The sequence below is a fragment of the Acinetobacter sp. B-6 genome (assembly GCF_056930735.1).
On sequence record NZ_JBXPBY010000007.1, the window covers coordinates 1 to 115343 of the forward strand.

A 115343-nucleotide genomic window follows, 5' to 3' on the forward strand; every position below is an offset into this window, starting at 1 on the left:
GCCATTATAAACAGTTGATACGCTATTCGCCGTTACAGTCGCTTTGGCTTTGGCGATATTCAATGATCCATCAATAAAAGTCAGATCATAGTTTTTATCGATGCCATTGACTTTATTCGAATAACTGCCTGCATCTTTAGCCGTTACAGAGGCTGTGACACCTGTCAATACTGAGCTATCTTCACCACTCACCAGACCTGTTGCAGTAAAGCCTGATGCAGTTTGGTTTTGTCCATTATAGGTCGTATTTAAACTATTTGCCTTTACAATGGCTTGCGCTTTATGAATTGTGGCACTTAAACCTATAGGCTGACTAAAAATATAATTTCCAGCATCCACACCTGTTAAGTTATAGCCTGTTACGCTCACAGACCTAATTCCTGCATTCTTATCTGTAAATGTTCCTATACCACTACCACTCAATCCAACAAAATCTCCTGCAATTGGATTGATTGAAGCAGTGCCATTTATGGTTGCATTAGACAAACCATCATAGGTTTTATCTGCAATACTTATTCCATTAATGGTTAAAACTGCAGGCGTTATATTAGCTTTAAGATTTGTCGGCTGTAGCAAGGTGTAATTTAAAGCATCTGTTCCCGACAACGTAAAACCTGAAACAGTGACATTTTTATCATTACCGACATTTTTGTCAGAAAATAATCCAATTCCAGTTCCAGACAACGAAATAGAATCACCCGATATTCCACCTACAATACTTGCATTTCCTGTTAATGACGCAGATTTTGATGCGTTATAAACTTTGTTTACTGCACTTAAACCACCGATATTTAAACTCTTTGTTGTTATTGTCAGTGTTCCTGATCCACCATTGTCTTTATATATAACATCATTACCAAATTGTGTTGTATTTGCCCCTGTAGGAACGCCACTGATCAAGATTGAACCATCATTTAAACTATAAACACCTGCATTTTTACCGGTTGTTTTATAATTTAGTCCTGAAGCTAGCGTTCCTGAAGCAATCACCCCATCATAAGTTTTGTTAGCAAAATTAGCGACAACTTCTGTGACCAAAGGTTTTAGAAAATGACGTAGTAAGGGAGCAGATCTACCTTCATAAATACGCCAAATTTTACCAGTGCCTCCGGCATCATCAATATCCCAATTTGCAAAAGTTGAAATTTGTTGAAGTTCTGCTGTGGTTTTTCCTACACCACCAGCACTGCTTGTTCTTCCAGAAGTACTGGTGTTCCAGAAACTATTTGTGGTTATACCATTACCGCCACCAACAAGACCACCAACATACTGATTCCCAATGACATTACCTGAAGAATAAGTCTTATCAACATTTCCTCCATTAAAACCAACTAATCCACCAACATATTGATTTCCAATCACTGTGCCTGTGGCATAAGAATTATTGACTGGTCCCGAAGTTCCTCCAACTAATCCACCAACATAATTATTTCCTGTCACTGGACCTGTTGCAAAAGAAGAACTGATTAGCCCATCGCTATAACCAACCAGACCACCAATATAGTTATTATTTGAATATTTCCCTTTTACAGTCACATTGGCATATGAGTTTAAAATATTGCCATAATTAAAATTCCAGCCAACCAATCCACCATACTGTTCAGTATTTCCTGTGACCAGCCCTGTATTGACATAGGCATTATTAATTGTGCCCAGATTAAGCCCAACCAAACCACCAGTTTTTCCATAACCCGAAATACCAATATTAGTCAGCCCAACATTTTGTATCAATGCATCCTGATGCGTAATCGCAAACAAGCCGATCCCCTGATACATAGATTCAATACTGAGCCCATTAATCGCATGACCTAATCCATCAAAACGTCCACGAAAAGCCTGTTGTGATAGATCCATTGGGCTTAAATTTGCATTATAAAAGCCAATTGGGTCGAATCCTGTATAACCATTCCATAGCTCCGTACTGCTGGCATCTATGTCTGCACCCAACACATAATTACCACTTAGGTTGCCGTTAATACCTTGTAAATCTTGACTTGTAGTTGAACCTTGTGCGCCCAAAGCCGTAATGACTTGATAGTTAATGGTGGCTGCCGTTCCTTTTTGGGTACTAAAGTTCTGCCCTGCCTTTAAGTTTATTTTTGCGCCATTGTTAATATAATAATTTGCGCTGGTATTGGCTGTATTTTGCCCATAAATCAAATTAAGTTTGCCACTATTATTGGTCGCTGTAATGTTGGCATTAATATTAATGTTATTTTGTGCATTTAAAGTCAGACTAGTCGCACTCCCCCAAGTCACATCAGCATTAACATTGATATCACCCTTTTGATTACCCGTAGTGCTGGTTAGTAATATGACATTACTGGTTGCAAGACTGCTTGCTAAAGTGGTTGCACCAATGCCACTACTACTTGCTGATGCATTACCCGAATTAATACTGAAATCTGTAGGGTCGATTAACCAAGTTCCTGTTTTTCCACTGTCTGATCGAGTCGACACAGCCGTAGTTTGATCGATCTTAACATCAGCTGCCGAGGTTTCAATAAATCCACCATCCTGACCATTTTTTCCTTCAGCTTTCAGTACGCCACTCAAAGTGGTTGTGCCAGTTTGCATATCACCCAGTAGAATAATTTCGCCTTTGGCATTTTGACTTAAACGGTTGGCTTCGATAATGCCTGAATGATTGACAACGGCTTTACTTAAACTGTCTTTGGCTTTTGCAGTTAAATAGACTGCGCCATTATCAGCAAGAATTGCTCCTCCATTATCCACCAAACCTTTAAGCACCCCTTGATCCACTTGGTACTGGGTCAGCGAACCATCCTGTAAAGCAAGCGTGACTTGACTAGCGGATGTTAAGTGCGTAGTTCCATTTGGTGTGATAATAGAACCTGTATTTTTAACATTCGGCGCAATCAGCGCCACTGTTCCACCTTTTAAAGTTTGAATAGTGCCATAATTTTCTATACTTGCATGACTATTGGCATCGCCTTTTAAAGTGAATTGACCATTTTGAATATCATGGTCCGTAAGTGCTAACGTTGAAGCAACCAATCCCCCAACATTCACTTGAGCGGTTTTAGAGAAAACCACACCATTCGGATTGAGCAGAAACACCTGACCATTGGCATTTAAACGCCCCATGATTTGCGAAGCGTTACTGTCTAATACATGGTTAATTGCGACTGAAGATGCATTATTTTGGTTAAAATTGACTGTCGCATCTTGACCAATGTTAAAGCTGTTCCAATTGGTGCTCAGTGTTTGACTGCTTTGATTAATATTCAGGGTATGCCCATTTTGAGAAATCGTTGCCGAACCAGAATTAATTTGAGCGCCTGTCGGTAACTCGATATTTGAAATCGCAGCCTGTACAGATAAAGGCAACAGTGCTAATCCAAATAAAATCAAAGCGGATACTTTTTCAACAATCCCCATTGTCTTATTTTGATCAGTGACTGTACTTTGTGAAGGACGATGATTCTTGGCAAGTTCTGAAACGGCTTGCCAACATCCAAGTTGTGCATTCCAGATGACTTTGTAAATTTTATTCATGATATGCCCAAATGTAATAGATTAAATATTAACCATCTAAACATAACTTTACATAACTAGATATACCTGAAATCAGTGATTTTTAAAGATTTTTTAATAAAAACTACATAGTTTATTTAAATAAATTTACACAAAATAAGACTTAATTTACTGTAAAATCACAATACATAAATTAAGTCTCATTTTTATAAAAATCACAATAAAAATGTTTATTCTATGAAGTTTGCTGAGTTAAATTGACACATTCATTTAATTGATTGTGTAATTTTTCTAGATTTGCTTTTGGATCAAGCCACCATTCCACTGTCCACAATTGAATCACGGTCCAACCTAGCCCGGTTAACACAGAAGGACGCAACTGATCTCGATCTCGTGCAGTTGCGGCTTTGGCATAATCATCCCCGTCTACCAAAATACCTGTTAAATACTGACCAGCAACATAAGGGTTTTGGATAGCAATATCTATACGGCTATCTCCACTGCCTACAGCCAAGTCAACTTTCCAACCTAAATGCTCTAATTGAGCTTGTAAATACAGCATGAGTTCATCTTTAGCCTTTTCTTTTTCAAGTGTTTGCGAGTAATACGCCATTTGCCCGGTTTGTGCAAAACTCAAGAAATCTTTTAAATCTCGCACCCCTTCACTATTGGTTCGAGACAAATCAATCTGGTCTGGACGCAGTGTAGAGAAAACATGTAGTCCTTGACGTGCACGTGTAATCGCAACATTTAAACGGCGTTGTCCGCCCTGACGATTCAATGCACCAAAATTCATCAGTAATTTACCCTGTTGATCGGGCGCATAAGTGATGGAGAAGATAATAATATCTCGTTCATCACCTTGAACATTTTCCAAATTTTTCACAAATAATGGCTCAAAGCCATCTCGGCTAAGTTGCTCTAATTCAGGACGTTGCGCCAATTCGTTATCAAGCAAATCTTCAATTAGTTTTTGTTGAGTAATATTGAATGTCACCACACCAAGCGTTAGTTTAACCTCTGCGGTCAGTTGGTTCGTTAAATGTTGTAGAATAAACTGTACGATTGCCTGAGCCTCAGCTTTGTTGGTTCGTGTATCACCCTTGTCATATACACCTTCAACAGCGTGCAATTGAATTGCCTTATCTTTTGCAACAGGTGCAGGAAATGTCAGCAACTCACCTTTATAATATTTTTGATTACTAAACTGAATTAGGCTTTCATATCGACTACGATAATGCCAATTCAATACCAGTTCTGGTAATTGTGCAGCTAAACACTCATCTAAAATACTTTCTAAATCTTCGGTAACGTCTTCATCGACTTCTTCGGTATCTCCTTTTCCAAAGAAACTGGTGGGCGGCATTTGTTTATTGTCACCAACAACAATCGATTGTTCTCCTCGTGCAAGTGCGCCAATGGCATCCCAAACAGGAATTTGCGAAGCTTCATCAAAAATCACCACATCAAATTTAGATTCAGGATCAAGATATTGGGCAACCGACAATGGACTCATTAACATACATGGCTTGAGTCCAGTCATCACATCCGGAATCTGTTTGATGAGTTCTCGTACCGGAATATGTCGACGCTTTTTGCCCAACTCTTTGTTGAGTAATGCCCATTGCTTTTTAAACTCATCAGGGTTCTCAAAAATTTTATGCCAACGTCGGGTAATTTCCTCACTGGCAAATTGTTGATGTTCACGATCCTGTTGGGAAAATTTAAGAATTTTTTGTTGATGTAACTCACCATTAAATTGGTTGAGTTCAGGATGCTTACTAAACTGTTGAACAATCCATTGACGTGCAAGATTGATATCCACCAATAACGCCACATGATCTTGGACTAATTTTGCATCAAAAGACGAAGAGGTTTGAGCTAAGCAATGTTGTTGTAAGTATGCGCTAAAACGAGCCAAACCTTGTTGTTGAAGTTGTGTTTTTAAACCTTGCCAATTTAACCAGTGACGCCATTCATTGATCATATGTTGCAAGTTTTGTTGACGTAACAGTAATTCTGTAAATGCAATTTGAGGATATGCGGTTAAATTTTCTGTCTGAATTTGCTGATCTGGCAATAACAGTGCATAGCATTGCTGTAATTCTTCAATATGTTGTTCAGCTTCAAAGTGCTTCTGTTGACTTGCGAAATCCAATGCTTGTAATAATACCACTGGGCTTGAAATACGATCTGCAAGTTGGTTTTTGAATTGTGTCCAAGCCTGTGCCATATTTTCAAACTGTGCCCAATCTGTTTTTTCACCTTGCCAATATGTCTGCAGTTTTGCGCCTAAACTATTTTCAAGCGCTTTAAACTGTTGCTGATGATTTTGAATATTGATCAACAGTGGCAAATCATTTTCTACCACCATAGCAGAAGGGCGCTGTTTATCAGTGTGATAACTACGCATCAAGTTTCTTAACTGATACTTACCAAACCAAGACCATGGCCAAAACTTAGCAGAAGCTTCTCGCCATTTAAAATCTATCTGTTTTAATTCAGCTTGGTAAATCGATAAATCATATTTAAAAATTAAACGTGTCTGGCTTTGTACGATTTCTGTTGTTACCGCTTTGGCTTCAGAAATTTGACGTATGTCTAAACCATCAATAATTTTCAGCAGTTTCAAATCATATTGTTGACTGAATGCAAATATTTTTTGGTAGATCTCTAGATCAGCTTGAAGCTGCTGTAAATTTTCTGCTTGTTTGAATTGGCAAGCATCTTGCCAAACATGTAACGAACGATGTATTTGAGGAATTAATTCTGCTATACGTTGTTGGTTGTGCTGATACTGATCTTGCCACAACAGATTCCAGAAATTCGGAGAACTCCCTTCAGCAAATCCATTCAGAGTATCTCGTGCGTTGCTCGAAATTTGCTGATACTGCAACCATGCTTTGACAGCCAAATCTTTTAAGTGTGAACGTGCTTGATGGGTCAATTGTTGAATATTGAGATCAAAACGCAATGTTTCGATCTCTCTATGTAACAACTCTTCACTCATGGCATCAAATAAACTCCATCCTATTGAATGTTGTTGATGCAAAATCTGCACATGCTGATTGAGCACATCACGGCTTTCGACCAAATGCTGTGAAAGTACTTGCCACTCTTGTTGGGTTTCTTTTTGGGTGATTGCGTAAGGATTATTGTTATTTTCTGCACGTTCACGAAGCTGATCAAGCACTTCTATTTTTTGTGCTTTGGCAGAATGAAGCTGTAAACACAGATGTCCTAATCCAATTTGATTCAGTCGTCGATACACCACATCCAATGCTGCCATCTTTTCAGAGACAAATAGTACGGATTTACCATCTGCCAAGCATTGCGCTACCATATTGGTAATGGTTTGTGACTTTCCTGTTCCTGGCGGCCCAGAAAGTACAAATGTTCGCCCTAAAGCTGCAGACATTACAGCTGCAAGCTGTGAAGAATCCGATGACAATGGTGTAAATAGCTGCTTGGGTTGATATTTTTGATCAAGTTCAGCTGGATGTGGAAAAGCATCTTGTTTTTTAAATGGCTCGCGTGGCGTTTCAATCAAATGATGAACCACAGCTTGTTCTTTTAACTGCTGTATACGTAAAGAAAGATCTCGCCACATTAAGTATTTTGAAAATGAAAACTGACCAATCGCGGCTTCAGCGGTCACCTCCCACCCTCGCATATTGACCACAGCTCGGCGTATAATTTGCAAGACGGCATTAACATCTACCCCTGATCCATCTGTCGGTAGCGGGTCCAATCCACTGATTTCAATTTCAAAGTCCTGTCTTAATAATTGCAACAGGGTTGAATTAAAACGCGGCTCATCATCATACATCCATAAACGATAACCAGACTTTGCCGACTCTCGTGTCATCCTTACGGGAATTAACAAAAGTGGTGCTTTAAACGTTTTCTGAGCTTTCTCTGACTCTTTCCACTCTAGAAAACCAACTGCCAAGAATAAAGTATTTGCTCCACCTTCTTCCAAAGCTGTGCGTGAGGCGCGATATACTTCCACCAAACGCTTATTTAAGGTGTCGCTGTCTAAGCCACTAAATAACAATTGGCGATGTAGGTTTTCATCAATATAGTTTTGGACGTGTTGGGCTTCATTTTCACGAGTGACTTCTTTAAGAGAAATATAATCCACACTTTGAAAGAAAAACCCTTTATTCTCAGCCAAAGCATCTTCTAAAGAAGCTAAAGTTTTCTCAGAACACTGTAAGGGAATACTTAAACGGTTATCTTTAAAATTTAATAACTTATTTCTTAAACTTAAATCCAGTAAACGTCTTAACCATCGCTGAACACGCGTTGCAACATTTTCATTTGCATCCATAACCGCATATTCAGGTAAAGAAGCTGCTGTCCATGTCATCTCATCCTGATCTAAATTTTGCACGACATCCAGCTGTGTTGAAATAGGACGTACACCACGTAAACGACTTTGGCGAATATCCACAGCAACATAAAACTGTTCGATTTTTTCAGCATCATGTAAATATTGTTGTGCTGAAGTTATGGCTTGTTTCAAACTTGCTTGTGATGTTAATAAGGTGGTTTCAATAAAAGTAATTGCACCAAGCTCCATATACTTACGCAAGTTTTGAAGATCATCAATTAAAACATCAACAACAGGGGTTTCATGTAACCATACCCCGATAAAACTGTGACCTTGGACAATCATCACGATGGGATCAAGCCCAATTTGCTCAATCAAAGAGCTCATCAACATGGTGCTATCCAAACAACATGCCATTTTTTCATCTAAAATTTGTTTGGCAAAACGAATACGCTGTCCATGTTGGATATAACTCGCAGGATTCACAATATAATGTAAATTCTGTTCATTTAATGCCTGCCAAATTGCATTCAGCTGATTTAAAACTTGTTCAGGGCTTTTATCCGAGTAACCATTTAGACTGCCTAAATTCTTTTGCACTAAGTATTCGCTAGCACGTTTAAGAATAGGTGCTAAAGAAGCTGCATTTGGTTGTGAGAAACAGGCTAAAAGTTCAAGTGGCTGTTTTTCTCCACCCCATGTATCAACTGTAAGCACTTCAATATCTTGCTGTTTCACTGCTAATAGCTGATCATCTGAATCCAACCATTTTAAATTTAGATAACCTTTTATATTTTCATTCAGATGAAGTAAAAAATTGAGATCAAAATTAAGTTTAGGATTACTGAGGTAGATGTTTTGATCTTTATCACTTTTACCGATTCGAATCTCAGTGGGTTGAAAAAATGCAGGATGAGATTCAATAATAAGCTTACTTTCAGAAAGCTGCTTACTTCCAGTTAAAGAAATATGACGAATTAAAGGAATTGCGTTTTGCTGAAAAGTAAAATTTAAGCTTGAAGTCGCATCGAGAGAAATTTGAAATTGATCGTATTCCACAACATCTGACATGAAAATTGTAATCCTAGAATTTTTTTGATTATGAACTTAGTGCCTTACTCTATACTAAATCTATCTCAATAAAAAAGCACCCGCAGGTGCTTGTTGTGTATATTTCAATTAAAACAAAACTTGCTGTGAATTTAATAACTCAGCAATCGCATCTGTAGGGAATATGGTCGTACTTGGTAAATTATTCATGTATTGATCAACAGTTTCCGAGGTTGAATTCATTACATTTTCACTTGTCGTAGCACTGTGCTTCATTGCACTTTCAATCACATCCTCAATCTGTTGCTCTTTAGGCTCTAAAACAGAAGCATCCAAAAATAAATCATTTACAGAGGTCTTATGATCAGTGTCTGAATGAGTTTGAATAGAACCATCAGTTTCAGCAGCTGTTTGCAAAAGCTTTGCAATATTTTCACTGGTTAAATCAACACGATTCGTTTCTGTATGTGGCGGCATGCTTTGGAGCAAAAAGTCACTATTTGCGTAAGAATCAGGATTCAGCTCAGCATTGACAATATTACTGGCTAAAGAATTACTGGCTAAAGAAGCATGAGAATCTGCCGAGTTTTGATCCATTACTGAATATTCGTCAGCAAGTGCTGCCTTCACGCCCACTTCAACCACCGTAAATGAGCGCGCATCACTCATCAAACTGGTATTTCCAGCCTTATCCGTTTGTACGCTGGTAATGCTATGTGCTCCCAGACTTAAATCATAATCGAAACTGAATGACCATTTACTGTCTGCGCCAACAGTAACTTTTCCAACAGCTTTGTTATTGTCATAAATAATCAATGTTGCACCTGCTTCACCCGTCCCTGAAATCACTGGGCGTTTATCATCGGTGTTGCCATTGTCAGCAATTGAACCTTTGCTTTCACCAACATCGTCTTCTACTTTTGTGATTAAAGGTTTTGCTGGTGGCGTGACATCTTTAGTTCCTGTTACCGATGTAACTGCTGATTGATTTCCAGCTGCATCTGTTGCATAAACACTCCCTACTTTTGCCTCAGTCAAAGCGCTTGAAAGCGTGACAGTATAATTTCCATTGGCATCTGTCGTTGCCGTACCCAGCAGTTTATTCGCACTGTCATAGACGGTAATTTTAGAATTCGCTTCTGCTGTTCCTGTAATGATAGTGCCTTCAGCATTTAAACTGGCTACAGGTTTTTCAGGGGCTAAGAGGTCTTGCCCAGGTTTAATTTCAATGGCTTTAGATTGATTTCCGGCTGCATCCTCAATGATAATTTTACCTGTTTGGTTGGTTCCCAAAGCAGGCGAAATTGTGACATTGAATTTTCCCTGTGCATTGACTGTATCTGTTGCAATTACAACACCTGTTGAATCTTGAATGATGACTTTGGCATTGGCTTCTGCAGTACCGAGTATGCTCGTTCCCTCTTTATTGAGTTCATATTTCGGTTGGTCTGGCGCAATCGTATCTTTGCCCAATTCTATTTTGTGCTGTTCGGATTTATTCCCTGCTGCATCAACCGCTTCAACAGATCCTATTTGACCTGCGGTCAAAGCAGGTGAAATTGCAACTGAAAACACGCCTTCGGTATTGGCTTTTGCTGTTCCAATGAGTTTACCTGATGCATCATAAACATTGATGATTGCATTGGCCTCAGACTTACCTGTGACAATGTTTCCTTGATCATTTAATTGCGCCTGAGGTTCTACAGGTGCAATGGTGTCCTTTGTTCCAGTGACTTGCGTATAGCCCGATGAATTTCCAGCATCATCTTTGGCTTTAACGTAATAACTATTATTATTGACCAATGCTTCAGGCAATGTTACTGAATACTGACCATCTTTATCCACTTTGACCGTGACAATGACTTTTTCATTTTTGTCTACCACATAAATTGTGGCGCCCGCTTCAGCTGTACCACTGATTTTCGTACCCTCTGCATTGATTGTTGCAGTTGGTGTTTTCGGCGCAGTGATATCTGGTGGTGAACTCGATTTATTATCTCCATTGTCAATCAGTGCCAAGCCTAATCCGATTGCAGAAAGGACCCCTAAACCTGCTTTAGCAGCACTTGAGGAAAAAAGTTCAGAGATTGAAAAATCTGAAGATGATACAGAAGTTGACTCATAAGCACTCAGTTGTTGCGCAGGAACAGTATTTGCACCTTCGTATAATAGTGAATCTAATTTTTGCAGACCCGTGTAATGAGTGAATTTGCCCGTCTCATCAAATTGTGCAAGGCTAAAAGTTCCATCCGCCTTTGGAAATGCCAAAGAGTGCACTGTTGTTGTATGGGTCTGGAAAAAACCCTCTAAAACAATCTGTTCACCATTTTTCAATGTCACAATGAGCTTATCACCAGATTGTTCTAGCGTTTTAACATCTTGTTGTGTTACCCCAATTTGAATAATTGAGGGTCGATCTAAAATTACCGATTTGGATTGAGTGTCTTGCAATAAAGTTTGATCTTGTTTCGCGGCAACGACTATTCTTGTCATTTATATCCTCAATTCATTTAAAGTTTATTTTTTTGAAATTATACAGAAACCCTATATAGACACCAATGCATTTTAATCACTACTCAACCATTTATAGTGCTCTGATAAATAAATGATAAGTAGATAGAATTCATTTACTTAAAAAATAAATTTTAACGTTCAATAAAAAACTTGATATTAAATCCAGTGGATCATTATTTGTTAATAAAATGTCAAACTGAACTTAACATACAGCTTGTGCAAATTGGGGTGCATCATCCAAAATTTCAAACCATGCTGCTTTATTCTCAATAAATGCATGTGACATAATTTTTGCCTTAACAGCTTCATTAATGATTCCAACACGTAATCGAACCACATCGGGTAAATCTAAACGCGCACTGAATAAGGGCGAGGCACAGTGTTTACAGAAAACTCTTTTTTTATTAGTCGTTGCATAATACTCCCCCAATAATTCTTTGCCTTGAACAATGTCCAAGTCCTTACTGTAAATTGGAGTAATTGCAACAAATGCAGAGCCTTGTGCTTTCTGACATTGTTGACAATGACAAACAAATATTTCGGCAATTTCACTACGGATTTTAAATTGAATGCCGCCACATAAACATGAAGCTGTATACATATTTGTTTCCTTGATGAATGTTTGTATTATTTATTGGTAATTAAATGGATAGTTTGAAAAAAGTGCACTATCTATTTGCTTAACTGCTTGTTCAAATTGAGCAAATTCATTATCAGTGATTGATCTATCGATATATTCTTCACATTCTTGCAACAACAAAGCGAATTGTAAAAATTGAAAAAAATTAATCTGCATTAACTGAAGTGAATGGAAATTTAAAGTATCCGTAAAGCCCAAATCATGATCATAAAAGAGTATCTCAAAACTTTGCCGATCCATAAACCATTCATCACCTTGTCCAGTTCTTCCAATCATCCATACTTGTCTTGAAAGTATTGGAAAATTTTGTGCTAAGTATTGATTTTCCTTGAGTGCTTTTTCATATCCAAACAGATGAATATCCGCTGTGATTTCAGTATCAGCACATGTTTTTAGAAATTCGACATAGTTTAGATCTTGAGGAAAAGAACTGACCTCTGGAATTATGTGCCGACAAGGGTTCAAGTGTTTAAAAATATCATCTAAATTATTTTGAAGTTCAAACATAGGGCAAACTCAACCTGAATATTTAGAGTTTGTATCTTTCAAGCTGGCATCTTGTGCCCGATACGACTTTAATGCTTCGATTTCTGTATAAATAAGCTGTTGTAATTGATCTCTAAATAGAATCATATCATCCATGGTTTCAATCTGATCAATCGCTAAACGTGGCATAAATTTAAAATAAAAAGGAATGCGTTTAGGGATAATATGTTTTGGAATTGAAGGAATTACTTCACCATGTCGAAGAAAACGGTCAATTTTGGGATTGGATAATATTTTGTTAAACCATTTCTGTTGAAGTAAGACATTGACATCAAATGCTAAATCAAAAACCTCATCTCCGCCTAAAGCCACAAAAGGTGCAATTTCATAGTCAAACTCTTGTGCCAACTTTAAAAAACCGAAACGCTGTTTCCAAATCAATTGATAAGCTTCACCTTTGCGTTTAATGACCTCTCGCCCACCGCCTGGAAAAACCAGAATTGAATAGCCCTGACGCATTGCTGCTTTAGCATATTCTTGAACACCATCAATGCCCCCAACACGCTTTACCACCTCTTTCCAAACTGGGATATGAAAGTGCATATGATCAGCTAGACTCACCACAGCAATCTTATGTTCAGTAAATAAATAGTCGATCAAAATCGGAGAATCAAGTACGCCATAAATAGTGTGATTCCCAACATACATGGCTGGTTTATGGGGTACAAGGTTTTCTGTGCCTAAAAATGTTGGACGAAAATAAAAGCGTTGTAAACTACTGATCAATCGGATCAGTTTAGCATTGTGTCGTATTTTTAAAGTTTTATCGGTCATGTTGTATCTCTACAAACTGATTTTCAACATTTTTAATCTGCCCATTATTCAATTTAGAAGCTTTTTATGGAAACTTGATTAACAATAAATTGCTTTAGACTTCAGGCAATCACTCCCCCTTTATTAAAGACGGAGTGAACAGCTATTTTACTAGGTTGATTTAAGCAACATGCTTTTGTACAAGGATTGAACCAACAGAATAGCCAGCCCCAAATGAACAAAGTACGCCATACTCACCATCATTGACCTGATCAGCAGTACGATGCAATGCGATAATCACACCCGCAGAAGAGGTATTGGCAAACTCGTCCAAGATAATTGGTACTAATTCTGGATCAGCTTCTGCAACCTCACGCCCAACAATCAGTTTTAGAATTAATTCATTCATATTGGCATTGGCTTGATGCAACCAGAAACGTTTAACGTTTTCAGGTTGAATACTGTTTTTTTCCAATTGCGTAGAAATGATTTTTGCAACCAATGGGCAAACTTCTTTGAAAACTTTACGACCATCCTGACGAAATTGTTTATCGTCGCGAGACGTTAATTCAGAGCCATTTAAAAACCCAAAGTTATTACGAATATTATTCGAGAACTGGGTAAATAAATGGGTATCTACGATTTCAAAACCTGTTTTGGTTTCAGTTTCTTCGATAATCGAAGCTGTAGCCACATCACCAAAAATAAAATGACAGTCACGTGAACGGTAATCCGTATGCCCAGAGGTAATTTCAACATTGACCAATAACACACGGCGAGCACCCGTTTTCACAGCATCATAAGCTTGTTTTAAACCGAAAGTCGCAGCTGAACATGCTACATTCATATCATAAGCATAGCCTTGGATACCAAGTGCAGTTTGAATTTCAATCGCAACAGCAGGGTAAGCACGCTGTAAATTTGAACAAGCAAGAATCACAACATCAATATCTTCTGCTGTAACACCAGCATTTTCCATCGCTTGTTTTGCTGCGATTACGCCCCACTCTGCCTGAATAGAAAGCTCTTCATCAGAACGCTCTTCAAGACGTGGTCTTAAACGGTTAATGTCCAATACACCTGATTTCTCAATCACATAGCGGCGCTTCACACCTGATGCTTTTTCAATAAAATCTGCACTTGAACCACGACGCGCAACAACTTCACCAGCTTCAATTTTTTCAGCATTTTCAGTGTTAAATTGTTCCACATAAGCATTTAAACAATCCACCAACTCTTCATTGGTAATCACTTCTTCAGGATGGTACAAACCTGTACCAGTAATACGGATGCCCATGTAAAACTCCTTTTCTCAATTCACAAATATTTCAAATTATTTCTATTCTAACCGATTCCTAGCTTTTCCCATACCTTTTGTATTCGAGTCGAAGATATCGGCATTTTGGTTTTCATCGGTTGTGAGAATAATGAGATCCGTAGTTCCTCAACCATGAAATACACTTCTTTTACACGAACATCGGATTTAAACTTAAACAGTTTATCCATCCAAGGATCAACTTCTTTTATTGCAGCATCATCTCGATTTAGATTATTCGGCAAACGATCTAAACGCAATAACAATGCTTTTAAATAACGTGGATATTCCTGCCAAATATCGGAAGATTTTGAATAAACAAAATTGGAAAGATTCATTAAATCCAGTTGGTCTTCAATATCATCTATATTTTTTCCAAATACATCTTGATCCAACATCAGTAAATTTTGACGAATTTCTTGCCATTGAATATAGATTTCACTGATCAGTTTTAATGCTTCCTGACCATGCATTAAGAAGCTTTTCTTGACCTCGGCAGTTAATTGAGCAAACTCCTCAGCATTGATCGGTAAGTCTTGAATCGCGATTTGCAAAGTTGCATAAACCAACATTTGTTCCAGCTGAGCTTTATCTCCCAATGGTGAATTAGCCAAAGCCAATGGTTTTGAAATTTGCTTTTTCAGTTGGCGGATTGAGTCACCTAACTGCATATGAATCAACCGAATTACACCTTCACGATGCTGCTTAATGGCTTCATTTTGGTCATTAAAGGTCTGGATCACAATTCCAGATTCATCTTTGGTGTCTAATTGGGCAAAGTCTTTCGTCGGCACCAAGGCTTGATATTGTTTAACAACAACACCTGTGACTTTTTGCGATGCCTCAAAAACAAAATTTTCAGGGAAAACCGTAAATTCACCTTTTAACTGCTTCACAGGACTATGTGTTTCGGTACGACAACGTGCTTTGAGTTCAGCAAGATCTCGCCCTTGCTCCAACACACGACCTTTTTCATCCATAACCTTAATAAATGGAATCAGATAAGGTTCAATACGTTCAAAAGAAAAATCTTTCGCGCTAATTTGTTCGCCTCTTAACTGAAATGCCAAGAAATCAAAGATATGTCCATGCAAATGTTGGGCATCCACAGCTTTCATCAACTTTTGCGCTGTGTCAGGAATCGGTACCAAATTACGACGTTTATCTTTGGGTAGTGCTTTAAGTAATGCTTCAATCAACTCTAAGCGCCAGCCAGGGATTCCCCACGACCAAATATTTTCATCGACTTGCGCTAAAGCCTGCACTGGAATTTTAACGGTAGCACCATCTTGATCATGGCTTGGATCAAAGCGATAACTCGCCGCTAATCGCAATTGCCCATTATGTAAATAATCAGGAAATTGCTGAGTGGTTGGACGATCTGTCATCCATAAATCATCGTCATCTACAAATAGATAACGTGGGTTTTTAGGCTCTACAGTTGCTCGCCAATCTTCGAAACTACGGCGACTTGCAATTTCAGCAGGGACTTTGGCTGCATAAAACTGATAAATTGTTTCTTCGTCCACCACCAAATCACGACGACGCAACTTATCTTCAACTCGTTCAACTTCCTCAAGTTTTAATAGGTTGTGTTTTAAAAATGGTGGCGTAATCCCCAAGTTTCCTGTTGTCAGTGCATCTCTCAAAAAGATTTCATGCGCAGCAGGCTGATCCACCTTTTCGTAATTGGTTGCACGCTTCGGTTCGATAATCAAACCAAATAATGAAATCTGATCATAGGCATTGACCACACCTGGTTTTTTCGCCCAATGTGGCTCGAAATAATGATGTTTCAATAAATTTGGTGCAGCCAAAAGAATCCATTCAGGCTCAATTTTTGCCAAAGTTCGCAGATAAACTTGAGAGGTTTCCACCATTTCAAATGCCATCACCCAAGGTGTATTGGTTTTATGCAATGTCGATGCAGGAAAAATTCGAGCTTTTTGCTGACGTACTGCCATGAATGTATTGCGCTCATCTGTTTTATTGGCAATAAAGGACAATAAACCTGTTAATAGCGCACGGTGCAAATTCTCATAACTGGCTTTTTTCTCATTAAAAGAGAGCTTTAAGCCTTGCGCCAAATCGAGCAATTGTTCATGGGTTTTTTTCCACTCACGCAAACGCAACCAACTGAGAAAATGCTGCTTGGCAAAATTACGACGTTTGTTCTCGCTTAAAGTCTCACGATTTTCACTCAAGGTATTCCATAATTTCAGATAAAATAAAAAGTCTGAATCAGCTTCTTTAAACAATGCATGCTTTTGATCGGCTTGCATCTGTTTATCCGCGGGACGCTCTCGAGGATCTTGTACAGCAAGAGCTGCAACGATGATTAACACTTCACGAAGTACACCAAAGTGAGCCCCACCCAAAATCATTCTCGCCAAACGTGGATCAATCGGCATTTTCGCCATTTGCAGACCAATTTTGGTCAGCTCACTGCGAGCAGAATTACCAGCTTGCTTCGCGCTCATTGATGAATTTTGCTGTTCTTGAATAGCACCTAATTCAATCAATAGCTTTCGACCATCATTGACCAAACGATGATCGGGTGGCTCAATAAAATCAAAATCTTCAACAGCCCCCAAACCTAGACTTTGCATCTGCAAAATAACCGAGGCTAAATTGGTTCGCTTAATCTCAGGTTCTGTAAATTCAGGGCGACTTTGAAAGTCATCTTCGCTATAAAGGCGGATACATACGCCAGGTGCAATACGACCACAACGTCCTTTACGCTGATTTGCAGCTGCTTGTGAAATTGCTTCAATTGGCAAACGTTGCACACGAGAACGATAGTTATATCGTGAAATACGCGCAAAGCCACTGTCTATCACATAACGGATATTTGGAACCGTCAATGCCGTTTCCGCCACATTGGTCGCAATAATAATTCTTCGTCCACCACCCGATGGATTAAAGATTTTCTGCTGTTCGGCTAAAGCGAGCCGTGCATATAACGGTAAAATTTGTGTATGTTTTGGACCAAACTTTTGTAAGGTTTCCTGTAGTTCACGAATCTCTTGTTCAGTACTGGAAAAAATCAGAATATCAGCATGTTCTGGATGCCCTTTAGCCTCAGCATCTTTTAAACACTCTTCAACAGCTTGTACCACCGCACGTGGTAAGTTTTCTTCGAAATCATCAAAATCATCGTCATCACTACCGCCAATCGTCATTTCTGAAATCGGACGATAACGTAATTCTACAGGGAAGCTACGCCCTTCTACTTCAAAAATAGGTGCGCCATTGAAGTAGTCACTAAATCGATTGACGTCTAAAGTTGCCGAAGTAATGATGATTTTTAAATCAGGGCGCTTTTTCACCAACTGTTTTAAATAACCCATGATGAAATCAATATTCAATGAACGCTCGTGCGCTTCATCGATAATGATCGTGTCATATTTATTTAAGTAACGATCATTTGACAGTTCAGCCAACAAAATACCATCCGTCATCAAACGAACAATGGAATCATTGGAACCCTGTTCATTGAAACGGACTTTAAAGCTGATGGACTCACCCAGTTTTTCGCCGACTTCTTCTGCAATACGTTGAGATACACTTCGTGCTGCAAGACGTCGAGGCTGGGTATGACCAATCATCCCTGTTAAACCACGACCTGCAAGCATTGCTATTTGTGGTAACTGAGTAGTCTTACCAGAACCCGTTTCCCCCGCAACAATAATCACCTGATGTTTTTGAATCGCATCTATCAATTGATCAGCATATTGAGTGACAGGTAAGTCTTGATTAAGTTTAATCGTGGGTAGACTGGCAAATCTTTTTTTTACTTGCTGATTCGATTTTTCAAAAAGTTCTTTAAATTTTTCTGGATCGGCATCTTTTCCTTTTTTCAGTCGGCTTAAACGATGGCGATCGCGTACCATAACCCATTGATCGACATTTAACTGATTTGGCACAGATGCTTTATCCTAATATTTAAAATTGAACAAAATATTTTACGCTGTAAAGCGCAGCAGAGATAGTGTCTTGAAAATGAAATCATAATTGTCTGATCTAAATCAGACTGAAAATAAAAAATATTTAATTAAAATGTGACGTATTTAAGCTTCAAAGGATATTAGCAGAACAATTTCTATACATTGAAATATTTTTTATATCTTTTTTAAAAATTCACCCTTGAAATATAAGCTCAGAAGCATCATGTTTGTTACAGATTTAAAAAGGATGGTTTTGTCATTCAAACATCATCTTTATTTGCTTTAGTTGATGCAACAATGACGGACACTTGTCTTTGGTGAAAAGTATCTGGAGCTTGCTAATTTGATTTTCCGATCTTAGCTATAAAAAAATACTATTTCACCAATAACTTAAAATTCATTATTCTAGTTATATATTAGATAAACACCTCAATCATGGAGATAATGATGAGCTTAATTAATACTGAAGTTAAACCTTTTAAAGCACAAGCTTTCCAAAACGGTCAATTCATCGAAGTTACAGAAGCTGATCTTAAAGGTAAATGGTCTGTAGTTTTCTTCTATCCAGCTGACTTCACTTTCGTTTGCCCAACTGAACTTGGTGATCTTGCTGATAACTATGCTGAATTCAAAAAATTAGGTGTTGAAATCTATTCTGTTTCTACAGACACTCACTTCACACACAAAGCTTGGCACGATTCTTCTGAAGAAATCAAAAAAATTGAATACGTAATGGTTGGCGACCCAACTTGGGTACTTGCTAAAAACTTCGAAGTTTTAATCGAATCTGCTGGTCTTGCTGACCGTGGTACTTTCGTTATCGATCCTGAAGGTAAAATCCAAATCATCGAAATCAATGCGGGTGGTATTGGTCGTGATGCTTCTGAACTTCTTCGTAAAGTTAAAGCAGCTCAATATGTTCACGGTCATCCTGGCGAAGTTTGCCCTGCTAAATGGAAAGAAGGTGATGCAACACTTGCTCCTTCTATCGACTTAGTGGGTAAAATCTAATATCAAATTAGATTAGATTTTAAAAACCACGCTTCATTAGCGTGGTTTTTTATTTTCTAATGTGACCATATGGCAAGTTCATAGCCATCTAAATCTCTAAAGTGAAAACGGCGCCCGCCTGGAAAACTAAAAATCTCTTGTACGATGGTTGCACCTGCATCTGTTACACGCTGCAAACTCTGTTCAAGATTATCACTGTACAAAATAATCAACGCACCACCTGCACTTTGAACGTGGTCAGCTTGGGCAAAACCACCTTTAATCACACCAGAATCAAATTCACAATAAGCTGGACCAAAGTCAGTAAAAGTCCAACCCAAATGTTGATAAAATGCTTTGGATTGCTGAATATCCTTGACATTAAATTCAATATAATTAATTGCAATTTTTTGCTCACCTGATGGCTGGTTCATTTTTATTTCTCCTGTTTTTTCATCATACTACATCTAACTTTATGTCAAAATTCTACAAATAAAGCTGTAATGATTTATAAAATAATTCAATTATTGCTACGGCATTTTGCTTAAACGATCAACATCTTTTAACAACTTAGGGATTCGATATTTCCCATACATACTTTTCACATATTGCTTGGCAAGCTCAAGCTCAATACCGACCGCAGAAATATAAAGCGGTTGGAGGCTTTGTCCTCGCAAAATTTCGCAATCTTTTGGTGTGCCTGTAAAATGATTTTTAGCCACCCCAATCACAGGAACTTTAAGCATTAACGCTTCATACAAATACTGTCCCAAACCCGCTTTCTGCTCATTCCCAAGATGCACATATCCATCGATAATAATCATCTCGATATGTTCCGTAATTTGTGCCATTAAAGCCTGAATACAAGGCAATTCACGCTTATAAAATTGCCCAGATTCATAGTCCATGATGTGATCTAGAGAAATCCTGTATTGCTTGAATAAATCAGTTGCTTCCCACGCATCAAATATGCCTCCAGCAACTTGCGCACTCGTCCCACTATAGGCAACATCTATCGCAAGTATCATTGCATCCCCTTTGTTTCCAAGATAAAACAAACATTCTTTTTGAGTCTTTTATTCATGATATTTGCTCTGTTTTAAAATTTTAGATTTTCATATGTGGTATAAGCTTATCAGAAAAATCCTCAGCATTTTTACAAAACCACAATACTTTTCTAAAGATGAATGGACTAATTTCAAATCATACAGAACACTTTTTTCTGTAGAACAATCAGAAGTTTAAGGGGTTGCTTATGGGATCAATGATTACCGTGACTTCTTGGAAGTACAATGCTTCTTCACGGTATTTAAAAATTTTTTATAACAATGGTTCTGGAGAACTTTATCATCCTGTACCAGAATTTATATATGACAATTTATTGCGATGTAGTGATAAAACGGCTTTTGTGCACAAGTATTTAGAATATGACGTACATTTTAAACGACTTTCAATTTTATAATTTACAAAACTTCCTTCTCAGCACAAAGTCAGGGAGAAATCTCCCTGATACAACACTGAAAATTAATTTTTGAATGTCACAATAAAAAGCCCAGCGCCCACAGATAGTGTCGTTGTCATAAATCGAGTATCTCGCTTGACTTCATCAGTAAAACTTTTAACCTCAGCAGCATGCGAAATTACATTATCTACTACCAACACCCCCCCTTGATTTTCAATCATATTTTGTAAGAAAACCCAATAATTCAAATAGGCATCACGCTCTGCATCAAGTAATATAAAATCGTATTTTCCATGACATTTTTCTAAATAATGTTGTGCATCGCCTACCCAAAAATCAATAACATGATCTAGCTCCAACTCTTTGGCATAATGCTTTGCTTGTAGTGTTCGCTGTTCATCAATCTCAAGTGTTGTAACCCGTGCACCGGTGACTTGGGCGGCATCAGCCAGCCATAAAGTGGAATAGCCCGTAGAGGTTCCAATTTCCAAAATCGTTTTTGCCTGCTGAATTCTTACTTGCATAGCCAGAAATAATGCGGATTCAGGTTCGATGTTACGATATCGTTTGATTCGATCACATTGTGTCGCATCAAACTTGATAAAAGACTGATATAGTTCATTCAATCGTTGCAAAAATGGGTGACTTAAACTCATATTCAGCACTTCCTCTTTACTATCATTGTTATTATTTCAATTATTTACGTCATTCCAATGACAATCTATCAGCTTTGTAGCACAAATTCTTATCATACAAATCATGTTTAGCCATACGCTGTAAATCAATGAGTAGGCTAAATTAGATGGTGTGTAAAAACTCAAATCTTGCTCGTGATTGACCATCTTCCAAAGTGACATGTTCTATAAACATTTCATATGGGCGAACCCAAATTGAATAATCACCATATAAACATTGATAGACCACCAATTTTTCTCGTGTTTCACTATGCATTGCAATATGTAAAACTTGATACAAATTACCTTTATAATGTCTATAAATTCCGACTTTCAACATAAGTTTAAAACCACCAATACGATTATTATGTTATACATGATCTTAATGTAAAAAACTCGTCCGAAGACGAGTTTTTATGTACTTTTCAATGATAAATCAAGAAAAGTCTAAACCTTTTTCAAATGCTTTTAACTCGTGACGAGCCATAGCCAAGTTTGATTTAGAGCGATCTAAAACAAGATAAAGGAATAAATTTTCATTTGAATCTAATGGACGAATCAAATGATATTGCTTACCTAAAGTAATCAAAATATCTTCAATTACATCATCAAGTTTTAATGCTTTGGCAACTTTACGCTTAGCACGAACAACTTCAGTATTACCTGCTGCTGCCAATTCCAAGTCCAAACCTGCGCCTGCTGTCGCTAATGAAAGACCGCTTTCGCTGTCTACTAAAGCAGCGCAGACGAAACCATCGATATCTGTTAATTGATCTAGTGTGATACGAGCCATGAGCATCCCCGTTTCTATTTGACATTGTTGTTTGCTTTAGTAATTCAATTTTTATTTTGCTTTACTAAAACACTTTACTATTTAACTAAAGATTAATACCCCTAGCTAACATGGATAAAATTAGTATTCTTCTTGAATACCTATTTTAATTTTATTCGATAATCAATTTTAATTAATTATTTCCTACGCTTATTTTAATAGCATAAAAAATATTAATTATTCAAGCGTAATTTAAAAATAAATTAGGCTTTTAATCATTTAAAACTTGCTACAACTTTCAACAATTATCAATAGATTATTTCAGTTATTGATAAACATCTCGTTTTATATAAAAAATATAAACCGCTTAACAATTTTCATAAGCAGACCTTAGATATTTTTCATCAGCAATTCTGTAGTCGACTTTAGCTCATATAGCATTTGCCCTAACAAAATATCTTTATTGGTCATGGCAACCAAAACTAAAGGATGCGTCGGATGCGGAATTGCTGTAAGCAATGCCTTTCCATTCTCTGCATCTAAAGTAATTGTTTGGCATCCAACAAGATTAATCTCTGATACAAAAGCAGTCACCATCGCTAAAATTGAGCTACTTACAGCAGCAATTTTTCCTGAATTATTAATGTTTTTCTTATTGACCAGCGCAATTTCAAAACCATCTGAAGTACATAACATCACAAACTCAACACCACTCACAGCGTTCAGTAAATGCCTTATTTGTTTTTCAGCATATTCCACAAAATCATCTGGCACTTTTCGAGATTTGTTTAAATCCAACATATTTAAGAAAACCCCATAAATTTCCATTTTACCCGCGTTTAAAGCACCATTTTGGGGCTTTTTGGGGCAAGTGAATTATTTGATATATTTCACACTTTGTTCTTAATTCTATCTTTTTTTATTGGCTTGTAAATATGTTTTTTTACTTTAACTCAGTTTTATTTTAAGAACTGTTTAAATAGTATTCTAAACATATAAATGTCAGATTTCCCTCAATAATGTCATTCTTGCTCATATATGGTGCATCGGCACAAAATACCCATTTTGCATATTAAATTTTACTTTACATCTCCACTATGTTATTGCACGACTATATATTCTTGTTGGTTATAATTTTTGAATAAAAAAAGACTACACATATACTATTTTATGAATAATATATTAAGATTTGATGAAAATAATATTGTTTGAAGGATTCGGGTTGTTAATTCAAAGCATAAGGCTTATAAAAACGTTACATTTTATTTTTTGATTTGGTTTTTTTTTGTGTTTATATTTATTTCATCCAGCTGCTGGATGCCAAATATTAATTTAAAAAAGGTATACAAGATGAATAAAATTTTACTCGCTTTGGGTCTGATTGCTACGATTGCACTCGTAGGCTGTAATAAGGATAAAGCACCTGAGACAGGAGCGACTACGGGTGAACATGTTGAAAATGCTGTTGATCAAGCTAAACATGATGTAGAAAATGCCACTAAAGATGCTGCGAGTGCAACAGCACAAGCAGCTGATCATGCTGCCAATGCAACGGCTACAGCTGTAGACCATGCTGCTGATGCAACCGCTCATGCCGCTGACGCAACTGTAGATGCGGCTAAAAATGCAACCGCAACTGCAGCGGGCGCCGTTGAAAAAGGTGCAGCCGATGTGAAAGAAAAAGCTCAACAATAATTTGAATTGAAATAAAAGCTCCTGACATAGGAGCTTTTTTATATTTGTCATATACTTAAATTATAAGTGATTTAACTTCCCTGAATATGGAGTCACCTTTATGTCTCATTCACATCACCCAGAACAGCATTTTATACAACGCACAGGCTGGTTAAGAGCAGCTGTTCTGGGTGCCAATGACGGTATTATTTCAGTGACCAGTTTAGTGATGGGGATGGCAGCAAGTGGAGCATCGAGTCACACACTACTTATTACCTGTATTGCTGGCTTAATTTCAGGTGCAACTTCAATGGCAGCAGGTGAATATATTTCTGTCAAATCACAATCGGATATAGAAGAGGCGGATTTAAAAGTTGAAGCACGCGAATTAGAAAAAAATCCGCATTTAGAACTTAAAGAACTGACACATATTTATATACAGCGTGGACTAGACCCTGAGCTAGCCCATCAGGTTGCTATTCAACTGACTGAAAAAGATGCATTGGAAGCCCATGCCCGTGATGAAATTGGAATCAATGACATAACTGCTGCCAAACCGATCCAAGCTGCTGGTTCTTCTGCGTTATCTTTCTCGATTGGGGCGTTATTACCCACATTATCAATTTTATTCAGCCCTGAAATTTATTTAGAAAAAGTGGTTTTGGTGGTTGGTATTTTATCTTTGGTCATTTTGGGTGCGTTATCAAGCTATTTTGCCGGAACCTCTATGCTTAAAGGCAGCCTTCGAGTTGCCATTTGGGGCATTATCGCGATGGCTTTCTCCAGTTGGATTGGCTCTCTTTTCCATGTCGCTCCGATTTAATATCAACATGTTTCACCTCAGCTCCACATAAACATGTATTTAAATTATATTTTTAAAATAAATACTGAACATAATTTGCTTATTGCCCTCAGCTTGGGCAAAGTAAATGAAAATTGAGGAGCTAGGAAATGTCTTTATTAGAACAGTTAGGAATAAAACTTCCAATATTGCTTGCACCTATGGCAGGAGTTTCAACACCCCTATTAGCAGCTGAAGTATCTAATCAAGGTGCTCTTGGGTCATTGGGGCTTGGGGCAAATACTGTTGAAACTGCACGTCAACAAATCAAAGAAACGCAAAACTTAACACCATATCCTTTTCAACTTAACTTTTTTTGTCATGAATCATCAAGCACAAATATAGATTCCAATACGCTTTGGATAGCACATTTAGCCACTGAATTTGAAAAATTTGGTGCAGTTCCACCCACTGAATTAAAATGTATTTATCCAAGCTTTAAAGACAACGATGATTTTTTAGATCTATGCTTAGAAACACAGCCCAAAGCGGTGAGTTTTCACTTTGGTATTCCACATGAATATCAAATCCAAAAACTAAAAGATGCTGGTATTTTAACGCTTGTTTCAGCAACCAATCTGACTGAAGCCCTTGCGATCGAAGCAGCAGGGATTGATATTATCATTGCTCAAGGAATTGAAGCAGGTGGACATCGTGGTATTTTTAATGCACAGATCGATGGTGCAATTAAAACCTCCGACCTTGTTCAACTGATCAAAAAATACTGTTCACTCCCTGTGGTTGCAGCTGGAGGAATTATGAATGGTCAACAGGCAAAAGCCATGCTCAATCTCGGTGCAGATGCAGTGCAAATGGGAACCGCCTTTGTACAATGTAAATCGTCAAATGCCAATACTGCTTACCGCAAAGCTTTATTTGATCATCCTTTGACCCAAATTACCTCAAGTATTTCAGGTCGCCCAGCACGTGGCATCATCAATCATTGGCAAACTCGAATTGATCAAGCTGATCGTCCAGATGTTGCAGCCTATCCATACGCATATGATTTGGCAAAACAGCTCAATGCAGTGGCAACACAAAATGGCGATGTTGGCTTTGGTGCATTTTGGGCAGGTAGTAATGTTGCTCAAATTCGTGAACTCGAGGCTCAAGATCTACTGAATCAATTGGTTGTAGAAATGAATCACGCTTGATTTAAAAGCAATTACAGAAGTGACGATGTGTCATTTCTGTAATTTATTCTGGTCAATCTTGTAAATTTTCTTCAACCAACATATATACCCAATCAAGCTCAGGGCATTGATAACCCAATATCGTCATAGCAGCAGTTACTTGCCCTCGATGATGTGTACCATGATTAAAAACGTGAATCAGCGTATCTGCATAAGGCAAGCTTTGCGCTTCCCCATTCGATCTAAAATAGTTCAAATTTCCCGTTAAAAGTGTTTCATCTAAATCATCAATAAAGCTCAACCAATTTAGGCTTTTATCGCTTAATTCATTCAAAAGCTGAGTTTTATCCTGATGAATGACGGTATTTAATGCCATAGTTGGAGAGTGATTTTCTTTAAAACGTGAATACCAGAGATAATGTTCGCCCAGCAGTAAATGGTTAAGCGTTCCTGCAATACTCTTAAAATACAGTCCAATATCTTGATTAAAATCTGCATCAGATACGGCTTTTAAACATTCACAAAGACGTTGTGTCGCCCAAATATTATATTGAGCAAATCGTCTTAAATTATCCTTATTCATTTACTCAACGACCTATGCATAGCGTGTATAGTGATCAACTTAATCAGCTTGATAAAAATTCTATTTTGAATAAAATGACAACAAAATCAATATAAATTGCTTTTATCATGATCAATCACTTTGTTTCCAATCGGTCGATCATTTTCCACTTGTTTAGATAAGTTTTCTTTTCTTTTACTTATTCAAAAATACAAGTGAGATTTATCATGCATGCATATCACCAAATCCATGCTGTATATGACCGTGACAGCATTACGGTTTATCAAGCTTATAACCCACATATTGCACAGCTCGTTATACAACATCAAAAGTTTGTCTCCCCTTCTCTTTTCAAAGAATGACCTGTATCAAACCGTCTTTTTTATGGTTGATAGGGCGTGTCATTGGGCAAGCAAACCCAATCAAAATCATATTTTAGCGATCTGTATACAGCGTGATTTTTGGGAATATTGATTGCAATAAAGCATTCATACTGACCCAACACTTGCTACTCATCAAAATGCCACAATTTTGATGCTCAGGAGAGTATAAATATGCTGAAAAATTATTCTCGAAAAGAGCGGATCTACCCTTGAAATGATCTGCTAAAACAACATTTGCGGATTGCCTAATTGAATGGGTGTTTTAATTTTTTAAGGTTCGATTACGCTTAGAACTTAATGAGTGATGTCTCAAATAACCCAAACCTAGAAATAATCTAACTATCTACAAATAACACAGCCTCCATTTGGAGGCTGTGTTATTTTAATCAGAAAAGAAACGGAACGTATTTCCTTGAGAATCAACTAGATTTATAAGGTAATTAAGCCGCATCTTTCTGCTTTGGGTGAACCATATTTTGCACAGCAAGCACAGAAGCTAAAACTTCATCAGAAAGCAATTGTTCTGCTCGAATCAACTCTAAAATACTTGCCCCAGTTTCATTGGCTTGCTTAGCGATACGCGTTGTCGTTTCATAACCTAAGTAAGGATTCAACACTGTAATAATACCAATCGAATTGTCTACCAAAGCTTGGCAATGTTCTGCATTTGCACGAATATTTTGAATACATTTTTGCTCAAACATACGCATTGCTCTGCCTAACAAATCAATTGATTCAAACAATTTGAAAGCAATCAAAGGTTCCATCGCATTGAGCTGCAATTGACCTGCTTCAGCAGCGAGTGTAATTGCCAAATCATTTGCCATAATTTGATAACAAGCAAGATTCATTGCTTCTGGTATTACAGGGTTCACTTTACCTGGCATAATTGAACTGCCCGGTTGACGTGGCTCTAAATGAATTTCATTTAAACCGGCACGCGGACCACTCGACAACAAACGTAAATCATTTGAGATTTTTGAAAGTTTCGTAGCGGTACGTTTTAATAAGCTTGATAACAGAACAAAATCGCCCATATCCGAAGTCGCTTCAATTAAATCAGGCGCACTTGAAATGGTTTTATTGGTAATTTTAGATAAAGCTTGAATAGCAAGAATACGGTATTCAACTTCAGTATTAATACCAGTACCAATCGCAGTTCCGCCAAGATTCACCACACTTAAAGCGTCTGGCATAATTTGATTGATTTTTTTCAAATCGTTTTGCAATGTATGCGCAAATGCTGCAAATTCTTGACCTAAAGTCATCGGTACTGCATCTTGTAACTGAGTACGTCCCATTTTTAAGATATGAGAAAACTCATTTGATTTGTTTTCAAAGCTTTGAATTAAACTTTGGAACGGCAGATTCAGTTGGTCTAAAGCAAATAATAAGCCGATTTTTATTGCACTAGGATAAACATCATTGGTTGATTGAGACATATTTACATCATTATTTGGATGCAAATATTGGTATTCCCCTTTTGCATGCCCTAAATACTCTAATCCAATGTTCGCGACCACTTCATTGATATTCATATTGGTCGATGTACCCGCACCGCCTTGAATCATATCAATCGGAAACTGTTCATGATACAGGTCATTGTTCAGTTGCTGGCAAGCATGTTGAATTGCTTTATATTTATTTTCTTCGAGCTTATTGAGTTTGAAATTGGCATCTGCACACGCAGCCTTAACCATTGCAAGTGCTTTAATAAAAACAGGAAAGTGACTTAATTTAGTTGAACTTAAGTTAAAGTTTTCTAATGCTCTTAGGGTTTGTACACCATAATAACAATGAAATGGCACTTCTTTAAGTCCTAATAAATCCTTCTCAACTCGCGTTTTAATTTCAATGTTCATGTGCATTACAGCTCAATAAAAGAATAAATTTATCTTAGGAAATGCATTGAAAATTGGCTAATGTAAAAAAATATTTATGTATGCATTTTTTGCATATCACTTGTTATAATGCTGAGAGTGCAATGTAGAACGGCTAATCAATATGACCCTAGAAATTCGATGGATAGAAGATCTTTTGGCTTTAGATCAAGAAAAATCGATCTCTAAAGCTGCTGCGCTACGTCATGTTACCCAATCTGCTTTCACACGCAGAATACAGAATATTGAAGAAGCGCTTGGCTTTCAGATTTTAAAACGCTATAGCAAAAGCATTGATTTCACCGATGCAGGGCAAGTTTTACTCTCAACATCTAAAAACATCAAAAATCAAATGAATACCACCATCAACTATTTAGAGAAAAATATTAAAGACAATGAGTTATCGATTAAGTTTGCAGTATCCCACTCACTCATAACTCAATTTTTCCCTAAGTTTATTCAAAAACTATATAGCAATTATGATGATTTAAAATTAGAAATTATCGCCTCCAATTTGCAGCAAGGGCTTTATTTATTAAAAGAAGGCTCTTGTGACTTTTTAATTTGTTATTGTGATCAAATCACTTTACAACAACTAGACCCCAGTATTTTTAAATATCATAAAATCGTCAAAATGGAAGTCTTACCTGTCACAGCAACAATCAATCACCAACCCAAGTATTCATTTAGCCAAAACTTCCCTCTTTTGGCTTACAGCAAAAAAGCCTATTTGGGTAAATGTGTCGATAAAGTAATCGAAGGTAAATTAAATTATCGTACCTTGTATGAAACAGACAATGCCAGTGATTTAAAAGCCTTGGCTTTACAAGGCTTAGGTGTAGCATGGCTGCCAAGGTTATTGATTGAAGAAGAGTTGAATGACAATAAATTAAAAGTTTTGGAGGGTTATAGCTTCTTTCAGGATGTGTATATCGTCCGTAGCCATTTAATTTACTCTGAAAAAGTAAATTTTGTTTGGAATGCATTGGTGTTAAATTAAGGCTTTTATTGTAAAGCCGTTAACTTATACATCCAATAAATTAACGGACTCTACTTGTACATCACTCATCAGGTTGCCTTGATCCAATAAGTGGTCAAAATACTGTTCTACAACTTTGGCTTGCTCAAGTGTACTTTCCACCTTATACATATTTTGACGAAACTCATTGCTTGAATGTAAGCCTTTGGTGTACCAAGCAATATGTTTTCGTGCGATACGGCAACCTGAATATTCCCCATAAAACTGATAAAGCTCAGACAAATGTCCAAGTAAAACATCTTTCACTTCTTGGATATTGGGCGCAATTAAATGTTCACCCGTTTTTAAGTAATGGGCAATTTCGCGAAAAATCCAAGGGCGTCCCTGTGCTGCACGACCAATCATCACGGCATCAGCACCTGTATAATCCAACACATATTTGGCTTTTTCAGGGCTATCAATATCACCATTGGCAATCACGGGTATTGAAATCAACTCTTTAACTTCTTTGATCAAGCTATACCGTGCAGTGTTTAAATACATATCTTCACGGGTACGACCATGTAAAGCCAAAGCTGCTATTCCTGCTTCTTCAGCACGTTTTGCCACTCGCAGAATATTTTCCTGACCATTTAAATAACCCAAACGGGTCTTCAAGGTCACAGGAACATCCACAGCATTGACCACTGCATCTAAAATTCGGGCAACTAAATCTTCATCTTGTAGCAGTGCTGAGCCTGCTAACTTATTGCAGACTTTTTTCGCAGGACAGCCCATATTGATATCGACAATTTGAGCGCCATTTGAAACTTGGTAACGTGCAGCTTCAGCCAATTGTTCAGGTTCAGAACCTGCAATTTGGGCGGAAATGGGTGCTAATTCCCCATCAAAATTGGCACGATATAAACTTTTTTTGGTCATCCTTAAAGTCTGATCAGATGTCATCATTTCGCTGACCGCATGCCCGGCACCAAAGTACTTACATAGTGTTCTAAACGGACGATCAGTCACCCCTGCCATAGGGGCAACAATTAAATTATTTGACAGTTGATAGGGACCAATATACATATATATTCATACATTTTTAGACCTTCATAGTATACTGCATCTGCCATAGTGGCTCATCATTTTCTGAGTATGTTTTCTGCGATATGAAAAAATTAGTTCGACATCACGCTTTTATTAAATCTTTCAGCGTGTTAGCTCTTTCTTTAAGTCTAATTGCTTGTGGTAAAGGTTCATGGTTTGCCAATGAAGATGATGAGCAGTTAAAACAGGAACAAATTAAAAAGCTGATTCCAAATCGTGTTAGTCAACGTGACTCTTGGGCAAAAGATATTTTTGATATTTCAAACGAATTAAAAATTCCGACCAACAAAGAAAATGTCTGCACCATTATCGCTGTCGTCGATCAAGAGTCGAACTTCGTTGCCAACCCTGTAGTTCCAGGTCTAGGTGATAAAGCAGTCAAAGAGGTGACCACTCGACTCAATGAAAAATTTGAAGATAAATTAGGTTCAACCATCGGTGGTACTGTCGCATCTTACTTTGAAAATGTTTTAAAAAATCAACCATCACCTGATGACAACTATTTAAAACAAATGAGCCGCGTGCGTACAGAAAAAGATTTAGATGTGTTGTATCGTGAAATATTTGACTATATGGCAAAACATTATCATGTCAGTGCACTTACTGGTGCTGCCAAATTCGTGGGTCAAGATATTGCCGAAAAAATGAATCCAATCACGACACTGGGATCTATGCAAGTACATATCAATTATGCCAAAGCACACAAGCGCAGCAGCATGAATGTTAATGAGTTACGTGACGATCTTTACACGGAATTTGGTGGTTTGTATTACGGGATTCACCGCTTGATGATGTATCCTGCAAACTATGACAAGCCTATCTATCGTTTTGCAGACTACAACTCAGGGATGTATTCTAGTCGTAATGCTGCCTTTCAAAAAATGATTGATAAGTTGACTAAAGCCGACTTGGCACTGGATGGTGATCTCTTATCATATGATAAAAATGGTGATCCTCGCCCTGCCATCACAGATACAGAAAAAGCACTGACTGCATTATTTGCTCAAAATAATATTCTAGTGACACCAAGACAGCTTCGTAATGACCTCAAGCAAGAGAAAGAACAAGATTTTGAAAAAACCCAAACCTATATCGCTGTTTCTAAACTATATAAAAATCAAACAGGCAAAGAACCAATATATGCCATAATGCCTGAAGTAATTATTTCTGGACCAAAATTGAGTCGTGACTACAACACAAATTGGTATGCGAGCCGCGTAAACGGACGATATGAAACATGTATGCACCGAGCAAAACGTATAAAAATTTAGCTTTATTTGATTTTGATGGAACCCTGTGTAAAAAAGACAGTTTTACAGGGTTTATTTTCTATGCCTTATCCAAAAGGCATATTGTCAAACAAGGCATCAAAATCTTACCTTGGATCCAAGCCTATTATTTAAATATCTATCCAGCTCATGCAATGCGTATAAAGTTGTTTAACGCCATGTTTAAACATGCTGATGCCAATGAAATTTTAGATATCGCCGATGAATACGCTTATCGTCTCATGGGACAATTAGATCCTACCCTTTATCAACAATTGCTCAAACATCAAAATAATGGTGATGATGTCGTTTTAGTCTCTGCTTCTGTCGACATTTATTTAGAGGTCATTTGCCAATTATTAAAAATTGATTTGATTTGTACTGAGACTGAGATTCTTGAGGGAAAATTTACAGGTCATTATGTGACACCAGATTGTAGTTGTGAACAAAAACGTCTAAGGATTTTAGAAAAATACAATTTAGCGCATTATCAAAAAGTCTTCGCTTATGGAAATAGTGAAGAAGATCTCGACATGCTGAATTTAGCTGATTTTAAATATATGGTTGGTAAAGATCAGTTGCTCCCAAACATTGAAGATGAAAAGAAATTAGCTTGAAAGCTAATATTTTAAATGTGAGCTCATTATGTCGTATATTTATGTCATCACATCATTGACGCAATTCTATCGCTACATTCAGCCTGAATTAGAAAAATATAACATTGAAATGATGATGGAGTACTTTGATTCCAATCAGCAAATTCAAATCAAAGTGATCACAACTGAAAATCTAAAAACACAACTTTTGGAGTATGATCATCAAAATCTGGGCTTCTATTTTTTAGATAAAGAACAAAAAATCAATAAACACCAAATCTATGATGATAAATATTGTATTTACGCTATTGAAGGACAAGGTGGAAGAGAAACTGAGAATGCTCTAGAAAAAATAACCTTAAGAGTAATTTCAAAAACGCCTGATAAAAATATAAAACGCTTTTTTAGTGCGATTAAACGCAAATTAAATCAAGATGAGAATTTTGCCCAAGGCATACAAGGTGGTTCTCGCTTACACCAACAGCATTATTATTTAAAATCGTATGTAGGGGAAAAAGTATTTAAATCAAATTTTTATAATGATAAAGCTCCAGCATTAATACCCAAATAAAAACCCCGCCTTAGCGAGGTCTTATCTGTAAAACTTTAGAAATCAATAAATCGACATATGGTTACGGTGTATCATTTCTAAAGAACGTGCTTCACCTAATACTTGGTATACCTTGTCAGAAGCCAGACCTTTAACAATTTCAGCAGAACGGGAACTGAAATTTACTCGCCCAACCGCAACTCGATGACCATGTTGGTCGACACACTCAACCACATCACCACGCTCAAAATGCCCTTCAACCGCTTTTACACCAACAGGCAATAAACTACGGTGATTTTCTTTAATGGCTTTAACAGCACCATCATCCAGCACCAAACGCCCTGCTGTTTGTAAATGAGCAGCAAGCCACTGTTGATGAGCTGTTAGACGATCATCATCGGTGATAAACAGTGTACCCAGTAATTCACCGGCCATTAAACGCGCCAATACATGGTCGCTCTCACCACTTGCGATCAGCGTTGGACAGCCTGACTTCGCGGCCAAACGAGCAGCACGAACTTTGGTCAACATACCACCACGACCAAACTTACCGCCACCGCCAGCCATATCAAATAAAGTTTCATCCATTGCGCGAACGGTATGGAACAATTTTGCATTGGGATTTGAACGAGGGTCTGAATCAAACATACCTTGCTGATCAGTCAAAATAATCAGTAAATCTGCATGCACTTGACCCGCAACCATAGCAGCAAGCGTGTCATTGTCACCAAAACGAATTTCGTCGGTGGATACCGTGTCATTTTCATTAATGACAGGAATTACCTTCCAATCAATTAGATTCTGCAAGGCATCACATGAGTTTAAGTAACGGCGACGATCTGCGAGGTCATCATGTGTTAACAAGACTTGTGCTGTTTGGATCGAATGTTTCTCTAATACACTTGACCAAGTATGGATTAAGCCCATTTGCCCAATGGCAGCACAAGCTTGTAGACTGGGTAGATCGGTGGGTCGATTCTCTAGCTTCATGCGAACCATCCCTTCAGCCACAGCACCAGAAGACACCAGAATAATCTCATGTCCGGCATTGTGTAGATCTGCAATTTGTTTCGCCCAATGCGAAATTGCATCCAAATCTAAACCTTGCCCATTTGCTGTGAGTAAAGATGATCCGATTTTAACAACGATACGTTTTAAAGCCTTGAGCTGACGTTGCCCATCTACCACTTCTATCATCTTATCCTCGGTCTTTCTTTTCTAAGCGGATACCCGAATACTTGGATATCTTTAGAAATTAGCGTACGTAGTACACTTCCATTTCGCCATCGTCACCATCGTCGTCTTCATCGTCGTCACCCAAAATACCAGCAAGACGTTGTTGACGGCGCATTTCACGATAAGCTTCTTTTGCAGCAATCGTTTGTTCACGTGTTTCAGCTTCAAGCTGATCACGGAATGCTTTCATTTTCGCTGCATACTCTGGATCTTCTTCTTCCAACTCACGTTGTTGTTCGATTTGATCCATGAGGTAATACACAACAGGTTTTGTTCCCTCTTCAAGCAAGCCTGAAGTTTTAAATACAGGACCATCCCATTGTAATTCTTCAAGAATATGATTACACCATTCTTCTTGAGTATCATCATTTAATTGATCAAGTTTGTTTAAAACAAGCACAATCGGCAATTGAGCCAAAGTTGGCGAGAATTTTTTCAATTCTTCCATAATGGCTTTGGCATTGTATGCCGGGTCTGAACCATCAATCGGTTGCACATCAACAATATGCAAAAGAATACGCGTTCGTGCCAAATGTTTAAGGAAACGAATACCGAGACCAGCACCTTCAGCGGCGCCTTCAATCAGCCCAGGAATATCCGCCATAACAAATGAACGATGACGATCCGCATCAACCACACCTAAGTTGGGAACCATCGTGGTAAATGGGTAATCCGCTACTTTAGGTTTTGCTGCGGAAACAGCACGAATAAAGGTTGATTTACCTGCATTCGGCATCCCCAATAAACCGACATCAGCGAGAACTTTAAGCTCAAGGCGAATCTCACGATACTCACCTTTGATCCCATGTGTACATTTACGTGGAGAACGGTTGGTCGATGATTTAAAATGGGTATTGCCCAAACCACCATCACCACCGTGTGCAACTAAAACTTTTTGACCATCTTCAACAAGGTCACCAATAATATCGCCAGACTCTGTATCTACAATGGTGGTTCCCACAGGAACTTTCAGAACAACTGATTCACCACCACGACCAGCACAGTTTGCGCCAGCACCGTTTTTACCACGTTCAGCGCGAAATTTACGGGTATAACGATAATCGACTAAGGTACTGGTATCGTCGTCAGCTTGAATATATACGCTGCCACCACGACCACCATCCCCACCATCTGGACCACCAAATGGCACAAATTTTTCACGGCGAAAACTGGCTACGCCATTGCCACCGTCGCCAGCCTCTACGGTAATGACTGCTTCATCAACAAAGCGCATGCTGCCAATCCTCTAAAATCTTTAAAACCGCATATTCTGCCATATTTTGAAAAATTTCTCGAATAGTATTATTCAACTGAGCATGAATTTTGTTAAACATTTTTTATAATTCATCCAATAAAACTGCCTTTGCTGATATTTTGATTGTTTTTCAGTCAGATATTTTTTTATAATAGACAAGCTAAAAAATGTCTATGTCTCACTATCAAAAAAACATAGGTGTAAATTTATAAATTTACTTTTTTAAATCAATACTTTTTATTTTAATCAAATGTTTGATCTAAAGGATGCTCTATATTGTCTATTGTCCAAATCAGTGCTGCGCTTGGACCCGCGGAATGTGAACTTGCAGTTAAATATACTTTGCAAGAAATGCAAAAAGAAGCCCAAAAGCAAAAAATTCAATTCGAAGTGATAGAAAATAATACTACTCCGCACGGCTATTCATCCGTGATCTGTAATATTAATGACAGCCACCAAAATTGGCTGAACTCTTGGTTAGGAACCATTCAATGGACGTTTCAAAGTCCAATTCGTCCACATCATAAACGTAAAAATTGGTTTGTTGGCATTAACCAATTTCAAAGCCCTACGCAACTTCCTGCGGATGATACGATTATTTTCCAAGCCTGTCGGGCATCTGGTGCTGGCGGGCAACACGTCAACACCACTGACTCCGCTATTCATGCAACCCATACTGCCACAGGAATCAGCGTTAAAGTTATGTCTGAACGCAGTCAACATGCCAATAAGCGTTTAGCAAAAGAGTTAATTGCACTCAAATTACAACAACAGATGGAGAGCCAACAAGCCCATCAGAAACACGCTCAACATTTACAACACACGTTGATTGAGCGAGGTAATGCAGTAAAAAGCTTTAAAAGATAAATCTGATATCACGCATGTTGTCGTTAAATGTGAGTAGCGTGAATGCCTAACATCAGTTTGAATTTAAATTTTATAAGAAAGGAAGCCTCAGCTTCCTTTAATACTTACATTGAATACTTTTAAAAACTTAAGCATGTACTTCAGTTTTTTCCTCAAGCATCTTACGATCAACTTCTTCAGGATTGTTCAAAGCATCATTGAGTTTTTCAACATCAAGCTTACCCACCCATTTTGCAACGACGATGGTTGCCAAAGAGTTACCTACCAAGTTAGTCAATGCACGTGCTTCAGACATGAAACGGTCAATACCTAAAATCAAAGCCAAACCAGCGACTGGGATATTGCCTACAGCAGCCAAAGTTGCTGCCATTACAATAAAGCCTGAACCAGTTACACCTGCTGCGCCCTTTGATGAAATCAACAAGACGGCAAGCAAAGTAATTTCATGCCAAATATCCAGTTGAGTATTGGTTGCTTGTGCAATAAAGATTGCCGCCATAGTCAAATAAATAGAGGTACCATCAAGGTTAAATGAATAACCTGTTGGAATGACCAAGCCAACCACAGACTTTTCACAGCCAGCAATTTCAAGCTTTTTCAGCATTCGAGGCAATACGGATTCAGAAGATGATGTACCCAATACAATCAATAACTCTTCACGAATCATACGGATCATTTTTAAAATACTAAATCCGCAGAAACGACTGATCGAACCTAAAATAATGAAAATGAACAATAAACAGGTGATATAGAAACAAAGAATTAGCTGTGCAAGTTGCGCTAAGCTACCAATGCCATACTTACCGATGGTAAATGCCATCGCACCAAAGGCACCGATTGGCGCAAGTTTCATAATCATATTCACGATGTTAAAGAACACATGCGAAATTTGATCAATCAATCTTAGAACAGGTTTACCTGCATCTCCTAACTTATGTAAAGCAAAGCCAAACAGTAATGCAAATAAAAGAACTTGTAGAATTTCGCCTTCAGCAAATGCACCGACAACCGTATTAGGAATAATGTGCATAAAGAAATCAACGGTGGATTGTGATGCACCCGATTCCACATATTTGCTGATACCCGAAGTATCCAATGTAGCAGGATCAATATTCATCCCTACACCAGGTTTAGCAATATTGATCACCACCAAACCAATGATTAAGGCAATCGTGGACACAATCTCAAAATACAACAGCGCAATACCACCCGTCTTACCGACCGATTTCATGCTTTCCATACCAGCAATACCACTGACCACGGTACAGAAAATCACAGGTGCGATAATCATTTTAATGAGCTTAATAAAAGCATCACCTAAGGGTTTAAGTTGCTCACCCAAACCTGGAATATTCTTTTCTACACCATTGATCAATTGTGTACCACTTGGGAAGTAGTGACCGACGATCACACCCAAAATAATGGCAACAATCACTTGAAAATAGAGTGATTTATACAGCGGTTTCTTAGCCATGATAATTACTTCTTTCTATATTTCTGTTCGAAGAAATATCCAATATTAATGCGACCATTTGCTGACACAGGCAAAAATTCTGATGAAAACATCAAGAAAATAGATTTTTAGAAAATAAAAATCCGTTCAGAAAACAGCCGTTTTCCAAAACAAAGACAACAAATGACGATGTTTAAGATTTACTCTGTATTGCCCATATGCAAATCAGAATAAATGTAGAACAGGAGATGAAAAATAAAACACTATTCAAGCTTATTTTAATTAATTTTTGAGCATCAATCTCTATGTAAATGTGAATTTTGGCTAACATCTGTCCATTTTTTGCTTAGACCTTAGTCTAATACCACTTAGATCTATACCCTTTCAATTCATTTATGGCATAGTGTACTGCACTGTTTCTTCGGCTTATGACTGCATCCATATGAATACCAAACGCAATCTTTATAAAGACTTTGAACATCCTTTTGCGCAGTTTGTGCGAATCATTGGTAAAGGAAAAAATGGTGCACGATCATTAACTTATGATGAAGCTTATCAAGCTTTTTCGATGATTTTAAAAAATGAAGTGCTTGATGTACAACTAGGTGCATTCTTGATGCTACTTCGTGTTAAAGAAGAATCTGTAGATGAACTCACTGGCTTTGTCCAAGCGACCAAAGACCAATTGAACTTCCAAGCACTTTCTGTGGATTTAGACTGGTCATCTTATGCAGGGAAACGCAAACATTATCCATGGTTTTTGTTGGCAGCTCTGACACTGGCTAAACACGGTTATAAGATCGTCATGCACGGCGCTGCTGGGCATACTATGAATCGTGTTTATACCGAACAAGTTTTAGCGTATTTAGGATTTCCAATTTGCCAAAATGAAACTGAAGTCAAACAACAGTTAGAGACTCAAAATTTTGCTTATTTGCCTTTGGATGTAATCTCACCAATTTTAGCGGATTTGATCAATCTCAGAAATGTCATGGGATTACGCTCTCCAATACATACTCTTGCTCGCCTAATCAACCCGTTCAATGCCAAAGCCACCATGCAAGCTATTTTTCACCCTGCTTATCGTAGCTCACATCAACAGGCAGCTTTTCAACTGGGTTATCAAAACAGCGCAGTGATTAAAGGTGAAGGTGGCGAGTTTGAGCGAAACCCTGATGCAAAAACGCTGATTTGTGGTATCCAAGATGGTGAACTCTATGAATATGAATTACCAAAATTAACGGATAATCGTAGTCCAATAGAAGAACAACTGGATCTGTCTATGTTTAAAGCTGTTTGGGAAGGTCAACAAACACATGACTATGGCGAGATTGCCGTTACCGAAACGATGGGGATTGCTTTATATACCATGGGTGTTGTAAATAACTATTCTGAAGCCATGAGTAAAGCTCAATATCTTTGGAACACACGTTTCTAAATTGAAGTTTCTACTAAAGCGTGATGATCAATGATCACGCTTTTGTATAAAATAAAAATCAGACCAATAGGGATAACTTTTCCCTGAAGAATGAATATTGAGGAGTTGCAACTGATCACCGATTTGGATCACGTTTTTATTCTGTATATGTGGTCCAGATAAATATGCATCTTTTTGCTGGCCAATCAGCTTTGAACAATATAAATGGTGCGTTTTTATTTTTTTTGAAGAGTCAGCTGTATAAGCATTATCAACTTTTATACCAATTAATAGCATCGGATAACCATCATTTTTAATTGATGTATATTGTGTGACTGGCGTTTGGAAATTTTGACTTGCAATCACAGTCACATCTAATAAGCATTGAATAGGACTTGCACCACTTGTTTGTTCAGCGAATGAGCTGGTGGAAATTGCAGTGATGAAGATTAGACTGAGATGAACAAGCTTTATTGTTTTGAGCAGCTTTAGCACTTTAACCTCTATATTTTTAAGATTTTTTATCTTTCTAAATATCTTTGTCGCCTTTTTACATATTTCTGATTTTTAACGTATTGATCGTTTTATACACATCATCATTGCAGCAGCTTAAATATTATTTTTTTTATTGAGTATTTGAACCATAAAGTAAGGCTACTTTATGGTTCAAAGGTTTTTTACACAGCTAGATAAAACGAATTGGTTTAAATTCTGGTTCAGGAACATGTGCGTCACATTCCTCACCCTCTTCTTTATGACCTTTATCAATATAACCCGTACGTTCTTTTTCAGGAACATTTTGATGTTCCCAAGCGATTACCGCTTGCATACAAGTTTGACGCTGCTCAGCAGTCAGTGCCACACCATTTGGCCATTTCCCAATTTCTACTGCTGTTTTTAATCGTTCAACGATATCAGCATCTAAAATAGAAAGCATCTGTTCAATATTCATGGTCAATCCCGCTGAAAAGAATCAAAATCTTGATTCCAACCAAGTTTAGTACGACAAGCCATATAGAAGTCATAACCTGGCGGATGTAAAAGTATTAGTTTGAATGGATGTTTGCGAATATGCAAACTATCCCCAACATTTAATGAAACACTGTGTTGTCCATCGGCACTCACCATCGGCAATACACGGTTTTCACGGATCAGTATCTTAATTTCACTCTGCCCACCCACAACGATTGGACGCGAAGACAAGGTATGTGGATGCATCGGAACCAAAGCAATCGCATCCATACTTGGATGGAGAATCGGTCCCCCACCCGATAATGCATATGCTGTCGAACCTGTGGGCGTAGACACAATTAAACCATCACTGTGCTGGCGATAAACATATTGCCCATCAATATTCAGTTCGAAATCGATCATATGTACAGACTTACCTGAATGTAGCACCACATCATTCAAAGCAATTGCATCGTAAATCGTTTCATTTTTACTGCGAATTTCAATTTCAAGTAAGAAACGGCGATCAAGTTGAAATTCACCTTTTAAGACTTGGTCGAGCTTAAAAATCACTTCAGTTGGTTTAATATCCGTTAAAAAGCCGAGTCGACCACGGTTGACACCTAATACGGGAATATTATATTTCACCAATGCACGTGCTGCATGTAATAAGGAGCCATCGCCACCAACAACAATGACTAAATCTACAACCTCACCGAGTAAATTCTTACTGACAGTTTGAGTATTGGTATAGGGGACAAGTTCTGCTGTTGCGGTATCAAAAACCGGATGTAAACCTAAACTCAATAAATGATCGTGTATAAGGCAAAGCGTATCAACCACAGAAGATTTATCTGGTCTTCCAATCAAACCAATGTTACGAAAGGTCTTTGGTGAAATCTGCACAGGTGCTTTAGCTCCACTGAAATTCTGAGATATCATAGCACTTTCAGAATATGTTTATAAAATCATTCATCAACGAAAAATAACAAGAATACCCAAAAAGGCTTTAAATTTGTGTATTTCACAGATTTATTATTGCAAATTTAAGAAAAGCTTCGCATGATTAGCGAAAATAAATTGGGTTTTATTATCTGTATATGAAGAACGAACGTGGTATAGGCTTGATTGCACTGATTTTTTGTGTATTGGTCATTGCAGCATTTTTTGCATTTAGTATCTACTTAATTCGACTCGACAATGTTATTCGGGACAAGTTCGAAGGAAACCGCTGGGACATTCCTGCGAAAGTATTTGCGCGACCATTAGAAATATATGCAACTGCGCCTATTGCACAAACAGAATTTGAACAAGAGCTTAAACTGTTGGGTTATAAAAACAGTGACAGTTATACCAAGTCTGGAACATATATCAGCCAACCCAATTCTGTCTATGTTCATACACGAGGCTTCGACTTTGGCGACAGCGTTGACCCAGAACAAGTTTTACAAGTGACCTTTGCTGGAGATACAGTTTCTGATGTTAAAGCCACCAAGCCAACCAATACTGGAATTGCACGTTTAGAACCGATGTTGATTGGTGGAATCTATCCGCAACATAATGAAGACCGTGTATTGATTAAACTCAACAAGGTTCCAAAACCTTTGATCGAAGCATTAATTGCAACCGAAGATCGTAACTTTTATCGTCATCACGGGATATCTTTCCGTGGTACCGCACGTGCGCTGGTCAGTAATGTGACAGGCGGAAAGCGTCAAGGTGGTTCAACACTCACTCAACAATTGGTGAAGAACTTTTTCTTAACCCCTGAAAAAACCTTGAAACGTAAAGTCAATGAAGCACTCATGTCTCTTTTATTAGAGCTTCATTATAGTAAAGATGAAATTCTTGAAGCCTATTTAAATGAAGTAAACTTGGGGCAAAGCGGGAATTATTCGGTCAATGGTTATGGTTTAGCTTCACAGTTCTATTTTGGATTACCACTCAGTGAACTAAATATTTCACAGCAGGCTTATTTAGTTGGTTTGGTACAAGGACCTACCCTGTTTAATCCTTGGAAAAATCCTGAAGGGGCAAAAAAGCGTCGAGATATTGTCTTGAACAATATGTTGGTGATGGGCTACTTAGATCAAGCACAATATGAAAAAGAAATTTCGCGTCCATTGAATGTTGTACGTAAACCAACGCTAGGAACCGCGAAGTTCCCAGACTTTCTCGATATTGTACGTCGTCAACTTAAAACAGAATATCAAGAGTCTGACCTAACCAATCAAGGTTTGAGAATCTTCACAACACTCGATCCAATTGCGCAAACCAAAGTTCAAAATAGCTTTAGAGATACTGTGACTCGATTAGCCAATGCCAATCCATCACGTTTAAAAGACTTACAGGGTGCTGTTTTAGTCACGCGCCCTGAGAATGGTGAATTGATTGCTGCTGTAGGTTCTACACAAGACTTTACTGGTTTTAACCGTACCGTTGATGCCAAGCGTCAAGTAGGTTCTTTGCTCAAACCTGTAATCTATTTAAGTGCTCTGGAGTCAGGGCGATACAATTGGGCATCTCAAATCGAAGATGCGCCGATTAGTTTACCTGTCAATGGCAACCAATCGTGGACACCGAAAAACTATAGTGGTTCTGGTCATGGTTATGTTCCTTTAGCACAAGCACTTGCAAACTCATATAACCTGTCAGCTGTTCGTCTGGGTAATGAATTTGGTATCTCAACATTTAGCAATAATCTGACTAAATTTGGCGTGACCTCTAAAATCCCGAATTATCCATCGATTTTCCTCGGTGCAGTTGATATGTCACCGATGGAAGTAATGAGTATTTATGGCAACTTTGCAACGGGTGGATTTAAATATCCTACTAAAGCCATTCGTACTGTGGTTGATTCAAATGGTCGTCTTCTAGAGCGTTTCGGCTTAAACGTTCAGCAAACCATAGATCCTTCTGCTGCATTCTTATTGAACTATGGTTTACAGCAAGTCATGTCATCGGGTACAGGTAAAGCGGCTTACAATAGCTTACCAGCTGATCTTAAACTTGCGGGTAAATCAGGGACAACCAATGATACTCGTGATTCATGGTTCGCAGGATACTCGGGTAACAACTTAGCTGTCGTGTGGCTCGGATTAGACAATAATAAAATCACTGGGTTGACAGGTTCATCAGGCGCATTGCCTGTCTGGATTAATGTGATGAAACAGTTACGTCAAAAACCTGTGAATTTGCGACAAACAGATGATATTGCATGGCAATGGATTGATTCACGTACTGGCGAATTGTCTGCCCAAGGCTGTGAAGGTGCAATGTATATTCCACTATTACGTCATACTGTGCCAAATCGTGCGACTGAATGCGGTATGCCACATTACCAAGTGGACCCACAATACGTACCCGATACACAACAAAACGCTTCGCAAACACAGTCTGGTGATAGTATTGACAACTACATTCGTGAGAGTGAAGACAGTATGGAACAGGACTCAAGAGGTCGTATGATTTCAAGTGGGAGTTACAACAACTAAATCCTCTCACTTTGTAGGTAAAGATGGAATGGCTTTTTGAATAGGAATGAATGATGAATCGTAATGTGACCAAGACCACTTATCTAATAAGTTTAATGGGAATATTGGCTTTAGCTGGTTGTCAAACAACACCACAACACACCAAGCCACCAACAAAACCTGTCGAAAAGCCAGATACATCACAGCAAAAAAATAATGTTCCAACGCCTGATGGTGTAAAGATTACACCTTATGAGCGACCTGAAATCAAACGTGAAAAAGTCCCTACTGTCATCGTGCCTCAACAAAAAGCCCAAACTCAAAAATTTGAGGATGGGCAAAATATTCCTGCCTTTAAGCAATTGATGCAACAAGCTCAAACTGCTTATCAAAAACAGCAATGGGATGAAGCAGAACGCTTTGCCTTACATGCGCAACGTTTAGCCCCGCAATCCGCAGAAGTTTTTTCTTATTTGGCGAGAATCGCCCAACAAAAAAAGCAATATGCAAACGCTGAGTCCTTAGCACGCCGTGGATTAAGTTATGCTCAAACAACTGCACAAAAGAAAGTGTTTTGGAATACGATTTTACAGTCAGCACAACAATTGAAAAATCAAAAGACTGTTGCAGAAGCATCTAAGCAACTGCAAAGCCTCTAAGTTCAAAGTTGAAAAGTGTAGTTTATGTGAGTTCGACGCAACTACACCTTTAGCTTATTAAAAAAACAATGTTCTTAGCGGAGTCTTGCCTCAAATAGTTGGAGATGAGATTTCCGAGTATCGTATTTCACCAAAAATTTTATATAAAATTCAAGTTGAAAATAGAATAGATTTTGCTTTTTCACGAGCCAATTTCACCCAATATTGCTATTGTAGCTGGGAGCATGGTTGCCACCGTTGGTCAAGGGTGATATGGATATCCCCTTTGATCAACGAAAGATTTTTGTTACTTTTCATCTCTAAAAAGTAAGGCATCGACTACGCAAATCAATGAAAACTTTTATCAAAATATGAGGCTATGAAAATGCCTTATTTATACGATACAAACTCTCAATAATGATATGGATTGGTTTAACTTACTTTTGATGTTTGGTATGAGTTCAAGTTAAAACTGGCTAATCCCTGCAATACCATAAGCACCATAGTGTTGTGCAATGCTTAAATCAGTAGGGCTTAACCCTCCCAATGCGAATACAGGTAAATCACTGCTTTTGGCATATTGCGCAAACTGTTCCCATCCCAAAGTATGTGCATCTGGGTGTGTTGTAGTTGGTAGAACAGGGCTAAGAATCACCGCATCGAATCCCAAGCTGTGCGCACGTTGTAAAGACACTAAATCATGACATGCTGCGATACAACGCACGCCTAAGGGCAATTGCCCCATTTGCAAATCCATCACCTGTTGTTGTTTATAATGCACAGCAGCAACCCTTTTTTGAAAAGATTCTGGCAATTGTATCCAAATATCAACATTGATGATCAATCGTGACAGATCATGCAGGTTTAACTGCTGGACTTGTTCTACAGCTGATGTGAGTAATTCAGTGCGATAATAAAACAGTGGTTGTGCTGAACCTTCATTCAGATTACTTTCATTCAGGGTATTAGCATTCACTACACTTTGTTGGTTTCGACATAATTCGCTCAAATCCTCAGAAATTTTAATGTGATGATTCCAAAATAAACGCTGAATGATCGAATGATTGGCTTTAGGGAAATTCAGCCCTAAAAGTTGATCACGGCTGTACCATGTCCATGGTTTTTGAATATCTGCTAAATATTGCTCATTCACAGTGGCATGAAATAGATGCAAAAATACTTCGACATCATCATATTCATGATGAATCACATCAAAAGCATGCCATTGCTGAATGCCAATCCCCACTTCTTCAAAAATTTCTCGACGACATGCTTCAACAGGTGTTTCCCCTGCTTCAATCTTCCCTCCTGGAAACTCATATTTATTGCCTTGATGTTGGTCAGCATTGCGCCATCCTACAAGGACTTTCCCTCGAAACAGTAATAAAGCAATCGCCACATGAACACTGGGTTTAGACATAGAAATAGAGCCCTGAAGTTTTAATCAATTGTAAGCAAATATAGATTTTTTATAAATGATAAAAATTATCGTTGACAGATCTATTCGATAATGATTATCATTTAAATCACTTAGACAACACCCCACTCGGAGTCAGAATAATGAACGCACCATTTAGCCTATTTACACGTAACACCGAAGCTCACCAATCTCTTCCAATGTTACACTCAAACAACTTATTTGCATTAGGACGCGAAATTCGCATTATGCATGCTGGTGAAGAATATCGTTTACGCTTAACCCGTAATAATCGTCTAATTTTGACTAAATAACGATAAAAACAACTGATTTAAAACAAAAAACGTGGGAACAAGCAGTATGAATCAGCGCATACTGCTTTTTAAGTTTTGGCTGAACAATTTATAAAAGATCATGTAAATAGAGTTATTTGATACACAACTCGATGACCAAATAATGTCATTCATCATTTCTCTATCACTACTCAATTTATAGCGAATATTGTTGTCGTTTCTTTCTGAATCTAAGGTAGATATAAACGAATTTTTAAGCCACCGTATTTGGAAGCACTAAAATCAATTTTCCCCTGATGCAGCTCGATTACAGTTTTACAAATGGATAAGCCTAGACCTGAACCTTGTGTTTGAGTTCCTAAAGCACGAAAGAAACGCTCCCCTAAACGAGCAATAACCTCTTCTGAAACTCCCTCACCATCATTTTGAATTTCAAATAATTTCCAACCTTCAAAATGACCAAGATCAATATAAATATTGCCCTGCTGAGGTGTGTATCGAATTGCATTATCAATTAAATTGCGGATGCAAATAAACATTAATTCTTCATTTACATCGACATTTGCATCTTCACTTTGAATATGAAGTTGGACTTGTTTCTCATCTATAAATGTCTCTAAGGCAGATAAAACACCATGAGTCATCTTTTCCAAGCTGACCCAAGTTTTAGGTAAATCACTTTTATCTGTAGGATCTAATCTGGCGAGTAACAATAAATTTTCAAGTACTTGTGTGCCTCGAAATACATCATTTTGGATTAGGCTTAATTGATGACGAATTTCAGGCACTTCAGCATATTTACGTTGTAGCAACTGTAAACGCATATGTATTGCTGATAATGGTGAACGCAGCTCATGTGATGCATCTGCGGTAAACCTTTGTTCTGCGACTAATGCCTGTTCCAGTCGAATAAACATCTGATTAAGCTGATTAACCATCGGTTGTAGTTCTTTAAATTCAGGTTGAGGCTGTTGAATCAAGCTTAAGTCATTTACATTTTTCTCAGCAATTTCTGTTGAAAGCGATTGAATTGATCTAAATTGTTTTTTGACTGAAAAATGTAAAATCAACCATTGGATCGCCCATAAACTCAGTAAAATTAAAAAATAGCTGATTAAGCTTTGCGACAGATCTTTAAAGCGCTCACTCAACGGTTGGATCACATAGACACTTAACCCTGAATCGGGATTTTTTGCATGATAGCTTCGCCAAAGTTGATGATTTGACCAAATAAAATCATAAGCACTGTCTTGATCAGTTATCTTGGCGCGACTGCTTATGCCTAACTCAAACTCTGGGGATTGTGTTAAAAGTTCATCTCCATTCATCAATTGATATTGAATATCAAATTCATCACTGAGCTCATCCAATTGAAAACCTGATGTAGTACTCAAATCTGAAATCAGCAGCATATCTGAAATTTCATCCATGATTTGATCTTGAACATCCATGTTGTGGTAAATAGACAATGCGATGAGTAAGAGCAAAGCAAATAGACCCGCCACAATTGAACTCAACATGGATGTTTTAATCAATTTATGCTGTAGCGAGATGGCTTGGCTCATAGATACCCTATTGAAATCATTTAAAATGGATCAACACACTGCTTATTCTTGTGGTGTATTCATTCGATAACCTAATCCTCGTATCGTTTTTATCAAATGATTTCCGATCTTTTTTCGTAGTTGATAGATATAAACTTCAATCGCATTGCTTTCAATTTCATCACCCCATGCATATAAAGATGCTTCTAATTGTTCACGAGTCACAATATGTTCAGGCTTTTGCATCAGTTTATATAAAATTTGAAATTCTTTTGCTGTTAATGCAATGGCTTGTTGGTCTTGAAAAACTGTTTTTGCCTGAGTGTCTAAAATCAAATTGGCATATTTGATTTCATGTAAATTTGTAGTTTGTGTTTGTCTGAGCTGAGCACGTATTCGTGCTGATAGTTCTTCAAGACTAAAAGGTTTGACCAGATAATCATTTGCACCTAAATCCAAACCTTGTACACGATCTTGAATAGTATCTCGTGCTGTTAGAAAAATTACTGGTGTGTCAGGATATTGCTTTTTTAATCGCTGTAAAATCTCATCTCCTGTCGCCTTTGGTAAACCTCGATCAAGCAAAATGCAATCATATTCATGCTGTTCTATGGCTAAAATGGCGTGATCACCTCGCTCAACCCAATCGACATTATAGCCATCCATTTCCAACCAAGATTGGATACTTTCAGCTTGTGAGCGGTCATCTTCTGCAAGCAATATTCGCATTATCTACCCTCTTTCATCCATATCTAAAAATCATCGCTATTGGGTTGATGGCAATATAATGACGACAAAGATGAGATGCCAATGCATCTCATCTTTGTCGCAAGTTCAATTTTGAATCAAAAATAAGTGATTTTAAACGAAAGCATTAAAAATTCACTGCATCAACATCAATTTCGACTCGCTTGGTTGGCTTGTAGTCGATATCAACTTCACCGATTAAAGTAACTGTAGTATTTGGGGCAATCGGTTTACCTTGCCATAATTCATCATCAATATCGACCGTGATTGTTCCAGTGTTATCACGGAATTGATATTTTTCATCACCAATCGCTTTTACCACATTGCCACGTAACTGTACTTTTGTATCATCTTTTAGGGTTAATGCATTTTTCACAGTGGTTAAATTGGGTGTTAAAGCAGACTGATTCACTGCTGTATTTGCTGAAGCAAAAGAAGTTGCACCAATTAAGCTGATTGCAAGCAATGTTTTAGAAATTAGTTTCATCGTTGACCTCATCAATGTTGATCGTTTCAATAAAGCCATTAAAACAAATCAACATGAGGTGAATCTTAGGATGTCTTTATTTCCAATTTTTTGATGCAAAGCTAAGAATTAATTCAAAGGTACCACTCTTAACACTTCCTCTAAAGTCGTTACACCCTCTAAAACTTTACGCGCGCCTGCTATTCTTAAGGGTTCAATCCCTTCTTTCTTGGCTTGCATTCTAAGATCATCTAAGGTTGCATTGGCGCTGATACGCTGTTTTGCCTCTAAGCTGATCGGCATAAACTCATAAATACCAACACGACCTTTATACCCCGTTTGACGACATTCTTCACAACCAACCGCTTTAAAAATAAAATCAGGTGTTTTGGTTTGATAACCAAAGGTTAAATGTTTCCATTCTTGCTCATTGATAAAGGTTTCTTGCTTACAATGTGGACAGAGCTTTCGCACCAAACGTTGAGCAAGCACGCCCAGTATTGTTGCGGCTGTTAAGAATGGTTGTACACCTAGATCATGCAAACGGGTCAAACTTGATGGTGCATCATTGGTATGCAAAGTTGAAAGCACCAAATGACCAGTCAAAGCAGCTTGAATTGCCATATTTGCAGTGTCTTGATCACGAATTTCTCCGACCATAATAATGTCTGGGTCTTGTCGCATTAGCGCGCGAATACCATCTGCAAAACCTAATTCAATCCCTTGATTCACTTGCATCTGGTTAAAGCTCGGCTCTAACATTTCGATCGGGTCCTCAATGGTACAGACATTGACCTCTTCAGTAGCCAATTGCTTTAACGATGAATACAGTGTGGTTGTTTTACCCGAACCTGTGGGTCCAGTGACCAAAATAATCCCATGACTGTGTTGGGTTAAACCCTGCCATTGTGCCAATAGATGTTCATCAAATCCCAATTGTTGAAAACTACGCACCAAAACTTCTGGATCAAAAATACGCATCACCAACTTTTCACCAAATGCAGTGGGTAATGTAGAGAGACGTAATTCAGTTTCTTGCCCTTTCGGGGTACGGGTTTTTAGACGACCATCTTGTGGTTTTCGCTTTTCTGCGACATTCATCCGCCCTAAGATTTTAATTCGTGAAATAACTGCGGTTAAGGTGTTGGCAGGCATGTTATAAATGGTATGTAAAACACCATCGATACGAAAACGAATTTTGCCCTTTTCCTTTCGTGGTTCCAAATGAATATCGCTGGCACCTTGCTCAAAGGCAAACTGTAAAACCCAATCTACCAATTTAACAATGTGTTGATCATTGGCATCCGGATTTTGCGTATCTCCCAATTGTAACAGTGCTTCTACGCCTTTATTTTCCTTATCATAAGCACTCGATTTTTGTGAATTACTCACAGCTCTGCTGACTTGGTAATACTCAGTAAGATAACGTTGTAATTGTTCTGGATTTAACACCACTTTTTCAATTTTTTTAGGGCTGAGGCTGCGTTCTAAATTATGAACCCAATCGGTCATAAAAGGCTGTGCCGTACCAATCAAAATTCGATCTGCATGGACTTCTACAGCCAAAATTTTATTTCTCAATGCAAACTCTTGAGACATGACACTGGTCAAAGACGTAACATCTGCTTTTAACGGATCAATGGTAAATAAATTCAATTGGGCCTTTTCAGCCAACCATTCTGTCAATACAGTTAGTGTCAGTCTTTTTACTGAGTCTTGAGCATCAACTAATTTAAAATTTGCGATCCACTGTAAGGGATGCCATTTTAATTGATCACGTTGCCGATGCGTGGTCTGTACCAATAATTTTTCACGTTCAGTAATTCGACCGTCTTTTAATAATTGTTCTAAACACCAAGCTGTATCGATTTCGAAATTAAATTGCATTGTTATATCCCCAAAACACAGTTTACTATAACAAAATTAACTTTTGTATTTGCTGAATTTTTTCAATTGACCGGTATATTATAGATAAGCCAAAAATAAGCTTTTGATTTAGGAATACTTTACGCTACATTGAAATTAGACAATCTATTCATGGTTCTAGGGGGAGCGCTATGAATTTAATTCCAACAATGTCATTCGATTTCAATTCTTATCATGATTTATTTACGATTATTGCGGCTGCTTTAGGTTGCGGTTTATTGATCGGATTAGAACGTGAACGCAGCAAACAACGTGAAAATCAACGTAGTTTTGCAGGTTTAAGATCATTTGCGATTTGTTCAATCTTTGGCGCTGTATGCTTTTTATTTGGTCCCTATTTTGGCATCGTGGGTGCACTAATCACAGGCGCAGTTGTAGCATACTCAATTAAAAATCAGACCGATGATCCTGGGGTTACGACTGAAATCGCCTTTATTCTGACCTACTTTATTGGTGGAATGTGTCTGTGGAATATACCATTTGCTGCGGGTTTATCTGTCATTTTGACAATCTTATTGATGACCAAACATTCTATGCATGGTATTGCAGGAAAATGGATCACCGAATCTGAATTTAGAGATGGAATCTTTCTGCTGGCATTACTACTGATTGCACTTCCTCTTACCCCGAATAAACCATTGTGGGGTTCAGTTCTTAATCCCTATGTAATTTTAAAGTTACTTACTTTAATTCTGGCTGTGCAAGCACTGGCACATATTGCCAAACGATTATTGTCCACAAAAAATGCTTTGCTTCTGTCTTCTCTAGCATCGGGCTTTGTATCCAGTACGGCAACGGTTGCCAGTTTAGGATTAGAAGTCCGTAACGGACGTGCTGATGCAAAAGCCAATGCTGGTGCTGCACTCATATCATGTGTAGCGACACTATTGCAATTAATGATTATTGTCATTGGTGTAAGTATTTCTTGGTTTAAAGTGATTGTTTTACCCAGCCTCCTTGCAATCACCGTTTTGGTTATTTTTGCATTATGGCTCATGCGTAATACGCAACCGATCGAAGCGAACAAATCTACTGATAGCCGCATGTTTAGTCTTAAAGAGGCTGCAATTATTGCAGGGTCTTTAACCTTAATTCAAGCAGGTATTTATGGTTTAAACTTGTTATTGGGTGATGCAGGGCTTATTGCAGGTACACTTCTTGCGTCACTTTTTGAAATTCATGGTGCATTAGCAACCATTGTCATTCAAGGTGAACCAAGTAACGCTGTGTTATCACTTGCATTCCTGTTAGGTTTAGCTGCACATGCAGTAGCGAAATCAATAAATGCTTTGATCAGTGGTGGTGGGCGCTACGCACTTGTTTTTGCTCCAATTCAAATTTTACACATGCTGATCTTTATTGTGATTTTTATATGGGGTCTTCAACATTCGACTGCTTTTATAAATCCTTTTTAAAATAATGATTCAAGATCAATAACTCGCCTTTCTCTTATAAAGTAAGTTATAACTTTAAATATCAATATAAATCATACATCATGGTCATGTTGATTCATCTAAAAACCTACACACTGAAATGATCGATTAAAAAATGACACGACTAAAATTGATAAAAGACCGAGAAAATACTGGGCTTAAAATAAGTATTGAAAAAATAATAGGTTTCAATATCATGATAACGTGAACTTTTATACACATAAATTTTTAATATTTTATAATTTGGAATAATTCATGAAAATTAAATTACTTTCTTTTGCCATTATTTCTTCATTATTTTTGACTGCATGTGGAGGAGATTCAGATGCTGGGGATTATATCAGCAACAATGAGTCGGAGTGGTTTAGCTATGAAACTGGCGGTTCGCTTGATGATGCTTATTTGTTTAACAAAGTAAAATTTAGCTTTAGAAATAAGCAAATGTATATCGATGGTGAATATAAGGTAGATGGCTCAACCCAGTTCACTGCATCCGATCTTTTAAGCCAATATTTAGCATCTGATGGATTGTATGATGCAACTAAGAGTAAAACGGATTTGGGCTATCAAAATGCCACGCTTAAATCGAAATCAGCAACTGTTTGGACATTTACACCCTATTCAACACGCAACTATAAGCAATTGGAATTAACTGAAAAATTTGAAACTGTTAATCTAACGGGTAAATTAATTAGCCCATATATCAATGGCTTTGATCATTTTGCTGGTTCAAACAGTGCATTAAGCGATGCAATGGGACCATATCCTGCTTATTACGTCAAAAAGCTACAAGGCAAAACTTTTCCAACAGGTTCAACGTGTTTAAGATCAATATCTTCTTCAACCAATACTACTTTTGCTGATCTTTATTCTAATGATCCTATCATAGGCTATAACCCGTCAAAATATTTTCAAAATGGTTATATTCAAGCAAAACTGGGCAATTTTAGCTTAGATTTATCTCGTGATATTCAACCGAACAGACATATTGCTGCTGTCGCTAAAATTGGCTCAGACTATTATCAAGCCGCTTATTATACTGCTGGTGACTATGAAGTCCTTGCAGATAAAATTCAGCAGTATGAGCAAGATTATCAAGACGCTGTGAACCAGTTTGGGAAATACAGTATCAATGCTCAAATACAACAAGCTTATCTCAATGGTTTAAAATCTGAATGTACTTTGTTTAATACTACAGCAAGCCAAGCAATTGATGCTGTAAAATAAAACAAAGTTGTAAAAGAATAGTCCTGATTAAACAATGATTTCGTCAGGGCTTAATTTTTACTTAATTTAAAAAATCGAAACGTCTTATCATTAATTAACGATATTTTCCAAAAACTTTCCAGACTTGATTATCCGCCAAAGGATCGGCATAGCTGTCATTGCGTTGTTTACGTGGTTTTTCACGGGCATCAACCAACTCAAAATCTTTCTCAGTACCAAGTACCAACCCATTCACATAAAATCGAGTTCTGGTGTATTCGCTTTGCCCATGTTGAAAAATATAAGTACGCAAATCAATAAACTCACGATGCGCAACTAAGGCAGCCGTATCATCACTGTCCAGCCATTGGGTCATTTTACTGATTTGACTTGGCTCAAATTGCCCGCATTTTTCAATCAAAGCAGCAATACCACGAAAGGTTTTAGACTCTTTAGCACGAGTTTTATTGATACGAATTCGATCCACATGAAAGAAGAACAGGGGTAAGTTTAAATGACTCGGTAAATGAATCGCATCTAAAACCTCATCTTCCATAAAGGGTTGATAGAGTGCTTGTGCCCGTTCAATCAATCCAAGCCATTGTTTATAGTAATGCTCTACTTGTGTTTGTGGTGCATAATAAATTGGTAATCCTTCAACATGTGCAAGCTCCGTCGGCGGCCAAATATTTTGGCGTAATAATGCAATATCACTTTTTAAACTTTGTACAGCAATCGCATCTTGCATGACCTACTCCTGAAGTATTTATTATGCTTAGGCTATTTTGAGTATGCTATAGTTATCGCAATGAAACAAGCTTGTGAATAGGAAAGCTTATGTCTGAAAATAATGATTTTTTTGAAGAAACTGAACAAGTTGACTCAGATGAAAGTTTTTACGAACGTGCTGATGAGTTTATAGCACTTGCCAATCAATTCGCTGATGCTGATCATCAAGTCTCTCATCTCAGCGCAAATCCAGGCAGTGTCAGTGCCTCTTTTATGTACGCTAATGCTCGCTATAGTGTTTGGCATGCAGCTTGCTCTTATCAAAATGCACCAGACTTTAAAGCTGATCGACAAGTGATCCTAGACTATTACACCGAACAATTTAAATTGATGCTTGAAGACCATCTTGACGAGTATCAGGAAAATTTCGAAAGTTATTTTCCCCAATCTGATACGGATGAAGTAAAGCGTTTCGTTTGAACACTGGATTGCCTATAATAGCTCACCAATGAAATACCTAATGTGGAAAAACCATGTCTCAAAAAATCAACGCGACTGATATCACTGAAGAAGAAGCTTTAAATGCTGTTTTTTTTGAGCGTGCAGATGAGTTTATCAAACAAGCCAATGAATTCTGTCGCCCAGTCAAGGGAAAACAAGCAAAGCCTGAAGAGCTTCGTGGTCAAGTCAGTGCTGCGATGTTGTTTGCGACTGCTCGTTTTAACACCTGGGTTGCTGCCAATAATTTCAAAGATGGCAATGAAATGCGTGATGCAAAAGAACAAGTTATGTCTTATGTATTACAGCAATTTCAAATGATGCTTGAAGACAATTATGATGAATATTGTGAGCAATTTGAAAACTATCTACGTTTCCGAAAAGATGAAGATTTTCATACGCACAAACATGATCACGATGGACATGATCATCAGCATTGATGGTTTTAGTTGATCACTTGTTTCAGAAAAAATCATGACGCTAGCCTCTGTATATTAGAGGCTAAATCATTCTTCATGATAAAAGTAATACGTCAAAATCGCTAATCATCTATATTTCTAATGCAATATTTACGAACAAATAATATTCATGTTTTATAAAAATATTGTATGGTATGTGCATAATAAATAACAATTTGGACGTTATATGCATACACTTAATTTTCCACTCATTGATCCACATATTCATCAGTGGGATCCGTATAGCACGCCTCATGCAGCTGCTTTTGCTGTGAAGCTTTTAGGTCAGCGCCCTTTTCTGTTAGATAAAATGGTTCGTTTGGTTAAACCCAAAGATTTGATTGAGACTGTTGGGCTGACCGAGCATATTACACGCCCTTATTTGCCACAGGATTATAAAAATGATCTACAGCACTATGCCGTTGAACAGGTTGTTCATATCGAGGCAAGTTGGGCAAAACATAAAGGTAAAGGTGTAGTCGGTGAAACAGAATTTATTGAGTCCTTACCATTTAATGAAGATACAGTGAAACTGGGTGGTATTGTTGCTACCGCTGACCCTTGTGATAGCAATTTTAAGAAAATTTTAAAGCTACATCAAAAAGCATCTAAACGATTACGTGGTATACGGCGTATGGCTGCCTTTCATGAAGATAAAGGTGTGCATAATTGGACAGACACACCACACTTGTATACCCAAAAGAAATTTTTAAAAGGCTTTGAACAACTGGCTCAACATAACCTTAGCTTTGATGCATGGGTATATTCTCAGCAAATTGCAGATGTGATTGAACTTGCAAAAATTTTTCCTGAAACCTCCATCGTTTTAGATCATTTGGGAACACCAGCAGGATTATTTGGCAAGGTGGGTCAAAATACCGGATTGTCTAAAACCGCACGGGAAAACATCTTTTATCAATGGCAGGAAGATATTGCAGAATTATCTACTCTTCCAAATGTGTATACAAAAATGTCGGGGCTATTTATGCCTGTCCTCGGGCATCAATTTTATAAAAACAAACAATTGGCATCGAAACAGCAAATTATTGATCTTGTTGCCCCACTTATTCTGCATGCTTTAGAAAGTTTTGGGACATATCGAGTCATGTTTGCTTCCAACTTTCCAATGGATCGAGTGAATACCAGCCTCGTCAATATCATTGATGCTTTTAGTGATATTGTGATGCAATATGATGAAAATGCACTTGAAAAAGTCTTTCATCATAATGCTAAACAATTCTATCGTTTATGATTGAACAGGATTAAAGTGGTATTTCCAAATGCCACTTTAATCTCATCATTCACTCAAGCATCAAGTTTCAATCAAATTGTGCAAGAAAGGCTTGAATGGCATGTCGAGCAATTTCAGCATCTTCAAATGATTTTACTCCTGATATACCCACCGCACCCACTACATGATCTTGATATAAAATCGGTTCTCCGCCCTCGAGCATGCCTAAACCTGCATTCATGGATAAAAATCCGAATTGACCATTTTTGATCATGTTTTCATAAGCGCTAGAAGGTCTACGACTCAGTGCTGAGCATTTGGCTTTTTCTTGACAAAAATTTGCTGACATTGCCGATGCACCATCCATCCGCTTCATTGCCAATAAATTTCCTGTTTCATCGACAATAGCTATACTGACATTAAAGTGGTGTTCTACAGCGTATTGTTGTGCTTTGTCCAATAAAAATTCTGCATCAGATAGCGTTAAATAATGTTTAGTTTGCATCTTTTCGTCCATAATTATCGTATTTAAAATTAAAAAAAAGCCCATAGTACAAAGGCTATAGGCTTTTATTCTAAATGAAGCTTCACTAAAAATGACTGCTCATTCTGCTCATTTATTACCGCAATCTACATGAGGTAAAATTAAGTTATCGCTTCATTTCAGCAAAGGTTTCTTTGGCTGCTTGTAGGGTAAAAGCAATATCTTCATCACTATGTGCAGCAGAGATAAATCCAGCTTCAAATGCCGAAGGTGCAAGATTTACACCTCGGTTTAACATACCGTGGAAAAATTTACGGAATGCATCAATGTCACATTTCAAAATATGATCAAAACTGGTGATTTCAGTTTGATCTGTAAAGTAAATTCCAAATAATCCGCCTGCTTGTTGGGTAAAGAATGGAATCCCTGCTTCATCAGCAGCAGCTTGCAAGCCTTGCAGTAATTTATCTAGTTTTGCTGTTAAATCCGTATAGAAGTTGGCTTGGCGAAGTGTTTCAAACATTTTTACGCCCGCGCGCATTGCCAATGGATTACCCGACAAAGTACCTGCTTGATAAACACCACCTAAAGGTGCAATACATTCCATAATTTCACGTTTACCACCAAATGCACCTACAGGTAAACCAGCACCAATAATTTTACCCAAAGTGGTTAAGTCTGGTTTTACATTGTAATACGCCTGAGCACCACCAAGCGCAACACGGAAACCCGTCATGACTTCATCAATGATAAATACAGATTGATATTGATCACATTGTTCGCGGATAGTTTCTAAAAAGCCTTTTACGGGCTTAACCAGATTCATATTCCCTGCTACAGGTTCAACAATCACACCTGCGATTTCATGACCATACTTCGCAAAACACGCTTTAACTGCCTCAATATCGTTATATGGCAAAGTGACAGTATGCTTGGCAAAGTCAGCAGGTACTCCTTTTGAAGTTGGTTCACCCATGGTCAACATCCCCGAACCTGCTTTTACCAAAAGTGAGTCTGAATGTCCGTGATAGCAACCTTCGAATTTAACAATCATGTCACGTCCAGTATAGCCACGCGCTAATCGAATAGCGGTCATGGTCGCTTCTGTACCAGAATTGGTCATACGAACTAATTCAATGGATGGCATAATTTCACAAATTAAATCTGCAAGTGTAGTTTCATGGACAGTGGGTGCACCAAAACTTAAACCATCAACCGCTGCTTCTTGGACAGCTTGGATAATATCAGGGTGTGCATGCCCCAAAATCATCGGACCCCAAGAACCAACGTAATCTACATAACGCTTACCATCGACATCATACAAATAAGCCCCTTTGGCCTTTTCGATAAATATTGGCGTACCACCGACGCCATTAAACGCACGTACGGGAGAGTTCACGCCCCCCGGAATATGTTTACTGGCTTGTTTAAACAATTGTTCTTGCTTGGCAGATAACGTCATGAGATTACTCGACTAAAAAAACAAATTACAAAGATAAGCTTAGGCTTTGTGAGCAGTAAATAAATCTGCCCATTCTTGGGTACGTACAGTGACACCAGATAAAGTGCGTCCTAATATATCACTAATTACAGCACAAAGGTCGGCACCGGCTTCGATCACAGGTGCTGAATTTTCAACAGTCAAACCACCTATCGCACAGATTGGTACCTCAAATTTAGCTTTGGCTTGTTTTAAGGTATCAATACCGATATTTCCAGCTTCTGGTTTAGTATCTGTCGCGTAGATTGCCCCAAAAGCAACATAGTTTGCACCATCTGCAATTGCTTGTTCGGCAAGTTCGATCGAATTGTTACAACTTCGCCCTACGAGAACCCCTTTCGGTAAACGAGCTACCGCTTCAACGATTGAACCATCACCTTGACCTAAGTGTACACCCACACCATATTTTATCGCAGCGTCTAGATCGTCATTTATCACAAAAGGTACTTTGTATTGTGCGCACATGGATTTCATGTACTCAATTTCATAGTCCTGATCTTGTTTTGGCACTTTCTTACGGCGATATTGCAGAACAGCAACCTCATAGGTTGCCATTGCACCTTCTAATTTTGCTAATAAAAGTTCAATTGGATCATCATTGGTGATGAGATAAAGACCGCGCATGAGTTACTCGATTCATAATACACTTTTCAATTTGTACTTTAATGAATAATAAGATCAGAAGCTATACTGATGTTTTACAAGTGTTTATGTTTTTTGAAACAATTAACCGAATAAGCTGAATACAACAGCCTAAAATAACATTGCCATTTCTTTTTTAGTTTAGCTGGCTTGTGCTGGCTATTCTTCGATGAAATGCTCAGATCAATGTTATGTCACTGTTTCAGGTCAGTTTACACATCATAGATCTGAGTTTATTGTATGTTTAATCTACGCTAAAGTTTTTGAATCTAACAAAATCTATATTGGCACTCTTATGAAAGTAAGCTCAAGAAGTGACATGAATCAACTGTCAATTTTATCCAAACGGCGATCCTTCAAACTTAGATTGCCTCGTAAAATATCGGAGAGCATACGCCAATCTGAAATAAAGCTATATAAAGGTTGCTTAAAGCTGGCAGGCTTATTTTTTTCGAAAACGAAATGTCCCACCCAAGCACAGGCATAACCTGAAACTAATCCATATAGCACGTATTTGGCTTTACGTTGGCGAATTGCTTGAGTGAAGAAATAAATACCAATGCTACTTCCCGCTGCATGTAAACGGCGACTCATAATGTTGCGGTGTTCTGTTAGATAAAAACGATAAAACTCCGAATAGTTTTTAATTGGAAGTTCAAATTTAGGGTATTGCTCTAATTCCGATTTAGGCTCTACTTGGGCATTCATGTTCAATCATCCTGTTTTATTTTTAGTCAGCTTAGTTTATTTTATGCTGCATTAAAAGCCAAATTAAATATAGTGTGTTAATTGTGCATTCTTGTGGAAAGGATACGTTCCATCAGCATTTTACCAGCAATTTTGCGTTACAATGTCGAATTAAACATGAAGAAAAAGTTAAGTCTTCAATCAACACGATCATTTTTAGGATTTTCACATGCTTGAAGTTGAATTAAAGTTTCAAATTTCCGAAGCTCGTCGCAATGCAATACTCAAAGCAATAGACCCTAAAAAATCTGAGATCATTCACCTACAAGCAAAATACTACGATACCCCTGATCGTCAACTTTCTCAACAAGGCGCTGCACTTCGCCAACGTTTAGAAGGCACACGCTGGATACAGACTTTAAAAGCGGCAACCAAAAATCATTTAGAACGCTTTGAAGACAATATTGATTTAGGTGAACGATCAGAAACACCAAGTTTAGATCTCAAAATTTACGAAAATAAGCCTGAAGTACTCGCCATACTTAAAAATGCTTTAGGTGATAAAATCCAAGACTTACAATTACAGTTCGAAACTGATATTCAGCGCACCACCCGAGTAATCACTTTTGAAGATGCTGAAATTGAAATCAGTTTAGATATCGGTGAAGTCAGAACTGAAACAGCAAAGCAAGACATTCATGAAGTTGAATTTGAATTAAAAAGCGGTTCAATTCAATCACTTTTAGCTTTTAGCTTTGAATGGGTTAAAAAATACCAACTTTGGTTAGATGTCCGCAGTAAAGCTGAATTTGGAAACCTGTTGCTGCTTGGTCACAAAGTTAGTTCCGCAACACTTGCAAAAGAGCCTCATTTAAATAAGAAAGACACTGCTGATAAAAACTTACGTGGGCTGATTGCCAATCAACTACAACATTTACTACCTAATATTGCCGCAATTTCCGCACAAGTCGCTGAACCTGAACATATTCTTCAAGCTCAAACTGCCCTCCACCACCTCCATTTAACCTTATCATTATTTAAAGATTGGACAGACAGCAAAACAGAAAAATGGGCACACCAACTTTCCGCTTTTGAGAGTCATTTTAAAAATTTACAACATTTTGAACATATGCAACGCACGTTAGGGGCTTTACTACAAAATCCAAAAACGGCTGAGAGCCTAGATAAAGACATTTTATATGCCAATGAAAAGTTAATTAATCTCGTCAAATCTACTCAAAATGTTCAACACTACCTAGAATTATTAATGTTTAGTTTGGGGCAATCAGAAAAGTCCCAAGCACATGATTTGAAATGGTTTGCACAAAATACTCTGCAACATCAGTACAAACAGCTCCAAGAGAGTTTGAATGGTGCTGATCTTTCGGATCTTGAAAGTCTTGAAGCATTGGCACAGCATTTAAATGAACTGAAGTTTAGTTTTCCAATTTTAACCCAGATCTATGATGTTAAAAATTTGCAGAAATACGGTAAATCTTTGAACGATGCTCAACAAGCCTGTGAGCAATATCAAGTATTGGCATCCTCCTCTTCTTATTTACAACAAACTGACTTAGACGCAAGCGATTGGTTTGCTTTAGGATGGCTGACTGCCAAGCAAGAGGTATATGCTGAAAAATTACTCGAAGCCACGGAGCAGTTCTTAGTCAGTCGTAAATTCTTAAAATAATAACTGTAAAGAGATGATTTTTAAAATAAAAATCATCTCTTTACATATTTCAACCAAGAATAAAACACAGTATAAATCTTCAACTGAGCATTTGATTTGTAATCATTTTTTAAAAATTCTCAAAAATACGATTGATCAGATTAGAATCATTTTGATACTAGCGAAAATGAGAAGATTAAGATGTTTGAAATCGAATTAAAATTCCAGATTCCGCAAGAAAAGCAAGATGCTCTCATTAAAGCATTTCAAAGAAAAAATGATCGCAGCTTACATCTACAAGCAAAGTATTACGACACTCCATCTTTTATATTATCAGAACATTCTATTTCGCTTCGTCAACGGCTTGAAAATGATCAATGGGTGCAAACTCTGAAACTTCCAACGGAACAAAAGCTTAAACGTGCTGAGTTTGAACATGTTTTAGCAACAGATGAAACTGAGTTAGATCTTGAAGTTTATTTAAAAAATAAACAGATTGATAAAAGTATTCAAACATTATTAGAACAAAATAAAAGTTTGCTTGAAATTCAGTTTCAAACAGACATTGAAAGAAGATTAAGCGTTTTCCATTTTCAAAATAGTCAAATTGAAGTCAGTTATGACCAAGGACAAATTTTTACCCAAGACGATCGTTTAACTTTGCATGAACTTGAATTTGAACTTAAACAAGGCACAGTACAAGATCTGATTTCTTTTATATTGCCCCGTGTGAAACGCTATGGCTTGTGGTTGGATGTCAGAAGCAAAGCACAACAAGGTTTTCAATTGGCGCAAAGCATCCAAGACAATCCGGTAGAATTCCAAACATCTTTACAGCTAAATGCAAAAGACACAGCTGAAATAGTGTTAAAAAAGATGTTCAATAACTGCCTTAATCATTTGCTTCCCAACAGCACGGCGATTGCTTCGGGTAACTTTAACTCCAAGCATGTCCATCAGGCACGTGTCGCTATCCGCCGTTTACGTAGTGCAATTAAAATCTTTTCTGGTTGGTCTTTGCATATTGACCCAACCTGGCAAACGCAATTAACAGAATTGTTTAGACAGCTTGGTTCAACACGAGATTTAGATGTGATTCGTGAAGAACTCTTACCTCAGCTAGAAGCGGTAGGTGCTCCAAAATTTAAGTTGCCTGAATCAGAAACTACAGATAGACAGAAATTAACTAAACTATTTAGGTCATTTAATTTTAACTATTTAATTCTTTCATTGATTCAATTCATCGAACAAGATTCAACTGAAAAAACAAAAACCTCAGCACACAAATTAGCATTAAAGAAAATCAGTAAATTACATCAAAAAATTCAATTAGACGCTCAAAACTACTTAAACCTAGACATAGAAGCACGACACAAAACACGTAAAAATTTAAAGCGTTTGCGCTATAGCCTAGAATTTGTTTCATCCTTATGTGATAAAAAAGCTGTAAAAAAATACTTAAAATCAATAAAACCGGCTCAAGAGAGTTTAGGTCTATACAATGATTTTATTGTAGCAGAAGAGCTTTTAACAAAGCTGGTCAATACACAACCACAAGTTTGGTTTGCTTTGGGATGGATCGCATCAGAAAAACAACGTGTTTTACAGCAATCTCAGCAAGACTTACTCGACTTTGCTCAAATAAGTACATTGCAGTAAGGCACTCCCAGTAAAGCCAAATGCTCAATGAGTGATAGCATAAATTGAGAAATTCCTTTTTGACGAGTAATACCTTAAAAACTCTCATCATTTTTTACTCTATTGATAGTGTTTAAGTCTGCTCATAGAGCATGATTTCTTGGATAACAATTGCTTCATCACTACAGCTAAATTTAATATTCATCTGTCCAAAACGCATCCCATAAATTCTTTGCGCATCGTCTTGATAGGCTGGACGTGGATCCAATGCCAATACTGACTCAAGTTCAGCAATATATTGCTGATCAATTTTTGCTTGTTGTAATAAACCTGTTCTAGATTGACATGCATGTTCTGACCAACGTACTTGTTTAACAACAGGTCGATCTTGTGCATAACCGCTTTGCGCATCCAACACAGCGTCAGAATACTTGATATAAGGTTTGATATCTAAAATGGGTGTACCGTCTAATAAGTCACTTCCTGTCACATAAACACGCACAATATTACCCACTTTTTTGACCTGTTTAAGTTGAACAACCGACAATCCAACAGGTGCTGGACGATACATACTGCGTGTAGCAAATACTCCTATTTTCTTATTGCCACCTAATCGTGGCGGACGGACTTGGGGTCGAAATTTATCCAGTTGTTGCTGATTTTTATTGTCATGAAACTGCCAGATCAGCCATAAATGACTAAATTCTTCAATTCCTTCAAATGCCTCCATAACATTATAAGGGGCGAGCATTTCAATAAAAGATTCGACCTGAACCAAATTCGGTTGCCGAGGAATCCCAAATTTTTCCACATAAGGTGAACGCATAATACCAATAATTGGAAGACTCAACTCCGTCATAATCATTTTTTCTGATAAGCTCAATTAAATATATTCAGTTTATCGAGAATGATTTTAGATTAGAATAGCAAGCTGTTCTAATTTGATAATTTATTGAGACCTTTAATGGCTGCTTTCAACGTCGAAAAGATTACTCACGTACACCACTGGAATGACACTTTATTCAGTTTTAAGACCACACGTGATACTGCATTACGTTTTAAAAATGGTCAATTTGTGATGATTGGTCTTGAAGTCAATGGTAAGCCTTTAATGCGCGCATATTCGATTGCTAGCGCTAACTACGAAGAAGAATTAGAGTTTTTCTCAATCAAAGTACCTGATGGTCCTTTGACGTCTATTTTACAAAAAGTAAAAGTTGGCGATGAAATCTTGGTTTCGAAAAAACCGACTGGAACTTTAGTCCTTGACGATTTAAATCCAGGTAAGAATCTTTACCTTCTTTCTTCTGGGACTGGACTTGCACCATTCTTATCAACCATTCGTGACCCTGAAACTTACGAACGCTTTGAAAAAGTGATTGTTGTCCACGGAACACGTTTTATTTCTGAATTGGCATATCAAGATCTTATTCTCAATGAACTTCCAAACAATGAGTTCTTTGAAGAATTAGGCATCAAAGATAAATTGGTTTACTACCCAACAGTAACGCGTGAAGACTTTCATACACAAGGTCGTGTAACGACTGCAATTGAAACGGGCGCTTTATTTGAAAAAATCGGTTTACCACGTTTTAATCCAGAAACTGACCGTGCAATGTTATGCGGTAGCCCAGCATTTCTTGATGATGTTGTGGCACTATTGGATCAACATGGTCTTAAAGAATCACCAAAAATGGGTGTATTGGGCGACTACGTGATCGAACGTGCATTTGTTGAAAAATAAGTTTTAATCGTTAAAGATTAAAATGATAAACCGAGGTCAACGCCTCGGTTTTTTAATGATTAATGAATATAAATCAACACAGCCTGATTTCTGAGTGCCGCTTCTTGATAGAATTGTTTTAAGTCTTGAAAATACGGCAAAATATACTGTAACCCTTCCTCACTGTCTTCATCCCACATATTTGGATAAATATCAGCTTGGTCCAAGGCTTCAATATCATATTGCTTTGAAAACTGATGATCACTGACCTGCTCTACTGCGTTCGCAACTTGCTTCACTTGCTCCGCTGTTAAATATCTGGCTGGACCGATTCCTAGATCCTCACCAATCTCTTTACCACCGAAAAACACCATTGCTAAAGGACCTTGTCCTCCATAAGCGTCACCATTTAAGATAAAATGAATGGCATGCCATGTCTTATCCAAATCCAAAGTTTGTGATTGTTGATCTTTTTGATCACCATAAACATAAGCTTCAAGTAAATTTGGTGACTGAATAAAATCTTCTAATTGTTGCGTTGAAATACTCAATAAATTGCCGATCATTGACATTGTTTTCACTCTTTTTTCATTATTCTTCGAATTTATAAATCAAAAAGCCATATATGTATAGGGTCTGTGAACAGACCCTATACTTTACTCAAACTAATTTTTAATTTAGGCGATCAATTTATACCTTTCTGAGCTTGCCCATATTGATCAGCCATGACTTCAACCAATTGCTCTGGTTTAATATATTTTTTAATCGCAGCATCAACATCAGCCTTAGTCAGCTTGGCAAATTGTTGATCACGTAAACCACGACTATCCATTTTTTTATTGCGTTCAAGTTGGCTGTTAAGCATACGATGAATGATCCGCTCATCTTCCAATGAGGTTACACGCTGCTTCATAATATTGGCTTTTGCCGCTTCCAACTCTTGACTGGTCACGCCAGTAGTGAGTAAATCCTGCAATACCTTACGAACCACTTGTGATACTTCAGCAGATTTTCCTGCGGTGTAATTGGCTTCGATCGATAAAGCTCCAGCATCATTGAAAGAATCTAAGTTAAGTTGACTGCCAAAACCGTAAACCAAGGCATTCTTCTCACGCAATTCCTGTCCTAAACGAGAAGATAACTGGGAATCGCCAAGAATATAACTAAACACAATTAATGCGGCTGCATCTTTATTGTCTACACCTACAGGTAAAGTCTGTAATGCCTGATAACTACCAAATTCACGTTGTTCTGACAGTGCATGCACTTTTTGTGCTTTGTAAGTATTAAATTCAGTCGATAAGCGTTGGTATGGTTGTTTACCCGTCCAATTTCCAAACTGTTGATTAAGTAACTTTTGCATAGCTTTGGCATCATATTGTCCTGTCACAGAAATGAAGCCGTGATCCATTGCAAAATACTTTTTATACAGGTCAATCACCTGTTGATTGGTCGCTGCCTGAATCTGCTGTTTTGCCAATTCAGGTTCAAAATGATAACGCAAATCTCCTGGTTGATAGGTTTCCAATAGACGCGCTATTGTTAAAGAGGAAACCGTTTCTGGCTCAGTATAGGGACGGTCTAAACTCGAAAGACTCTGTAATTTAATCAGATCAAATTGTGATTGTTCAAATTTAGGATTTTGCATTACAGAAACGATATATTTGAAGAAATCTTCAAATTTTTCTTTTTTCGCTGAAATTTGAATGGTTATCCCATTATCGATGGCCGCTGCAGTTGCATCACCGCCTGCCTCAATGGTTTTATCTGCAATATTCTGTAAGCTATATTGCTCGGATGCGCGCAACAATAAATAAGCCATAAAATCTAAAATTTGCGATTTATTTTTTAAAGCCTCTGCTGTACCAAAATTCACCTCAATGGTCGCATAGGTTTTATCATCACGTGTCGAGGTTGGGAACAAGGCATATTGCATTCCATTCTTCAATGTTCCGCGTTGAATCTTTTTCTCTGTCGCCTCTAAGTACTGTTTTGACTGTTGAACGTACTGAGCAACTTCAGCTTGGTAAACACTGACATCTTTCAATGGTTCAACTGCTGCTGCCTGCTGATCAAGTGTTTTCGGTTTTTCAGTTGCTTGTTTTTGTTCTAAAGCTTTTTTCTGATCTTCTGGTGTAGGTTGAATATCACCATGGAAACGATGTTGTTGGGTTAAGAACGACTTTAAAGTTGAATTGGTTTCATTCACTGTCAAATTTTGAATACGTTGTTGATCTTTAAAATATTGCGCCCAATCACCATGAGAAGTCACCACATAGTCACTTAACATGCCTCCTACAGCAGTTGCACTGCTCATTAGGTTATCGTGTGCATTCTGAATTAAGTTTTTAACGCGTTTTAATTCGACATCATTAAAGCTTGGGTTCTGCTCCACACCAGAAATCAAGGATTGATCAATTTTCTTAGCGTCATGATTCGGTGCATAAATTGCCCCCATAAACACCAAATTAAAATCATCATCTAACCATGTTGTTGACTGAACGTTGGTCGCTATACCTGTTTCCACCATACTTGAGTAGAGATGACCGCTCGGTTGCAAAGTATAGAGATAAGGAGCAAGTGCGAGTGCTGGTTGAATTTTCTCATTCTTACCATTCATATAAATATTAAATTTGGCAAGATCGCTGCCTTTTTTCACAGTGAAATCACGATTTTTAATTTTTGCAGAATCTAATAATGGCACTTGAGCTTGTTGCGGGGTTTGACGTGCAGAAATCGGGCTGAAATTTTTATCAATCGCTTTTAAAACTTCTACCTTATCAAATTTACCTGAAATCACCATGACCGCATTATTCGGTGCATACCAATCTTTATAGAATTTATTTAATTCACTCATTTTAATCGATTGCAGTTCAGATAAGTCACCAATAGGTAAACGTCCTAAAGATTGATTACCATAAGCTGCTTTCCACATCTGATCCATTAATACAGCAAAAGGCTGATCCATGCGCACTTCACGTTCACGCATGACAATATTAATTTCAGATGGAACAAATTTTTCTTGGAGTACCAATTTATCCATACGCTGTGATTCTAAGTAGATCACTTCATTTAAGATATTTTGGTCTGGGCGAACAATATTGGTATATTTGGTTGAGTAATAATCTGTGCTGGCATTGGTCATCAACGTGTATTGATCTAAACGGCGTTGAAACTCTTCACCTTTCACATCTTGCGTGCCTTTAAAAGCCAAATGCTCAAGTAAATGAGCCAAACCACCTTTACCCTGTGGATCATTTAAAGAACCCGTTAAATATACGGTGTTCATAAACACTTTATTTTCTTTGTCGTTTGGCGCAAGTAAAACCCGAAAGCCATTCTCTAGCTTATATTCTTCAATATTATGATCAGATTTAACCAGAACAGTTTGAGCCAATGTCGACGCACTGAAACCAAGAATACAGAGAGAGAATGTGAGTTTTTTCAACCGCATAAGCATAAAAGAATCCAGAATTTTTTAAATTTTAAACATTTATAAGTGAGACATCTTAAAAAATTCTGAACATAATTTATAGTTAAGTTTTGAAAAAATAGCCGTTTATTTCAACGGCTTTTGTAAGCATTTCTGAATAAATATAGTCAAACCGCCTGATTATTCATACAAGTGATTTGGATGATTCATTTATTTTGTACTTTTGAATCATAAACAGTTTTGCTATCACGAGGCGACATGGATGTCGCCATGTTGAGCGGGGGTATTAGGATGTACCCCTCGCTCAACGGAAGATTTTTGTTACTTTTCATCTCTGAAAAGTAAAGTATCGCCTACGCAAAACAATTTAAACTCTAGAGCTAAAGCGTGGCAGTGCAAGCTTTATATCATCAAACAATATATTGATCGCTTTAATTTTATTGATCAAGAGAAATGATATTCAATTGGATGAATTTTTCAACAGATTGACTATACAATTCAGTCTATTTAAATCACGATCTCAGCTTGCATGTAAAGCTGGGCATAACCAGAAATTTCAATACGATTATCTGCTTGAAGAGTGCAAAATAATGTTCCACCACGCTCAGAAGCCTGATAACCAATTAACTGATTTTTTGCTAATTTTTCAGCCCATAATGGCGCTAAACCCGTATGCATAGACCCTGTCACAGGATCTTCATTGATTCCTTTGTGTGGAGCGAAATAGCGAGCAACATAATCATATTGATCAGAAGCGGCAGTGATGGTCACATCAAAACCACCCGAACTTGCGGTCAATGCTGTACTCACACTGTATTCCTCTGCAATACGTGTAATGTTGACCAAATTTGCTTGAGCATCAATCACATCTTGTGCCGAATCACAGACCAAAATATAAGCCTGAGCATTTAAATAAACTTCTTTAAAAGGCTTATCAATCACATGATTCAGTAATTCAGGATATTCCGTAACTTTTTGCGGTCTGCGTATTGGAAAGTTCATTTGAATCTTACCATCATCGGCTTGTTGAATGGTAAAAATACCTAAGTCTTTCACATGAAAACGAATTGTTTTGGCTGACGTATAGTCTTTAAATAAAACAAATGCTGATGCTAATGTTGCATGTCCACAAAAGTCCACTTCAACTTTTGGCGTAAACCAACGAATCTGATAATTTTCATCGTCGATTCTTTTTACAAATGCCGTTTCTGCCAAATTATTTTCTAAGGCAATATTCTGCATCAAGGCATGATCAAGCCATTCGTCTAAAACTAAAACTGCCGCAGGATTTCCTTTAAATAATTGTTGTGTAAAAGCATCAACTTGGTACATTTTCATCACAGAGACTCCTTATTTTCACACATTCTAAGTCAAGCAAAAAAATGATTACAGATACAATCTAAGCATAAAAATGGGTACAGAATATAGATATTTAATTCATGAAACTTTTCATTCACAAAACGAGCATTTTCATTATAGTATTTCAGGTGAATAATTTTTTTATCCCAATAAATAGGCAATAATAATGAAGAATAATCAAATGAAGAATCCCCAAACAATGTGTAAAAGCATCGTAATCACCTGTTGCTTACTCTTTTCTCCTTGGGCAAGTGCATCCAATACCACTTGGATTGCAGGAACAACACATAAAGGAAAAGTTACCGTTCCTATCGAAAACGGTCCAAATGTGGTTTGGAAATGTGATGGTTCTGTTTGTCGAATGACTGGTCCATGGGGCAATCAACTATCGCTTGACTCATGTCAAAGCTTGGTCTCCCGTATTGGAAAAATTAATTTTTACAAAAATAGTGCGGGTAAAATTTGGACAAAAAAATCTAAAGAATTGGCAGAATGTAATAAAGCATCGCGATAGCGTACTCTAAAATTAACACCATAAATTTACAAGAGACGATGACTCCATATTCTTTATCACTTCTTTCTAAGCATCAATGCATTAAATTGGAGTTATATTTTATGTGTATATCCCTCTTCAGTATAGGCAATTGATCGAATCCATTGAGTGTATTGAGAAATTTAAACTTTCATATATGGGATAAATGTATGAAGCAATCTCGTTATTTAGATGAGTTAAACATACTTTTGAATCAATCAAAATTCGAACAAGTCGAAGTGTATCTAAAAGCACACTCAAATTTACCTGGACCTCGCGCAAATTTAGAACTGAGCTATAGCTTTGCCAGATGCTTTGCAAATATTTCAATATCTCAAAGCTTATGGGAATTTTTAGAGCAGTTATTAAATACATCAACTGACGGTAATTCGCGCGAAACAATTTTACCTTTCAGTGCTTTACTCGGATTATCTCAGAGTTATTTTTCTCAAGACACAACTCATCAAAAAATCATTTTAAATCAAAATCAAACCATGATGAATGATTCACGTTGGAGACTTCGAGAAGCCGCAGCAATGGCGTGCCAAATTATTGGGGAGCAAGATTTTTCAACTATCAAAAAATGGTTCGAACAGATATATCCTGATTCTAGTCTGCTAGAAAAAAGAGGAATTTTAGTCACTCTTGCTCACCCTCCTCTCTTAACAACCGCAGCTAACACTGTATATTGTTTAAATCTATGTGAACAAATCTTTAACGATATTTTTCCGTCTGATCATCAAACAATAGATCAATCAGAAGCCTTTAAAACATTGAAGAAAAGTTTGGAATACGTACTCAGTGTATTTGTTGCTGCAGATCCTTTACTCGGCTTTGATTTGCTTGCAAAGCTTGCTGAGAGAAAGCATCAGCAGATCAATAAAATTCTTAAAGCAAATTTATCAAAAAGTCGATTAACTAAAAAATATATGCTTAAAATCAATAAAATATATGAAATGATGGATCAATAAATAAAAAAACACCTAAATAAAATTTAGGTGTTTTTAAAACTCAGACAATCGAGAAAAAATGATCAGCTATGTTGCAAATCTTCTTGCTCATCTGAAAGTAAAATAGATTGGTCTGTCTGCCCCATCAATTGACTGGTTACCACACCAGCAGTCATTGAGCCATCGACATTTAAAGCCGTACGTCCCATATCAATCAAAGGTTCAATTGAGATTAACAACGCCACTAAAGTGACGGGTAGCCCCATAATGGGTAATACAATCAGCGCTGCAAAAGTTGCACCACCACCGACACCTGCAACACCAATTGAACTGAGTGTTACCACGCAGACCAAAGTCAAAATCCAAACAGGATCAAGTGGGTTAATCCCGACAGTCGGTGCAACCATGACCGCAAGCATTGCTGGATATAAACCTGCACAGCCATTTTGACCGATGGTCGTACCAAACGATGCTGAAAAACTGGCAATTGACTCAGGTATCCCTAAACGGCGTGTTTGTGCTTCAATATTTAAAGGAATACTGGCTGCACTTGAACGACTGGTAAAAGCAAAAGTCAGTACAGGTAAAACCTTTTTAAAGAAACGAATCGGGTTAACACCAGTGAATAATAAAATCAGTGCATGTACCCCAAACATGATGGCTAAGCCCAGATAAGAAGCAACAAGGAAACCACCTAGATTGACGATATCCGCTGCATTCGAGCTTGCCACCACTTTTGTAATTAATGCAAATACACCATAAGGCGTAAGCGTCATGACCAAGCGAACCAGTTTCATGACCCAAGCTTGTAAAGTATCAATTGCACTGACAATACGTTGCCCTTTTTCAGCATCATCTCTAATGAGATTTAAACCAGCCAAGCCCAATAAGGTTGCAAAAATAACCACACTAATAATTGAAGTTGGGTGAGCTCCCGTCAATTCTGCAAATGGATTGGTCGGCAAAAATGATAAAATGAAATCTGGCACATTTAAGTCAGTGACTTTACCAATATAATCCGTTTGAATTGCTTCAAGTCGCGCTGTTTCTTGTGTACCTTGTACTAAACCTGCCGCACTTAAACCAAAAAGATTGGTGACAAAAACACCAACCAATGCTGCAATAAATGTAGTAATCAACAATGTACCAATGCTGATAAGACTAATTTTACCCAGTGATGAAGCGTTATGTAGTTTGATCACAGCACTCAATATTGAAACTAGAACCAATGGCATTACGACCATCTGCAACAGTTTCACATAACCATTACCAACAATGTTAAACCATTGAATAGATTCAGTTAAAATTGCTGAATTTGTACCATAAACCCAATGTAATCCAAGCCCAAATACAACACCCAAACACAAACCTGCAAACACTTTTTTAGCCAGACTCCAATCGGTCTTTCTGGTTTGCATTAACAGTATGATTAAGGCAATGAATATGACAATATTCAAAATGAGCGTATAGTTCATTCGAGTTCCAATAGTTTTGATCGTTTTATTATAAACTTATTGTGAAATATCCAATAGCCTTTAGCACTTTTAGCGATTTAACTGATATTTTTTTGTTGCTCATAATCAACAATAAAAACATCATCTTATTTGCTTCATATGAATTTCATATAAGCATGTGCAAATAATGAATAAGCCCTCAATATAGGTTGTAATATGAATCAACATCTCCAAGCTGTTGAGCTTTCAAAAGCATATCGTCTATTAAATCATGGTCCAACCGTACTGGTGTCTGCGCAGTATGAACATGAGCAGAATGTCATGGCTGCTGCATGGGCATGTGCATTGGAGCTCGTACCTGCAAAAGTAACTGTTGTTTTAGACAAAAGCACAAAAACACGATTATTAATTGAAAAATCAGGTTATTTCATTTTACAAGTTCCCACCTTAAAGCAACTTAAACTGGTGCAACAACTGGGTTCAATCAGTCAATTCAACGATCCAGAAAAACTGTCACATTGTGAGACCCCCTTATTCAAGTTTGAAGGTTTTGATCTGCCTGCAGTGGAAGGCTGTGCGGCTTGGCTGATCTGTGAATTGATCCCAGAACCACACAATCAGCAGGAACATGATTTATTTATTGGCAAGGTAATCGCGGCTTATGCAGACGACCGAGTTTTCCGCAATGGGCACTGGTATTACCATGAAGTAGATGCCGAGTGGAAAAGTTTGCATCATGTTGCAGGTGGGCATTATTACACCATTGGTGACCCTGTCGATGCCAACCTCATTCAACCCTAATTTTTATTGTAACCAGAGTTCGAGTATTAAAGGCATTCAGTTGGGCTCAGTATTGTCTTTTTTACCAATTGATGGATTATTCTTAAACTAAATATTGATTATTTATTGTCATTTTTTTCAATTCGCCTTATGGTGAATTGAGTGAAAAATGGATGATATGTAAGTGAACAGGACTGTTTCAAATAAACTTCAATTGAGTGTCTTTCTTTGTCTAAGTACCTGTTTAGCGATTGGTATATTGCGATTTTCCTATACCGCATTATTGCCCACTACCCGACTCGCCTACCACTGGGATAGTAGTTTTGCCAGTATATTGGGGAGTGCTAATTTACTCGGTTATCTCATCGGTGCCTTTTGGTCGATGAAACTCCCACACACAGCCAATATGCCTCGTTATCTTGTACTTGCATCCTGTGCAGGTGCAATCAGCTTACTCAGTTGTGCATTTTCAGGTTTTTCTGAACTATGGTATGTATTCTGGCGAATCATCTCAGGCATTAGTGGTGGCTTAATCATGATTCTTGCACCCAGTATTGTGGCGCATTGTTGTCGAGCTGATGAACGCTTGAGTATCAATTTTATTGGTTTTAGTGGTATTGGGATTGGTGTACTTTCAGCTACGTTGTTTTTACCCTATCTAGATCAAATCAGCACCCAATCAGCTTGGATGATTTTGTTTGGGTTTTCAGCAATGATTTTCCTAATAAATGCTTATCTTTTACACGGGTTTAAAGATTATTTACACCAAACAAGTACCCATAACAATTCTATCAGCTCGATGGATGGTATTTATCTGAGTGTGTTAATCGTATATGCATGTAGTGCTTTTGCTTATGTGCCACACTCATTATTTTGGATTGATTATCTAAAAAACACTTTACACCTCAACCTCTACCTGATTAATTTCAACTGGATTCTTTATGGTTCAGGCAGTGCTTTGGGTGCAATCAGTGCTTACTTACTCGCACGAAAATTTGGAAATTTTACTGCCTTAAAAATATTATATAGTATCTATGTCGTTGCAATTTTGGTCGCAGTCTTTTCTATCCATCCAATCTTTACTTATATTTCCTCATTTTTTACAGGGCTTCTCAATCCAGCTGTGGTGTTCTTAACCTCCTATACGATTCTCAATCTTTATCATACAGCCTATAAAAATTTATGGAGTATCGCAACGCTAGGATTTGCCATTACTCAACTGATTGGTGGTTTATGTTTTAGCGCATTGCAACACTGGGGTGTTTCATATCATCAACAGTTTGTACTCGCTTCAGTGGTGTTGTTGTTTGGTACACTGCAATTTTTTATCTGTACCCGAATGAAGTTTAAATCGCAGGCATAAAATACGATTTTGTTAGAAGGATGATGACTTAATATTGAACGAATCATCCTACGTTTAAGCCATTCGCTGTGCATGCAAAACCAAAGCTATCCATATTTTACCGTTTGGCATACAAATTGCTCATCTAAACCATTGATGAAAAATTCATGAATGGGTTTCATATGAGCGCTGAAATTAACAAAATCAAACCTGAAGATGAAGTTCTAAGTTTAGGAAAAAACCTGACTTTTGGTCTCCAACATGTTCTCACCATGTATGGCGGTTTAATCGCTGCCCCATTGGTAGTAGGGACAGCCATCGGTTTAAATGCAGCCGAAATTGCACTATTAATTACTGCCTCGATTCTTGTTGGTGGTTTAGCTACTTTGTTACAAACATTAGGAGTGAAATGGTTTGGTGCAAAACTGCCCATAGTACAGGGCACTTCATTTGCTGCCGTGGCAAGTATGATTGCGATTGGTACTACAGGCGGTAATATTCAAACAATTTTTGGTGCAGTCATTGTCAGTTCTATTTTTGGTATGTTGATTGCACCATTTTTCTCAAAAATTGTGCGTTTCTTTCCACCGATTGTCACAGGTTCCATCATTACAATTATCGGAATTTCACTGTTACCCGTTGCCATTCGTTGGATTATGGGAGGAAATCCCAAAGCACCCTCATGGGGTTCATTAGAAAATATTGGAATTGCAGCATTCACACTCACGATCCTGCTTTTGGTCAGTCGTTTTGGTACAGCAACCATGGCACGTCTGGCAGTATTGATTGCGATTATCGTCGGTGCGATATTTACCATCTTTTTAGGCGTTGCCGACTTTTCCAAAGTAACTCAAGGTGAGCTGTTTGCTTTGCCACATTTGTTCGCCTTTGGTCTTCCTACTTTTGAAATGTCTGCCATCTTCACCATGTGTATTGTCAGTATTGTGATCCTGACTGAAACCACCGCCAGTCTATTGGCGATTGGTGAAATTGTAGATACAAAAATGGACAGTCCCCGTCTCGCAAATGGTTTAAGAGCCGATATGCTTTCTTCAGCGATTGCCCCACTATTCGGTTCATTTATGCAATGTGCCTTTGTACAAAATGTTGGCTTGGTTGCTATCTCAGGTGTGAAAAGTCGTTTTGTGGTTGCAACAGGTGGAGCAATTTTAGTGGTTTTAGGTTTATTGCCTATTTTTGGTCGTATTGTCGCAGCAATTCCAATGCCTGTTCTGGGTGGAGCGGGTATCGTTTTATTTGGTAGTGTTGCTGCAAGCGGGATTCGTACACTTTCTAAAGTCGATTATCAAATCCAGTCCAATTTAATCATTGTAGCAGTTTCAATTTGTGCGGGTTTAATTCCGTTGATTAGCCCAGAGTTTTTCAATGCATTCCCCAAAGTATTACAAACCTTATTTCACTCGGGGATTACCACGACCTGTATCGCAGCAGTCATGCTAAATATCTTCTTTAATCATCTGTCCTTTGGTAAAAGGTCGGTGAAAGCTCCAGTAAAGTCTGTACAAACTGTGACACATTAATTTATAAAAACAGAGCTTCTATTGAAGCTCTGTTTTTATATCAATAACTACATTTAATCATTAAAAGATTATTTTGTGATTGGCATATGCTTTTTAATAAAGGCAACCAATTCAGCGTTCTTTGCAACAATTGCTCCTGTATGATTTTGGTCATCTACCAGCAAGAACGTCACATCTGTACCCATATTTTTTAAGTCTTGCTGTAATTTTTCAGTCACTTGATAAGGTACTGCCATATCTAATTTACCCTGAATAATCATCACAGGTGTATTAATTTTCTTGGTTGCAGGCTGATTGTCTACTAAGAATTTTTTTACTGTTGAATTTTCTTGGAAGTTATCAATAAGCCCTGGATAGTCTAAAACAGTTTTACCGCTATTCGTGTTCAAATATTCACGAATATCTGTAATAAATTTACCCTTCAAATCTTCAAGACATGAACCATTTTCACCCGTTGTGCCCTCTGCCAATTCTACAATCAACTTAGAACGATCCTTGAAAACTTCTCGATAATTAAATCGAGGTTCATAGGCAGTGACACCTACTGTGGTATAAGCGGCATAGGCTAATAATTCAGCATAGACATCAATTGCTGTCTCAACTTTACCAGCGAGAAGAAGGTTCCGAATCGCTTGTGGTGCTACCTCAGAAATAATATAGCCTAAACTTGAAGCAGGTGCACCTGCTACTGCGCCTCTATAATTGGTATCACTATTGGAAAGTTCTGCTGTTCCTAAAGAAGCATGACCACCTTGAGACTGCCCCACGGACATCCATTGACCATTGATCTGACTACCATAATGATCTTTATAGGCTTTGACCGCATAAATCGCTGAATTTGCTTCACTCTTCAGATTTAAATACGGATGCATACCTGGTGTTCCTAAGCCCTCATAGTCAGGTGCAACCACCACATAGCCTTCTTTTAATAAACTTTGTGCCATAGCTTTAAAACCTGTTTTAAAGCCATTCCTACTTGGCGCACAGCTATCACCTACACCTACCGTCCCATGTTCCCAAACCACGACTTTCCAACCTTCCGCGGGTCTTGTTGTTTTAGGCACAAAAACCATGGCTGTGGCTTTTTTAGTTTCCCCTAAAACATTCGGCATATTATAGGTCATGACTTTGACTGAGGATGCTTCACTCATACTGTCTAAATAATATGAACTTTCAGATATATAACTTTTATTACTATTCCAATTATCCCAGTTGTCATCATCATTACATGCGCTTAAAAATAATGCTGAACCACAAGTAATAGCCAATAGTGTCCGTTTAAATAATACTTTCATTACCCTTTCCTCAAATTTTTCTTTTTTGAACAGCTCCGTGTTCCCCTCTAATTAAACATAAAAAAAAGCATCTTGCTAGAATGCTTTTAACCAAAGAGTAAAATAATATAGAAATACAAATAATTAATTTTAATTTATGTGATTTATCACACTTTAAATCAAACTCAATCAGCTTTAACCAAATCAAATGAGTGCAATAAAAATACCTGCAAAAATAATCAGTCCAACCCAACGATTGTGCCTAAATGCCCAGAAACATCTTTGTGGATCACGATCTTTGGTTTTACTCCACTGATAAATAAAGTCCCCTGAAACCAATAACAATGCAATCAGTCCTATTGGGATCAGAATATTTTCCAAATACAGCGCTGCACCAATCAATACCACACTGCTCAACTGCAATAATGAAATAATTTCTATATCATAGCGACCAAACAGGATAGCTGTAGATTTCACCCCAATTTTTAAATCATATTCTCGATCTGTAATGGCATATTGCGTATCATAGGCCACGGTCCAAGCGAGATTGCCAAAATAAAGTAACCAGCATGTCCAACCTAAAGGTTTGCCCATTGCAGTAAAAGACATGGGAATTCCCCATGAAAATGCCATTCCCAACACCACTTGGGGTAAATGGGTATAACGCTTCATGAATGGATAAATAAATGCCAGAAGCAAACCTGCTAACGCACAATAAAATGTTGCAATCGGTAAAAAAAATAAAGTGCAGGCGCTTGCAGCCACCAACCCGATAAAAACCCAAACTGCTTCTTTTGCCGAAATTACACCCGTTGCAAGAGGACGGTTTTTAGTGCGTTCAACGTGGGCATCGACTTTACGATCTGCAAAGTCATTGATTGCACAACCTGCCGCACGCATAAAAATTGTCCCTAAGACCATCGCAATCAAAGTAACAATATCCGGGATTCCTTCCGCAGCAATCCATAATGCCCACATGGTTGGCCAAAATACCAACTCTGTTCCGATAGGTTTATCAAAACGACATAGATAATAATATGCTTCTAACCGTTGTTTCCATGTGGTTTGTTGCGCTATTGCCATGACAGTCCTTCAGTACACTATTTTGAAATATGCTGTTGTTGTAAAAATTGTTCAAAAGCAGGTAAAAAAGTTTCTTGAACTATAAATTTACAACCATGCCAAGTATAACAACTTTGGCGTGTCCAACCTTCTGCTAATTTTAAAACACGTCTTTCACATAAAGGATTGGTTCTTTGGAACAAAAACTTTCCAATTGGTTTGGTTCGGATGTGTTTAAACAAACGTGCTTTGCTGTGAATACTTAAAATAGGAAAAATACTTTTTGCTTTAACCCAAGGTTGTGCATCACAACCAAATAAGTAACTTTCTCGCACCCATGAGGTATGTTGGTGAGGCATTGACATCCATTGACTGTCTAACAATGTCATTCTTTGATAGTGCTCTTGGATGGGCTGGACTTTAAAAATACCACCTGCCGCATCTGTCAATTGCTGGGTCAGGGAACCCTGTGCAAACAACCATGTTTTTAATTCAGGAGGAAATTTATGATCCCGTATTGCGCATGATTGTTTCAATGTTCACCCCTTCCATATTTTGGATGCCTCAGTTTAACTGAAATTTTTAACTTTGTTTGAGCTGATCTTTAAAATGTTCAGAATTAGTTGAAAAATCAATCAAAATTAAATCCACTCGAAAAGAACTTAATTTTCAATAAATCTCTTGATCAGTGATAAAGCATCACAAACATTGGGCTTTTTTAGTACGACTTAACTATTTTCGTTTTGATTTACCTTGATTTCTGCTACATTTTATAAATTAAAATCAATTGTAATGATTTCAGGACAAGCATAAATGAATATAAAAACTGCGCTAAAATTTAGCTTACTGTGTCTTCCCTCGACTTATAGCTTTGCACTCAACTTATCCAGTTCTCCAATCCAACAAGTTACTCTATACCCAACATTGGCAAAAATCGAACGAACCATTCCTGTGCAGGCTGGGGAACAGTTGGTGAGCTTGAGTGGACTGGCTGCCAATTTCAATATCGACCAACTGCAATATCAAAGTAGTAATATCGAAGTGAATGCAGTTTCTCACACTGACAGTGCATTAGATAAGCCTGCTGGCAATGAATCTTCACAGTTACGCGACCATATCGACGCGATTAAAAAGAAAATTTCAGAACAAAATTCAATTATTCAAGCTGCTGAGCTTCAGAATAAATTCTTGGGCAATGTGACCGAAGGTTCTGCACCTAAAGTTCGTAAGCAAGCTTATGAAGCGTTTATCGCCATTGATCAAGCCAAGATCGAAAAAGAAAAGCTTGAGCAACGTTTAGATGAGTTGGAACAAGATTTAAGCGCCATTGGTGACAGTGAATTTAATCAAAGAACCCTTAAATTTTATGTCAATGCACCACAACGGGGTGAAATTAAAATCAGTTATATGGTGCCTTATGCACGTTGGCAACCAATTTATAAAGCTGAATTGGATACCCAGACAAAGCAAATTAAGCTCACACGTATGGCAATGATTGCTCAAAAAACAGGTGAAGACTGGAATAATGTGAAGCTGGCACTGTCTACGGCAACACCGCAAAACTATGTTCAACAAGTCCAACCACAACAATGGTGGGTAAATTATTTTGAGCCAGAACCTGTTGTACGCCCTATTTATGCTATTGCTCCTGCACCAATGGCTGAAATGAGCTATGACCGAAAAGAAAAAAGTGCCAAAAAAGCGCCCCAGTTTCCACAATTCCAAGCAGCCGATCTAAACTTTAGTACTGAATTTCGATCAGAAACCAAAGCCTCTATTCCAAGTAGCCAACAGCAAATATTCTTACCTTTAAGCACAGAACAATATGCAGCAAAGCTTTCCGTATGGGCAATCCCTAAAAATAGTACCCAGGCAACGATTAATGCTGAGATTGCAAAACTGGATCAGAATTGGCCTTCAGGTACAGTGAAACTCTATCGTGACGGCGACTATATCGGGCAAAGAGCTTGGAACAACAGTGTAGATGAAAACTTACAAATGAGTTTTGGAACCGATGATCAAATCCAAATCAAAGTCACTGACTTGTCAGACAAGAAAAACCCTGTCAAAGGGACACAGTCAGAAACTACACAGAAACAGCAATATTCTGTGCAAAACTTACATAACTATCCAATTCAAGTCACTATTTTTGAATCTGAGCCACAAAGTCAAAATGGAAAACTGACCACCCACTCAACTTATAGCATTCCCCCAACGGCGACCCAATGGAATGGACAACCGAATATCAACTTATGGCAAGTGGATTTAAATCCAAAGCAAATTTATAAGTTGGATGTACAACACCAGTTTAAATATCCAAGTAAAGGTAGAACCTCTGGTTTTTAATATTCTCTTCTCTACCATAAACAATGAAGCCCAGTCATCACTGGGCTTTGATTTGCAACATGCTCATTCAGCAAAGACTAAAGATAGTCACCCTCACGTTCAGGCTGATACAATACTTTTTCAATTTTAACTTTCATTAAGTGTCCATCGGGTTGCGGCCACTCGATTTCTTGCCCTTCAGCCAAACCTAAAATAGCGGCGCCAACAGGAGCAATGACATTGACCTGCCCTTTATCACCACGGAAATCATGTGGATAAACCAGTGTAATTTCAGTTGCTTCTGTTGATGGTGCAATCGTGATCAGCACCTTTGCATTCATGGTCACAACATTTGCTGGAATGGCATCAGGTGCAACCACTTCTGCACGTGCCAATTCTTCTTCTAAATGTTGCATGGTGATCGTCAACTTTGACTGATGTTCTAACATCGTTTCCAAACGATGCAAATCCTGTTCTGAAATAATAATATTGGGTTTAGTCATGTACCGAATTCCTTTGCACTATTGCATTACCACAAGCGTATTGATAAAGCCGATCTTACAGTTATACATCAATTCACTTGCCAACTAAATTGACAAAGCAAGATATAAACTGAAATCCATAGCTTTTCATCACCGATTTCTTTTATAACAGATATTTAATCGTATATTTCTGCTTTTTATTCAACTATAAAAAAAGCCCCCTTGAGAGGGGGCTTTCTCAAGTCAATGCTTATTTTGCATAAACTGGGAATTTAGCACATACCGCTTCAACTTTAGCTTGTACTGCTTTGATTACCGCTTCATCACCTTTAGCGTCTAGGATATCAGCAATCCAACCTGCCAAATCACGAACTTCCGCTTCACCAAAACCACGAGTAGTTACTGCAGGTGTACCGATACGGATACCTGAAGTAACAAATGGAGAACGTGGATCATTTGGTACAGCATTTTTGTTCACTGTAATATGCGCTGCACCTAACCATGCGTCAGCATCTTTACCTGTCACATCTTGTTTAATCAACGATAATAAGAATAAATGGTTTTCTGTACCACCAGAAACAACATCATAACCACGTGAAATCAACACTTCAGCCATCGCTTTAGCATTAACAACCACTTGTTTTTGATATTCTTTATATTCAGGTGTCATTGCTTCTTTAAAGCAAATTGCTTTTGCCGCAACAGCATGAACCAAAGGACCACCTTGGTTACCTGGGAATACAGCAGATTGAAGTTTCTTCTCAATCTCTTCATTTGCTTTAGCAAGGATCAAACCAGAACGTGGACCACGTAAAGTTTTATGCGTAGTCGTCGTTGTTACATCCGCAATTTGTACTGGGCTTGGATATACACCAGCAGCCACTAAACCAGCAACGTGCGCCATATCAACAAATAAATATGCACCAACTTTATCCGCGATATCACGGAAACGTTGCCAATCAACAATTTGGCTATACGCAGAGAAACCAGCAACGATCATACGAGGCTTGTGTTCTACAGCCAAACGTTCAACTTCTTCGTAGTCAATTTCACCAGTTTCAGGGTTTAAACCATATTGCACTGCATTGTAAGTTTTACCTGAGAAGCTTACTTTTGCACCGTGGGTCAAGTGACCACCATGCGCTAAGCTCATTCCTAAAACAGTATCGCCTGGGTTCAAAAGTGCAAGATAGACTGCTGAGTTTGCTTGAGAACCGGCATGAGGTTGTACGTTAGCGTAGTCAGCACCAAATAATGCTTTAGCACGATCGATCGCCAATTGTTCGATCACGTCTACATATTCACAACCGCCATAATAGCGTTTACCAGGATAACCTTCGGCATATTTGTTAGTGAGTTTTGATCCTTGTGCTTCCATTACTGCAGGTGAGCAATAGTTTTCAGATGCAATCAACTCAATGTGTGCTTCTTGACGGGCATCTTCTTGAGAAATTGCTTGAGCGATTTCTGGATCAAATTCAGAAATAGAGATATTGGCGAACATTAGCGAGGTCCTATGAATTAGGGCTTTTAAGCCGTGCTAAGATTGCGCGTATTGTAGCATGAAGTTTGTAATTAAACAGAATGAAGTTTGCTCTGTTTTAAATAAAAATAGCTAATGTATCGTACATTAGCTATTTTTTTGATAATGGCAGTTTAAAGCGTTATTTTGCTGCAAACAAAGCTTTGACATCAGCAACAATATTATCAATATTTAAAGCATAGGCTGTACTATGATCCCAAGTAGGATTGGTCATATAACTCACCTGTGTACCAAAAGCTTTAGCTGTTCCGTATAAAGTATCTGTTGCGATTTTAGGGACTGTGGTATCCGCCCCACCCTGATAAATCACAACTGGTGTTTTGACTTGGACTTGTAACGGCTGCGAATCCACATCTAAGAATTTTTGTACAACAGGTAAAGTTGTAAATGTATCGGTTGTTCTTGGATAATTCTTCAATGTTCCATTGATTCCAGCGTATTGTTTCATTGCCCCAGCAAATTGCAATCCTAAAACATCATAACAAGCAGACTCAGCATTCTTCGCAATCGCATCCGTCGGTACTTTAAATACTTGGCTATAGTCTAAAGTAGGGTTTGTATTGCGTAAGCCCGCAGCAATTAATGCAGTAAAGGTATCTAAAGATGCATAAACAGGTATCTGCTGAGTTGGTGTAGCATTTTCAACTGAAAGATTTCCAACACTTAAAATTAATTTCAATTGTGAAGCTGGTGCAACAGCGACGGTTCCTTTATAGTCTAAGTTTGCACGCGCCGCATATTGCGCAGCGCCTAATGCTGCTTGACCACCTTGAGAATGTCCAACTGTGACCCACTGATTAGACGCTTTACTGCCTAGCCAACTCCGTGTTGCCACTACCGCATCAGTAATCGAATAAGCTTCACTTTTTAAATTTAAAAATGGGTGTAATTCTTTACCACCAGGCTCGCCCAAGCCTTCGTAATCAGGTGCGACCACCACGTAGCCTGCTGCAAGAAACTTAGAAATCATGCCTTTAATATGGTCATTCATCACATTACGACTTGGTGCACATACATCTGCAACTCCTGTTGTCCCATGTGCCCAAACCACGATTGGCCAACCACCTGCTGGTGCTACAGTTTTCGGTGTAAAGACCAGTGAGGTTGCTTGAACTTCGGTACCATTAATACCTTTCATTTTATAGGTCATCACGACACTATCCGTTGCCACAGCAGAAAAGTCAGTTGCAGTATATGCGCTTGGTGTTCCCACAACAGGATTGGCAATCGTGTTGACATCTGTATTATCTGGAGAAGCTCCAGATGAACTCCCTCCACCACCGTTATTACATGCTGTTAAAGCGATCCCGGAACTTATAATTAAAACTGTTAGTAAATTCTTTTTCATGTGATTTATCCTTAAACACAATTTTTTAAATATTTTATATCACTTATTACACATAAGTATTTCATGAATACGTCAAAAAAATATGTTAGGCAAGTCTTTTGCTCATTATTTTTAAGGGATGAATCAACTGAATAAATCATCAATAATGGCATCAAACCACACAAGGCATCATGTTTATTGTTAACACATTGAACAATATATAGAAATCTAAACTGCCAAGAAATGGCTATTTATTGTTTATAAAATTAATATCAAAGTAGCTTAAAGATTCGTTTAAAATTTCAATTTAATCTTACTTCAACGACGCTAACTTTTTCTCAGAATAAGATTCAACAGCATATCGCCAATCTGTTGAAAAATGCATATCGCAACATATAATTTCTTGATCAATAAAATCAATGCAATAAAGATCGTTTTGAATGATGTGAAGCTTTCCTAACCAAACTGTTATGCTGTACATCTAAAACCTAAATAAATTTACCTAGATGATGCTTCACTTTGTCTGACCCATTTTTTGTTTAACCGTATTCTTGCGATGCAAAAAAGGTAGTGCTTTGTTTTTTGCTCATATACGCATATAACCTCACTCAACATGGCAACATCCATGTCACCTCGCGATAGCAAGACTATCGATGATGCAAAAGTACAGAATAAATGAATCACAAAAATTTTATAAAATTTGCATAAGAAACAAAAAATTAACTCAGCATAAATGATTAAAATAAAAAATCACTGGTATGAATACTCAAGAAATGTTGAATGCATACCCTATTGATTTAAATATTTAAAAAAAATTTGACTACAGGACAATGAGAGATAGATTGACTCAATCTTTTCGCAAACTAACTATTTCACAAACTAAAAACTATAAAAGTCATTGCTAAAAACCTGAGGATTTCCCTCTGCCTTTGCATATATTAGATGAAACAGGATGCTAACAACGTTATTGCTGAATGAAGATGCTAATCATGTTGCATTAGATAAATAAAGCAAGTTGAGTTATTCATAAGCTACCACTGTTCGATTGAACAGTGGCAAAATTTAAAAACGATACTGGTCAATATTTAAGGATTAGTTTGATAGCAGTGTTTTAATATCCGCCAATAAGTTTCCGTTTTTAGCATTTACAGTATAAGCGGTACTATGGTCCCATTTTGGATCGGTTCGATAATCAATTTTTGTGGTTAATGCTCGTGCTTGCGCCACTAATGCGTCTGTTGCCTGAGGCAACACCAATGTATCTGCACCACCTTGATAAATAATAATTGGTGTTTTAACCAAGACTTGAAGAGGTTGTGAATCTTTCTCCAAAAATTGTTTGACGATCGGATCATCCATATAGCCCACATTTCGACGTGGATAATCTTTTATACTGAAGTTATTTTTATAAGCGTATTCCCCTATTCCTCGCGTAAAAGCAAGTCCTAGATTAAGCACACATATAGACTCTGCTTGTTCTGCAATTTTATCGGTAGGAGACTTAAAGACCTGACTATACACACCGCTTACACCATAAGTAGCCTTAATACTTGCTGCAATTAACGAAGTAAACCCATCTGTAGCAACATAACCTAAGACTTTACGTTCGTATTCCGGGTTTGTTTCACCATTTTCATCCAGCATATTATCAGGTAACCCTTCTAATTTAAATTGAATTAAAGTGTCAATCATTTTTAAATTAGACGCTGGTGCAATTGCCACTGCACCTTTATAGTCCATATTGGCACGTGCTGCATATTGTGCTGCACCCAATGCCGCTTGCCCTCCTTGTGAATGCCCCACTACTGCCCATTTATTAGAGACCTTATCACGTAACCAACTTTTGGTTGCTACCACTGCATCCGTAATTGAATAAGCCTCACTTTTGACATTGAGAAAAGGATGGAGTTCTTTATCGCCAGGCTCACCCAAACCTTCATAATCAGGTGCGACAACCACATAACCTTCTTTAACAAAACTATCAATCATGTCTTTAATCGTTGGATCACCTGGACCAAAAATACCTTGTATCGTCAATTTATTAACACTCGGTGCACAAATATCTGCGACACCCGTTGTACCATGCGCCCACACTACGATTGGCCAGCCCCCTACAGGCGGTGCTGTTTTAGGTGTAAAAACTAAGCTGGTTGCGAGTGTCTCGGTTCCTTTGATGCCTTTCATTTTATAAGTCATCACCACACTTTCTGCAGCATTTGGTGGTGCATCATCTTTAATATATTTATATGCAGCAGGTGTTCCCACCACAGGGTTTTGAATATTATTGATGTCTACATTTGATGTGGTAGATGGACCTCCATCATTATTGTCATCTCCTCCACATGCCGTTAAAAATACAACTGAACTTGCTAATAATATCGAAAGCGCATTTCTTTTCATTTTATTCATCCTTGTTGCCTATCTTGTTTTAATACTTCAGTGTGAATCATTCCAATTCATCCTCACTGATCATTCGATTACCTAGCTTTTGGCGGGGTATTTTTTGCACATTACCTTAAATCCAATAATTAAGATAATCTACAATATAATTATCTTATTAAAATAAATTTGCAAGCAGTATTCGATGGCTATTATTTTGATATTCATTAGAAAATATTTAAAAAAAGTAGATTAATTTGGTTTTAAACCAAAAAATGAGGTGTGATTCACTGTATCCAATATAATTCATAATCTTTACCATAAAAAAACCAACAAGCCCAAATATTAAGATGTTCTTATAAATTTTTAAGTGAATAATGATAGCCTGCATCAACTCGGGATATAATTTATATTTTAATCACGCAACCAACATACAAAGTCAGAACGGATTAGGATTTAAACAAAAGCAAATCAAAACTGGCTTTCAAATAACTTTAAATTGTATTCAATGCTTAAAAAAGCTAGGGTACTCAAAAGCTCCTGGTCAAAGCGGTGAAGGAACAAAAGATGCAAGCTATTATTTTAGATACAGAAACACATACACTCAATGGTCTACCTATTGAAATTGCTTATGCACCTATTCAGATTGAAGCAGGAAAACTCAGTTTAGATCGTAAGCAAATATTTGATCAGCTTTACAGTATTGGCAATGAAAAAATCTCTTTTGCCTCTATGGCGGTTCACCATATTTTAGAAGCAGACATTGCAGGACAACCCAACTTTTCGGACTTCGAGCTTCCTAAAGAAACCACATATATCATTGGTCATAATATTGATTATGATATTCGTGCCATTGAACAATGCGGTGTGGATACTTCAAAAATCAAAGCTATTTGTACGCTGGCACTGGCTCGTTTAGTTTGGCCAGATGCTGAAGCCCATAATATTTCTGCGCTGATTTATATGATCAGTAAAGGCAGTGAAAAAGCACGTGAAATGCTCAAAAGTGCACATCGTGCAGATGCAGATATTATTTTAACAGCCAATATTTTAATGCACATTATTCATCATTTAAAAATTCAGACTTTAGAAGAACTCTATGAAGCCTCTGAAGACGCGCGTATACCAAGAACAATAAACTTTGGCAAACACCGCGGTACTGCAATTTCAGAATTACCCTCAGACTATGTGCAATGGTTATTACGCCAAGAGGACCTAGACCCTTATTTACGTAAAGCCTTAGAAAACGCAAACCTAATCACACTTTAGCCTTTTGATTTGTAACAATAAAGTCATATTAGTGTAATTTTCATTCTTTATCCTTGGGTCAATTTATTGGGGGAATAACTTGACTCATGGATCAATATTTTAAAACTGACTTGGGAATTCAGGCATTAAAACAGCGGTCATTTCAACTGAATGCACGTCAAAGACAGTTATTACTCCTGATCGGTACTGATGATTTTAAAATCTTGAACAGTGCTTTAAAACAACGCTTGGCGACCCCTGAACTGATTCAACAATTAGAAGAACTTGGTTTGATTTTTCAGGATAGTGCACCATCTGCGGATAAAAAAAATTATACCGCCCTATCAGCAGTGACAACTTCAATTGCATTAGACACAAACCAACAACCAACTTTGGCTCAAACAACAAAAAGTCAATCTTCAAAAGAAGATCTCATTTCCTCAATTAGCATCAGTGAAAAATTAACAGAAGTATCCTCACCCGACAATCTCCACACCAATGAGCCAACCCATGATCTAAAACCACAACTAGAAACACCAGCACAGAAGGAAAATAAACTCGAACATGTCCATATCAGTTTTGATGAGATCAAACAAAAAATGGCACATCTATTACAAACTCATTGTGGACTTATGACTAAACAATTGGTGATACAGATCCAGCAGGCAAAATCTATCCGAGATATTAAATTTTGCCAAATGCAATGGATTACCGCATTACAAGAGTCCAGAATTTCACCAGTTGAGCTAAATCAAACCATGCAACAAATTAATTATTCTTTACAACATCTACAATCATCATAGTTTTAAAAGCCTTACAAGCATGAGGCTTAACATTTAGTTTTAACCCCCCTTAGAATGACACAATTGAGTGCTTTTAACGTCATTCTAAGTTTTTTAATCTAAACAGATTAATATTTTTTAAAAGATGGATAATGATCAAATTTGGCAGATCATCGCCCTTGAAAATGATCATTATTTATCGGAACAAAAGCTGAATTTAGAATTAAAATCTGCTTTGCTCACAGAATTCCTTCAACACTTACACATTGAATTTCAACATTATGATGTAGAAATACAACATTTCCATGTCTAAAATCAAATGTCTTATATCCCCTAACATCACCAGCATATTTCATTGATATTAATGATGAATTAACTTCAGTCCATATGTCTTATTATATCTTTTTACAAAATCAAATTGTCTATTTTTACATCAGGCTATACAATAAACACTCAGCTAACTTGTTCAAATAATTACACAATTATGACTACTTATATTACCAAATCGACCAATCAAACAGCATTAGCACTTTCAAATTTTCATTCAACTTTTGAACAGTGTTTGACGGCTGTTTCTAATATTAAGCATAAAAGAGATTTACGAATCAAAGATGATCCAATGTCCTCACAACATGTGTTGGTACAAAGTTATCAATCTGGATCACTCAAAGGTGATTTAAGAATTGAAAAACGCGCTGTTGTTCAAGCCAATCGAGACCGCTTAGCCCTTTATCATTTAGTTGCTGTTGTTCTTGATCATTTTAAAACTGCTTGATTTTTTTAGTAGAAACTTGGTTATTGCTGTTCAGCTTTAGACGTTTTAATGTTTAGCTATAATAAAAATGTGTTGGATAAATACCTCCAACACATTTTTTTAATTGTCACATCATTGGTCTAGTTAAAAATTAACTCACCTGTTCAATGATGCGATAAATACTATCACTTTCTTTACTCTCAAACAGTAATTCAATACTCGGCAATATCTTTTCGCCATCTACCACAATATGATCTATCTTTTGGAACAAGGATAAATTTTCAGCATCTTCATGCTCTTGCAATTTGTTTAACCATGCCATTGCATTTAATTCGTTGCTATATTGATCCTTCACCTTGACTGTAATCATTTCAGACATTTTCCTATCCTCTTTTTTATATACTGTTTTTCTTATAGCATGACATTGAATAAAATTTCTTGTGAAGTTGTTAGATTTTATGGCAATGTTAAAGCATTGCAACTTATGAATATTTTTCAGTTATAAAACAATCGATTACTTTGAATATTTTATGTAAATTTTGTCTATCTTAATTATTTCATCAGATTTCAAAATGAAAAAGCTCACATTTCTGTGAGCTTTTTGATGTTGGAAAGCTAGTGCTTATTTTTTATTTGAACTGGAGTCACAAATTCAATAAGCCGTCATTGATCTGTCCAACTACTTCGTAGCATCTTATCGATCTACTGTAGTTATAATATAGGCAGAACTTTGACCATCTGCAAGAAGCAGTAACATTATTCAACCTAATTACAGCGATTTTAAAATTGAATTATTTTAAAAACAGCAGATAATATTTGAGCCTAAATTGATGATCAATTTTTCAATCTTTAAAGAATAATAGCTGCTAAGCACTAAAATGAAATTAAACTTTGAGAGTACTTTAAAATGATCATTTTTCCGAATTAAAAATTCAGATAAAAAGTATAAAATTTTTTGAAAATAAATCATTTGTATGAAAAATTATGCGGCTTGAATATAAATGATCAGAAATTTACACGATCAATTATCACTTAGTATGTTTTTTTGTCGGATGAAAATTTGAGTCATGGCGATAATGTACTATATTCATTGTCTTTGAACTTCTTTACATTTTACCAATATTACCTAGAGTTATCGTACAGCTACATTTATAGTGCAATTATGTTCTGAGTCTTTTGCATTACGAAAATTTAATTGGTGCTTGAAACACTGACAATACGCTCTAGACTGAGTATACTTTATTTTTTCAGGAATATTTACACCCAAACATTCAGATTCAATATGCCCCATTTGTGATAAAGGAAACTCTCCTTTAAGTATTAATCCGACTGCGCCAAATACAATCAACATCACAAAAATTATCAATATTATATAAGTTCTCATTATTCTGAATTTTCATCTTTTTATAACTCAATAAAAATTAAGCAGATCTGTCAACAAGACTGTACTGCTCAATCATCATCGACCGTCTCATAAAACATACGATTTATTATTTTTTTACAACAGAGGATTTAGTGGCATATTCAACACCATGTTTTTCTAAATATTCACGAATTAATTGGCGAACAACTTGAGAAGGTTTTAAGTCTTGACGGTTACATAATTCTTCAAATGCTTCTTTTTTATTTGGATCGATTAAAATTGTTAACCTTGCCGTTTTATTTTCCATACCCCATTTCCTTAAATTTCTTAGAAATAGAATTGTAATAATATTTAGAAGATTTTCAATGATAATTTTTTATCTCACCAACCTTACAAGATAAGACATATACATATGATTTATAACACTTTATTTTAATAATTTTAATATTTAAATGATAAATCGATCATAATTTTTTGTGAATATTATCAAATATTTTAATTTTAAAGCTAAAATTCACACAAAAGGCTATCACAACAACGCGAAGTAATAGCCAAGTCTCTATTTTTAAGAGAAATCTAATTCTTTTTCAAAAATTCTAAGTTCGTGTCTAGCCATTGCTAAATTAGATTTTTGACGATCCAATACTAAATATAAAAATAAATCACTGTTTTTCTCTAACGGTCTAAGTAAATGATACTGTTTACCTAAAGTAATCAAAATATCATCAATAGTATCTTTCAAGTTCAACGCATCAGCAGTTTTCATTTTCGCACGTAAAACCTCAGTATTCCCCGCAGCTGCAAGCTCCAAATCAATGCCTGTTCCTTGTGCTGCCAATGAAAGACCACTTGTACAATCAACAAGTGCTGAAGCTGTAAACCCGTCAATATCTGCTAATGGTGTTAAGTCAATTTTAGCCATTTATATATACCTTTTATTAAGTAAAAACCGTATGAACCATCTGAGGAGTCTGGCTCATGTTTAAAAGTATCATAAAATTATAATAAAATATTATTTTATGATAATAATATGTGATTTTTTTAGTCTAATTAAAAAAAAAGACAATATTTCTTTTCAGAAGGCATTTCTGATTTACTTTAAAATTCACATGTGAATCGACACGATTCATATAAATAAAGATGATTTGGAAAATAAATTTAATTTTCCTTATAAAAATATTAAAAAAATATTGACAAAAAATAATTTAAATATAAAAACTTATGTGTTTATCATTTTCTTTGTAGCATACTTGGGTAGATGTTTTATGTATAACTTGCTCCACATATATGCTTTATGTATTACAGCACTTTTCATTAAAATGTTTGCGATATCATGTTATCAAGGTTATTTCCGTATTAAAAATAAGGCTTTTAAAAATAAAGAAGATGCACAATATCTAAACATGAATGCCCATCCCGAAGAACTTCCGCAAGTGGTGAGAGCAAGTCAAGCCTGGGCTAACGATTTAGAAAATATTCCTGTGTTTTGGGTACTTGGTGGCATTTGTATCGCCTTGAATTTGAACACAAAATTGATAGCATGGACGTTTAGTGTTTTTACCATTGCACGTATTGCTCATACAATAACCTATTTAGTAGGAATACAGCCTTGGAGAACGATCTCTTATATAACTGGTATCGTTTGCCTATTTATTTTAACCTTTATTATTATACTGGCTTGTTTATGACTGATATAAGTGTAGGATGCTTCTAAATCAATCGCCAACAACATATTATGGTTGTGATAACGATCACAATATAACTATTTATTTGATGCAGATAAATGCAAGATATGGTGCAATTTATAATTAAATTGAAAAATAAAGTGCTTGATATAATATAAAAGCTAAACTGTTATATAAATGCAGATTGACATTAAACTCATGCAAAATTTAGAATGATCAAAATATATCATCTCACTATCCAACAAAAATGTGATCTAACTAAACCCACACATACTAAAAATATATTCTTATTGCGATTTATCTTAATAAAAGTAGATGTGACACAACCCCGTACTGTATCGCTATTTTAAGTATAAACATAAACAACACTTATGCACTGTCACGCAAGCCCAATATACATCATCGTAATACACCTGGATCTGAGAACATAACCACGACGTAAAGAAAGCAAGAGAATTGGTTAGGAGATAGACTTAACTCATCCTGATGGTTGGTGACCTTATCCAAATGTTATTTTCAAATGCTCAGCTTTATATAATCAGAAAAATATCCAGCCTCAATCTGCATAATTTTAGCTGGAAAATTGGTCATGCTAAATGCTTCGACACTACATATTGCATCGGTCAATAAAGTTACCAACAAAGATAAATCTCTAAATAGCAACAATCTTAGAGCAATCCAATACCACCTTATACTCACACCCCCTTATTTTATTATCTAATTTGCCAGGCTTGGATATTTTCCTCTTTGTTTATCAAATGCTTATTTATCTCTACTTAGCGTTCATTTTTTATTGTTTCTTCATCCTGAAAAATAGCTTCTATAGATAAACCAAAAAGTCTTGCTATTTTAAAGGCTAAAGGGAGACTTGGATCATAACGCTCTTTTTCGATAGCATTGATAGTTTGACGTGAAACACCAAGTAATTCCGCAATTTGTTGTTGCGACCAACCTTGCTTCATTCTTAATTCAGATAAAATATTTTTCATCGATAACGCCAACTTCCAATTGCGATCCCCATTCCCCACAATGTTGCCATTAATGGCCAAACAAAAAACATCGATAGTAAAGGAAATCCAATATTTTCTAAAAAGCCATAGCTAAATGTGATGAGCGCAGTACCAACAAAGGCGATTGCAAAAGCTTGTAGTTGAATTCGATGTTGCATTTCATCTAATTGCGATAACTGTCTAATCACGCTCCAACATACGAATACGCAAGGAATGACGGGCAATAAAGTTACAATCATTTGTGTTGAATCATCAAGTTGATTATTTTTTAAATATCTTAGAGAAAAAACCAACACTAAAATATACAGCAAGATAGATAAAACCAATTCAAAAAGGTGTCTAAATTTATTCATAGCGCACTCATGTAAAGTAAACTTTACACAAGCATAATTAATTTCAAATTAAATGTAAAGGATGCTTTACATCAATAATGATTGATGTGAATAAACTAATTAAAAGCATCGTACACCTGATCTACTCTTTTTGAAGTAACCCAATTCAATAAAAATATATTTTTTATTTAAAATCATACACATAGTTTATATTTAAACTTTACAGCAATGTTTTTAAATCGTCTAAGATATTTAAAGTGAAAAAAATTATGGGGTATCATAAAAAACCCCACCAAAAGGTGGGGCAATTTATATCCAAGTTTATTTAACTTCTTTCACCGAAAAAGACTGATCTTTTACAAGTTCAATTGTTGCTTCCTCACCTTTGGAATGAATTGACACACCATTTTCACCTTCTAGACGCATACCACTGCCAGCTGGAACTTCTTTAAGTGAATAGTTATGCCCTTCACTATCTGTCAAAGTTGCTGTAGCAAAATTATCAGTTGTTTGAAGTGTGAATTGCTTTTTATCATTAGTTTCATATTTCACTGTTTTTTGGTTCGACTCATTGCTGTCTACCTGAGCAACAGGACTACTTGCTTCTCCTGTTGAGGCATTGTTTTTTTCTTTGTCTTTTGCATTACATCCAACTAAAAAAAAAGCAGTTAAAATAGAGGAAATTAATAATATTTTTTTCATGATTAATCTCAGTAGAAATAAGAAGTTTAAGTTCTACCACAGGACTTGAAGCTCATCCAACCAGCGATTGCGAATTCACTACTGGTTCCGTACAGAAATCATAAACATTATTTATAATACTATACATTTCATATTTTATTTTTAGCTATTTATATGCTAACCAGCCATAGATTTTAAATTAAGATTTATTTGAATAATAAATTAATGCAATGATTGCGATGAACACGATGCTGATTTGGAGAAGCAAAGAAAACATCAATTTTCCTAGGAGAATACAAAAATTTTCATTGAATTTAAAAGTTGTAGCTTCATCACTTAACATCGATATTGCTAATTTTTCCGCATTTACGGCATTCTTTTATGCAGCTTATATTAGGATATTCAAAAACATGAATACAAAGCAATTGTCTAATTCGCAACATCATAAAAATATGCCTTAAAAAAGCCCACATGATTGGATAATGTGGGCAACTACATGAAAAGCTTCTATTAGGTAAAGCTTGAAACTACAAAGTAATTTCTGGCTCAAATTTTAAAACAAAAACAATCAAGAACATTGGCATTAAATGACAATTTTTAAAATTTTATTTTAAATCAACACTTAATATTAAAAATACTAAACAATAATTAAATACTATAAATGTTCAATAATTAATGGACGATACTTAAAAGATTAAAGGTGCACATCGAAACATCTGAGATTAAAAAATATGGAGATAAACAAATTTTTAAATTTATTGTGAAAAGTTTAAAATCACGCTATAAAATTACTTCTTGTTACCCAACAAGCCCCTTAAATTAGAGACCTGCTGGAATAGATAGTTACGACTGAGGTTGAATGTCCTTCTCATCATTCTTGTCGTTTTTGCTTGTCTTGGTCAGATTTTTTGTCTTGGTTTTATCAGCGCCATTTTTATGTGACTGATAATAACAACCAATTGCGATCCCAGTGCCTAATAATGCTGCAGTCTTAAACATGACATTCCTCGTACTGAATAAAAAAGGTCTAATAGGAATAACATCAAATTAAAACCTGTGTATTTCAACATGTTAGTTGTGAAAGAATATGTGAAATTTTATAACATTAGATTTCAAAAATCATTTTAATTTTAATATTTTTCAATTGGTTAGAATTTATTTAATTTATAAACTGTTAACAGAACTGTCACACTTTGGACTATTTTTCATTGAATCATTAATTAATCAACATTTCCCTAAAAACAATCCATAAAAAAGCCCATCCTCAGATGAGCCCTTTACTTAGATTACACTATTTTAAAACCCACATCCCTGATGGAATATTTCCAAAGAGATGTACTAACAATGTAAGAACAACAAACATAAATATGAAAAAAGCGATGTTTATTGATTTATATATCATGTGATCACCCTCATTTTATTGTTGTTCTTTTTTTATACACTAATAACATAAAATTTACAAACCTTTTCAAAAAAACCCTATATTAAAAAGATTTATATAGTTATATCTATTCGGGCTAACAATCAGCAATCTTGTTGATTTTTCATTTTATTAAAACAATAAACACCAATATACATTTACTTTATTGTAGCTCTTGATAGAACGTTCATTTCATGATTTCACTGTGTAACCATTTTAAATAATTTTCTTTGTCATGAAATTGAGGAGACTGGTTTACATTCAAAGCAACTTCTTTCCCATCAACTAAAATTACATAATTTTTTGCCATCTGTGAACACTCATCATCAGGTCGTGCAAGAATAAAAAAATATTTTAGAAACAGGGTATTATAAAGTATATTATCCATGATTGATTTAAGATCATTTAACTGTCTATTTTTCTTTGTGAATTTCTGATGATCATCTTTTTCAGGAAAATGCTGACTTGTCTTAAACGCTTCATATTTTTCATCTAATTCATTAATATTCATATTATTTATCACCAAAATTTTATTCCTACTTTAAATGAATGCAGTCAACCTGTTCTACATTCACCATAAACATGTTTTTATAACTACTTTGTATCAACCTGCGATCCGTTCCATAAGTATGAAAAATTAAACATTAAATTCGTTTCATACTTTTCTTGAGCAAATCAATCATCATATATTCATTTCAAATTTTTCATTCATTTATCCTTATTTTAAAGACTATAAATAAAATCACTTAGACTCATTAAAATTCTCCTTATTTATTAAATTCTTACAGTAATTAATATGATCATTGTCTTTTTTATTATGCACCATTTTCATACACGAACAAAAGTGCTCAGATCGTCCATACTGGATATCATCTGGAACATCAATTCCATAACATTTCGCATCAATTTGATTCAATTTAGGTGCAACAATCCATTTTCCAGAATAAAAAGGATAGCCAAAGCCACCAATAACAATCATCAACAGAACAATAATTGGAAAGTTATTTTTAATATATTGAATCATTTTTAAAAATCTTTAAGGTCTAAAATCCAATTCTACAAAAAAATGATTATTCAACCAAATCAATACACTTTAATGGTACTTTTTAAATTTTGTCAGCAAATAAAAGATATTGTCATGATAAAATATTTTAGAAAGTTGCTCAATCGTCGTTAGGAAATTATTTCATGAAATTTATAGTAGTTTTATCTACTTTTACTGTTTTACTTTCAGGCTGTACGGCAATGAGTATTGAGCAATGCAAAACTGCAAACTGGTTTAATGTTGGTGAAAAAGATGGTTCAGCTGGTTCCAACCCACATCTAGATCAATACTACTCTGCTTGCCAAAAAGCAAATATCATTCCAAATCAGAATTTATATGAAAAAGGCTACCAAAAAGGTTTGAGTGCTTATTGTCAACCTGAAAACATTTTCTATGAAGCCTTAGATGGTCGTGGTAATTATCGAATTTGTCCTATAGAAAAGCGTGAATCTCTTCGTAGTTATTATCAAGTCGCAAGTCAGTACTTTTCTGCAAATTCAGATTTTAATAAATCACAAAATGATATGAATTATTACCTTGAAAGATTGGAGTATAAAAACCTTTCTGATAAAGATCGCGATAGCTATAAACAGAAATTATATGATCTCCGTATCAATAGCAGCCAAGTGCAATCTCGTTATCAAACAGCTCTGCGAAATTTAGAACGCTTCAAGGCTGAACATGATCTTGATTAGATTGAAACAAATACTTTATATAAACCTATGTTATAGATGTAATTTTCATGTTTTTTAAATAACATTTGAATAAAAATTTGTATTTGATTGATGCTAAATACGGTCTAGGATTATGCAATTATTTTAAAGCGATCTATACAAAATTGAAGCTACTCGAAAATCTACTTATTTTTCGTTCTCGATTTTAAGCGATCTATAAGGCTGTGACCAAAAAACAAGTCGTGAGCAAAAAATATGATGAGATTTAAAATTATTTTGCTATATAAAAAAGCCTCACATTTCTATGAGGCTTACCTTAATTTTGCGCTGATTAAGGTTTTTTGTTATTTATTTTTAGTAAAATAACTATTTAAATTTAATTTAAAGTATCTAGTATGTCAATGATATTTACTGGCTCAAACCAAAATTTAAAGTTAAAATCTATTGGCAAGTGAATATCTTATTTTGTACAACTACATTCTTGCTTAAATGAAAATATGAAAAAAATCTTCTGGTAGGTGAGGTCGAAGTCCTATTCCCTCACCTAATATATTCATTTTTAGTTATATATTGAATTGTTATGGAAGATTCAACCTACGGCAATCTTGATAAATAATCTTACATTGAGATTCTGGAAAACCATCAGCACGACATGCGTCAACAACTTTCTTGCGTCCTAATGCTTTTCTGCTCCCAGGAACGAGTACTGGAATAACATCTTTCACTTCACCAGCTGTTGTACGTGCTCGATAGAGTCTATTGGTTCCTTCAGCCTGTCCAACTGTCGCACAATGATTGTCATCATAAGTAAACCAAATTTGACAACCTGTACCCCCTTTTTTTTCACAATCTTGTAGCGCTTTCTCTTCTAACTTTCCTCGGAAAATTTTTGCCGTTGCGACACCAATGACTCCATTTGTTCCTGCTGCAACATAACCTTCTGTCGTTGGTGAACGATAGCTTGGCTGGGCATATCCACCTCCACCACCATAATTTGGAATCGGTGCACAGCCTTGTACACCCTGACCACCTACTGGATAATAGCCAGGAGGACAGTTACCTTCAGCCTTAGCAACGCTAGAAATAATAGAAAATACTGAAAGACAAATTAAGGCGATAAAAAAGTATATGTTCTGTTGTCTATGGTGTTTCATCATGATTGGCGCATCCATGTTTGTGAATTATTTTGTGAAAAGTCTATCATTTATCGGTGATATTTTAATCATTTTAAATCTTAAAATAATTCATTGCGAAACTCAAATTTCGAGTCAACATTTATTATTTTCTGTTTAAGATATATGTCTAGACAATCCTATCTATGTGTCTAATACATTAAATTTTCAAAATATTTTTTATAAGTTTGATATTTAACAATGCTTAACAAACCAAACCAAATTACAGTTTTTATTGAGTGAAAGCGCCTTGCTGATATGCTGGGAAAATACTTTGATCAATTTTGTGATATAAGGCATACCCATTTATCTTTTTCCTCTATGAGGTTTTATATGAAAAATACACCATCATCTGATGATCTAGAATCAACAGCATTGGGTTGGAAATTCATTGTTATTGTTGGTATTTTAACTTCTATCTTTTTTACTTTCCTGTATCTGGCGATGTCTAGCGAACCAGACTATATGCCAAGTCAGAAGCAGAAACAAACCTCCATACAACATAAAAACAGCACATCATAATCTTTTGAATAATCAAATAGAACTTTATCAAGTGAATTATAGAGTATTCATTTTTTATTGTTGATGCTTAGTTTGAATAAAAAACTCGCTAACTTGAACCGCATCCGAAAGTTGGATACTTTTAATCTAATTTGGAGGGTGCCTTTTTATGACCAAATATTCTTAAAAATAACGCTGAGATGTCGTATCAACATTAGTCGTTATCGAAACGACTTCATCATCTTGAGGCTCTGCTTGTAATAATTTCGTTGCGGTAAAAGCAAAAGTTACCATCAACAAAATAAACATGGACAACGAAAAAAAACCACTTTTATTCTCTATATCACATGATTGACAATGCTTTTTTTCAGTCATTGTGGGTCTATTACACAATTTACAAAAATTTTGACTCATCGCCCTACGACAATCCTGTTATACAAGACTCTTTTAACATATCAATATTAGTTGATTTCGAGTAAAAATTACAGAATTGTTATTTTAAATAAAGTACCTCTTCTTTGTTGATCTGCTCCCAATAAAAAATCTATATTTTAAATGATTAAAGATAGGTTGTGGAATCGAAATGTCTTTTGATATTTTCTTGGCATTATTCAAATTCATTCCGCAAACGGCTGGTTAAGCCCAGAAGCCTTTGAACAGAAATATTTTAAGACTTTAGAGGGATCGGTTGTCCACAATACTGTCTAGGATCACAACGAGTTTAGCCATTTTTTACGGTACATTTTTATTGGGTTTTGCGGTATACCGTATAAAGTACCGTTAAAAACTTGAGAAATGGCGGTACATCATGCGACAAACTGCGACAATGAATTCTACGAATGCTTTTAATATAAAGGGTTTTGAGACAAATTGGAACAAGGAGGAACAGCAAGATGGTACGCCCAGCGCTCTTCTAAATAAGCACTCAATACACTGATAAATATAAACTAATTTATTTATAAAAATATTTGTAACGCAACCTGTAACGCAATGATTGAAATCACTCTATTCTTTATTCTGTTACCTAATAACCATTATACATTAATGAATTATATATTTTTAATTTGATTAACAACATTTACAGCTATTAAGCGATCTATTTATGGTCTACTTTTAAGAGAACAGAAAAGTAGACCTATCCTAACAGGACTGATTAAAAACCATACCACGATGATTTCGTTGATAGTTTAATGGCGGTACTCATATTATCAGTATCCACAATGTTTTTTTAAATTCTGTACGAATTCCAGTAAATTAAATTAGCAAAATTTAAGACTACCATAACAATTTGGGGCAAAATTTTGCCCATTAAGCTGAAGGTTGGATAGATTCATCTGTAAAGGAGCAACACTTGATAAATTTACATTTCCTATATTTGCATCAAGACCATTTCCACTAATAATTCCACCAAGATCATTTGTTTGAGCAGGATTTTTCTGTAAATAATCTCCAGCTTTTGTAGCAAATTGACCAAGTAATGGTTCAATACTCAATTTTTGGGTTGGCTCTACTCGACCTATACTAATAGGATCTGCAAGAGCTAACCACCAACCTGGTTGTGCAATATTTAAGGATTCAGAACCTGGCCATAATAAACTCTGATTTTGTAAGCTTAAAGATGCAGCTGAGTTCACTTGTAAAGTATGTATAAAGCCAAGAGCTTCTTGAAAGTTTACAGTCGCTTTCGCACCACTTACTGAACCACTCATTTTGATATTAGTAAATTGACGCCCTGTTGGTGCGGCTAAACAAGCTGGAATTAAAAAAACAGTGTTTTGACATCCTGTTATCTTAGCGTCTACGGGATTACCAGCTGTGTACACTGCTGTTGTGGTTCCATTTGCATCAGAAGTTGTTCTACCTGTTGATGGATAATCATTTCCTGTCCCCAAATTGATAGTTGGAATATCAACAGAAGCAGATAAACCAACTGATGTTTTACGATTCCCAACAACAACAATTTGAGAAGTTTCAAAAGGAAGGTTATTCATTTCTGGAATACTGAACCCACCTCCTGTTGTAATGAAACTTGCATTTGCTAATCCAATTGCAACTAAATTACCTTTAATTGGGTATGTACCTAAATTCATAAACTGTGCAGCAGTATCTGCATATCCTTTAATTTTACTTTGTTCTGCAGCAGTAGTACCAATACCAGACTGTACTTTCATGTATCCAGAGAAACTATTTAATCCATTCGCAACAGATGAATTTTCTGTTCCCAAAGTCATTAGACCTAGTATTTTCTCGGCACTCAGTCTCAATCCAACAATTTCTCTTGTTGATGATTGACCAGGATTTTTAATTGCAAACTCAATGAATGGGTTTGTTAATTTTGCGCTAGAACTTGCTCTACCAGAATTAGTATCAGAAATACCACTTAAACTTAAATTATCAATATCAAGGTCACAGCCACCAGCCCCGTTTAATCCCCCACAACCTAGTTGTAATTTTTTAATATTAGCATTCAACTCTAATTCTGCTTCCAAACCTAAGCGATAAAAACCGATATTCTGACTACCGCCAGAACGCTGCCTTTCCAAATTATCTGAATCATTAGGTGCAATAAAAGACATACTCATTAAAGCTTGACCAGTAGTCGCTGACATTTCAGTATCGGACATAGGTTGAAAAGTTTCAGAACTTGCACAAACAGAATGGTAACTAAAACACATTAATCCCCAAAAAGCATTTGACAAAAATACCTTTTTCATTATAAAAAATCCTTTTTTCATTGTACGAGTGCTTATTAGTCCAAAAATTCAAACAATTATTTTTACTAATAATCGTATTGTAATTTTGGTGTAATTGTATACTTTTTTTTATTCAACTCAAACTCTTTTTAATTTACCTAAACATTCTAATTTATAATAATTTTTCTATTGAATACTACGATCTATAACTAAAAAAGAACTCCAGAATTGTCCACTGTAATTGTTTTTTATACCTGATTTCAGGTATATGCTAAGCCTGCAATTATGCCTATATTTTATACTGATAGTTAAAATCTATCATAACTAATTAAAAGGATTCTAATATGGGTATCAAGGTTACAAACAACACAAATGAATCAATCTCTGCTTGCGTTAATCAGTGGGGAAGTGATGGTGATACAGGATATTTTTCGATTGCACCTGGTAAAAATGAAAACTGGGATAGATCAGCAGAAAAGCCTTTTATTATGTTAATACAGAAAGGTGGGAATGTTACTGCATACTGTGTATCGAGTAAAAGTCAAATAATTGTCTCCTCAAACGGTATAACAGATCAAGGCATTGAAAAAAATCCAATCCGTGCTTGAGTATAAATAATTTCATAGAGTGGTAAATCCAATGAGTTTTATCACTCTGCCAAAATCCAATTATATCTACGCAATACTCATGTTTGATAATTGTTTTTGCGAAATTGTCATTACATTTTAGATAGTTTTCCCCCAAGTATATTTTTAAAGATAAAGCTCCATCCAAAGAGCTTTTTCTTAACATCATTCAAAGCGGTATTTATTTGCCCGCCCTGACTGAAGTTTAAGAGTTTAGAGCTCACTATCATTCGCTCATCGATCACAAATTTCATATACTAAGTATTACTATTATTTTCAGATTTCTTGATACTTGGACTTGCTTCATGAATAAAAAAGGAGAAATACTTTTTGTATAATTGTAAAAATAATGAAGAACTCGTTGCGCTAGTGACTGGTTCAACATCTGGAATAGGAAAAGCAATTGCTCATCAGTTATCAAGAGAAGGATATGCTGTTGTTTTGCACTCGCGAAGTTCAAGTGAAAAAGGAATTGAACTGGCTCAAGAGTTTGGAAATGCCATATACATTCAAGCTGATTTATCTAAAGACGATGATCGAATAAGGCTCATCAATCAAACTATATCTTGGAAAGGTCATCTAAATGTTTTAGTAAATAATGCTGGTATGAGTCAGATCATTCCACATGAGGATCTTTTAGCTGCATCACCAGCAGTTTGGAACGAGCTTTACGAAGTTAATGTAATTGCTCCATTTCGCCTTATAGCAGAATCAGAAATTTACTTAAGAAATGCGGCTAAACAAGGACAAACTGCTTGTGTTATAAACATAAGTTCTCATGCAGGTGTTAGACCTAAGGGTGCATCTATTCCCTATTCAGCTTCAAAAGCCGCATTAAACCATATCACTCGCTTGTTAGCTGTGTCATTAGCTCCAGATATACGAGTAAATGGCATCGCTCCTGGTTTAGTAAGTACTCCACTCACTCAAAGCTGGATATCTGCACAGCAACTTTGGAATGAACAGTCACCAATGAAAAGAGCTGCACAACCTGAAGATATAGCTCAAATTGTTTCCATGCTAATAGCTTCGAATTATCTAACTGGAGAAATTATAATTGCAGATGGAGGTCTAAATTTAAAATAGACTTAGTACAATTAGTACTCACGATAAAAAATAATCAAATATAAATTAAAGCGCTAATTATTTCTATTATTGCTTAATCGAATCGTTCAAATTAATCAGGGTCAAGTGAATTGAGGGCTTATTTTTTAATATTTTGTCGCCTCATCTAAAATAATATTTATATAAACAATTAGTTATAGATTTAAAGAACTTTAGCCAAATCTGATACCAAATATGGTCAAAGTAATATTTTGCAAATAGCTTCATACCTATTTAATTTACAGACCACTCCTCTATCAATCTTTCAGCATCAGCCGCCTGTCTAACAGTTGATAGTGTTTTAGCTTCACTTCTCCATTTCTTTAGAAATCATAAAAAGGCAGGAAGTAAATTCCTTAAAATCATGATTTTCCGACTTATCAATACAATATTCTACATAGTAGCCTAGTCTCATTAGGAAGGTTAGAATACAAGAAAGGATTAAAAATTTTCCTTTGAGCCTTATAAAAGTTTGGGTGAGTTCATGTTTGATATCAATGATGATTTAAGAAAAATTGAAAATACTAATTTTTTTTCTAAAATGGGAATTAACAATATCAATGATGATAGAGTTATTTTAATAGAAAATTTAGGTAAAGCTTTTTTGAATCATTCAGACGAGGACTTTCAGGGAAAATACAACAAACTTAGATGGTTACCATCAAGTATTTCCCAAGAAGATCCATTTTACAAAAAACAAAAGAATACACCAGAATTATTGAATTTGAGAAAATGTATTAATAAAAAAATTTTAAATGCAACAAGAGACATGAATAAGGAGTTGTTTATAATACCTCCACATGATTTTAGTCTAGCAGCTCGTGATTCAATTTGTTTCTGTTTCAGACAGCTAATGACTGAAAGATATTTACAATTAGGTCAAAAATGGGAGTTTATTGCTGAGTTATATTATTTAGGTCATTATCCTATTGGATATATCGACAATAAAATTGTAGCTATTTAAGCCTTATTCTGTATAAATCCATCACAAAGGCAAACTTGAATAAGCATAAAAACAATGAATTATATAATTTTAGAACTTTGGTCATGTTTGGTATTATGTCTGACCAAAGTAAAACTTTACACACTTGTTAAAATTTTTAGTTATCTGTATTGAAACTTTTCACAGCCTCTAATGAACTCATAAAACCAGTAGTTTTATCAATTGCATGAGTCACTGAATCAATTAACCAGTCACCATCAATTCCCGATCTAAAACTTGATAGACTTAATTTTGCTTCAGCTGAAAGAAATGGATCACCGGGTAACTCAATAGAAACTTTATCCTCATTACGTTTAGATGAATCAAGCGCTGATTGAGCAGCTGCTCTTGCGCTTTTTTCATCAAGATAAGTATGTCGTAATCTTCTTACTGGTTCGCCCTCACCCAACTTAACTTCATTCTTTTTTGCTTTATTTTTTTCATGCCAATAGGTGATAACAGTACCAGAACTATCCCTTGAACTACTCACCATTGACCAACTTGAAACTTGGTAGCGTGTAAGTTCAACTGTGCCTAAATCAATTTCGCCTCTTTTAACGAATAATAACTTGCCGCCAGCTGGCTTACATACTGCATCATAGCGTTTTGACAATCTCATCAAGAATGATAAATCTGATTCATCTGACTGTGTTATTTGTGGCAATTTGACTGATTTTAAAGAATCACTCACTAAGTGCTCTAAATTGTGTTCAGTTGCGATTTTAAGAACAACGCCTTCAACAGTAACGTCCTTATCCCACACTCTACTCTTTTGGGTCTGTAGTGACGTTTTACCTGTCTTGCTCTCTGTTTGTACTGCTGCCCTACAGCGAATAATCATTTTATCTGGTGGACCTGATAACTCAACTTCATCAACAATAAATAAACCCATGCTCTGAAGCTCACCATCATAACCCATCGAAACTTTTAACTCAGCGCCCTTCACAGGCATATCAATAGGATTAGTAGGATCATCAATCAAACTAATCTCGCATGAATCTGACTCAATGCCAGTTTTATCAGTCACCGTGATTGATTCAAATAATTGATAGATTACACCGCTTATATCATTACCATTTGCGACCACACTAAAACTAGGTTTTAATCCCATAGTTTAATCCTTGTATTCGTTGAAAATTGGGTGTTAGTTTGTTCTGGTAGTTCAATCAATACGCCTTCTGGCAAAATTGGTGTCATTGCTGATAATCGTGGATTGGCATTAAAAATATTTTCCACCACTTTATTTTTAGTGTGTCCGTAATATTTATAGGCAATATAATCTACTGTATCGCCCGCTTTAGTTTGATATTGAGCCATACTTATAATCTCCCAATTGCACCGCGAATGATATTTGCAAGCCCCAAGCTTCCCATTACATCACTATGCTTCCTAAGGTTAATCGTAAATTCTTGACGGCGTGGTACACCAAATGCAGCATGTTTACTCTGCCCCTCAGAAACTTCTGTAATTATCCAATTGCCTAAAACCTTACCTGAGCCAGTAATCAATAGTTGAGGCTTACCCAACGAGCCTAATCCCCGTAAATTATCAAGCTGTCTTGTACCTCCATTCCATTCAGGGAAAATCACGCCAGTTAAAGTCATTGTGTCTTGTCCGGGTCCCAAAAACTGTAGATTATCCCAATCCCCAAAAACTGACTGTTCACCCCACTGATACTGTGTTGTTCTGTTTAATTCCTGATAGGCTGCCGTATAGACTCCAAATTTAAAGTCACCCAGGCGCATCATTGTGATAAAAGATCCATAAACTAACATTATTGCGCATACCCCCAATCGATCATTGAATTACGCTCTTCGACGCCCTGTTTTTGTTTCAGCTTTTGCATTACCTCTTGAGCTATTTCCTTTGGATTTTGATTAGGTGCGGCATGAATCGTAAATGAAAAGGAATTGTGGTTTACCTGATCGCGCCGATCTGATTGATTAATTCGAGCGGATTGACTCGAGTCAGAAGTTTTACTATTTGAAAATGGTTTGATTGCTTCAGGAATGTTATCGGCTTCAAAATTAGATTTTCTTGCAAATCCTTCACCTACAAATGAAGCTTTCGGCATTTCAACTTTTGGGACCTTCATTGGGAATGGTAATGCTGTAGTTTTTGGCTGTGTTGGCTGGGCAAGCGGTATTTGCGAAATAGATTTAACCTCTGCAACTTTTGAGCCTAGATCAAAACCTACAATTTTCCCAATTAAGTCAAAAACTTTACCGCCAAAATCTAAGATCCGCTTAAAACCATCAATCATCATGCGAAGTGGTGCCAAAACAGCATTGATTGCACCGCCCACCAATTGACCAAATCTTTGCCCAGCTGAGGTCGCTTTTTCTATATCCTCTTTACTCGCCTTAACTGGTGTGAGTAATTCTTTAAACCAATTCCATGCTTTAGAAACCGCAGTGCTCACCAGATCCCACGCTTTACCTAAAATTGGTACAGAAGCAATTAACTCAGATACAGCACTTGTGAAAGGTTCCATACCTTGTTTTAAGCCTTGCCAAAAACCTGCAAAGAAAGCTTTTATTCGATCCCAATTTTTGTAAATCGCAATACCAGCCCCAATTGCTACTGCTGCAACAGCGCCCCACGGAGTTCGTAGTAAAGCAAATCCAATTTGTTTTAATACAGGTCCAAATGATGAAAAAGCAGCTCTTGCGATGCCAAGTGGGTTTTTCATACCTAATATAGCTTGCCCTGTACTTTTGAACACTTTTGATAATCCGCTACTGCTTCCAAGCAATCGGATAAAAGAACCAGCAAGCCCTAAAATACTGGATCTCAAAAGCAATGACACAAGGCGCACAGCAATCAACCCAACTTTTAAAGCTGTTAAACCTACAACCACCTTTACAATTGTGCTTGTAAGTTCTGGATTTGCTTTGGTCCACTCAATCACTTTAACTACAAATGTTCCAAGCTTCTCAACACCAGCCGTAATATAGGGTAAGAGCACACTTCCAATAATTGTGCCTAATGCAGATAAACTATTTTTAAAAAGAATAATTGAATTGGCGGTTGTTTCAGATCGAGCCTGATACTCTGCTGCCATCGATCCAGCGTATTTGCTTTTATCGGCAACCATTCCTAGATTTTTTTCTAATGATTCAATATTGGTTAAAAGTGGTGCAATTGCGCCCAACGACTCCTTACCAAATAAATTAGATAAAACCGCTGCTTGTTTATGCTTTTCAAGTTTTGATACAGACTTTAAAACTTCCAATGTTGTGCCGTTGGCATCATTTTGCATTTGTTTTGAAATACGTTTGTAATCAAGCCCTAATTCTGCATAGGCTGCCTTTTGGCTTTTAGTGGCAGACTCACCAGCAACCAAAGCCAACATGGTATTTTTAATACCTGTTGCTGCAATTTCCTCCGAAATCCCCATACCACGTAACGTCGCACCAAGTGCAGCAATTGATCCCGAAGCGAAGCCCCCAACTTCACCCAATGGACCAATACGTTGAACAATATCCATAATGGCTTTGGCTGCAGCTGGTGTATTGTTGCCTAAATAGTTAATTTTATCGGCAAGCTCTACAACCTCATCTTGGTTCATGCGAAATGCGGTACGCATCTCTGCCATAGATTGCCCTGCAATATCCGCTGTGGTATCAAACGCCACTCCCATTTTGACTGCATCTTCAGCAAATCGAGTAAGCTCATTGGCTTTAATACCGGACTGACTACCTGCAGCCATAATTTTAGATATTTCAGTCGCGACCATTGGTAGGCGCGTTGATAGCATCAAAGCATCATCACTAATCTTTTTAAATTCTTGATCAGTACCGCTAAAGGTCTTTTTTACATCTGCCATTGCAGATTCAAAATCAATTGCCAATTTAACCGGGACACCGACAGTTACAGTCGAAGCAATAACAGATCCTAATTGCCATTTTAGATTTGATAGTTTTTCATTGTTTTCTAGTCTTGCTTTCTCAATCGAATTTAACTTACGTTGTTGCGATTCTAATTTTTTTAATTCGGCTGTAACGGCGCTATAACGTGAACGTAAATTATCAACGTTCTTACCCATTCCACCAAAAGTTTTGATCGAGTCGCCCAATTGGTTTTGAGTTTTTTTAAGTCGATTGACTTCCGAGCCAATTTTATTAAGTTCGCCCTTTGTGGTATTCATTACAGATTTAAAGGAACCTGATAATGCTCCTCCAATCGTAATGACTGCATTGAGTTTCTTATTTGACATAGCAAAACAATTTTAGAATCTGATTCACTATTTTTTATTTGTTTTGAAAATTTATCATTATTCAGTTTTTCATTAAAAAACCGCTCGAAAGCGGTTATTGATCATCTTCAGGCAATCCCTCACACCACCAAATTATTTCTGAAATTCTCATTTCCAAAATTTCAGCTTTTGACCATGAAGTGTGTGAAGCTAAACCGAGCACATAAGATCTTGCGACCTCTGTGCTCATGTTGTAAAAAGCTTAAATGCCTCTTGAATACGGCGATAATCTTTTAATGTCGCTGCCTTGATTTGATCCGGTGTAACACTACAAAGATTTGAAAACATCATGATCTCTTGAACCGCATCAGATTGACCCTTTGATTGCATTTCTGCAGCAAGCAAATCTTGTACTGTAGGCTCACGCATTACAATTACACCCACTTTCGCCCCATCAATATCAAGTGACTTGGCAAATGTAATTTCGAAATCGCCTGTAGCTGTTTCTTTTAGATATTCTGGAAGTTGATTTTGTTTAGACATTTTTTTAGATCCCAATTGCGTTACGAATATCAGCCAATACATCCACACCATCAATGATACGAACCATGTTAATCACATCAATTTCGTGAATGACTTTTCCACCAATGGTCTGTTTATAGTAAGTTAAGGACATATCGTATTTGTCTTTAGGTAATTCACCGGCTTTAACTTTACCCTGGCTAATTTTTACAACCTTACCTTGCATTGTGTGTTCAATAGCGGTGACAGTGCCGTCGAAACTCTCCATTGCTTCACGAACAATCACGGTTGTAGATTTACCTTGTTTAACTCCAAACAAAGCCAAAGTATCTCGGCTATGAGAGTTAAGAGTAAAGTCAGAAGTTAACTTTTTCATACCTGTGCGAATATCTATTGCCGCGTCCATCCCTGCAGCACGATAATCTTCGTTTTCTTCTTCCAACTCAGGAGGATTGTATTCATCGGCTTTACCCGCATAGCCTTTACCATCAATAAAGATATTCCAATTTTTGCGAATATCTGCTGCTACACCTGTCATACAACCCCCTTACGCAAAAATATCTTTGATGTAATCATCTACAAGATGAGAACGGAAAATAATGTGTTCAGCTGGATAAACTGGTGTGAAATCGAAATCAAAATAAATCTTTCCTGATTTAATTTGATCAGGGGTATTTAAGTCAGGATTTGCCCAACATTTACCGCCTAAAATTGCACCAATGTTTGTTAAATAGCGCAAATAACTATTTACTCCCTCGACCACATCACTCACATAATTTTTAGTAATACCACGGTCTACAGCCCAAAGATGGGCAGCTTTCAATGATTCGTCGATCATATCCGCAGTACGCACCACGCATAAAAATTGCCACTTAGAATCTGCTGATAACGTGCGATTTCCCCACAAACGATAACCGTTTTGGCGAATGATTGTATTTACTTTTGCTTCATTTAGGATATTCGCACGACAATTTGCGTCACCCATTTGAAAATCTATTGCGCGAACTGTGCCGACAATACCATTGATTTCCTGATTTGATGGTGACCACCACCAACCGCGCTCACTATCTGATTTTGCAATTAGACCTGCAACATGAGCACTTGAGAATGATTCAATTAATGTACCTTCTGAACCAACTTTTTTGGATTTTGGATCTACCAGATAAATACGCTTTGAACCAAAATCTTTCGCATAAGCTTGAGCATCTGAATCATTGGTATTCGGACCATCCGGAATAATGGTCGCTTTTAGTCGTTCAGCAATACCAACCAATTCAGCGACTACAGCATTGGAATTACCCTCTGTGCGTGTATGTGTAAAACCTGGTGCGATTAAAATCTTTGGAACAAACCCTAAGATGTTCTCAGAAGCAAGAAATGCATGAACACCTTCATAAGTACCGTTGTTCGCATCCACTCCACCCAAAACATTGGCAAGTGTCTCAGCTTCAGTCACGCCCTTTGCAACACGAGTGACAACAATAAGCGCGCCAATTTGATCAAAGATTGAATCTATAGCATCAGGCAAAGTACCAGTTAATCCAAGTTTTGCTGCTTCTATTCGAGATCCAGCGATTGAAACTGGAGTATTGAGTGGAAAAAGTTTCTCATCTGCATCGGGTGCGGTCCCGATTAATCCGATTACTGAACTTCGCACTGTGGTAATTGGTCTTACGCCATCATCTACAGTGACGTTTTCAATACCGTGAATGAAAGTGTCTGTCATGAATAAATCCATAATCATATTTAGATTTTGGATTCATTCTTGAATAAATTATGATTCTTTTCCTTATTCACTTTTTCACAGATAAATGACAAGCCAGAAATTGAGAAAGACTCTTTTTATAAGGTCATCGCATGTTGCCAAAGTTGATCAACTTGATCTTCACTAAGTTCAAGCATTTCACACATTGCATTCACTGATTTTGATTCTCGATGAAACTCAACTGATTCTGAGTATTCAATCTGCATACGTTTTCGTAGTTGCAGATCTGGAATGTTGTCGATCGTTGATTCAACTTTCTCAAGTAAATTGTTTTCTAGCAAAGCAAGTTTGAATTGACGACGAGTAAGAGCCGTGAGTGTAAGTAGAAAGGCTTCTCGTTTTTGCTGATCATTCCAATATTTCTCAGGATTTAAATGACGATCAATTTCGCTTTTTGTCATTTTTACAAAATCTTCAGTGATTAATTCATCTTGTGAACCGTCACTCTCGAATGCAAAAACTTCACCATTTTTTTTGAAATATTTCATTATGTTAGCTCCGACCATTTAGTGAATGTTCCATCAACACGGTAAGTTGTATATGGAGGCACTGTAATCTCACCACCCCTCGATGTACCCCAGGCTGTAGTATTTGAAAATGCAAATAGAAACTCACCTCCAACACTTATATTTGCATAAGCGTTATTGCCACCAGCTTCTAAATAAATAGCAACTTTGATAGGTACGGATCTGTTGTTGGTATATGTTGTATTGGCAGCACGTTGAGATGTTACATTGCGCCACGTTTGATTAATGCCAAGCCCTTGAACAACTGAAGCTGAAATATTTATATTCCCAGAATCATCAAAGCTTGCACTTCCTGAAAGTTGACCTGAAAGCGTCACTGAACCTTGTGGATCTAATGAACGCCATTCAGTAAAGTTTTGACCGCCATTCCAAGACTGTCGGACTGCCACAGATCCATTTACATTTTTATTATGTGCGTAATAAGTTTGATGAATCGTCGCTCCAGCTTTACGAACTTCTAAAATTCCATATCCATAGAATCCACTGATATTACTATCTGCAACAAGATAAAAACCATCTTCAAGAGAACTGTTTAAAGTTGAATTATTTGCATTTCCTAGATAGCGCATAGGAGCTGTAATATTAATATCACCTGTTCCATCAAATAGAACATTATTGATATTTCTGGCAATTTGTAACTTAGTTGCGGATGGTGCAATACCTTGCCCGTTGCCTGTTCCACCACAATCAACTGATAAGGGTACATAGCCTGTGGCTGGATCAAATGCCCCCCACTTTTGTTGGTTGATAAATAAATATCTACCTGTACTATTACTGATTGTTGTTTCAGCACGTGCTGTGAAGAAACCACCTGCAGTTAAAATATTCCCTTTAGAGTAAATACCATTTTCAGGAACATAGGAAACATCCGTATAATTTGAGGAAGCAAGTAATCCACCCGATAGAACTTTTTTAGCTATTCCACCATCATTAGACGTGAACCAAAAATCACTTTCACCTCTGAACTTTTGAGCATATATTGCACCAGCAACTTCTACATCACCATTAAACTTATTAGATCCAGTAAAAGTCTGATTATCGCTAAATGCAATTTCTTTCCAAGATGTCCAAGACCCATTATAAAACCGTCTAATGAATGTGCGATTTGTGTTGTATTCAGTAAATGTTTGCTTTGCACCTGCATGACGTTCTACAAAGAGTGAAAAAGCAAATGGTGTTGGTAAATTTAGAATAGTTGCAGCTTCAGCATCTGCATCACACCAATACAGTCCTGGTTCCTGATAATGGTTTAAATCACCGCTGGAGATTTTTGTTGATTTTGACAGTTTACTATCAAACAATGTTTTTCCTTGTGCTGCAGCCAACGCCTCAGTTACAGAAGTACTAGTCAATGTATTGTTTAGTTGTACTGCTCCTTGTACTGTTGTCGAAGCTGAAGGAAACATTCTATTGCCAGCACTTGTAATTCTCCCTTTGTTATCAACTGTAAATACTGGAATTTGTAATGTGTTCGCACCATAAGTACCAGCACTTGTATTTGCCATTGCTAAAACCATATTGATAGAAACATTAGATGTCCCATCAAAATAAGTCGTACCATTTGCATCACCTGCAATTGTAATATTTCGGGCAGTTTGCAATTTTGTAGCTGAAGCAACATTACTATTGGTATGTGCTATATTTTTCCATGAACCATAATTAGCATTTGTAGGTGCTGAACGTACTGCGATTTCACCAGAAGAATATCCAGTAGCCATTTGTAGTCGCCCTGGTGCATTTTTTTTGTAAGTTGTTTTTGTCTCAATATAAATAAAATCATCTGCAATATTGGGTGCATTTAATAAATTTATATTTTTAGAAACTAAAATACGCGATCCAAGTGGAAAATCATCAAAAGACTTAAAAGTTTGCTCAGTGAGATGATCTTGATAATAATCAACATCTTTTGCAAATGAATCAAAAAAAGAGTTTCCAACTTCAACCTTTTTTTCGTTTAATTTTTTGCCTTGATTTGCAGATAAGGGTTTTTTTGCATCACTTGAATTTAGATCATCAATTGCGTCTACAGTCGGTTGAGGATTTAGCTTACTATAAATTTCATACCATTCTGACCACTCTTGATAATAAGATCGAATATATTGTTTTGTACCACCACCATTGTAAGTTGTTAGCCTTTGAACAACGCCTGCGGTAATATCCACTTGTAGAGTGAAAGATAACCATGTTGGACTGTTTTTAATAGTTGCAGCATAAACGTCTAGATCGACAAAGAAGCTTCCTTGAGTTTTATAATTATTTAAATCAGCATTTACAGGAATATTAATTGCTTTATTGAGTTTATTATCCTCTAAATATTTTCCTTGTTTTGCCGAGAGTGGTTTTTTTGAATCATCTGTCGTTAGATTATCTACAATTTCATTTCGACGAATATAATTGGTATTTACCCATTCACGAGTTGCATAGATTAACGAGTCATCAAGATAAAGTGCAATCACTTCAGCATTTTGAACATTAATAATAAGTTTAAGGTTTATTTCTCGTGCACCACCTTCATCGGCTAAAGGCTTATAAGTTGGTGGGTAGTTTGAGTTTACGACCATTGTAGCGCCAGCATATAACCCAAGCTCACGGATGTAAAAACCGCCTACATTGCTTGGGATGATTGCCTCACATACAATTTGATTGGCATTACTACTGCTAATTTCAACGACATTGAGTGCAATTCTTGCCTTTTCATTTATAAGTGCTGAGCGTGTTTCGGAAGGTGTAGGAACTGAACCGTTACCATCACCAAGGGCAATATGTGAATAATTAACTTTATTATTGACTGTGGCATTTGCAATAAGTGCCTTACCGTTGTTTGTTAATATGCCTTTATACACTGTTGCCATTGATCGATTACTCTACATAAATTGTGACTGTCTCCGCACCATGTACACCAACCGCAACACGCGGAATACAAACAGGTTGAACATTGATTGTTAGGTTTGTCAGTGGTCGGCTTGCTGGTTTATTTTCTGAAATTAACCGATCTACTTCCTTATACACTTCTTCACTTAGCTCACGACCATTAAGGTCAAGCTCTAAATAGAAAGTACCTGGTATCCCTTGCGGAACGGTTTGCCACCACTCTGTAATTTTTGATTCATATCCGAAAGGTTCTAAGGCATTTAAAATAGCCTTGCGTGTCCCTTTGATTTTATGTCTATTGAAAGATTGCTTTAAAATTGCGCGCTTTAATGATGGCGTCCAGTCATCACGCCAATAATCAACTGAATATTGAATCGCTAGAAAATTTAGGAATTGATCTGGTACAGAATCAATATTAATCAATACATTCAATCGAGGCTCAATTTTAAATGTATTGCTTAGAGTTTCTGCTAAATTGTATTCAAGTTCGGTTGAGTTGGAAGGCAATAATTTTTTCATTCATAAACCTCAACCTGTATATCAATATTTGTGCAATAACTCGCTTGAGACG

106 protein-coding genes (1 of these 106 running past the window's edge) are annotated in these 115343 nt (G+C 36.8%); 38 read left to right on the top strand and 68 right to left on the bottom strand.

Annotated features, from left to right (window positions below):
- The 8 genes from AC1Z3T_RS09730 to hrpA all read right to left on the bottom strand — a co-directional run.
- Positions 1 to 3519: two-partner secretion domain-containing protein (locus AC1Z3T_RS09730; protein WP_483396600.1), on the bottom strand; the 3519-nt coding region annotated here is incomplete at its 3' end.
- A gap of 214 nt (positions 3520 to 3733) precedes the next feature.
- Positions 3734 to 8905: a DUF4011 domain-containing protein gene (locus AC1Z3T_RS09735; protein ID WP_199958042.1), complete on the bottom strand. Its 5172-nt coding sequence runs from the start codon at positions 8903 to 8905 to the stop codon at positions 3734 to 3736.
- 108 nt (positions 8906 to 9013) lie between these two features.
- A complete protein-coding gene (gene blp2, locus AC1Z3T_RS09740; protein WP_483396601.1) occupies positions 9014 to 11377 on the bottom strand; it encodes an Ig-like repeat protein Blp2 in 2364 nt (787 codons plus the stop codon).
- Positions 11378 to 11600: 223 nt separating this feature from the next.
- Positions 11601 to 11999 carry a GFA family protein gene (locus AC1Z3T_RS09745; RefSeq protein ID WP_042090255.1) on the bottom strand — a complete coding sequence of 133 codons (399 nt, stop codon included), beginning with the start codon at positions 11997 to 11999 and terminating at the stop codon, positions 11601 to 11603.
- A gap of 30 nt (positions 12000 to 12029) precedes the next feature.
- Positions 12030 to 12545 carry a hypothetical protein gene (locus tag AC1Z3T_RS09750; RefSeq protein WP_042090257.1) on the bottom strand — a complete coding sequence of 172 codons (516 nt, stop codon included), beginning with the start codon at positions 12543 to 12545 and terminating at the stop codon, positions 12030 to 12032.
- A 9-nt stretch (positions 12546 to 12554) separates the two neighbouring features.
- Positions 12555 to 13358: a lysophospholipid acyltransferase family protein gene (locus AC1Z3T_RS09755; RefSeq protein ID WP_042090258.1), complete on the bottom strand. Its 804-nt coding sequence runs from the start codon at positions 13356 to 13358 to the stop codon at positions 12555 to 12557.
- Positions 13359 to 13518: 160 nt separating this feature from the next.
- Positions 13519 to 14634, bottom strand: coding sequence for a beta-ketoacyl-ACP synthase III (locus AC1Z3T_RS09760; protein ID WP_004831494.1), 1116 nt, complete (start codon positions 14632 to 14634; stop codon positions 13519 to 13521).
- 47 nt (positions 14635 to 14681) lie between these two features.
- Positions 14682 to 18578 (bottom strand): ATP-dependent RNA helicase HrpA, encoded by a 3897-nt coding sequence (gene hrpA, locus AC1Z3T_RS09765; protein WP_483396602.1) that lies wholly within the window; start codon positions 18576 to 18578, stop codon positions 14682 to 14684.
- 468 nt (positions 18579 to 19046) lie between these two features.
- On the opposite strand from hrpA, the gene ahpC reads away from it, so the two are divergent.
- Positions 19047 to 19610 (top strand): alkyl hydroperoxide reductase subunit C, encoded by a 564-nt coding sequence (gene ahpC / locus AC1Z3T_RS09770; RefSeq protein WP_004721823.1) that lies wholly within the window; start codon positions 19047 to 19049, stop codon positions 19608 to 19610.
- A 56-nt stretch (positions 19611 to 19666) separates the two neighbouring features.
- On the opposite strand, the gene AC1Z3T_RS09775 is transcribed toward ahpC, so the two are convergent.
- Both AC1Z3T_RS09775 and AC1Z3T_RS09780 read right to left on the bottom strand, forming a co-directional pair.
- Positions 19667 to 20023 carry a VOC family protein gene (locus tag AC1Z3T_RS09775; protein WP_121775727.1) on the bottom strand — a complete coding sequence of 119 codons (357 nt, stop codon included), beginning with the start codon at positions 20021 to 20023 and terminating at the stop codon, positions 19667 to 19669.
- A gap of 96 nt (positions 20024 to 20119) precedes the next feature.
- Positions 20120 to 20617, bottom strand: a complete 498-nt coding sequence (locus AC1Z3T_RS09780) for an endonuclease V (RefSeq protein WP_483396603.1) — start codon at positions 20615 to 20617, stop codon at positions 20120 to 20122.
- Between the two features lie 227 nt (positions 20618 to 20844).
- Between AC1Z3T_RS09780 and AC1Z3T_RS09785 the strand changes: the two genes are divergently transcribed.
- On the top strand, positions 20845 to 21051 hold the full coding sequence (locus tag AC1Z3T_RS09785) for a KTSC domain-containing protein (RefSeq protein WP_004831498.1): 207 nt from the start codon (positions 20845 to 20847) through the stop codon (positions 21049 to 21051).
- Between the two features lie 62 nt (positions 21052 to 21113).
- On the opposite strand, the gene AC1Z3T_RS09790 is transcribed toward AC1Z3T_RS09785, so the two are convergent.
- From AC1Z3T_RS09790 to AC1Z3T_RS09805, 4 genes are all read right to left on the bottom strand, one after another.
- Positions 21114 to 21707, bottom strand: a complete 594-nt coding sequence (locus AC1Z3T_RS09790) for an O-methyltransferase (protein WP_004831499.1) — start codon at positions 21705 to 21707, stop codon at positions 21114 to 21116.
- A gap of 142 nt (positions 21708 to 21849) precedes the next feature.
- Complete coding sequence (locus tag AC1Z3T_RS09795) at positions 21850 to 22065, bottom strand: DUF1653 domain-containing protein (protein ID WP_483396604.1); 216 nt, start codon at positions 22063 to 22065, stop codon at positions 21850 to 21852.
- A gap of 96 nt (positions 22066 to 22161) precedes the next feature.
- Positions 22162 to 22518: a hypothetical protein gene (locus tag AC1Z3T_RS09800; protein WP_004721834.1), complete on the bottom strand. Its 357-nt coding sequence runs from the start codon at positions 22516 to 22518 to the stop codon at positions 22162 to 22164.
- A 369-nt stretch (positions 22519 to 22887) separates the two neighbouring features.
- Positions 22888 to 23298, bottom strand: coding sequence for a roadblock/LC7 domain-containing protein (locus AC1Z3T_RS09805; RefSeq protein ID WP_009585049.1), 411 nt, complete (start codon positions 23296 to 23298; stop codon positions 22888 to 22890).
- Between the two features lie 549 nt (positions 23299 to 23847).
- Between AC1Z3T_RS09805 and AC1Z3T_RS09810 the strand changes: the two genes are divergently transcribed.
- The 3 genes from AC1Z3T_RS09810 (at position 23848) to AC1Z3T_RS09820 (ending at position 26166) form a co-directional block, all read left to right on the top strand.
- Positions 23848 to 24192 carry a hypothetical protein gene (locus tag AC1Z3T_RS09810; RefSeq protein WP_004831503.1) on the top strand — a complete coding sequence of 115 codons (345 nt, stop codon included), beginning with the start codon at positions 23848 to 23850 and terminating at the stop codon, positions 24190 to 24192.
- 100 nt (positions 24193 to 24292) lie between these two features.
- The gene (locus AC1Z3T_RS09815) at positions 24293 to 24994 is read left to right on the top strand and encodes a VIT1/CCC1 transporter family protein (RefSeq protein ID WP_004831504.1); all 702 of its coding nucleotides are present in this window, start codon (positions 24293 to 24295) and stop codon (positions 24992 to 24994) included.
- A 128-nt stretch (positions 24995 to 25122) separates the two neighbouring features.
- The gene (locus tag AC1Z3T_RS09820) at positions 25123 to 26166 is read left to right on the top strand and encodes an NAD(P)H-dependent flavin oxidoreductase (RefSeq protein ID WP_483396605.1); all 1044 of its coding nucleotides are present in this window, start codon (positions 25123 to 25125) and stop codon (positions 26164 to 26166) included.
- A 52-nt stretch (positions 26167 to 26218) separates the two neighbouring features.
- Here the strand turns inward: AC1Z3T_RS09820 and AC1Z3T_RS09825 are convergent, their stop codons facing one another.
- Positions 26219 to 26728, bottom strand: a complete 510-nt coding sequence (locus AC1Z3T_RS09825) for a DinB family protein (RefSeq protein ID WP_042090264.1) — start codon at positions 26726 to 26728, stop codon at positions 26219 to 26221.
- A gap of 206 nt (positions 26729 to 26934) precedes the next feature.
- On the opposite strand from AC1Z3T_RS09825, the gene AC1Z3T_RS09830 reads away from it, so the two are divergent.
- The gene (locus AC1Z3T_RS09830; protein WP_228153683.1) at positions 26935 to 27069 is read left to right on the top strand and encodes a DUF4291 family protein; all 135 of its coding nucleotides are present in this window, start codon (positions 26935 to 26937) and stop codon (positions 27067 to 27069) included.
- A gap of 461 nt (positions 27070 to 27530) precedes the next feature.
- Here AC1Z3T_RS09830 and AC1Z3T_RS09835 read toward each other — a convergent pair whose 3' ends face one another.
- Positions 27531 to 28952: an aspartate ammonia-lyase gene (locus AC1Z3T_RS09835; protein WP_034708777.1), complete on the bottom strand. Its 1422-nt coding sequence runs from the start codon at positions 28950 to 28952 to the stop codon at positions 27531 to 27533.
- 142 nt (positions 28953 to 29094) lie between these two features.
- Here AC1Z3T_RS09835 and AC1Z3T_RS09840 point away from each other — a divergent pair, with 142 nt between their 5' ends.
- On the top strand, positions 29095 to 29970 hold the full coding sequence (locus AC1Z3T_RS09840) for a LysR substrate-binding domain-containing protein (protein ID WP_005030042.1): 876 nt from the start codon (positions 29095 to 29097) through the stop codon (positions 29968 to 29970).
- Between the two features lie 24 nt (positions 29971 to 29994).
- Here AC1Z3T_RS09840 and dusB read toward each other — a convergent pair whose 3' ends face one another.
- Positions 29995 to 31017 carry a tRNA dihydrouridine synthase DusB gene (gene dusB / locus AC1Z3T_RS09845; RefSeq protein ID WP_483396606.1) on the bottom strand — a complete coding sequence of 341 codons (1023 nt, stop codon included), beginning with the start codon at positions 31015 to 31017 and terminating at the stop codon, positions 29995 to 29997.
- 83 nt (positions 31018 to 31100) lie between these two features.
- Between dusB and AC1Z3T_RS09850 the strand changes: the two genes are divergently transcribed.
- From AC1Z3T_RS09850 to AC1Z3T_RS09860, 3 genes are read left to right on the top strand one after another with little or no spacing between them, the layout of a single operon-like run.
- The gene (locus AC1Z3T_RS09850) at positions 31101 to 32309 is read left to right on the top strand and encodes a DUF1615 domain-containing protein (RefSeq protein WP_004831511.1); all 1209 of its coding nucleotides are present in this window, start codon (positions 31101 to 31103) and stop codon (positions 32307 to 32309) included.
- The gene (locus tag AC1Z3T_RS09855; protein ID WP_252048929.1) at positions 32276 to 32923 is read left to right on the top strand and encodes an HAD-IB family hydrolase; all 648 of its coding nucleotides are present in this window, start codon (positions 32276 to 32278) and stop codon (positions 32921 to 32923) included. Before AC1Z3T_RS09850 ends, AC1Z3T_RS09855 begins: the two co-directional genes overlap by 34 nt.
- A gap of 55 nt (positions 32924 to 32978) precedes the next feature.
- Positions 32979 to 33473, top strand: a complete 495-nt coding sequence (locus AC1Z3T_RS09860) for a hypothetical protein (RefSeq protein WP_483396607.1) — start codon at positions 32979 to 32981, stop codon at positions 33471 to 33473.
- A gap of 42 nt (positions 33474 to 33515) precedes the next feature.
- Here AC1Z3T_RS09860 and proB read toward each other — a convergent pair whose 3' ends face one another.
- Positions 33516 to 34649 (bottom strand): glutamate 5-kinase, encoded by a 1134-nt coding sequence (gene proB / locus AC1Z3T_RS09865; RefSeq protein WP_004831515.1) that lies wholly within the window; start codon positions 34647 to 34649, stop codon positions 33516 to 33518.
- A gap of 58 nt (positions 34650 to 34707) precedes the next feature.
- Positions 34708 to 35922, bottom strand: a complete 1215-nt coding sequence (gene cgtA / locus AC1Z3T_RS09870; protein ID WP_004831516.1) for an Obg family GTPase CgtA — start codon at positions 35920 to 35922, stop codon at positions 34708 to 34710.
- Positions 35923 to 36219: 297 nt separating this feature from the next.
- Between cgtA and prfH the strand changes: the two genes are divergently transcribed.
- Positions 36220 to 36810: a peptide chain release factor H gene (gene prfH, locus AC1Z3T_RS09875; RefSeq protein ID WP_042085191.1), complete on the top strand. Its 591-nt coding sequence runs from the start codon at positions 36220 to 36222 to the stop codon at positions 36808 to 36810.
- 127 nt (positions 36811 to 36937) lie between these two features.
- Here prfH and AC1Z3T_RS09880 read toward each other — a convergent pair whose 3' ends face one another.
- Positions 36938 to 38284, bottom strand: coding sequence for a dicarboxylate/amino acid:cation symporter (locus AC1Z3T_RS09880; protein WP_005030057.1), 1347 nt, complete (start codon positions 38282 to 38284; stop codon positions 36938 to 36940).
- 421 nt (positions 38285 to 38705) lie between these two features.
- Between AC1Z3T_RS09880 and AC1Z3T_RS09885 the strand changes: the two genes are divergently transcribed.
- Complete coding sequence (locus AC1Z3T_RS09885; RefSeq protein ID WP_479734206.1) at positions 38706 to 39701, top strand: glycosyl transferase family protein; 996 nt, start codon at positions 38706 to 38708, stop codon at positions 39699 to 39701.
- Between the two features lie 27 nt (positions 39702 to 39728).
- On the opposite strand, the gene AC1Z3T_RS09890 is transcribed toward AC1Z3T_RS09885, so the two are convergent.
- The 3 genes from AC1Z3T_RS09890 to AC1Z3T_RS09900 form a co-directional block, all read right to left on the bottom strand.
- Entirely contained in the window at positions 39729 to 40175 is a 447-nt protein-coding gene (locus AC1Z3T_RS09890; protein WP_483396608.1) for a hypothetical protein, read from the bottom strand.
- Positions 40176 to 40365: 190 nt separating this feature from the next.
- Positions 40366 to 40632, bottom strand: coding sequence for a YeaC family protein (locus AC1Z3T_RS09895; protein WP_483396609.1), 267 nt, complete (start codon positions 40630 to 40632; stop codon positions 40366 to 40368).
- Positions 40633 to 40634: 2 nt separating this feature from the next.
- Complete coding sequence (locus tag AC1Z3T_RS09900) at positions 40635 to 41573, bottom strand: NAD(+) kinase (RefSeq protein WP_004831522.1); 939 nt, start codon at positions 41571 to 41573, stop codon at positions 40635 to 40637.
- 158 nt (positions 41574 to 41731) lie between these two features.
- Here AC1Z3T_RS09900 and mrcB point away from each other — a divergent pair, with 158 nt between their 5' ends.
- Complete coding sequence (mrcB, locus tag AC1Z3T_RS09905; protein WP_004831524.1) at positions 41732 to 44125, top strand: penicillin-binding protein 1B; 2394 nt, start codon at positions 41732 to 41734, stop codon at positions 44123 to 44125.
- A gap of 53 nt (positions 44126 to 44178) precedes the next feature.
- Positions 44179 to 44763, top strand: a complete 585-nt coding sequence (locus AC1Z3T_RS09910; RefSeq protein WP_004831525.1) for a tetratricopeptide repeat protein — start codon at positions 44179 to 44181, stop codon at positions 44761 to 44763.
- Positions 44764 to 45208: 445 nt separating this feature from the next.
- Here AC1Z3T_RS09910 and AC1Z3T_RS09915 read toward each other — a convergent pair whose 3' ends face one another.
- Positions 45209 to 46162: an NUDIX domain-containing protein gene (locus AC1Z3T_RS09915; protein WP_483396610.1), complete on the bottom strand. Its 954-nt coding sequence runs from the start codon at positions 46160 to 46162 to the stop codon at positions 45209 to 45211.
- A 140-nt stretch (positions 46163 to 46302) separates the two neighbouring features.
- Between AC1Z3T_RS09915 and hemP the strand changes: the two genes are divergently transcribed.
- A complete protein-coding gene (gene hemP, locus AC1Z3T_RS09920) occupies positions 46303 to 46473 on the top strand; it encodes a hemin uptake protein HemP (protein WP_004721884.1) in 171 nt (56 codons plus the stop codon).
- A gap of 209 nt (positions 46474 to 46682) precedes the next feature.
- Here the strand turns inward: hemP and AC1Z3T_RS09925 are convergent, their stop codons facing one another.
- The 4 genes from AC1Z3T_RS09925 to tfpB all read right to left on the bottom strand — a co-directional run bounded on the left by AC1Z3T_RS09925 (position 46683) and on the right by tfpB (position 51096).
- Entirely contained in the window at positions 46683 to 48017 is a 1335-nt protein-coding gene (locus AC1Z3T_RS09925) for a sensor histidine kinase (protein ID WP_483396611.1), read from the bottom strand.
- A gap of 42 nt (positions 48018 to 48059) precedes the next feature.
- Positions 48060 to 48725, bottom strand: a complete 666-nt coding sequence (locus tag AC1Z3T_RS09930) for a response regulator transcription factor (protein ID WP_004831528.1) — start codon at positions 48723 to 48725, stop codon at positions 48060 to 48062.
- A 145-nt stretch (positions 48726 to 48870) separates the two neighbouring features.
- Positions 48871 to 49230 (bottom strand): NirD/YgiW/YdeI family stress tolerance protein, encoded by a 360-nt coding sequence (locus AC1Z3T_RS09935; RefSeq protein ID WP_483396612.1) that lies wholly within the window; start codon positions 49228 to 49230, stop codon positions 48871 to 48873.
- Positions 49231 to 49338: 108 nt separating this feature from the next.
- Positions 49339 to 51096, bottom strand: a complete 1758-nt coding sequence (gene tfpB, locus AC1Z3T_RS09940) for a type IV pilus assembly ATPase TfpB (RefSeq protein WP_151797439.1) — start codon at positions 51094 to 51096, stop codon at positions 49339 to 49341.
- Between the two features lie 170 nt (positions 51097 to 51266).
- Between tfpB and AC1Z3T_RS09945 the strand changes: the two genes are divergently transcribed.
- Both AC1Z3T_RS09945 and AC1Z3T_RS09950 read left to right on the top strand, forming a co-directional pair.
- Positions 51267 to 52550 carry an MgtC/SapB family protein gene (locus AC1Z3T_RS09945; RefSeq protein WP_042085175.1) on the top strand — a complete coding sequence of 428 codons (1284 nt, stop codon included), beginning with the start codon at positions 51267 to 51269 and terminating at the stop codon, positions 52548 to 52550.
- 273 nt (positions 52551 to 52823) lie between these two features.
- Entirely contained in the window at positions 52824 to 53795 is a 972-nt protein-coding gene (locus AC1Z3T_RS09950; protein WP_483396613.1) for a hypothetical protein, read from the top strand.
- A gap of 94 nt (positions 53796 to 53889) precedes the next feature.
- On the opposite strand, the gene AC1Z3T_RS09955 is transcribed toward AC1Z3T_RS09950, so the two are convergent.
- Positions 53890 to 54522 (bottom strand): hypothetical protein, encoded by a 633-nt coding sequence (locus AC1Z3T_RS09955; protein WP_058970562.1) that lies wholly within the window; start codon positions 54520 to 54522, stop codon positions 53890 to 53892.
- An 89-nt stretch (positions 54523 to 54611) separates the two neighbouring features.
- Between AC1Z3T_RS09955 and AC1Z3T_RS09960 the strand changes: the two genes are divergently transcribed.
- From AC1Z3T_RS09960 to AC1Z3T_RS09970, 3 genes are all read left to right on the top strand, one after another.
- Positions 54612 to 54983, top strand: a complete 372-nt coding sequence (locus tag AC1Z3T_RS09960) for a DUF3144 domain-containing protein (RefSeq protein WP_004831535.1) — start codon at positions 54612 to 54614, stop codon at positions 54981 to 54983.
- Positions 54984 to 55036: 53 nt separating this feature from the next.
- The gene (locus AC1Z3T_RS09965) at positions 55037 to 55441 is read left to right on the top strand and encodes a DUF3144 domain-containing protein (protein WP_004831536.1); all 405 of its coding nucleotides are present in this window, start codon (positions 55037 to 55039) and stop codon (positions 55439 to 55441) included.
- A gap of 205 nt (positions 55442 to 55646) precedes the next feature.
- Positions 55647 to 56711, top strand: a complete 1065-nt coding sequence (locus AC1Z3T_RS09970) for an amidohydrolase family protein (RefSeq protein WP_005030082.1) — start codon at positions 55647 to 55649, stop codon at positions 56709 to 56711.
- A 67-nt stretch (positions 56712 to 56778) separates the two neighbouring features.
- Here AC1Z3T_RS09970 and AC1Z3T_RS09975 read toward each other — a convergent pair whose 3' ends face one another.
- The 4 genes from AC1Z3T_RS09975 to AC1Z3T_RS09990 form a co-directional block, all read right to left on the bottom strand.
- Positions 56779 to 57195 carry a GlcG/HbpS family heme-binding protein gene (locus AC1Z3T_RS09975; RefSeq protein WP_009586229.1) on the bottom strand — a complete coding sequence of 139 codons (417 nt, stop codon included), beginning with the start codon at positions 57193 to 57195 and terminating at the stop codon, positions 56779 to 56781.
- A gap of 145 nt (positions 57196 to 57340) precedes the next feature.
- Positions 57341 to 58636 (bottom strand): glutamate-1-semialdehyde 2,1-aminomutase, encoded by a 1296-nt coding sequence (gene hemL / locus AC1Z3T_RS09980; RefSeq protein ID WP_005030087.1) that lies wholly within the window; start codon positions 58634 to 58636, stop codon positions 57341 to 57343.
- A 39-nt stretch (positions 58637 to 58675) separates the two neighbouring features.
- The gene (gene thiE, locus AC1Z3T_RS09985; RefSeq protein WP_004831540.1) at positions 58676 to 59299 is read right to left on the bottom strand and encodes a thiamine phosphate synthase; all 624 of its coding nucleotides are present in this window, start codon (positions 59297 to 59299) and stop codon (positions 58676 to 58678) included.
- Between the two features lie 342 nt (positions 59300 to 59641).
- A complete protein-coding gene (locus tag AC1Z3T_RS09990) occupies positions 59642 to 60025 on the bottom strand; it encodes an Mpo1-like protein (protein ID WP_004831545.1) in 384 nt (127 codons plus the stop codon).
- Between the two features lie 208 nt (positions 60026 to 60233).
- Here AC1Z3T_RS09990 and AC1Z3T_RS09995 point away from each other — a divergent pair, with 208 nt between their 5' ends.
- Entirely contained in the window at positions 60234 to 61694 is a 1461-nt protein-coding gene (locus tag AC1Z3T_RS09995; RefSeq protein ID WP_005030091.1) for a CYTH domain-containing protein, read from the top strand.
- A gap of 180 nt (positions 61695 to 61874) precedes the next feature.
- Positions 61875 to 63332, top strand: coding sequence for a CYTH and CHAD domain-containing protein (locus AC1Z3T_RS10000; RefSeq protein WP_100884848.1), 1458 nt, complete (start codon positions 61875 to 61877; stop codon positions 63330 to 63332).
- 112 nt (positions 63333 to 63444) lie between these two features.
- On the opposite strand, the gene tsaA is transcribed toward AC1Z3T_RS10000, so the two are convergent.
- The gene (tsaA, locus tag AC1Z3T_RS10005; protein WP_100884847.1) at positions 63445 to 64176 is read right to left on the bottom strand and encodes a tRNA (N6-threonylcarbamoyladenosine(37)-N6)-methyltransferase TrmO; all 732 of its coding nucleotides are present in this window, start codon (positions 64174 to 64176) and stop codon (positions 63445 to 63447) included.
- Between the two features lie 99 nt (positions 64177 to 64275).
- Between tsaA and AC1Z3T_RS10010 the strand changes: the two genes are divergently transcribed.
- The gene (locus AC1Z3T_RS10010) at positions 64276 to 65055 is read left to right on the top strand and encodes a ferredoxin--NADP reductase (protein WP_004831549.1); all 780 of its coding nucleotides are present in this window, start codon (positions 64276 to 64278) and stop codon (positions 65053 to 65055) included.
- Positions 65056 to 65114: 59 nt separating this feature from the next.
- On the opposite strand, the gene AC1Z3T_RS10015 is transcribed toward AC1Z3T_RS10010, so the two are convergent.
- The 3 genes from AC1Z3T_RS10015 to AC1Z3T_RS10025 all read right to left on the bottom strand — a co-directional run bounded on the left by AC1Z3T_RS10015 (position 65115) and on the right by AC1Z3T_RS10025 (position 69805).
- Positions 65115 to 65606: a YfbM family protein gene (locus tag AC1Z3T_RS10015; RefSeq protein WP_046761281.1), complete on the bottom strand. Its 492-nt coding sequence runs from the start codon at positions 65604 to 65606 to the stop codon at positions 65115 to 65117.
- A gap of 113 nt (positions 65607 to 65719) precedes the next feature.
- Entirely contained in the window at positions 65720 to 68494 is a 2775-nt protein-coding gene (locus AC1Z3T_RS10020) for a M16 family metallopeptidase (protein WP_100884846.1), read from the bottom strand.
- Positions 68495 to 68974: 480 nt separating this feature from the next.
- On the bottom strand, positions 68975 to 69805 hold the full coding sequence (locus AC1Z3T_RS10025; protein WP_009586238.1) for a PhzF family phenazine biosynthesis protein: 831 nt from the start codon (positions 69803 to 69805) through the stop codon (positions 68975 to 68977).
- 220 nt (positions 69806 to 70025) lie between these two features.
- On the opposite strand from AC1Z3T_RS10025, the gene AC1Z3T_RS10030 reads away from it, so the two are divergent.
- The gene (locus AC1Z3T_RS10030) at positions 70026 to 70340 is read left to right on the top strand and encodes a DUF8200 family protein (RefSeq protein ID WP_035301323.1); all 315 of its coding nucleotides are present in this window, start codon (positions 70026 to 70028) and stop codon (positions 70338 to 70340) included.
- Between the two features lie 188 nt (positions 70341 to 70528).
- A complete protein-coding gene (locus tag AC1Z3T_RS10035; protein ID WP_046761277.1) occupies positions 70529 to 71329 on the top strand; it encodes a hypothetical protein in 801 nt (266 codons plus the stop codon).
- Positions 71330 to 71391: 62 nt separating this feature from the next.
- On the opposite strand, the gene AC1Z3T_RS10040 is transcribed toward AC1Z3T_RS10035, so the two are convergent.
- On the bottom strand, positions 71392 to 72783 hold the full coding sequence (locus AC1Z3T_RS10040; RefSeq protein WP_042085124.1) for an L-cystine transporter: 1392 nt from the start codon (positions 72781 to 72783) through the stop codon (positions 71392 to 71394).
- Positions 72784 to 72978: 195 nt separating this feature from the next.
- On the opposite strand from AC1Z3T_RS10040, the gene AC1Z3T_RS10045 reads away from it, so the two are divergent.
- From AC1Z3T_RS10045 to AC1Z3T_RS10055, 3 genes are all read left to right on the top strand, one after another.
- Positions 72979 to 73563 carry a flavin reductase family protein gene (locus AC1Z3T_RS10045; RefSeq protein ID WP_042085122.1) on the top strand — a complete coding sequence of 195 codons (585 nt, stop codon included), beginning with the start codon at positions 72979 to 72981 and terminating at the stop codon, positions 73561 to 73563.
- Between the two features lie 163 nt (positions 73564 to 73726).
- Positions 73727 to 74905 (top strand): YbfB/YjiJ family MFS transporter, encoded by a 1179-nt coding sequence (locus AC1Z3T_RS10050; protein WP_100884845.1) that lies wholly within the window; start codon positions 73727 to 73729, stop codon positions 74903 to 74905.
- Between the two features lie 161 nt (positions 74906 to 75066).
- Positions 75067 to 76425 (top strand): nucleobase:cation symporter-2 family protein, encoded by a 1359-nt coding sequence (locus tag AC1Z3T_RS10055; protein ID WP_100886270.1) that lies wholly within the window; start codon positions 75067 to 75069, stop codon positions 76423 to 76425.
- Between the two features lie 68 nt (positions 76426 to 76493).
- Here AC1Z3T_RS10055 and AC1Z3T_RS10060 read toward each other — a convergent pair whose 3' ends face one another.
- From AC1Z3T_RS10060 to AC1Z3T_RS10070, 3 genes are all read right to left on the bottom strand, one after another.
- Entirely contained in the window at positions 76494 to 77720 is a 1227-nt protein-coding gene (locus tag AC1Z3T_RS10060) for an alpha/beta hydrolase family protein (protein ID WP_042085112.1), read from the bottom strand.
- A gap of 183 nt (positions 77721 to 77903) precedes the next feature.
- Positions 77904 to 78782 (bottom strand): 4-hydroxybenzoate octaprenyltransferase, encoded by an 879-nt coding sequence (ubiA, locus tag AC1Z3T_RS10065; RefSeq protein WP_009586209.1) that lies wholly within the window; start codon positions 78780 to 78782, stop codon positions 77904 to 77906.
- Between the two features lie 17 nt (positions 78783 to 78799).
- Complete coding sequence (locus AC1Z3T_RS10070; RefSeq protein ID WP_042086648.1) at positions 78800 to 79297, bottom strand: chorismate--pyruvate lyase family protein; 498 nt, start codon at positions 79295 to 79297, stop codon at positions 78800 to 78802.
- A 277-nt stretch (positions 79298 to 79574) separates the two neighbouring features.
- Here AC1Z3T_RS10070 and AC1Z3T_RS10075 point away from each other — a divergent pair, with 277 nt between their 5' ends.
- A complete protein-coding gene (locus AC1Z3T_RS10075) occupies positions 79575 to 81107 on the top strand; it encodes a DUF4139 domain-containing protein (protein ID WP_100884844.1) in 1533 nt (510 codons plus the stop codon).
- Positions 81108 to 81184: 77 nt separating this feature from the next.
- On the opposite strand, the gene rnk is transcribed toward AC1Z3T_RS10075, so the two are convergent.
- The 4 genes from rnk to AC1Z3T_RS10095 form a co-directional block, all read right to left on the bottom strand.
- Positions 81185 to 81589, bottom strand: a complete 405-nt coding sequence (gene rnk, locus AC1Z3T_RS10080; protein WP_004831562.1) for a nucleoside diphosphate kinase regulator — start codon at positions 81587 to 81589, stop codon at positions 81185 to 81187.
- A 229-nt stretch (positions 81590 to 81818) separates the two neighbouring features.
- On the bottom strand, positions 81819 to 83072 hold the full coding sequence (glyA, locus tag AC1Z3T_RS10085) for a serine hydroxymethyltransferase (protein WP_004831563.1): 1254 nt from the start codon (positions 83070 to 83072) through the stop codon (positions 81819 to 81821).
- Between the two features lie 160 nt (positions 83073 to 83232).
- The gene (locus AC1Z3T_RS10090; protein ID WP_100884843.1) at positions 83233 to 84459 is read right to left on the bottom strand and encodes an alpha/beta hydrolase family protein; all 1227 of its coding nucleotides are present in this window, start codon (positions 84457 to 84459) and stop codon (positions 83233 to 83235) included.
- A 1071-nt stretch (positions 84460 to 85530) separates the two neighbouring features.
- Positions 85531 to 86838, bottom strand: a complete 1308-nt coding sequence (locus AC1Z3T_RS10095; protein ID WP_100884842.1) for an alpha/beta hydrolase family protein — start codon at positions 86836 to 86838, stop codon at positions 85531 to 85533.
- Positions 86839 to 87384: 546 nt separating this feature from the next.
- On the opposite strand from AC1Z3T_RS10095, the gene AC1Z3T_RS10100 reads away from it, so the two are divergent.
- From AC1Z3T_RS10100 to AC1Z3T_RS10110, 3 genes are all read left to right on the top strand, one after another.
- Positions 87385 to 88086, top strand: a complete 702-nt coding sequence (locus AC1Z3T_RS10100; RefSeq protein WP_004831566.1) for an exonuclease domain-containing protein — start codon at positions 87385 to 87387, stop codon at positions 88084 to 88086.
- 86 nt (positions 88087 to 88172) lie between these two features.
- Positions 88173 to 88868 carry a hypothetical protein gene (locus AC1Z3T_RS10105; RefSeq protein ID WP_100884841.1) on the top strand — a complete coding sequence of 232 codons (696 nt, stop codon included), beginning with the start codon at positions 88173 to 88175 and terminating at the stop codon, positions 88866 to 88868.
- A gap of 463 nt (positions 88869 to 89331) precedes the next feature.
- A complete protein-coding gene (locus AC1Z3T_RS10110) occupies positions 89332 to 89622 on the top strand; it encodes a hypothetical protein (protein WP_004831569.1) in 291 nt (96 codons plus the stop codon).
- Positions 89623 to 89752: 130 nt separating this feature from the next.
- Here the strand turns inward: AC1Z3T_RS10110 and AC1Z3T_RS10115 are convergent, their stop codons facing one another.
- The 3 genes from AC1Z3T_RS10115 to AC1Z3T_RS10125 all read right to left on the bottom strand — a co-directional run bounded on the left by AC1Z3T_RS10115 (position 89753) and on the right by AC1Z3T_RS10125 (position 91886).
- Positions 89753 to 89980, bottom strand: a complete 228-nt coding sequence (locus AC1Z3T_RS10115) for a hypothetical protein (protein WP_004831570.1) — start codon at positions 89978 to 89980, stop codon at positions 89753 to 89755.
- Between the two features lie 1111 nt (positions 89981 to 91091).
- Entirely contained in the window at positions 91092 to 91271 is a 180-nt protein-coding gene (locus AC1Z3T_RS10120) for a ribbon-helix-helix protein, CopG family (RefSeq protein WP_004831572.1), read from the bottom strand.
- Between the two features lie 258 nt (positions 91272 to 91529).
- Positions 91530 to 91886 (bottom strand): hypothetical protein, encoded by a 357-nt coding sequence (locus AC1Z3T_RS10125; protein ID WP_004831574.1) that lies wholly within the window; start codon positions 91884 to 91886, stop codon positions 91530 to 91532.
- 223 nt (positions 91887 to 92109) lie between these two features.
- On the opposite strand from AC1Z3T_RS10125, the gene AC1Z3T_RS10130 reads away from it, so the two are divergent.
- Complete coding sequence (locus tag AC1Z3T_RS10130) at positions 92110 to 92652, top strand: MAPEG family protein (protein ID WP_419320407.1); 543 nt, start codon at positions 92110 to 92112, stop codon at positions 92650 to 92652.
- Positions 92653 to 93425: 773 nt separating this feature from the next.
- Here the strand turns inward: AC1Z3T_RS10130 and AC1Z3T_RS10135 are convergent.
- From AC1Z3T_RS10135 to AC1Z3T_RS10160, 6 genes are all read right to left on the bottom strand, one after another.
- Positions 93426 to 93638, bottom strand: coding sequence for a helix-turn-helix transcriptional regulator (locus AC1Z3T_RS10135; RefSeq protein WP_005030142.1), 213 nt, complete (start codon positions 93636 to 93638; stop codon positions 93426 to 93428).
- Positions 93635 to 94012: a hypothetical protein gene (locus AC1Z3T_RS10140; RefSeq protein WP_058970623.1), complete on the bottom strand. Its 378-nt coding sequence runs from the start codon at positions 94010 to 94012 to the stop codon at positions 93635 to 93637. Before AC1Z3T_RS10140 ends, AC1Z3T_RS10135 begins: the two co-directional genes overlap by 4 nt.
- Positions 94013 to 94312: 300 nt before the next feature.
- Entirely contained in the window at positions 94313 to 94693 is a 381-nt protein-coding gene (locus AC1Z3T_RS10145; protein WP_100884839.1) for an MliC family protein, read from the bottom strand.
- Between the two features lie 822 nt (positions 94694 to 95515).
- Positions 95516 to 95671 carry a hypothetical protein gene (locus AC1Z3T_RS10150; RefSeq protein WP_167387351.1) on the bottom strand — a complete coding sequence of 52 codons (156 nt, stop codon included), beginning with the start codon at positions 95669 to 95671 and terminating at the stop codon, positions 95516 to 95518.
- A 608-nt stretch (positions 95672 to 96279) separates the two neighbouring features.
- Entirely contained in the window at positions 96280 to 96603 is a 324-nt protein-coding gene (locus AC1Z3T_RS10155; RefSeq protein WP_100884838.1) for a hypothetical protein, read from the bottom strand.
- A 231-nt stretch (positions 96604 to 96834) separates the two neighbouring features.
- Complete coding sequence (locus tag AC1Z3T_RS10160) at positions 96835 to 97116, bottom strand: hypothetical protein (RefSeq protein ID WP_005030151.1); 282 nt, start codon at positions 97114 to 97116, stop codon at positions 96835 to 96837.
- A gap of 164 nt (positions 97117 to 97280) precedes the next feature.
- Here AC1Z3T_RS10160 and AC1Z3T_RS10165 point away from each other — a divergent pair, with 164 nt between their 5' ends.
- Complete coding sequence (locus AC1Z3T_RS10165; RefSeq protein WP_005030154.1) at positions 97281 to 97832, top strand: DUF2799 domain-containing protein; 552 nt, start codon at positions 97281 to 97283, stop codon at positions 97830 to 97832.
- Between the two features lie 557 nt (positions 97833 to 98389).
- Here AC1Z3T_RS10165 and AC1Z3T_RS10170 read toward each other — a convergent pair.
- Positions 98390 to 98968: a DUF4189 domain-containing protein gene (locus AC1Z3T_RS10170; protein ID WP_100886269.1), complete on the bottom strand. Its 579-nt coding sequence runs from the start codon at positions 98966 to 98968 to the stop codon at positions 98390 to 98392.
- 348 nt (positions 98969 to 99316) lie between these two features.
- On the opposite strand from AC1Z3T_RS10170, the gene AC1Z3T_RS10175 reads away from it, so the two are divergent.
- Positions 99317 to 99505 (top strand): hypothetical protein, encoded by a 189-nt coding sequence (locus AC1Z3T_RS10175; protein WP_005030158.1) that lies wholly within the window; start codon positions 99317 to 99319, stop codon positions 99503 to 99505.
- A gap of 162 nt (positions 99506 to 99667) precedes the next feature.
- On the opposite strand, the gene AC1Z3T_RS10180 is transcribed toward AC1Z3T_RS10175, so the two are convergent.
- Together AC1Z3T_RS10180 and AC1Z3T_RS10185 are read right to left on the bottom strand one after the other, a co-directional pair.
- A complete protein-coding gene (locus AC1Z3T_RS10180) occupies positions 99668 to 99859 on the bottom strand; it encodes a hypothetical protein (RefSeq protein ID WP_035301414.1) in 192 nt (63 codons plus the stop codon).
- Positions 99860 to 100743: 884 nt separating this feature from the next.
- Positions 100744 to 102198 carry a hypothetical protein gene (locus AC1Z3T_RS10185; RefSeq protein ID WP_199959521.1) on the bottom strand — a complete coding sequence of 485 codons (1455 nt, stop codon included), beginning with the start codon at positions 102196 to 102198 and terminating at the stop codon, positions 100744 to 100746.
- Positions 102199 to 102521: 323 nt separating this feature from the next.
- On the opposite strand from AC1Z3T_RS10185, the gene AC1Z3T_RS10190 reads away from it, so the two are divergent.
- From AC1Z3T_RS10190 to AC1Z3T_RS10200, 3 genes are all read left to right on the top strand, one after another.
- Complete coding sequence (locus tag AC1Z3T_RS10190; protein ID WP_483396616.1) at positions 102522 to 102785, top strand: hypothetical protein; 264 nt, start codon at positions 102522 to 102524, stop codon at positions 102783 to 102785.
- Between the two features lie 348 nt (positions 102786 to 103133).
- Positions 103134 to 103889: an SDR family NAD(P)-dependent oxidoreductase gene (locus AC1Z3T_RS10195; RefSeq protein WP_483396617.1), complete on the top strand. Its 756-nt coding sequence runs from the start codon at positions 103134 to 103136 to the stop codon at positions 103887 to 103889.
- A 502-nt stretch (positions 103890 to 104391) separates the two neighbouring features.
- Positions 104392 to 104871: a hypothetical protein gene (locus tag AC1Z3T_RS10200; protein ID WP_483396618.1), complete on the top strand. Its 480-nt coding sequence runs from the start codon at positions 104392 to 104394 to the stop codon at positions 104869 to 104871.
- A gap of 136 nt (positions 104872 to 105007) precedes the next feature.
- On the opposite strand, the gene AC1Z3T_RS10205 is transcribed toward AC1Z3T_RS10200, so the two are convergent.
- The 11 genes from AC1Z3T_RS10205 to AC1Z3T_RS10255 form a co-directional block, all read right to left on the bottom strand.
- Positions 105008 to 106000, bottom strand: coding sequence for a contractile injection system protein, VgrG/Pvc8 family (locus tag AC1Z3T_RS10205; RefSeq protein ID WP_483396619.1), 993 nt, complete (start codon positions 105998 to 106000; stop codon positions 105008 to 105010).
- Positions 105991 to 106206, bottom strand: coding sequence for a tail protein X (locus AC1Z3T_RS10210; RefSeq protein ID WP_483396620.1), 216 nt, complete (start codon positions 106204 to 106206; stop codon positions 105991 to 105993). The genes AC1Z3T_RS10205 and AC1Z3T_RS10210 overlap by 10 nt, the downstream gene beginning before the upstream one ends.
- A 2-nt stretch (positions 106207 to 106208) precedes the next feature.
- Positions 106209 to 106637, bottom strand: coding sequence for a phage tail protein (locus AC1Z3T_RS10215; RefSeq protein ID WP_483396621.1), 429 nt, complete (start codon positions 106635 to 106637; stop codon positions 106209 to 106211).
- Positions 106638 to 106663: 26 nt separating this feature from the next.
- Positions 106664 to 109108 (bottom strand): phage tail tape measure protein, encoded by a 2445-nt coding sequence (locus tag AC1Z3T_RS10220; RefSeq protein WP_483396622.1) that lies wholly within the window; start codon positions 109106 to 109108, stop codon positions 106664 to 106666.
- A 225-nt stretch (positions 109109 to 109333) separates the two neighbouring features.
- Positions 109334 to 109630 (bottom strand): phage tail assembly protein, encoded by a 297-nt coding sequence (locus tag AC1Z3T_RS10225; protein WP_221260464.1) that lies wholly within the window; start codon positions 109628 to 109630, stop codon positions 109334 to 109336.
- Between the two features lie 4 nt (positions 109631 to 109634).
- A complete protein-coding gene (locus AC1Z3T_RS10230; RefSeq protein WP_200024627.1) occupies positions 109635 to 110147 on the bottom strand; it encodes a phage major tail tube protein in 513 nt (170 codons plus the stop codon).
- Positions 110148 to 110156: 9 nt separating this feature from the next.
- The gene (locus tag AC1Z3T_RS10235) at positions 110157 to 111335 is read right to left on the bottom strand and encodes a phage tail sheath subtilisin-like domain-containing protein (RefSeq protein ID WP_221260465.1); all 1179 of its coding nucleotides are present in this window, start codon (positions 111333 to 111335) and stop codon (positions 110157 to 110159) included.
- A 116-nt stretch (positions 111336 to 111451) separates the two neighbouring features.
- Positions 111452 to 111862 (bottom strand): hypothetical protein, encoded by a 411-nt coding sequence (locus tag AC1Z3T_RS10240; protein ID WP_483396623.1) that lies wholly within the window; start codon positions 111860 to 111862, stop codon positions 111452 to 111454.
- Positions 111862 to 114753, bottom strand: coding sequence for a phage tail-collar fiber domain-containing protein (locus AC1Z3T_RS10245; protein ID WP_483396624.1), 2892 nt, complete (start codon positions 114751 to 114753; stop codon positions 111862 to 111864). Before AC1Z3T_RS10245 ends, AC1Z3T_RS10240 begins: the two co-directional genes overlap by 1 nt.
- Before the next feature lie 7 nt (positions 114754 to 114760).
- Positions 114761 to 115291: a phage tail protein I gene (locus AC1Z3T_RS10250; protein WP_100884825.1), complete on the bottom strand. Its 531-nt coding sequence runs from the start codon at positions 115289 to 115291 to the stop codon at positions 114761 to 114763.
- A protein-coding gene (locus AC1Z3T_RS10255; protein ID WP_483396625.1) for a baseplate assembly protein crosses the window boundary here: on the bottom strand, positions 115288 to 115343 show its 3' portion. Its footprint extends 859 nt past the window's final position; only the last 56 of its 915 coding nucleotides appear in the window; its start codon lies beyond the right edge, outside the window — the gene reads right to left on this strand; its stop codon occupies positions 115288 to 115290. The genes AC1Z3T_RS10250 and AC1Z3T_RS10255 overlap by 4 nt, the downstream gene beginning before the upstream one ends.

What these genes read in the sequence shown, in the direction of transcription:
- AC1Z3T_RS10030 (WP_035301323.1), top strand. Translation starts at nt 70,026, where the DNA reads ATGTGTAAAAGCATCGTAATCACCTGTTGCTTACTCTTTTCTCCTTGG.
- AC1Z3T_RS09885 (WP_479734206.1), top strand. Translation starts at nt 38,706, where the DNA reads ATGAATACCAAACGCAATCTTTATAAAGACTTTGAACATCCTTTTGCG.
- AC1Z3T_RS10245 (WP_483396624.1), bottom strand. Translation starts at nt 114,753, where the DNA reads ATGGCAACAGTGTATAAAGGCATATTAACAAACAACGGTAAGGCACTT.
- glyA (WP_004831563.1), bottom strand. Translation starts at nt 83,072, where the DNA reads ATGTTCGCCAATATCTCTATTTCTGAATTTGATCCAGAAATCGCTCAA.
- tsaA (WP_100884847.1), bottom strand. Translation starts at nt 64,176, where the DNA reads ATGATTATGACGGAGTTGAGTCTTCCAATTATTGGTATTATGCGTTCA.
- AC1Z3T_RS10170 (WP_100886269.1), bottom strand. Translation starts at nt 98,968, where the DNA reads ATGATGAAACACCATAGACAACAGAACATATACTTTTTTATCGCCTTA.
- AC1Z3T_RS10250 (WP_100884825.1), bottom strand. Translation starts at nt 115,291, where the DNA reads ATGAAAAAATTATTGCCTTCCAACTCAACCGAACTTGAATACAATTTA.
- AC1Z3T_RS10150 (WP_167387351.1), bottom strand. Translation starts at nt 95,671, where the DNA reads ATGTTTAAGACTGCAGCATTATTAGGCACTGGGATCGCAATTGGTTGT.
- AC1Z3T_RS09925 (WP_483396611.1), bottom strand. Translation starts at nt 48,017, where the DNA reads ATGAGCCAAGCCATCTCGCTACAGCATAAATTGATTAAAACATCCATG.
- AC1Z3T_RS10185 (WP_199959521.1), bottom strand. Translation starts at nt 102,198, where the DNA reads ATGAAAAAGGTATTTTTGTCAAATGCTTTTTGGGGATTAATGTGTTTT.
- AC1Z3T_RS09990 (WP_004831545.1), bottom strand. Translation starts at nt 60,025, where the DNA reads ATGAATGCCCAAGTAGAGCCTAAATCGGAATTAGAGCAATACCCTAAA.
- AC1Z3T_RS10240 (WP_483396623.1), bottom strand. Translation starts at nt 111,862, where the DNA reads ATGAAATATTTCAAAAAAAATGGTGAAGTTTTTGCATTCGAGAGTGAC.
- AC1Z3T_RS09945 (WP_042085175.1), top strand. Translation starts at nt 51,267, where the DNA reads ATGAATTTAATTCCAACAATGTCATTCGATTTCAATTCTTATCATGAT.
- AC1Z3T_RS10125 (WP_004831574.1), bottom strand. Translation starts at nt 91,886, where the DNA reads ATGGCTAAAATTGACTTAACACCATTAGCAGATATTGACGGGTTTACA.
- ubiA (WP_009586209.1), bottom strand. Translation starts at nt 78,782, where the DNA reads ATGGCAATAGCGCAACAAACCACATGGAAACAACGGTTAGAAGCATAT.
- hemP (WP_004721884.1), top strand. Translation starts at nt 46,303, where the DNA reads ATGAACGCACCATTTAGCCTATTTACACGTAACACCGAAGCTCACCAA.
- AC1Z3T_RS09895 (WP_483396609.1), bottom strand. Translation starts at nt 40,632, where the DNA reads ATGAATATTGAACAGATGCTTTCTATTTTAGATGCTGATATCGTTGAA.
- AC1Z3T_RS10180 (WP_035301414.1), bottom strand. Translation starts at nt 99,859, where the DNA reads ATGACTGAAAAAAAGCATTGTCAATCATGTGATATAGAGAATAAAAGT.
- AC1Z3T_RS10135 (WP_005030142.1), bottom strand. Translation starts at nt 93,638, where the DNA reads ATGAAAAATATTTTATCTGAATTAAGAATGAAGCAAGGTTGGTCGCAA.
- AC1Z3T_RS09745 (WP_042090255.1), bottom strand. Translation starts at nt 11,999, where the DNA reads ATGTATACAGCTTCATGTTTATGTGGCGGCATTCAATTTAAAATCCGT.
- hemL (WP_005030087.1), bottom strand. Translation starts at nt 58,636, where the DNA reads ATGACGTTATCTGCCAAGCAAGAACAATTGTTTAAACAAGCCAGTAAA.
- AC1Z3T_RS10000 (WP_100884848.1), top strand. Translation starts at nt 61,875, where the DNA reads ATGTTTGAAATCGAATTAAAATTCCAGATTCCGCAAGAAAAGCAAGAT.
- AC1Z3T_RS09960 (WP_004831535.1), top strand. Translation starts at nt 54,612, where the DNA reads ATGTCTGAAAATAATGATTTTTTTGAAGAAACTGAACAAGTTGACTCA.
- AC1Z3T_RS09995 (WP_005030091.1), top strand. Translation starts at nt 60,234, where the DNA reads ATGCTTGAAGTTGAATTAAAGTTTCAAATTTCCGAAGCTCGTCGCAAT.
- AC1Z3T_RS10035 (WP_046761277.1), top strand. Translation starts at nt 70,529, where the DNA reads ATGAAGCAATCTCGTTATTTAGATGAGTTAAACATACTTTTGAATCAA.
- AC1Z3T_RS10230 (WP_200024627.1), bottom strand. Translation starts at nt 110,147, where the DNA reads ATGACAGGTGTAGCAGCAGATATTCGCAAAAATTGGAATATCTTTATT.
- AC1Z3T_RS09975 (WP_009586229.1), bottom strand. Translation starts at nt 57,195, where the DNA reads ATGCAAACTAAACATTATTTAACGCTATCTGATGCAGAATTTTTATTG.
- rnk (WP_004831562.1), bottom strand. Translation starts at nt 81,589, where the DNA reads ATGACTAAACCCAATATTATTATTTCAGAACAGGATTTGCATCGTTTG.
- AC1Z3T_RS09775 (WP_121775727.1), bottom strand. Translation starts at nt 20,023, where the DNA reads ATGAACCAGCCATCAGGTGAGCAAAAAATTGCAATTAATTATATTGAA.
- AC1Z3T_RS09880 (WP_005030057.1), bottom strand. Translation starts at nt 38,284, where the DNA reads ATGGCTAAGAAACCGCTGTATAAATCACTCTATTTTCAAGTGATTGTT.
- AC1Z3T_RS10200 (WP_483396618.1), top strand. Translation starts at nt 104,392, where the DNA reads ATGTTTGATATCAATGATGATTTAAGAAAAATTGAAAATACTAATTTT.
- AC1Z3T_RS09755 (WP_042090258.1), bottom strand. Translation starts at nt 13,358, where the DNA reads ATGACCGATAAAACTTTAAAAATACGACACAATGCTAAACTGATCCGA.
- AC1Z3T_RS10140 (WP_058970623.1), bottom strand. Translation starts at nt 94,012, where the DNA reads ATGAATAAATTTAGACACCTTTTTGAATTGGTTTTATCTATCTTGCTG.
- blp2 (WP_483396601.1), bottom strand. Translation starts at nt 11,377, where the DNA reads ATGACAAGAATAGTCGTTGCCGCGAAACAAGATCAAACTTTATTGCAA.
- AC1Z3T_RS10110 (WP_004831569.1), top strand. Translation starts at nt 89,332, where the DNA reads ATGACTACTTATATTACCAAATCGACCAATCAAACAGCATTAGCACTT.
- AC1Z3T_RS10040 (WP_042085124.1), bottom strand. Translation starts at nt 72,783, where the DNA reads ATGAACTATACGCTCATTTTGAATATTGTCATATTCATTGCCTTAATC.
- AC1Z3T_RS09795 (WP_483396604.1), bottom strand. Translation starts at nt 22,065, where the DNA reads ATGTTGAAAGTCGGAATTTATAGACATTATAAAGGTAATTTGTATCAA.
- AC1Z3T_RS09840 (WP_005030042.1), top strand. Translation starts at nt 29,095, where the DNA reads ATGACCCTAGAAATTCGATGGATAGAAGATCTTTTGGCTTTAGATCAA.
- AC1Z3T_RS09930 (WP_004831528.1), bottom strand. Translation starts at nt 48,725, where the DNA reads ATGCGAATATTGCTTGCAGAAGATGACCGCTCACAAGCTGAAAGTATC.
- AC1Z3T_RS09855 (WP_252048929.1), top strand. Translation starts at nt 32,276, where the DNA reads ATGTATGCACCGAGCAAAACGTATAAAAATTTAGCTTTATTTGATTTT.
- AC1Z3T_RS09805 (WP_009585049.1), bottom strand. Translation starts at nt 23,298, where the DNA reads ATGTTGGATTTAAACAAATCTCGAAAAGTGCCAGATGATTTTGTGGAA.
- AC1Z3T_RS10215 (WP_483396621.1), bottom strand. Translation starts at nt 106,637, where the DNA reads ATGATGCGCCTGGGTGACTTTAAATTTGGAGTCTATACGGCAGCCTAT.
- AC1Z3T_RS09750 (WP_042090257.1), bottom strand. Translation starts at nt 12,545, where the DNA reads ATGTTTGAACTTCAAAATAATTTAGATGATATTTTTAAACACTTGAAC.
- AC1Z3T_RS10060 (WP_042085112.1), bottom strand. Translation starts at nt 77,720, where the DNA reads ATGAAAGTATTATTTAAACGGACACTATTGGCTATTACTTGTGGTTCA.
- AC1Z3T_RS09935 (WP_483396612.1), bottom strand. Translation starts at nt 49,230, where the DNA reads ATGAAACTAATTTCTAAAACATTGCTTGCAATCAGCTTAATTGGTGCA.
- AC1Z3T_RS10225 (WP_221260464.1), bottom strand. Translation starts at nt 109,630, where the DNA reads ATGTCTAAACAAAATCAACTTCCAGAATATCTAAAAGAAACAGCTACA.
- AC1Z3T_RS10120 (WP_004831572.1), bottom strand. Translation starts at nt 91,271, where the DNA reads ATGGAAAATAAAACGGCAAGGTTAACAATTTTAATCGATCCAAATAAA.
- AC1Z3T_RS10190 (WP_483396616.1), top strand. Translation starts at nt 102,522, where the DNA reads ATGGGTATCAAGGTTACAAACAACACAAATGAATCAATCTCTGCTTGC.
- AC1Z3T_RS09850 (WP_004831511.1), top strand. Translation starts at nt 31,101, where the DNA reads ATGAAAAAATTAGTTCGACATCACGCTTTTATTAAATCTTTCAGCGTG.
- AC1Z3T_RS09785 (WP_004831498.1), top strand. Translation starts at nt 20,845, where the DNA reads ATGGGATCAATGATTACCGTGACTTCTTGGAAGTACAATGCTTCTTCA.
- AC1Z3T_RS09900 (WP_004831522.1), bottom strand. Translation starts at nt 41,573, where the DNA reads ATGATATCTCAGAATTTCAGTGGAGCTAAAGCACCTGTGCAGATTTCA.
- AC1Z3T_RS09835 (WP_034708777.1), bottom strand. Translation starts at nt 28,952, where the DNA reads ATGAACATTGAAATTAAAACGCGAGTTGAGAAGGATTTATTAGGACTT.
- AC1Z3T_RS09830 (WP_228153683.1), top strand. Translation starts at nt 26,935, where the DNA reads ATGCATGCATATCACCAAATCCATGCTGTATATGACCGTGACAGCATT.
- AC1Z3T_RS10145 (WP_100884839.1), bottom strand. Translation starts at nt 94,693, where the DNA reads ATGAAAAAAATATTATTAATTTCCTCTATTTTAACTGCTTTTTTTTTA.
- AC1Z3T_RS10220 (WP_483396622.1), bottom strand. Translation starts at nt 109,108, where the DNA reads ATGTCAAATAAGAAACTCAATGCAGTCATTACGATTGGAGGAGCATTA.
- AC1Z3T_RS10165 (WP_005030154.1), top strand. Translation starts at nt 97,281, where the DNA reads ATGAAATTTATAGTAGTTTTATCTACTTTTACTGTTTTACTTTCAGGC.
- AC1Z3T_RS10020 (WP_100884846.1), bottom strand. Translation starts at nt 68,494, where the DNA reads ATGCTTATGCGGTTGAAAAAACTCACATTCTCTCTCTGTATTCTTGGT.
- thiE (WP_004831540.1), bottom strand. Translation starts at nt 59,299, where the DNA reads ATGCGCGGTCTTTATCTCATCACCAATGATGATCCAATTGAACTTTTA.
- AC1Z3T_RS09800 (WP_004721834.1), bottom strand. Translation starts at nt 22,518, where the DNA reads ATGGCTCGTATCACACTAGATCAATTAACAGATATCGATGGTTTCGTC.
- AC1Z3T_RS10075 (WP_100884844.1), top strand. Translation starts at nt 79,575, where the DNA reads ATGAATATAAAAACTGCGCTAAAATTTAGCTTACTGTGTCTTCCCTCG.
- AC1Z3T_RS10055 (WP_100886270.1), top strand. Translation starts at nt 75,067, where the DNA reads ATGAGCGCTGAAATTAACAAAATCAAACCTGAAGATGAAGTTCTAAGT.
- AC1Z3T_RS09820 (WP_483396605.1), top strand. Translation starts at nt 25,123, where the DNA reads ATGTCTTTATTAGAACAGTTAGGAATAAAACTTCCAATATTGCTTGCA.
- AC1Z3T_RS10045 (WP_042085122.1), top strand. Translation starts at nt 72,979, where the DNA reads ATGAATCAACATCTCCAAGCTGTTGAGCTTTCAAAAGCATATCGTCTA.
- ahpC (WP_004721823.1), top strand. Translation starts at nt 19,047, where the DNA reads ATGAGCTTAATTAATACTGAAGTTAAACCTTTTAAAGCACAAGCTTTC.
- AC1Z3T_RS10210 (WP_483396620.1), bottom strand. Translation starts at nt 106,206, where the DNA reads ATGGCTCAATATCAAACTAAAGCGGGCGATACAGTAGATTATATTGCC.
- mrcB (WP_004831524.1), top strand. Translation starts at nt 41,732, where the DNA reads ATGAAGAACGAACGTGGTATAGGCTTGATTGCACTGATTTTTTGTGTA.
- AC1Z3T_RS10025 (WP_009586238.1), bottom strand. Translation starts at nt 69,805, where the DNA reads ATGAAAATGTACCAAGTTGATGCTTTTACACAACAATTATTTAAAGGA.
- AC1Z3T_RS09780 (WP_483396603.1), bottom strand. Translation starts at nt 20,617, where the DNA reads ATGATACTTGCGATAGATGTTGCCTATAGTGGGACGAGTGCGCAAGTT.
- AC1Z3T_RS10090 (WP_100884843.1), bottom strand. Translation starts at nt 84,459, where the DNA reads ATGAAAAAGAATTTACTAACAGTTTTAATTATAAGTTCCGGGATCGCT.
- AC1Z3T_RS09760 (WP_004831494.1), bottom strand. Translation starts at nt 14,634, where the DNA reads ATGGGCATCCGTATTACTGGTACAGGTTTGTACCATCCTGAAGAAGTG.
- dusB (WP_483396606.1), bottom strand. Translation starts at nt 31,017, where the DNA reads ATGTATATTGGTCCCTATCAACTGTCAAATAATTTAATTGTTGCCCCT.
- AC1Z3T_RS10235 (WP_221260465.1), bottom strand. Translation starts at nt 111,335, where the DNA reads ATGACAGACACTTTCATTCACGGTATTGAAAACGTCACTGTAGATGAT.
- AC1Z3T_RS09825 (WP_042090264.1), bottom strand. Translation starts at nt 26,728, where the DNA reads ATGAATAAGGATAATTTAAGACGATTTGCTCAATATAATATTTGGGCG.
- proB (WP_004831515.1), bottom strand. Translation starts at nt 34,649, where the DNA reads ATGATAGAAGTGGTAGATGGGCAACGTCAGCTCAAGGCTTTAAAACGT.
- AC1Z3T_RS09815 (WP_004831504.1), top strand. Translation starts at nt 24,293, where the DNA reads ATGTCTCATTCACATCACCCAGAACAGCATTTTATACAACGCACAGGC.
- AC1Z3T_RS09915 (WP_483396610.1), bottom strand. Translation starts at nt 46,162, where the DNA reads ATGTCTAAACCCAGTGTTCATGTGGCGATTGCTTTATTACTGTTTCGA.
- AC1Z3T_RS09910 (WP_004831525.1), top strand. Translation starts at nt 44,179, where the DNA reads ATGAATCGTAATGTGACCAAGACCACTTATCTAATAAGTTTAATGGGA.
- cgtA (WP_004831516.1), bottom strand. Translation starts at nt 35,922, where the DNA reads ATGCGCTTTGTTGATGAAGCAGTCATTACCGTAGAGGCTGGCGACGGT.
- AC1Z3T_RS10010 (WP_004831549.1), top strand. Translation starts at nt 64,276, where the DNA reads ATGGCTGCTTTCAACGTCGAAAAGATTACTCACGTACACCACTGGAAT.
- AC1Z3T_RS10175 (WP_005030158.1), top strand. Translation starts at nt 99,317, where the DNA reads ATGAAAAATACACCATCATCTGATGATCTAGAATCAACAGCATTGGGT.
- AC1Z3T_RS10100 (WP_004831566.1), top strand. Translation starts at nt 87,385, where the DNA reads ATGCAAGCTATTATTTTAGATACAGAAACACATACACTCAATGGTCTA.
- AC1Z3T_RS10155 (WP_100884838.1), bottom strand. Translation starts at nt 96,603, where the DNA reads ATGAATATTAATGAATTAGATGAAAAATATGAAGCGTTTAAGACAAGT.
- AC1Z3T_RS10115 (WP_004831570.1), bottom strand. Translation starts at nt 89,980, where the DNA reads ATGTCTGAAATGATTACAGTCAAGGTGAAGGATCAATATAGCAACGAA.
- AC1Z3T_RS09955 (WP_058970562.1), bottom strand. Translation starts at nt 54,522, where the DNA reads ATGCAAGATGCGATTGCTGTACAAAGTTTAAAAAGTGATATTGCATTA.
- AC1Z3T_RS10205 (WP_483396619.1), bottom strand. Translation starts at nt 106,000, where the DNA reads ATGGGATTAAAACCTAGTTTTAGTGTGGTCGCAAATGGTAATGATATA.
- tfpB (WP_151797439.1), bottom strand. Translation starts at nt 51,096, where the DNA reads ATGCAATTTAATTTCGAAATCGATACAGCTTGGTGTTTAGAACAATTA.
- AC1Z3T_RS09950 (WP_483396613.1), top strand. Translation starts at nt 52,824, where the DNA reads ATGAAAATTAAATTACTTTCTTTTGCCATTATTTCTTCATTATTTTTG.
- AC1Z3T_RS09735 (WP_199958042.1), bottom strand. Translation starts at nt 8,905, where the DNA reads ATGTCAGATGTTGTGGAATACGATCAATTTCAAATTTCTCTCGATGCG.
- AC1Z3T_RS10160 (WP_005030151.1), bottom strand. Translation starts at nt 97,116, where the DNA reads ATGATTCAATATATTAAAAATAACTTTCCAATTATTGTTCTGTTGATG.
- AC1Z3T_RS09965 (WP_004831536.1), top strand. Translation starts at nt 55,037, where the DNA reads ATGTCTCAAAAAATCAACGCGACTGATATCACTGAAGAAGAAGCTTTA.
- AC1Z3T_RS09790 (WP_004831499.1), bottom strand. Translation starts at nt 21,707, where the DNA reads ATGAGTTTAAGTCACCCATTTTTGCAACGATTGAATGAACTATATCAG.
- AC1Z3T_RS09810 (WP_004831503.1), top strand. Translation starts at nt 23,848, where the DNA reads ATGAATAAAATTTTACTCGCTTTGGGTCTGATTGCTACGATTGCACTC.
- AC1Z3T_RS10095 (WP_100884842.1), bottom strand. Translation starts at nt 86,838, where the DNA reads ATGAAAAGAAATGCGCTTTCGATATTATTAGCAAGTTCAGTTGTATTT.
- AC1Z3T_RS10105 (WP_100884841.1), top strand. Translation starts at nt 88,173, where the DNA reads ATGGATCAATATTTTAAAACTGACTTGGGAATTCAGGCATTAAAACAG.
- AC1Z3T_RS10015 (WP_046761281.1), bottom strand. Translation starts at nt 65,606, where the DNA reads ATGTCAATGATCGGCAATTTATTGAGTATTTCAACGCAACAATTAGAA.
- AC1Z3T_RS09970 (WP_005030082.1), top strand. Translation starts at nt 55,647, where the DNA reads ATGCATACACTTAATTTTCCACTCATTGATCCACATATTCATCAGTGG.